This window comes from Pseudomonas sp. 1152_12, from assembly GCF_052850675.1.
The window spans coordinates 115344-230686 of the sequence record NZ_VXCW01000010.1 but is presented as its reverse complement, the minus strand read 5'-3'; the positions used below and the strand labels follow the sequence as shown (position 1 = coordinate 230686).

General features: G+C 59.5%; 97 protein-coding genes, 4 tRNA genes and 2 pseudogenes (2 of these 103 cut by a window edge). 51 read left to right on the top strand and 52 right to left on the bottom strand.

Going from position 1 to position 115343, the window contains the following annotated elements; translation table 11 throughout:
* A protein-coding gene (locus FW764_RS20155; RefSeq protein ID WP_083357900.1) for a YebC/PmpR family DNA-binding transcriptional regulator crosses the window boundary here: on the bottom strand, window positions 1-468 show its 5' portion. The gene continues 240 nt to the left of window position 1, outside the view; the window shows 468 of its 708 coding nt (coding positions 1-468); it begins with the start codon at window positions 466-468; its stop codon lies off the left edge, out of view.
* Between the two features lie 100 nt (window positions 469-568).
* Entirely contained in the window at window positions 569-1426 is an 858-nt protein-coding gene (locus FW764_RS20150) for a LysR substrate-binding domain-containing protein (protein WP_446435368.1), read from the bottom strand.
* A gap of 109 nt (window positions 1427-1535) precedes the next feature.
* Between FW764_RS20150 and FW764_RS20145 the strand changes: the two genes are divergently transcribed.
* The 3 genes from FW764_RS20145 to FW764_RS20135 all read left to right on the top strand — a co-directional run bounded on the left by FW764_RS20145 (window position 1536) and on the right by FW764_RS20135 (window position 4146).
* Window positions 1536-2663: a 2-aminoethylphosphonate--pyruvate transaminase gene (locus FW764_RS20145; protein ID WP_446435367.1), complete on the top strand. Its 1128-nt coding sequence runs from the start codon at window positions 1536-1538 to the stop codon at window positions 2661-2663.
* Window positions 2660-3487 carry a phosphonoacetaldehyde hydrolase gene (phnX, locus tag FW764_RS20140; protein WP_446435366.1) on the top strand — a complete coding sequence of 276 codons (828 nt, stop codon included), beginning with the start codon at window positions 2660-2662 and terminating at the stop codon, window positions 3485-3487. The genes FW764_RS20145 and phnX overlap by 4 nt, the downstream gene beginning before the upstream one ends.
* 113 nt (window positions 3488-3600) lie before the next feature.
* Window positions 3601-4146, top strand: coding sequence for a cytochrome b (locus tag FW764_RS20135; protein ID WP_446435365.1), 546 nt, complete (start codon window positions 3601-3603; stop codon window positions 4144-4146).
* On the opposite strand, the gene FW764_RS20130 is transcribed toward FW764_RS20135, so the two are convergent.
* Together FW764_RS20130 and FW764_RS20125 are read right to left on the bottom strand one after the other, a co-directional pair.
* Window positions 4143-5033 (bottom strand): 1-aminocyclopropane-1-carboxylate deaminase/D-cysteine desulfhydrase, encoded by an 891-nt coding sequence (locus FW764_RS20130; protein ID WP_446435364.1) that lies wholly within the window; start codon window positions 5031-5033, stop codon window positions 4143-4145. The genes FW764_RS20135 and FW764_RS20130 overlap by 4 nt on opposite strands.
* Window positions 5034-5089: 56 nt before the next feature.
* Window positions 5090-7129, bottom strand: coding sequence for an oxidoreductase (locus tag FW764_RS20125; protein WP_446435363.1), 2040 nt, complete (start codon window positions 7127-7129; stop codon window positions 5090-5092).
* 212 nt (window positions 7130-7341) lie between these two features.
* On the opposite strand from FW764_RS20125, the gene FW764_RS20120 reads away from it, so the two are divergent.
* Together FW764_RS20120 and FW764_RS20115 are read left to right on the top strand one after the other, a co-directional pair.
* Window positions 7342-8472 carry a carbon-nitrogen hydrolase family protein gene (locus FW764_RS20120; protein ID WP_446435362.1) on the top strand — a complete coding sequence of 377 codons (1131 nt, stop codon included), beginning with the start codon at window positions 7342-7344 and terminating at the stop codon, window positions 8470-8472.
* A gap of 4 nt (window positions 8473-8476) precedes the next feature.
* Complete coding sequence (locus FW764_RS20115; RefSeq protein ID WP_446435361.1) at window positions 8477-9511, top strand: AraC family transcriptional regulator; 1035 nt, start codon at window positions 8477-8479, stop codon at window positions 9509-9511.
* 385 nt (window positions 9512-9896) lie between these two features.
* Here the strand turns inward: FW764_RS20115 and FW764_RS20110 are convergent, their stop codons facing one another.
* From FW764_RS20110 to FW764_RS20060, 11 genes are all read right to left on the bottom strand, one after another.
* Window positions 9897-10691, bottom strand: a complete 795-nt coding sequence (locus tag FW764_RS20110) for a DUF2242 domain-containing protein (protein ID WP_446435360.1) — start codon at window positions 10689-10691, stop codon at window positions 9897-9899.
* Between the two features lie 164 nt (window positions 10692-10855).
* Window positions 10856-12730 (bottom strand): SurA N-terminal domain-containing protein, encoded by a 1875-nt coding sequence (locus FW764_RS20105; protein WP_446435359.1) that lies wholly within the window; start codon window positions 12728-12730, stop codon window positions 10856-10858.
* 231 nt (window positions 12731-12961) lie between these two features.
* Window positions 12962-13234: an HU family DNA-binding protein gene (locus FW764_RS20100; RefSeq protein ID WP_003174819.1), complete on the bottom strand. Its 273-nt coding sequence runs from the start codon at window positions 13232-13234 to the stop codon at window positions 12962-12964.
* Window positions 13235-13382: 148 nt separating this feature from the next.
* Complete coding sequence (gene lon / locus FW764_RS20095; protein WP_446435358.1) at window positions 13383-15779, bottom strand: endopeptidase La; 2397 nt, start codon at window positions 15777-15779, stop codon at window positions 13383-13385.
* Between the two features lie 188 nt (window positions 15780-15967).
* Window positions 15968-17251 carry an ATP-dependent Clp protease ATP-binding subunit ClpX gene (gene clpX, locus FW764_RS20090; protein ID WP_083357885.1) on the bottom strand — a complete coding sequence of 428 codons (1284 nt, stop codon included), beginning with the start codon at window positions 17249-17251 and terminating at the stop codon, window positions 15968-15970.
* Window positions 17252-17363: 112 nt separating this feature from the next.
* A complete protein-coding gene (gene clpP, locus FW764_RS20085; protein ID WP_083357884.1) occupies window positions 17364-17999 on the bottom strand; it encodes an ATP-dependent Clp endopeptidase proteolytic subunit ClpP in 636 nt (211 codons plus the stop codon).
* Window positions 18000-18090: 91 nt separating this feature from the next.
* Window positions 18091-19401, bottom strand: coding sequence for a trigger factor (gene tig, locus FW764_RS20080; protein ID WP_446435357.1), 1311 nt, complete (start codon window positions 19399-19401; stop codon window positions 18091-18093).
* A 567-nt stretch (window positions 19402-19968) separates the two neighbouring features.
* Window positions 19969-20044 (bottom strand) — tRNA-His (locus tag FW764_RS20075).
* Window positions 20045-20121: 77 nt separating this feature from the next.
* Window positions 20122-20206: transfer RNA gene (locus tag FW764_RS20070), tRNA-Leu, on the bottom strand.
* A 55-nt stretch (window positions 20207-20261) separates the two neighbouring features.
* Window positions 20262-20337 (bottom strand) — tRNA-His (locus tag FW764_RS20065).
* Window positions 20338-20369: 32 nt separating this feature from the next.
* Window positions 20370-20446 (bottom strand) — tRNA-Arg (locus FW764_RS20060).
* Window positions 20447-20721: 275 nt separating this feature from the next.
* Between FW764_RS20060 and folD the strand changes: the two genes are divergently transcribed.
* Together folD and pbpG are read left to right on the top strand one after the other, a co-directional pair.
* Window positions 20722-21576 carry a bifunctional methylenetetrahydrofolate dehydrogenase/methenyltetrahydrofolate cyclohydrolase FolD gene (folD, locus tag FW764_RS20055; RefSeq protein WP_446435356.1) on the top strand — a complete coding sequence of 285 codons (855 nt, stop codon included), beginning with the start codon at window positions 20722-20724 and terminating at the stop codon, window positions 21574-21576.
* A 207-nt stretch (window positions 21577-21783) separates the two neighbouring features.
* Window positions 21784-22707 (top strand): D-alanyl-D-alanine endopeptidase, encoded by a 924-nt coding sequence (pbpG, locus tag FW764_RS20050; protein ID WP_446435355.1) that lies wholly within the window; start codon window positions 21784-21786, stop codon window positions 22705-22707.
* A 49-nt stretch (window positions 22708-22756) separates the two neighbouring features.
* Here pbpG and FW764_RS20045 read toward each other — a convergent pair whose 3' ends face one another.
* Window positions 22757-23419, bottom strand: a complete 663-nt coding sequence (locus FW764_RS20045; RefSeq protein WP_446435354.1) for a peptidase C39 family protein — start codon at window positions 23417-23419, stop codon at window positions 22757-22759.
* Window positions 23420-23630: 211 nt separating this feature from the next.
* Here FW764_RS20045 and FW764_RS20040 point away from each other — a divergent pair, with 211 nt between their 5' ends.
* Complete coding sequence (locus FW764_RS20040) at window positions 23631-23792, top strand: hypothetical protein (RefSeq protein ID WP_446435353.1); 162 nt, start codon at window positions 23631-23633, stop codon at window positions 23790-23792.
* On the opposite strand, the gene FW764_RS20035 is transcribed toward FW764_RS20040, so the two are convergent.
* Window positions 23789-24208, bottom strand: a complete 420-nt coding sequence (locus tag FW764_RS20035; protein ID WP_446435352.1) for a PA0061/PA0062 family lipoprotein — start codon at window positions 24206-24208, stop codon at window positions 23789-23791. The genes FW764_RS20040 and FW764_RS20035 overlap by 4 nt on opposite strands.
* A gap of 226 nt (window positions 24209-24434) precedes the next feature.
* Here FW764_RS20035 and FW764_RS20030 point away from each other — a divergent pair, with 226 nt between their 5' ends.
* The 4 genes from FW764_RS20030 (at window position 24435) to FW764_RS20015 (ending at window position 30868) form a co-directional block, all read left to right on the top strand.
* Window positions 24435-27656, top strand: a complete 3222-nt coding sequence (locus FW764_RS20030; protein ID WP_446435351.1) for an efflux RND transporter permease subunit — start codon at window positions 24435-24437, stop codon at window positions 27654-27656.
* On the top strand, window positions 27646-28812 hold the full coding sequence (locus tag FW764_RS20025) for an efflux RND transporter periplasmic adaptor subunit (RefSeq protein WP_446435350.1): 1167 nt from the start codon (window positions 27646-27648) through the stop codon (window positions 28810-28812). The genes FW764_RS20030 and FW764_RS20025 overlap by 11 nt, the downstream gene beginning before the upstream one ends.
* Window positions 28796-30214, top strand: a complete 1419-nt coding sequence (locus FW764_RS20020) for an efflux transporter outer membrane subunit (protein WP_446435349.1) — start codon at window positions 28796-28798, stop codon at window positions 30212-30214. The genes FW764_RS20025 and FW764_RS20020 overlap by 17 nt, the downstream gene beginning before the upstream one ends.
* 195 nt (window positions 30215-30409) lie before the next feature.
* On the top strand, window positions 30410-30868 hold the full coding sequence (locus FW764_RS20015; protein WP_446435348.1) for an REP-associated tyrosine transposase: 459 nt from the start codon (window positions 30410-30412) through the stop codon (window positions 30866-30868).
* A 502-nt stretch (window positions 30869-31370) separates the two neighbouring features.
* Here FW764_RS20015 and FW764_RS20010 read toward each other — a convergent pair.
* Together FW764_RS20010 and FW764_RS20005 are read right to left on the bottom strand one after the other, a co-directional pair.
* Window positions 31371-32654: a Zn-dependent hydrolase gene (locus FW764_RS20010; protein ID WP_446435347.1), complete on the bottom strand. Its 1284-nt coding sequence runs from the start codon at window positions 32652-32654 to the stop codon at window positions 31371-31373.
* 176 nt (window positions 32655-32830) lie between these two features.
* Window positions 32831-34318, bottom strand: a complete 1488-nt coding sequence (locus tag FW764_RS20005; protein WP_446435346.1) for an NCS1 family nucleobase:cation symporter-1 — start codon at window positions 34316-34318, stop codon at window positions 32831-32833.
* Between the two features lie 590 nt (window positions 34319-34908).
* Here FW764_RS20005 and hydA point away from each other — a divergent pair.
* The 3 genes from hydA (at window position 34909) to preA (ending at window position 39137) form a co-directional block, all read left to right on the top strand.
* Complete coding sequence (hydA, locus tag FW764_RS20000; protein WP_446435345.1) at window positions 34909-36348, top strand: dihydropyrimidinase; 1440 nt, start codon at window positions 34909-34911, stop codon at window positions 36346-36348.
* A 147-nt stretch (window positions 36349-36495) separates the two neighbouring features.
* The gene (locus FW764_RS19995) at window positions 36496-37863 is read left to right on the top strand and encodes an NAD(P)-dependent oxidoreductase (protein WP_446435344.1); all 1368 of its coding nucleotides are present in this window, start codon (window positions 36496-36498) and stop codon (window positions 37861-37863) included.
* Window positions 37863-39137, top strand: a complete 1275-nt coding sequence (gene preA / locus FW764_RS19990; protein WP_446435343.1) for an NAD-dependent dihydropyrimidine dehydrogenase subunit PreA — start codon at window positions 37863-37865, stop codon at window positions 39135-39137. Before FW764_RS19995 ends, preA begins: the two co-directional genes overlap by 1 nt.
* A 118-nt stretch (window positions 39138-39255) precedes the next feature.
* Here preA and FW764_RS19985 read toward each other — a convergent pair whose 3' ends face one another.
* On the bottom strand, window positions 39256-39876 hold the full coding sequence (locus tag FW764_RS19985; RefSeq protein WP_446435342.1) for a TetR family transcriptional regulator C-terminal domain-containing protein: 621 nt from the start codon (window positions 39874-39876) through the stop codon (window positions 39256-39258).
* Window positions 39877-40248: 372 nt separating this feature from the next.
* Between FW764_RS19985 and FW764_RS19980 the strand changes: the two genes are divergently transcribed.
* The 7 genes and pseudogenes from FW764_RS19980 to FW764_RS19950 form a co-directional block, all read left to right on the top strand.
* Complete coding sequence (locus FW764_RS19980) at window positions 40249-41097, top strand: diguanylate cyclase domain-containing protein (RefSeq protein ID WP_446435341.1); 849 nt, start codon at window positions 40249-40251, stop codon at window positions 41095-41097.
* Between the two features lie 87 nt (window positions 41098-41184).
* Complete coding sequence (locus tag FW764_RS19975; protein WP_446435340.1) at window positions 41185-41628, top strand: GNAT family N-acetyltransferase; 444 nt, start codon at window positions 41185-41187, stop codon at window positions 41626-41628.
* Window positions 41629-41646: 18 nt separating this feature from the next.
* Entirely contained in the window at window positions 41647-42012 is a 366-nt protein-coding gene (gene copC / locus FW764_RS19970) for a copper homeostasis periplasmic binding protein CopC (RefSeq protein WP_446435339.1), read from the top strand.
* A 3-nt stretch (window positions 42013-42015) separates the two neighbouring features.
* Window positions 42016-42873 carry a copper homeostasis membrane protein CopD gene (gene copD / locus FW764_RS19965; protein ID WP_446435338.1) on the top strand — a complete coding sequence of 286 codons (858 nt, stop codon included), beginning with the start codon at window positions 42016-42018 and terminating at the stop codon, window positions 42871-42873.
* Between the two features lie 136 nt (window positions 42874-43009).
* The gene (locus FW764_RS19960) at window positions 43010-43834 is read left to right on the top strand and encodes an NAD-dependent epimerase/dehydratase family protein (RefSeq protein ID WP_446435337.1); all 825 of its coding nucleotides are present in this window, start codon (window positions 43010-43012) and stop codon (window positions 43832-43834) included.
* Between the two features lie 30 nt (window positions 43835-43864).
* The gene (locus FW764_RS19955; protein WP_446435336.1) at window positions 43865-44740 is read left to right on the top strand and encodes an SMP-30/gluconolactonase/LRE family protein; all 876 of its coding nucleotides are present in this window, start codon (window positions 43865-43867) and stop codon (window positions 44738-44740) included.
* Between the two features lie 10 nt (window positions 44741-44750).
* A pseudogene (locus tag FW764_RS19950) lies at window positions 44751-44969 on the top strand (aldose 1-epimerase); the annotation flags it as partial.
* A gap of 72 nt (window positions 44970-45041) precedes the next feature.
* Here the strand turns inward: FW764_RS19950 and FW764_RS19945 are convergent.
* Window positions 45042-46196 (bottom strand): HlyD family secretion protein, encoded by a 1155-nt coding sequence (locus FW764_RS19945; RefSeq protein ID WP_446435335.1) that lies wholly within the window; start codon window positions 46194-46196, stop codon window positions 45042-45044.
* The gene (locus FW764_RS19940; protein ID WP_446435334.1) at window positions 46193-47839 is read right to left on the bottom strand and encodes an MFS transporter; all 1647 of its coding nucleotides are present in this window, start codon (window positions 47837-47839) and stop codon (window positions 46193-46195) included. The genes FW764_RS19945 and FW764_RS19940 overlap by 4 nt, the downstream gene beginning before the upstream one ends.
* 329 nt (window positions 47840-48168) lie before the next feature.
* Here FW764_RS19940 and FW764_RS19935 point away from each other — a divergent pair, with 329 nt between their 5' ends.
* Together FW764_RS19935 and FW764_RS19930 are read left to right on the top strand one after the other, a co-directional pair.
* Complete coding sequence (locus FW764_RS19935) at window positions 48169-48516, top strand: hypothetical protein (RefSeq protein WP_446435333.1); 348 nt, start codon at window positions 48169-48171, stop codon at window positions 48514-48516.
* Between the two features lie 122 nt (window positions 48517-48638).
* Entirely contained in the window at window positions 48639-48971 is a 333-nt protein-coding gene (locus FW764_RS19930; protein ID WP_446435332.1) for a hypothetical protein, read from the top strand.
* A 205-nt stretch (window positions 48972-49176) separates the two neighbouring features.
* On the opposite strand, the gene FW764_RS19925 is transcribed toward FW764_RS19930, so the two are convergent.
* Genes FW764_RS19925 through FW764_RS19915 form a run of 3 tightly spaced genes read right to left on the bottom strand, consistent with a single transcriptional unit; the run spans window position 49177 to window position 51614 of the window.
* Complete coding sequence (locus FW764_RS19925; RefSeq protein WP_446435331.1) at window positions 49177-49983, bottom strand: sulfite exporter TauE/SafE family protein; 807 nt, start codon at window positions 49981-49983, stop codon at window positions 49177-49179.
* Window positions 49984-51228 carry an FAD-dependent oxidoreductase gene (locus tag FW764_RS19920; RefSeq protein ID WP_446435330.1) on the bottom strand — a complete coding sequence of 415 codons (1245 nt, stop codon included), beginning with the start codon at window positions 51226-51228 and terminating at the stop codon, window positions 49984-49986.
* A 50-nt stretch (window positions 51229-51278) separates the two neighbouring features.
* On the bottom strand, window positions 51279-51614 hold the full coding sequence (locus FW764_RS19915; RefSeq protein WP_446435329.1) for an ArsR/SmtB family transcription factor: 336 nt from the start codon (window positions 51612-51614) through the stop codon (window positions 51279-51281).
* Window positions 51615-51721: 107 nt separating this feature from the next.
* Here FW764_RS19915 and FW764_RS19910 point away from each other — a divergent pair, with 107 nt between their 5' ends.
* Complete coding sequence (locus FW764_RS19910) at window positions 51722-52585, top strand: MBL fold metallo-hydrolase (protein WP_446435328.1); 864 nt, start codon at window positions 51722-51724, stop codon at window positions 52583-52585.
* 5 nt (window positions 52586-52590) lie between these two features.
* Here the strand turns inward: FW764_RS19910 and FW764_RS19905 are convergent, their stop codons facing one another.
* The 3 genes from FW764_RS19905 to bkdR form a co-directional block, all read right to left on the bottom strand.
* Entirely contained in the window at window positions 52591-53805 is a 1215-nt protein-coding gene (locus FW764_RS19905) for an HD-GYP domain-containing protein (RefSeq protein WP_446435327.1), read from the bottom strand.
* Window positions 53806-54196: 391 nt separating this feature from the next.
* On the bottom strand, window positions 54197-54424 hold the full coding sequence (locus FW764_RS19900) for a hypothetical protein (protein ID WP_446435326.1): 228 nt from the start codon (window positions 54422-54424) through the stop codon (window positions 54197-54199).
* Window positions 54425-54556: 132 nt separating this feature from the next.
* On the bottom strand, window positions 54557-55039 hold the full coding sequence (gene bkdR / locus FW764_RS19895) for a Bkd operon transcriptional regulator BkdR (protein WP_446435325.1): 483 nt from the start codon (window positions 55037-55039) through the stop codon (window positions 54557-54559).
* Window positions 55040-55233: 194 nt separating this feature from the next.
* Here bkdR and FW764_RS19890 point away from each other — a divergent pair, with 194 nt between their 5' ends.
* From FW764_RS19890 to FW764_RS19870, 5 genes are all read left to right on the top strand, one after another.
* Window positions 55234-56469 carry a thiamine pyrophosphate-dependent enzyme gene (locus FW764_RS19890; protein ID WP_446435324.1) on the top strand — a complete coding sequence of 412 codons (1236 nt, stop codon included), beginning with the start codon at window positions 55234-55236 and terminating at the stop codon, window positions 56467-56469.
* A 2-nt stretch (window positions 56470-56471) separates the two neighbouring features.
* Window positions 56472-57530, top strand: a complete 1059-nt coding sequence (locus FW764_RS19885; protein ID WP_446435323.1) for an alpha-ketoacid dehydrogenase subunit beta — start codon at window positions 56472-56474, stop codon at window positions 57528-57530.
* Window positions 57531-58787 carry a dihydrolipoamide acetyltransferase family protein gene (locus FW764_RS19880; RefSeq protein ID WP_446435322.1) on the top strand — a complete coding sequence of 419 codons (1257 nt, stop codon included), beginning with the start codon at window positions 57531-57533 and terminating at the stop codon, window positions 58785-58787.
* Between the two features lie 3 nt (window positions 58788-58790).
* A complete protein-coding gene (gene lpdA / locus FW764_RS19875; protein WP_446435321.1) occupies window positions 58791-60170 on the top strand; it encodes a dihydrolipoyl dehydrogenase in 1380 nt (459 codons plus the stop codon).
* Window positions 60171-60293: 123 nt separating this feature from the next.
* Window positions 60294-61313, top strand: a complete 1020-nt coding sequence (locus tag FW764_RS19870) for a branched-chain amino acid aminotransferase (protein WP_446435320.1) — start codon at window positions 60294-60296, stop codon at window positions 61311-61313.
* Between the two features lie 136 nt (window positions 61314-61449).
* Here the strand turns inward: FW764_RS19870 and FW764_RS19865 are convergent, their stop codons facing one another.
* Complete coding sequence (locus FW764_RS19865) at window positions 61450-62343, bottom strand: GNAT family acetyltransferase (protein WP_446435319.1); 894 nt, start codon at window positions 62341-62343, stop codon at window positions 61450-61452.
* A 341-nt stretch (window positions 62344-62684) separates the two neighbouring features.
* On the opposite strand from FW764_RS19865, the gene FW764_RS19860 reads away from it, so the two are divergent.
* Window positions 62685-63131: a hypothetical protein gene (locus FW764_RS19860; protein WP_446435318.1), complete on the top strand. Its 447-nt coding sequence runs from the start codon at window positions 62685-62687 to the stop codon at window positions 63129-63131.
* Here the strand turns inward: FW764_RS19860 and FW764_RS19855 are convergent.
* The 4 genes from FW764_RS19855 to FW764_RS19840 all read right to left on the bottom strand — a co-directional run bounded on the left by FW764_RS19855 (window position 63128) and on the right by FW764_RS19840 (window position 67325).
* Window positions 63128-63970 (bottom strand): TIGR03915 family putative DNA repair protein, encoded by an 843-nt coding sequence (locus tag FW764_RS19855; protein WP_446435317.1) that lies wholly within the window; start codon window positions 63968-63970, stop codon window positions 63128-63130. The two genes, FW764_RS19860 and FW764_RS19855, sit on opposite strands and share 4 nt — an antisense overlap.
* Window positions 63967-65187, bottom strand: a complete 1221-nt coding sequence (locus FW764_RS19850; RefSeq protein WP_446435316.1) for a putative DNA modification/repair radical SAM protein — start codon at window positions 65185-65187, stop codon at window positions 63967-63969. The genes FW764_RS19855 and FW764_RS19850 overlap by 4 nt, the downstream gene beginning before the upstream one ends.
* Before the next feature lie 198 nt (window positions 65188-65385).
* On the bottom strand, window positions 65386-66723 hold the full coding sequence (locus tag FW764_RS19845; RefSeq protein WP_446435315.1) for a lysine N(6)-hydroxylase/L-ornithine N(5)-oxygenase family protein: 1338 nt from the start codon (window positions 66721-66723) through the stop codon (window positions 65386-65388).
* Between the two features lie 119 nt (window positions 66724-66842).
* Entirely contained in the window at window positions 66843-67325 is a 483-nt protein-coding gene (locus FW764_RS19840; protein WP_446435314.1) for a sigma-70 family RNA polymerase sigma factor, read from the bottom strand.
* A gap of 256 nt (window positions 67326-67581) precedes the next feature.
* Here FW764_RS19840 and FW764_RS19835 point away from each other — a divergent pair, with 256 nt between their 5' ends.
* The 15 genes from FW764_RS19835 (at window position 67582) to FW764_RS19765 (ending at window position 83768) form a co-directional block, all read left to right on the top strand.
* Window positions 67582-68754, top strand: coding sequence for an efflux RND transporter periplasmic adaptor subunit (locus tag FW764_RS19835; protein ID WP_446435313.1), 1173 nt, complete (start codon window positions 67582-67584; stop codon window positions 68752-68754).
* The gene (locus FW764_RS19830) at window positions 68744-70729 is read left to right on the top strand and encodes a MacB family efflux pump subunit (protein ID WP_446435312.1); all 1986 of its coding nucleotides are present in this window, start codon (window positions 68744-68746) and stop codon (window positions 70727-70729) included. Before FW764_RS19835 ends, FW764_RS19830 begins: the two co-directional genes overlap by 11 nt.
* Window positions 70722-72122, top strand: coding sequence for an efflux transporter outer membrane subunit (locus tag FW764_RS19825; protein WP_446435311.1), 1401 nt, complete (start codon window positions 70722-70724; stop codon window positions 72120-72122). The genes FW764_RS19830 and FW764_RS19825 overlap by 8 nt, the downstream gene beginning before the upstream one ends.
* A 102-nt stretch (window positions 72123-72224) precedes the next feature.
* Window positions 72225-72980, top strand: coding sequence for an alpha/beta fold hydrolase (locus FW764_RS19820; protein WP_446435310.1), 756 nt, complete (start codon window positions 72225-72227; stop codon window positions 72978-72980).
* A 109-nt stretch (window positions 72981-73089) separates the two neighbouring features.
* Window positions 73090-73860, top strand: coding sequence for a FadR/GntR family transcriptional regulator (locus FW764_RS19815; protein WP_446435309.1), 771 nt, complete (start codon window positions 73090-73092; stop codon window positions 73858-73860).
* A 225-nt stretch (window positions 73861-74085) separates the two neighbouring features.
* A complete protein-coding gene (locus FW764_RS19810; RefSeq protein WP_446435308.1) occupies window positions 74086-75288 on the top strand; it encodes an ABC transporter substrate-binding protein in 1203 nt (400 codons plus the stop codon).
* A gap of 57 nt (window positions 75289-75345) precedes the next feature.
* Entirely contained in the window at window positions 75346-76206 is an 861-nt protein-coding gene (locus tag FW764_RS19805; protein WP_446435307.1) for a branched-chain amino acid ABC transporter permease, read from the top strand.
* Between the two features lies 1 nt (window position 76207).
* Window positions 76208-77218 (top strand): branched-chain amino acid ABC transporter permease, encoded by a 1011-nt coding sequence (locus FW764_RS19800; RefSeq protein ID WP_446435306.1) that lies wholly within the window; start codon window positions 76208-76210, stop codon window positions 77216-77218.
* Window positions 77215-77964 (top strand): ABC transporter ATP-binding protein, encoded by a 750-nt coding sequence (locus tag FW764_RS19795; RefSeq protein WP_446435305.1) that lies wholly within the window; start codon window positions 77215-77217, stop codon window positions 77962-77964. The genes FW764_RS19800 and FW764_RS19795 overlap by 4 nt, the downstream gene beginning before the upstream one ends.
* On the top strand, window positions 77964-78659 hold the full coding sequence (locus FW764_RS19790) for an ABC transporter ATP-binding protein (RefSeq protein ID WP_446435304.1): 696 nt from the start codon (window positions 77964-77966) through the stop codon (window positions 78657-78659). The genes FW764_RS19795 and FW764_RS19790 overlap by 1 nt, the downstream gene beginning before the upstream one ends.
* 13 nt (window positions 78660-78672) lie before the next feature.
* The gene (locus tag FW764_RS19785; protein WP_446435303.1) at window positions 78673-79941 is read left to right on the top strand and encodes a Zn-dependent hydrolase; all 1269 of its coding nucleotides are present in this window, start codon (window positions 78673-78675) and stop codon (window positions 79939-79941) included.
* Complete coding sequence (locus tag FW764_RS19780; protein ID WP_446435302.1) at window positions 79938-81338, top strand: amidase; 1401 nt, start codon at window positions 79938-79940, stop codon at window positions 81336-81338. Before FW764_RS19785 ends, FW764_RS19780 begins: the two co-directional genes overlap by 4 nt.
* Window positions 81339-81430: 92 nt before the next feature.
* Entirely contained in the window at window positions 81431-81706 is a 276-nt protein-coding gene (locus FW764_RS19775; RefSeq protein ID WP_446435301.1) for a hypothetical protein, read from the top strand.
* A gap of 135 nt (window positions 81707-81841) precedes the next feature.
* The gene (locus FW764_RS19770; protein WP_446435300.1) at window positions 81842-82705 is read left to right on the top strand and encodes a LysR family transcriptional regulator; all 864 of its coding nucleotides are present in this window, start codon (window positions 81842-81844) and stop codon (window positions 82703-82705) included.
* 58 nt (window positions 82706-82763) lie between these two features.
* On the top strand, window positions 82764-83768 hold the full coding sequence (locus FW764_RS19765) for a LacI family DNA-binding transcriptional regulator (protein ID WP_446435299.1): 1005 nt from the start codon (window positions 82764-82766) through the stop codon (window positions 83766-83768).
* Here FW764_RS19765 and FW764_RS19760 read toward each other — a convergent pair.
* From FW764_RS19760 to FW764_RS19735, 6 genes are all read right to left on the bottom strand, one after another.
* The gene (locus FW764_RS19760; protein WP_446435298.1) at window positions 83765-84490 is read right to left on the bottom strand and encodes an SDR family oxidoreductase; all 726 of its coding nucleotides are present in this window, start codon (window positions 84488-84490) and stop codon (window positions 83765-83767) included. The two genes, FW764_RS19765 and FW764_RS19760, sit on opposite strands and share 4 nt — an antisense overlap.
* Window positions 84491-84626: 136 nt before the next feature.
* Complete coding sequence (locus FW764_RS19755) at window positions 84627-86159, bottom strand: FGGY-family carbohydrate kinase (RefSeq protein ID WP_446435297.1); 1533 nt, start codon at window positions 86157-86159, stop codon at window positions 84627-84629.
* Between the two features lie 3 nt (window positions 86160-86162).
* Window positions 86163-87242: an alcohol dehydrogenase catalytic domain-containing protein gene (locus FW764_RS19750; protein ID WP_446435296.1), complete on the bottom strand. Its 1080-nt coding sequence runs from the start codon at window positions 87240-87242 to the stop codon at window positions 86163-86165.
* A gap of 26 nt (window positions 87243-87268) precedes the next feature.
* Window positions 87269-88261 carry an ABC transporter permease gene (locus FW764_RS19745; RefSeq protein WP_446435295.1) on the bottom strand — a complete coding sequence of 331 codons (993 nt, stop codon included), beginning with the start codon at window positions 88259-88261 and terminating at the stop codon, window positions 87269-87271.
* A complete protein-coding gene (locus FW764_RS19740; protein ID WP_446435294.1) occupies window positions 88227-89735 on the bottom strand; it encodes a sugar ABC transporter ATP-binding protein in 1509 nt (502 codons plus the stop codon). The genes FW764_RS19745 and FW764_RS19740 overlap by 35 nt, the downstream gene beginning before the upstream one ends.
* A gap of 64 nt (window positions 89736-89799) precedes the next feature.
* The gene (locus tag FW764_RS19735) at window positions 89800-90723 is read right to left on the bottom strand and encodes a substrate-binding domain-containing protein (protein WP_446435293.1); all 924 of its coding nucleotides are present in this window, start codon (window positions 90721-90723) and stop codon (window positions 89800-89802) included.
* A gap of 203 nt (window positions 90724-90926) precedes the next feature.
* Here FW764_RS19735 and FW764_RS19730 point away from each other — a divergent pair, with 203 nt between their 5' ends.
* Together FW764_RS19730 and FW764_RS19725 are read left to right on the top strand one after the other, a co-directional pair.
* Window positions 90927-91604, top strand: a complete 678-nt coding sequence (locus tag FW764_RS19730) for a sterol desaturase family protein (RefSeq protein WP_446435292.1) — start codon at window positions 90927-90929, stop codon at window positions 91602-91604.
* A complete protein-coding gene (locus FW764_RS19725; RefSeq protein WP_446435291.1) occupies window positions 91601-92698 on the top strand; it encodes an SMP-30/gluconolactonase/LRE family protein in 1098 nt (365 codons plus the stop codon). Before FW764_RS19730 ends, FW764_RS19725 begins: the two co-directional genes overlap by 4 nt.
* 57 nt (window positions 92699-92755) lie before the next feature.
* On the opposite strand, the gene FW764_RS19720 is transcribed toward FW764_RS19725, so the two are convergent.
* From FW764_RS19720 to FW764_RS19700, 5 genes and pseudogenes are all read right to left on the bottom strand, one after another.
* Window positions 92756-94261: a hypothetical protein gene (locus FW764_RS19720; RefSeq protein ID WP_446435290.1), complete on the bottom strand. Its 1506-nt coding sequence runs from the start codon at window positions 94259-94261 to the stop codon at window positions 92756-92758.
* A 348-nt stretch (window positions 94262-94609) separates the two neighbouring features.
* Window positions 94610-94792, bottom strand: a pseudogene (locus tag FW764_RS19715) (hypothetical protein); the annotation flags it as partial.
* 221 nt (window positions 94793-95013) lie between these two features.
* Entirely contained in the window at window positions 95014-96078 is a 1065-nt protein-coding gene (locus tag FW764_RS19710) for a lipocalin-like domain-containing protein (RefSeq protein ID WP_446435289.1), read from the bottom strand.
* Window positions 96068-98530 (bottom strand): FtsX-like permease family protein, encoded by a 2463-nt coding sequence (locus tag FW764_RS19705; protein WP_446435288.1) that lies wholly within the window; start codon window positions 98528-98530, stop codon window positions 96068-96070. Before FW764_RS19705 ends, FW764_RS19710 begins: the two co-directional genes overlap by 11 nt.
* 1 nt (window position 98531) lies before the next feature.
* Window positions 98532-99200, bottom strand: a complete 669-nt coding sequence (locus FW764_RS19700; RefSeq protein ID WP_446435287.1) for an ABC transporter ATP-binding protein — start codon at window positions 99198-99200, stop codon at window positions 98532-98534.
* A 275-nt stretch (window positions 99201-99475) separates the two neighbouring features.
* Between FW764_RS19700 and pmrG the strand changes: the two genes are divergently transcribed.
* From pmrG to FW764_RS19685, 3 genes are all read left to right on the top strand, one after another.
* Complete coding sequence (gene pmrG / locus FW764_RS19695) at window positions 99476-100153, top strand: lipopolysaccharide core heptose(II)-phosphate phosphatase PmrG (RefSeq protein ID WP_446435427.1); 678 nt, start codon at window positions 99476-99478, stop codon at window positions 100151-100153.
* A gap of 186 nt (window positions 100154-100339) precedes the next feature.
* The gene (gene arnT, locus FW764_RS19690; protein WP_446435286.1) at window positions 100340-101995 is read left to right on the top strand and encodes a lipid IV(A) 4-amino-4-deoxy-L-arabinosyltransferase; all 1656 of its coding nucleotides are present in this window, start codon (window positions 100340-100342) and stop codon (window positions 101993-101995) included.
* Window positions 101996-102020: 25 nt separating this feature from the next.
* Window positions 102021-103535, top strand: coding sequence for an ArnT family glycosyltransferase (locus tag FW764_RS19685; protein ID WP_446435285.1), 1515 nt, complete (start codon window positions 102021-102023; stop codon window positions 103533-103535).
* Between the two features lie 25 nt (window positions 103536-103560).
* On the opposite strand, the gene FW764_RS19680 is transcribed toward FW764_RS19685, so the two are convergent.
* The 8 genes from FW764_RS19680 to FW764_RS19645 all read right to left on the bottom strand — a co-directional run.
* Window positions 103561-104274, bottom strand: a complete 714-nt coding sequence (locus FW764_RS19680; RefSeq protein ID WP_446435284.1) for an AAA family ATPase — start codon at window positions 104272-104274, stop codon at window positions 103561-103563.
* The gene (locus FW764_RS19675; RefSeq protein WP_446435283.1) at window positions 104274-105017 is read right to left on the bottom strand and encodes an ABC transporter permease; all 744 of its coding nucleotides are present in this window, start codon (window positions 105015-105017) and stop codon (window positions 104274-104276) included. The genes FW764_RS19680 and FW764_RS19675 overlap by 1 nt, the downstream gene beginning before the upstream one ends.
* A gap of 8 nt (window positions 105018-105025) precedes the next feature.
* Entirely contained in the window at window positions 105026-106219 is a 1194-nt protein-coding gene (locus tag FW764_RS19670; RefSeq protein WP_446435282.1) for a YcaO-like family protein, read from the bottom strand.
* Entirely contained in the window at window positions 106206-107012 is an 807-nt protein-coding gene (locus tag FW764_RS19665) for a SagB/ThcOx family dehydrogenase (protein ID WP_446435281.1), read from the bottom strand. The genes FW764_RS19670 and FW764_RS19665 overlap by 14 nt, the downstream gene beginning before the upstream one ends.
* Window positions 107009-107866 (bottom strand): McbB family protein, encoded by an 858-nt coding sequence (locus FW764_RS19660; protein ID WP_446435280.1) that lies wholly within the window; start codon window positions 107864-107866, stop codon window positions 107009-107011. Before FW764_RS19660 ends, FW764_RS19665 begins: the two co-directional genes overlap by 4 nt.
* Before the next feature lie 1235 nt (window positions 107867-109101).
* Window positions 109102-109479, bottom strand: a complete 378-nt coding sequence (locus tag FW764_RS19655) for a transposase (protein ID WP_446435279.1) — start codon at window positions 109477-109479, stop codon at window positions 109102-109104.
* A 132-nt stretch (window positions 109480-109611) separates the two neighbouring features.
* On the bottom strand, window positions 109612-109965 hold the full coding sequence (locus FW764_RS19650; RefSeq protein WP_446435426.1) for an IS110 family transposase: 354 nt from the start codon (window positions 109963-109965) through the stop codon (window positions 109612-109614).
* 323 nt (window positions 109966-110288) lie between these two features.
* Window positions 110289-115343 carry the 3' portion of an amino acid adenylation domain-containing protein gene (locus FW764_RS19645; protein ID WP_446435278.1) on the bottom strand. The gene runs 1215 nt beyond the window's last position, so 5055 of the gene's 6270 nt are visible here — the last part of the coding sequence; the start codon falls outside the window, past its right edge — the gene reads right to left on this strand; it ends in the stop codon at window positions 110289-110291.

Sequence of the window (115343 nt, the reverse complement as noted above, 5' to 3'; positions counted from 1 at the left end):
ATCCTGGGCGCCCGCTTCAATGGCGGCCATTTCCGGATCAGCGTCAGGGCTGTCCGGCGAAGCCTCGATCAGACCGACATGGTTGAAGTCCCACGCCACAGAGCCGGAAGCACCCAATTGGCCCTTGCGGAACGCTACGCGGATTTCCGCCACGGTACGGTTGATGTTGTCGGTCACGCATTCGACGATCAGCGGCACCTGATGCGGAGCGAAGCCCTCGTAGGTCACGCGGTGGTACTGCACGGTTTCACCCAACAGGCCGGCGCCTTTCTTGATGGCCCGCTCCAGGGTTTCCTTGGGCATCGAGGCTTTTTTGGCCTGCTCCACCACCAGACGCAAGTGGGCGTTGGTCGCGGTGTCGGCACCGTTGCGGGCGGCGATGGTGATTTCTTTCACTAGCTTGCCGAAGATCTTGCCCTTGGCATTGGATGCCGCTTCTTTATGTTTGACTTTCCACTGTGCGCCCATGACTCACTCTCTTCCTATCCATAGCGCCGAGACGTCTACTGGCCGGCGCTTTGGGGGCAGAGTTTATAGCGCAAAAACCCATCGTTCCACCAAAAAACCGTCAAGACGCCAACTCGAAAAACGCCTGGATCAAGCGCAATGAGCGGCGTCGCTCCATGCAACCGAGCATATGCCGATTAACCAGCCCGTCGCCCTGAATCGCAACGGCCTTGACCCGTGGGTCCGGGCTGACCTCCATTGACGAGACCACACCCACACCCAGCTCAGCGGCGACGGCTTCGGTCACTGCTTCGCGGCTGTCCAGCTCCAGCAACACCTTGGGTTGCACTTTGGCCTCGCGGCAAGCGTCGTCGAAGGTGCGACGGGTAATCGAACCAGGCTCGCGCAACACCATGATCACGTCATTCAACTGGTCCAGACGGATGCCCTTAGGCCACTGCGCCCATGGGTGGCCGGCAGGCACCAACGCGCAGATACGCGACTCACTCAGCGGTTGCAGGTGCAGGCCGTTGCGCGGCTGCACCTCGGTGAGCACCGCCACGTCCGCGTGCTCGGACAACAACGCCGCCAGGGTTTCCTGGGCATTGCCCAGCCGCAAGTTGACAGTAATGCCAGGATAGCGGGCGCGCAGGCTGGCGATCATCGGCATTACCAGGTGCGGGCCGTCCGCCGCGACTTCCAAGCGCCCGGTGAGCAACTGACGGTTGGCCTCCAGCAGCGTCTGCGCCTCGTCCACCAGGCCGAAGATCGCCCGGGTGATCGCCGCCAGGCGTGTGCCCTCCTCGGTCAGCTCAACGCGCCGGGCTGTGCGGCGCAACAGCGGGATCTGATAGTGCTCCTCCAGAGCCTTGATATGCCCGGTCACAGCCGGCTGGCTGATAAACAGCCGCGCTGCTGCTCGGGTAAAGCTGCCCTCGCGGGCCACCGCATCGAATGCACGCAGTTGGAACAAGTTCATAGCTATCGGCCTCACTGATAGCTTGCATAACAACAAACAATTTGATTGATGACAAGCCAAACTGCAATTTAGGCGCCATAGATTTAACCAATGCCCGCGAGGACCTCAGATGACCACCACAGCGCCGATCCTACTCACACCCGGCCCACTGACCACGTCCGCCCGCACGCGGCAGGCGATGATGGTGGATTGGGGTTCATGGGACGAGCGCTTCAACCAACTCACCGCCAGTGTCTGCGAGCAACTGCTGGCGATCCTCAACGCCAGCGACAGCCATGAGTGTGTGCCGTTGCAAGGCAGCGGCACCTTCGCGGTCGAAGCGGCCATCGGCACGCTGGTCCCGCGTGACGGCAAGGTGCTGGTGCTGATCAACGGCGCCTACGGCAAGCGCCTGGCCAGGATTTGCGAAGTGCTCGGCCGCGACTTCAGCACCTTCGAAACCGCCGAAGATGAACCCACCGCCGCCGCCGATGTGGACCGCCTACTGCACGCCGACCCGGCCATTTCCCATGTGGCGCTGATCCACTGTGAAACCAGCACCGGCATTCTCAACCCACTGTCGCAGATCGCCGACGTGGTTAAAAACCACGGTAAGCGCCTGATCATCGACGCCATGAGTTCCTTCGGCGCACTGCCGATCAATGCCCGCGAGGTGCCGTTCGACGCGCTGATCGCGGCGTCGGGTAAATGCCTGGAAGGCGTGCCAGGCATGGGTTTTGTGTTTGCCGATAAACAAGCGCTGGCCGCAGCCAAAGGCAACTGCCACTCCCTGGCGATGGACCTGTTCGACCAACACAGCTACATGGCCAAGACCGGCCAATGGCGCTTCACCCCACCAACCCATGTGGTCGCAGCCCTGCATGAAGCCCTGCTGCAATACGTTGAGGAAGGCGGCCTGACCGCGCGCCATCAACGCTACGCCCGCAACTGCCAGGCATTGCTCGACGGTATGGCCGAACTTGGCCTGCGCAGTTTCCTGCCCTCGGCGATCCAGGCCCCGATCATCGTCACCTTCCATGCCCCACAAGACCCGCACTACCAGTTCAAGGCGTTCTATGAACGGGTCAAGGCCAAGGGTTTCATCCTGTATCCCGGCAAATTGACTGAAGTAGACACCTTTCGCGTGGGCTGCATCGGGCATGTCGACGCGGCCGAGATGCGCGCCGCCGTCGCGGCCATCGCCCAGGCGCTGCACTCGATGCACATCAACCTTTCATCTTTTGGATCTCAGCCATGAACTACCAAACCCCCAACACCTTGCAGGCCGTCATCCTCGACTGGGCCGGCACCGTGGTCGACTTCGGCTCCTTCGCTCCCACACAGATCTTTGTCGAAGCCTTCGCCGAGTTCGACGTACAAGTCTCCATCGAAGAAGCCCGTGGCCCGATGGGCATGGGCAAGTGGGACCATATCCGCACACTCTGCAATCAACCGCAGGTGGCCGAGCGTTACCGCAAAGCGTTCGGCCGCACGCCGACGGACGACGACGTGACCGCCCTCTATCAACGCTTCATGCCGCTGCAGATCGAAAAAATTGCCGAGCACTCGGCGTTGATCCCCGGCGCCCTCGATACCATCGCTCGGCTGCGTGTGCAAGGCATCAAGATCGGCTCCTGCTCCGGCTACCCCAAGCAAGTCATGGACAAGGTGGTCGCCCTGGCCGCTATCAACGGCTACAGCGCCGACCACGTGGTTGCCACCGACGAAGTACCCAACGGCCGCCCGTGGCCGGCCCAAGCCCTGGCCAACGTGATCGCACTGGGCGTCGATGATGTGGCGGCCTGCGTGAAGGTCGACGACACCGTGCCAGGCATCCTCGAAGGACGCCGCGCCGGAATGTGGACCGTCGCTCTCACCTGCTCGGGCAACGCCCTGGGCCTGACCTACGAGCAATTTCGTGCACTGGACGCCAGCACCTTGAACAGCGAGCGCAAGCGCATCGAAAAGAGCTTCGAAGGCTCGCGCCCGCACTACCTGATCGACACCCTCAACGACCTGCCCGCCGTCATCACGGACATCAACCAGCGCCTGGCCCGCGGTGAAATGCCGCAAAGCCACTGATCGAGGTCAAAACACCCGCACTTACGCCAGGCAAATCGCTCAAAACCAGCATACAGTTAAGGAACTCCGTCACCTAGAACGGAGGTATGCCCTGATGAGTGAGGAAGAAAGCGATGCCGTGGAAAAATTCCGATACGCGCTACAGCAGCATGTCGATTGCATTGCACTGGTTGATGGTGGTGCTGCTGGCGGTGGTTTACGCCTGCATTGAGTTTCGCGGGGTCTTCCCCAAGGGCAGTGGCGGACGTACGTTGATTGTGGAAATGCACTTCATGTTCGGCCTCACCGTGTTTGTATTGGTGTGGCTGCGCCTGTTTGCCCGCAGCCTGGGCGTTGCGCCGAAGATCCTGCCAGCGCCGCCGAGATGGCAGGCGTTGCTGGCAACATTGATGCATGTAGCGTTGTACGTGTTCATGATTGGCATGCCGATTTTCGGCTGGCTGATCGTGAGTGCGCAGGGCCATTCTGTGATGTTTTACGGGATCGAGTTGCCGCCCCTGATTGGCGAAAACAAAGACCTGTCCAAGCAGATCAAAGAATGGCACGAGCTAGGAGGCGCCATCGGTTACTGGCTGATCGGCTTGCATGCCGTGGCCGGCCTGTACCACCATTACTTCATGCGCGATAACACCGTGTTACGCATGATGCCCAAGCGCTAGCCCTCTCTGCTCCGGCGGCCTTGCAGGCCGCCGGTATGCACGAAGATCAAGCGAGTGGCGGGCGCGAAGCGTCCGGCCTCGATCTGTTGCTTCAACGCCAGCAAGGCCTTGGCGGTGTAAAGCGGCTCCAAGAGCAGGCCGCATGCCTGTTCCGTTACTTGGATAAAGTTGAGCAGTAACGGGTCGACCTTGGCAAAGCCGCCTCGGCTCGCGTCCAGAAGCTCATAACCGTCCTGCACGATGGCCTGCACATTCTGCGCAACGCCGTGATCATCCGGCACCGCCAAGGCGCCGAACACCGGATGCACGCCCGCCTCTGCCAGCGCCAACCCGGCCAGCGTGGTACCGGTGCCCGCTGCCAACCACCACGCGTCGTAATCAGCCCAACCGAGCGTGTTCATCTGTTCGCGCACCTGCCCGACCAGCACCCCGCACCCTATTGCGCCAGCCCGTCCACCGCCGCCTTCTGGCACGGGATAGAGATGGGGATACTTTTCGCGCCACGGCAGCCAGAAACCGGCGTCATGACGCGCGCGATAACCGCCATAACCCAGCCAGTGCAGTTGCATGCCGAAGGCTTTCAGGTCAAGAACGGTGGGCGTGTCTTGAGGATGGCCACGCAACAGGCCGACGGTGGGGAAATCAAAACGTTTGCCGGCCGCCGCCAGCGCGTGCAGATGGTTGGAGTGAGCGCCACCCAGGCTGATTATCCCATCGGCACCGGCCTGTTGCGCGTCGGCCAGGTGTCGGGTGAGTTTGAACCACTTGTTGCCGCTGATCAGTGGGTCGATACGGTCCAGCCGCAGCACGGCCAACTCGACCCCGTTTAACCAATCCAATTGCAAGGGTTCAAGTGGAGCGCGGGGAAGCCAGTCGAAAGGACCCATCAGCAAGCATCTGAATAAAAAGGGGGAGATAGTCTACCACCGCCCCCTTCGTCGCCTTACAGCTCAGCAGCCAGACGCGAGCCCTGGTTGATGGCACGCTTGGCATCCAGCTCGGCCGCCACATCGGCGCCGCCGATCAGGTGCACGTTCTGGCCCGCGGCAACCAGACCGTCCTGCAGTTCGCGCAACGGGTCTTGCCCCGCGCAGATGACGATGTTGTCCACCGCCAACAGTTGCGGCTCACCCTCGGCGCCGATGCGAATATGCAGGCCTTGATCATCGATCTTCAGGTATTCGACGCTGTTGAGCATCTGTACCCGCTTGTTCTTCAGGCCCGTGCGGTGAATCCAACCGGTAGTCTTGCCCAGGCCATCGCCGACCTTGGAGGTCTTGCGTTGCAGCAGGAACACTTCACGCGCCGGCGTATGGGGTGCAGGCTTGATGCCGGCCACGCCACCACGGGCTTGCAGTTGCGTGTCGATGCCCCACTCTTTCCAGAACGCATCGCGGTCCAGGCTGGTGGAAACACCTTCGTGCACGAGGAACTCGGACACATCGAAACCGATGCCGCCAGCGCCAATCACGGCCACGCGTTTGCCCACCGGCTTGCGCTCAAGAATCACGTCCAGGTAGCTCAGCACCTTGGCGTTGTCGATACCCGCAATGGCCGGGGTACGCGGCGCAATGCCGGTGGCCAGAATGATTTCGTCGTAACCGCCCGCCGCCAGTTGCGCGACATCTACGCGGGTGTTGAGGCACAGCTCGACGTGGGTGGTCTGCAATTTTCGCTTGAAGTAGCGCAGGGTTTCGAAGAACTCTTCTTTGCCCGGTATGCGCTTGGCGATGTTGAACTGACCGCCGATCTCGCTGGCGGAGTCGAACAAGGTCACTTGGTGGCCCCGCTCTGCCGCCACAGTAGCCGCCGCCAGGCCGGCGGGGCCGGCGCCGACCACAGCGATTTTCTTGATCTGCTTAACTGGCAGGTAATTCAGTTCGGTTTCGTAGCAAGCCCGCGGGTTGACCAGGCAGGTGGTCAGCTTGCCGCCAAACGTATGGTCCAGGCAGGCCTGGTTGCAGCCGATACAGGTGTTGATTTCATCCGCGCGGCCCGCAGCGGCCTTATTGACGAACTCCGGGTCGGCGAGAAACGGCCGTGCCATCGAGACCATGTCGGCATCGCCTTCGGCGAGAATCTGCTCGGCAATTTCCGGGGTGTTGATGCGGTTGGTGGTGATCAGCGGAATCTGCACCGCACCACGCAGCTTGGCGGTGACTTTGCTGAAAGCGCCACGCGGCACTTTGGTGGCGATGGTCGGGATGCGCGCTTCGTGCCAGCCGATACCGGTGTTGATGATCGTCGCACCAGCCTGTTCAATCGCCTTGGCCAATTGCACAATCTCTTCCCAGGTGCTGCCACCTTCGACCAGGTCGAGCATCGACAGGCGGAAGATAATGATGAAGTTCGGGCCTACGGCTTCGCGTACGCGACGCACGATTTCTACCGCCAGGCGCATACGGTTTTCATAGCTGCCACCCCACCGGTCAGTGCGGTGGTTGGTGTGGGCGGCGAGGAACTGGTTAATGAAATAGCCTTCGGAGCCCATTATTTCCACGCCATCGTACTCGGCGACCTGGGCCAGCAGCGAGCACGTGACAAAATCCTGGATCTGCTTCTCGATGCCTTCCTCATCCAGCGCCTTGGGCTTGAACGGGTTGATCGGCGCCTGGATCGCGCTCGGTGCGACTTGCTTCGGGCTGTAGGCATACCGACCGGCATGAAGGATCTGCATGCAGATCTTGCCGCCAGCTTCGTGTACGGCCTGGGTGACGATCTTGTGTTTCTGCGCCTCTTCGTCGGTGGTCAGCTTGGCTGCACCGGCGTATACGCCGCCTTCGTCATTCGGGCCAATGCCGCCGGTGACCATCAGGCCGACACCGCCACGGGCGCGTTCGGCAAAATACGCGGCCATGCGTTCGAAGCCGCCGGGTTTTTCTTCCAGGCCCGTATGCATCGAGCCCATCAGGGTGCGGTTGCGCAAAGTGGTAAAACCCAGGTCCAACGGGGCCAGCAGGTGCGGGTAGGCAGCAGCGGTCATGGTACAGCTCCACAACGGATCATCACGGGACGTGGAAGGCTCGAATGGCCTGCCATCGGTTTATGTCCCACAGACTAAGAGGCGATGGACGACCGCTCAATGACTGAAACTGACAAGTTATTGATCCAAATGCACAGCACCCCTTGGCAAGCCGGTGCATGAGCCCTACCCTAGTCGGCGAACCCAGCACACGGTCTGTTGTCTGTTGCCCCATGCGTAAACTTCTAGCCTTCACCCTCGTCATGGCCCTGGTTGCCGCCGTTTCTGCCTATCTGGTCTGGACCCAGGAGCGCCCCGTGGCGCATTACCTGTCGGACCTGCGCATCACCTTGGCCGTCAACGAAGGCCAACCTGCCGATCGCGGCAACTTGCTGGGTATCCAGCCGGAGCTGTTTCCCGCTGATTACCAGAGCCTGGAACGCCTGCACCTGAAGCTTGCGGCCTACCTGCAAAAGGCTAGGGATCAGGGGCTGATCAATGAAAAAACTATCGTGGTGCTGCCGGAACACATCGGCACGTGGCTGATGCTCAGCGGCGAGAAGAACGAGCTGTACCAGGCGGTCCATCTGAAAGATGCGATGAATTGGCTGTCGGCCAGCAACCCGTTGCAATTCGCCCGGGCGTGGATCAGCGCCACGGGCGATGACCGTATGGACGACGCATACCTGCGTATGAAAGCCCCCGACATGGCCCGAGACTATCAGGTACTGTTCGGCGGTCTGGCCAAAGAATTTGGCGTGACGCTGGTGGCCGGCTCTATTGCCCTGCCCAACCCGAGTGTCGAACAGGGGCAACTGCATATTGGCCATGGCGCGCTGTACAACGCCAGCCTGGTGTTTGGTGCTGACGGCTTGCCGGTGGGCCAGCCACAACGCCAGTTCTATCCGATCTACGATGAGCGGGGCTTTATCCAGCCGGGCGACGAAAACATTGTCAGCGTGGTCGACACCCCGGCCGGGCGCCTGGGCATTCTGATCGGCAGCGACAGTTGGTACCCGGACAACTACCGCAAACTCAACGAGCAAGGCGCACAATTGGTCGCCGTGCCGGCGTTTGTGACCGGCCGCGAGACGTGGGACCGCCCATGGCGCGGTTTCAAAAGCGTTTCAACCCCGCCCGAAATCAGCCTCAAACCCGAAGAACTCAGCGAAGGCGAAGCCTGGCACCGTCTCACCCTGATCAGCCAACAGCCGATTAGTAAGGCAACGGCGGGCATGAGCGTATTCCTGCGCGGGCAATTCTGGGATTTAGGCACGGCTGGGCACAGCTTTCTCAGCAGCAACGGGCAAGTCAATGCAGACAGCGGCGCCCGTGGCGCGCGGCTGCTGAATATCTGGCTGTAGCACCTTGAAGCCGGTGCGCCTTGGCGATCTATCGGTGGGCTTCGTGCACACCCTGGCGGACGCTATTCAAAGCCACGGCCTGGACCCGCAACCGTTGCTGTTGCAATACGGCCTGGACGCGGCGCGCCTGGCTGAAGCCGGCGCACGCCTGTCGATCCCGCGCTATATGCGCCTGGGCCACGCCGCCATCCAACTGACCGGCGACCCGAGCCTGGGGCTGCGCATGGGCCAGCTCAGCCGTTTAAGCCAGGCCGGTCTTGCGGGTGTTACCGCCGCACAAGCACCCAACGTGCGTGAAGCCGCGCGTACGCTGACACGTTTTGAAGCGCTGTACGGCGCCAACTATCGCGGGCAGTCGAGCTTTCACGAGGACGCCGACGGTGCGTGGCTGCGGTTCTACTCCATCAGCCCGTACAACGCTTATAACCGCTTCGTGGTGGATTCGATTATCGCCGGCTGGTTGCAGCAATTGTCCAGCCTGGCCCAACAACCGCTGCAGGCGCAGCGCATCGACATCGAATTCGAAGCGCCGCAGTACAGCGAACAGTACAGCGTGTTGGGCGACAGCCCGGTGAACTTCGGCGCCGAGGCCAATCAACTGCGCCTGAGCCAGCAAACCCTGGCGATGCGTAACCCGCAGCATTGCCCGAGCACCTGGCAGCTGTTGCTAAAGTTGTGTGAAGCGGAGTTGGAACAATTGACCCGCACCCGCAGCCTGCGCGAGCGCATTACCCGTTTGCTCGGGCCGATGCTCAATGGTGGTCGGGAACCCGACCTGGAAGAAGTGGCGGCACGCTTGAAGCTGCCTACCTGGACGCTGCGCCGCAAACTGGCCGAGGAAGGTACTCAGTTTCGCGCGATTCTCAACGATACCCGTCGCGATCTGGCCATGACCTACATTCGCGACACGGAACTGGCGTTCGGCGAGATCGCCTACTTGCTAGGTTTTGCCTCAGCCCAGGCCTTTCAACGGGCGTTCAGGCGGTGGAACAACCAGACCCCAGGGGAATTTCGCCGCAGTCAGCGGCATTCCGCCTGAAGTCGGTCTTACAGCTCGGTGGCATCATCGACCGGATCCAGCGGATCCAATTCAAACGCGTGGTACTCAAGCAGTTCTTCTTGGTATTCGTCCATGGTGGACTCCTTGTTGGTTTATAGCAGCTGCCAATAAATGACCTGCACAGCCAGCCTAAAGTGCCGTGATGACGAAAAAATGTCGACGCCGTGACGTTCCTGCACTTCAAGATAAAACGTAGCAGCGCTGAACGGATTTAGCACCAAGAGCTTTGAGGGGGGCGCCCGCACCTCAGCGCACTGGCGGTGTTGAACCGCTGGCGTGTGGGCAATCGGTCGCGAAGGCGCCCGTGGCGGCTTGAGCCGCTACGGGATGAAGGTCGAAAAAACCAACCCCGTAGCGGTCAACGTTACTGCGAAGGGGTTGGCAGGGGCGGAATCGCCTCTGTGGGCGCCGGCAGGTTTGGATTGGTCGGCGCAGGGGCAGGATCAGCTGCAGGCTCTGCTTTCGGCGCAATCGGTGCCGCCTCCGGGGACGGGGCAACCGGCTCCGAAGCGGCAGGCGTTGCCGGTGTTTCCGTTGGCGCCTCAACCTTTTCGGCAACCGGCGCCGCTTTCGGTTCCGGCACGCCCAGCTCCGCCTTTGGCGTCTCTGGAATATGCGCTGCCTTCTTCACTTCTTGCGGCAGGAATACATCCACGAGCGAGAAGTAACGCTCATAAAACTTTGGCGCCGAAACCGTCTCGCTCGCCACTTTCACCATCGAGTCATCGGTGGAGCCAATCGGCATCGACACCGAGCCCAACACACCCACACCGAGGCTTGCGGAGTTGTTGACCTTTTTCAACGCGTAGCGATCCTGCAAGGCGTTGGCAAACATCGTCGAGTGGTTATTGCCTTTGCCATCATCGGCGCACACGACGTTGAAACTGATCTGCAGGTGGGTTTCGCCGGTCTGCTGGAAACTCTTGTTACCCACGACCAGCTTTGGATCACTGCTGGTGATGATGTAGCCCTGGCTCAACAGCGCGCGCCGCGCAGCCTCGCAGGCAGCCGCGTCGCTGACCGGGTAATCACGGGAGAACGTGCCGGAGTCGTCGAAATTCTCATGTTCGTAAATGGCGGTCTTGGGTGACGAGCAGCCCGCGGCGCCCGCCAGCACCAGCGCCAGCCCTAGGCTACGCAAGTGAAATGATGTCGACATCGAAAATCCTGAGGAAAACGGTCAGGGCGGTATTGTGCAACAGAACGGGGTCCTGGCGCGCGCATTCCTGTCGGTAAAACGTCACAGCCTTACAGGACGGGGCCTGCTGTCCATAAAAAAGCCCCCGGTCCTTTCAGACCGAGGGCTTTTTAGTCAAAGCACCATCAGAACTTCTTGATGTCAGCCTTGGTTTCCAATTGCTTGCGGTACGCAGCAAAGTCTTGCTGGCCAATACGCGAAGCGAGGAAGCGGCGGTATTGCGCCTTTTCTTCGTCCGTTGGCGCAGCCGCTTCGTTGACACCATTCAAGCGCACAATTACCAGGCTACCGTCAGCCAGGGTCACCGTGGTGAAGGTCGGCTTGTCCTTGGCCGCCGGCTTAGGCATGCGGAACAGGGCTTGCAGCACGGCCGGGTCAATCGTTTCCTGGCTACGGGTAGCCGCCTCAGTGACTTTCCAGGCCTGGCCATCGATCGGCTGGCTCAACGGGGTCTTGCCGTCGCGCAGGCTGGCGATCAACTCGTCAGCGTGAGCCTTGGCTGCCGCGCTGGCGCGCTCCTTGGTCATCTGCGCACGGATCGCGGCAGAGACGCTTTCCAGTGGCAGTTGCGTCGGCTTCAGATGCTCTTTGGCACGCAGCACGATGATGGTTTCAGGGTCCAGCTCAATGGCGGTGCTGTTGGCACCCTCATCGAGTACTTCCGGGCTGAACGCTGCAGTGACTACGGCGCGATTTGCAGTTACGCCTTCGCCACCCTCACGGCCGAACGGCGCCGAGGTGTGCACGGTCAGCTTCAGGTCAGAGGCTGGCTGGGCCAGATCGGAAGCTTCGAAGGCGGCATCTTCCAATTGCTTGGAGGCGTCGACGAAGCGCTGCTCAACCTGCTGGGTCTTCAGCTCGCGGGTCAGTTTGTCTTTCAAGCTGGCAAACGATGGCACTTGAGGTGCCTCAACGCCCAAAAGCTTGATCAAGTGCCAACCGAAGGTGGTGCGTACCGGAGCCGAAACCTGGTCTTTGTTCAACGCGTACAGAGCAGTTTCGAAGTCTGGATCGTAGACGCCAGGACCGGCAAAACCGAGGTCGCCGCCATTATTGGCCGAGCCTGGATCCTGGGAGAACTCCTTGGCCAGGGCTTCAAACTTTTCACCCTTGGCCAGGCGCGCCTGGATTTCTTCGATCTTGGCCTTGGCTTGCGCGTCGGTAGTCTTGTCGTTGACTTCAATCAGAATGTGCGCAGCACGACGCTGTTCAGCGAGGTTGGCGGTTTCTTTCTGATAGGCAGCCTGCAGTTCATCGTCCTTAACGGTAACCTGGTCGAAGAAGGACGACTTCTTCAGTTCCAGATAGTCGATAACCACCTGGTCCGGGGTCATGAACTCTTTGGCGTGCTGCTCGTAGTAAGCCTTGACGTCGTCGTCGGTGAGCTTCACCGCCGCAGGGTTGGCCTTGATGTTGACGGTGGCGAAATCGCGGGTCTGTTTCTCCAGACGCGCGAATGCCAATACCTCGGCGTCGGTGACGAAACCGCTGCCGGCGAGACCTGCGCGAACCTGGCCGATCAGCATTTCCTGGGTCAGCATCTGACGGAACTGCATACGGCTATAGCCCAGCTGACGGATCACCTGGTCAAAGCGTTCGGCGCTGAACTTGCCGTCCACCTGGAATTCCGGCGTCTGCAGGATCACCTGGTCGAGCGCCGCTTCCGAGAAGCCGAACTTGGAATCAGCAGCACCTTGCAGCAACAGTTTGCGATCAATCAGCCCTTTAAGGGCCGCATCGCGCAGCAGTTTTTCGTCCAGCAAAGAAGCATCGAAATCCTTGCCCAGCTGTTGCATCAGCTGGCGACGTTGCATGTCGACGGCCTGGCTCAATTCGGTTTGGGTGATCTCTTCACCGTTAACCTTGGCCACGTCCTGCTTGTTGTTGGTCGAAGCCTGAAAAATAGCCTCGATACCGGTGAACGCCATCAATGCGACGATGATCCCGATAATAGTTTTGGCAATCCAGCCTTGTGAATTGTCCCTGATATTCTGCAGCATGCGTCCCCCAGAAACGGTTGATCTTCAAGAATTAGGCAACCGTGGAGCGTGGGTAGAGTCCGGATAGAAGAAAGGCGCATCCGAGGATGCGCCTTCTCGTAACTGGCGGAGCGGACGGGGGTTTGAACCCACACCCCCGGCGTGGCGACCCGATGGATACTTGGGTCAGCTGCCGCTCCGCTGCCAGGCCAGACCTTCGTCTGACCCGGGTAGGCAAGGCTTGAGCGAAGCTTAGTTAACGGCTTCTTTCAGGGCCTTACCAGCTTTGAAACCTGGTTTTTTGGCAGCAGCGATTTGCAGTGCTTTGCCAGTCTGTGGGTTACGGCCAGTGCGAGCTGGGCGGTCAGTCACAGAGAAAGTACCGAAGCCTACCAGCACTACTGAGTCGCCGGCCTTCAGAGCGCCAGTGACGGATTCGATTACTGCGTCCAGCGCACGGCCAGCAGCAGCTTTCGGGATATCAGCGGATGCGGCGATAGCATCAATCAGTTCCGACTTGTTCACTCTAAGTCCCCTTATATATCTATTGAGTATGATTCTAAGTTTTTTGGTGAAAGCAAAAACCAGTGCTGGATAGCCTACAGACACTTAAGAGCCGCTTTATAACAAGGGCTCTAAAAAGCTGTCAAGGAAGCCATCCGGCTTAATCGCATTAATGCGTGCTAATTCTTTCCTTGGAATCAGACTCGCGTTTTTCATCCTTCGCGACAATCTCCGGAGCCACATCCGGCAAGGGCTCCGGCGCGTATTGCAGCGCAATTTGCAGGACCTCGTCAATCCATTTAACCGGTTTAATCTGAAGATCCTGCTTGATGTTGTCAGGAATCTCCTTCAAGTCGCGAACATTCTCTTCTGGAATGATCACCGTCTTGATTCCGCCTCGGTGTGCTGCGAGCAATTTCTCTTTCAGACCACCGATGGCCAATACCTGACCACGCAGGGTAATTTCACCGGTCATTGCTACATCGGCTCGCACAGGAATGCCAGTCAATGCCGACACCAGGGCCGTACACATGCCTACGCCAGCGCTAGGGCCGTCTTTCGGAGTAGCCCCTTCCGGCATATGGATGTGCGTGTCATGCTTCTCGTGGAAGTCCAGGGGGATCCCCAAGCTCCTGGCGCGGCTACGCACCACGGTCTGTGCGGCGGTGATCGATTCGACCATCACATCGCCCAAAGAACCGGTCTTGATCAGTTGGCCTTTGCCCGGAATTACCGCGGCCTCGATGGTCAGCAATTCGCCGCCCACCTGGGTCCATGCCAGGCCAGTCACCTGCCCTACTTGATCCTGTTGTTCAGCCAAGCCATAACGGAATTTTTTCACACCCAAAAAGTGTTCCAGGGCGTCAGCACCCACTTTCACCGAGAAGCGTTTTTCCAGTGCGTGCTCTTTGACGGCCTTGCGGCAAATCTTCGCGATTTGCCGCTCGAGGCCCCGTACACCGGCCTCGCGGGTGTAGTAGCGCACGATGTCACGGATCGCTTCGACCTCAAATTCGATCTCGCTTTTTTTCAGGCCATTGGCCGAAATCTGCTTGGGCGCGAGGTATTTGACGGCGATATTGATCTTCTCGTCTTCGGTGTAACCGGGCAGACGAATCACCTCCATCCGATCCAGCAAGGCGGGTGGAATGTTCATGGAGTTGGAGGTGCACAGGAACATTACGTCGGACAAGTCGTAGTCGACCTCCAAGTAATGGTCGTTGAAATTATGGTTCTGCTCAGGATCGAGCACTTCAAGCAACGCCGAGGCTGGATCGCCACGCATGTCGCTGCCCATCTTGTCGATTTCATCGAGCAGGAACAGTGGGTTGCGTACCCCCACTTTTGTCATCTTTTGAATCAATCTTCCTGGCATCGAACCGATGTAAGTCCGGCGATGACCACGAATTTCCGCTTCATCACGCACACCACCGAGGGCCATGCGCACGAATTTACGGTTAGTGGCGCTGGCGATGGACTCCGCCAGGGACGTTTTACCGACACCTGGAGGACCGACCAGGCACAGCACTGGGCCACGGATTTTCTTCACACGCTTCTGCACGGCGAGGTATTCGAGGATGCGTTCTTTGACTTCCTCGAGGCCGTAGTGGTCGGCATCAAGGATATCTTCAGCACGGGCCAGGTCCAGGCGCACTTTGGTCTGGGCCTTCCACGGCACCTGCACCAACCAATCGATGTAGGAGCGAACCACAGTGGCTTCGGCCGACATCGGCGACATTTGCTTGAGCTTGTTCAGCTCCGCGGTAGCCTTGGTCAGGGCGTCTTTCGGCAGGCCAGCGGCATCGATGCGCTTCTTCAGCTCTTCGATTTCGTTGTGGCCTTCCTCGCTGTCGCCGAGTTCTTTCTGAATGGCCTTCATCTGCTCATTCAGGTAGTACTCGCGCTGACTGCGCTCCATCTGTTTCTTCACTCGACCACGGATACGCTTCTCAACCTGTAGCAGGTCGATTTCGCCATCCAGCAGTGCCAGCACGTGTTCGACACGGGCCGACAGGTCGATGATTTCAAGGATGTCTTGCTTCTGCTCGATTTTCAGCGCCATGTGCGCAGCCATGGTATCGACCAGGCGACTCGGCTCATCAATACTATTGAGAGAAGACAGGACTTCAGCCGGGACTTTCTTGCCCAACTGCACATACTGCTCGAATTGCGAGAGCAGGCTGCGCACAAATACTTCGGATTCGCGCTCAGGGGCTTCGACTTCGTCGATCAGCGCCACTTCAGCGCGCAGGTGGCCATCCACCTCCATGAAACGTTCCACTGCGCCACGCTGCTCGCCCTCCACCAACACCTTGACGGTGCCGTCGGGCAGCTTGAGCAATTGCAGGACAGTGGCAATGGTACCGACCCGATACAGGGCTTCTTCGCCTGGATCATCATCAGCTGGATTCTTCTGGGCCAACAGCAGGATCTGCTTGTCGCCCGTCATCGCGGCCTCGAGGGCTTCGATAGACTTCTCGCGCCCCACGAACAGCGGGATAACCATGTGCGGATAGACGACGACATCACGCAACGGCAGGAGAGGCAATTCGATGGTTGTCTTCATGATTTCGCCTCTATGACAGTTAAAAAGTAAGCTTGAAAACAAGATGGGGGCTACATGCAAAAAAAACAAGCTCAATGCCAGCACTTAAACGCATGAATAAACGCGAAATAAAAAGCTGTTTGAAAAAAAAACGCTAAATAAGAAGGGGCCCCGAAAGGCCCCTTGCTTGTAGTGCGACAGCTAAACGCTTACGCGTCTGGAGCAGCCTTGGCAGTCGGCTCGCTGTTTTCGTAGATATACAGTGGCTTGGACTTGCCCTCGATAACACTTTCGTCGATCACCACTTTACTCACCTCAGACTGCGAGGGGATTTCGTACATGGTGTCGAGCAACACGCCTTCGAGGATCGAGCGCAAACCACGCGCACCCGTCTTGCGCTCCAGTGCCCGCTTGGCCACTGACTTGAGTGCGTCGGTACGGAATTCGAGGTCTACACCTTCCATCTCGAACAACTTGGCGTATTGCTTGGTCAGGGCGTTTTTCGGCTCGGTGAGGATCTGAATCAAAGCAGCCTCATCCAGCTCGTCCAACGTGGCCAGGACCGGCAGACGGCCAACGAATTCAGGGATCAGACCGAACTTGACCAGATCGTCAGGCTCGACTTCACGCAGGGACTCGCCCACCTTCTTGCCTTCTTCCTTACTGCGCACTTCCGCACCGAAACCGATGCCGCCACGCGTGGAACGCTGCTGAATAACCTTCTCCAGACCGGAGAATGCACCGCCACAGATGAACAGGATGTTGCGCGTATCAACCTGAAGGAATTCCTGCTGCGGGTGCTTGCGGCCGCCTTGTGGCGGTACAGAAGCAACCGTGCCTTCGATCAGCTTCAACAGAGCCTGCTGCACGCCTTCACCAGAAACGTCCCGGGTGATCGACGGGTTGTCGGACTTGCGCGAAATCTTGTCGATTTCGTCGATGTAGACAATACCCATCTGGGCCTTCTCTACGTCGTAATCGCACTTCTGCAGCAGTTTCTGAATGATGTTCTCGACGTCTTCACCAACATAACCAGCCTCGGTGAGGGTGGTGGCGTCAGCGATAGTGAACGGAACGTTCAGCAGGCGAGCGAGGGTTTCTGCAAGCAAGGTTTTACCCGAGCCTGTAGGACCAATCAGCAAGATGTTGCTCTTGCCGAGCTCTACTTCGTCGCCTTTTTTGTCACGCTGGTTCAAGCGCTTGTAGTGGTTGTACACCGCTACGGCCAGAACCTTCTTTGCACGCTCTTGACCAATCACATACTGATCAAGGATGCCGCTGATTTCTTTAGGCGAAGGCAATTTATGCGCGCTGCTCTCGGCCTGGGCTTCCTGCACCTCCTCGCGGATGATGTCATTGCACAGGTCGACGCACTCGTCACAAATAAACACCGAGGGGCCGGCAATCAATTTGCGTACTTCATGCTGGCTTTTGCCGCAGAAGGAGCAATAGAGCAGCTTGCCGTTGTCCTCGCCGTTGCGGGTGTCAGTCATTCGTTCGATCCAAATCCGATAGGCTTGCAACACAAGATGAAGGCTTACGCGGGCTTTTTCAAGCCCGCCGGTGGTCGGACATGCCGACCAGCCCTATTTTGAGGTGCTTATATTAAGCGGGGCGCTTTTCGATCACTGCATCGATCAACCCATAGGCGCGCGCTGCTTCTGCACTCATGAAGTTGTCACGATTGGTATCGCGCTCGATTTCTTCCAGGGTGTGCCCGCTGTGCTTGGCCATCAACGTGTTGAGGCGCTCACGAATGAACAGGATTTCCTTGGCGTGAATTTCAATATCCGACGCCTGCCCCTGGAAGCCGCCCAGCGGCTGGTGAATCATCACACGTGAGTTAGGCAGGCAGTAACGCTTGCCCTCAGCACCCGCGGTGAGCAGGAACGCACCCATGCTGCAGGCCTGACCAATACAGGTGGTCGACACGTTTGGCTTGATAAACTGCATGGTGTCGTAGATCGACATACCAGCGGTTACCGAACCGCCCGGGGAGTTAATGTAAAGATGGATGTCCTTGTCCGGGTTTTCCGCTTCAAGGAACAGCAGTTGCGCGCAGATCAGGTTGGCCATGTAGTCCTCTACAGGGCCGACCAGAAAGATCACTCGTTCCTTGAGCAGGCGCGAGTAGATGTCATAGGCGCGTTCGCCACGAGCAGATTGCTCGACAACCATCGGGACCAGGCCGCCAGCGGCCTGGATATCAGAGTTCTGCTGAATATAGGAATTACGGAACATGCTCTGCAGTTACTCCCAAATAGTCATGTCTTGAAAACGCATAAGCCAGCGCGAGGCTGGCTTATGGTTGTATTTCGAACGAGTTGGACAATCAGTCGGCTTGTGCTGCTTCCGCCGGTTTGACTGCTTCTTCGTAAGAGACCGCTTTGTCGGTCACCTTAGCCTTCTGCAGAACAGTATCCACAACTTGTTCTTCCAGCACAACCGAACGTACTTCGTTCAGCTGCTGGTCGTTCTTGTAGTACCAAGCCACAACCTGCTCAGGTTCCTGGTAGGCCGAAGCCATTTCCTGGATCATTTCGCGAACGCGATCTTCGTCAGGCTTGAGGTCGAACTGCTTGACCACTTCAGCCACGACCAAACCCAGCACAACGCGACGCTTGGCTTGCTCTTCGAACAGCTCGGCCGGCAGCTGGTCAGGCTTGATGTTGCCACCAAACTGTTGAACCGCTTGAACGCGCAGGCGATCCACTTCGTTGGACAGCAGAGCCTTAGGCACTTCGATCGGGTTGGCAGCCAGCAGACCGTCCATAACCTGATTCTTTACTTTGGACTTGATGGCCTGACGCAGCTCACGCTCCATGTTCTTGCGAACTTCGGTGCGGAAGCCTTCGATACCGGTTTCCTTGATACCGAATTGAGCAAAGAATTCTTCGTTCAGTTCTGGCAGCTTAGGCTCGGAGACACTGTTGACCGTCACGGTGAACTCGGCGGCCTTGCCGGCCAGGTCCAGGTTCTGGTAGTCCGCTGGGAACGTCAGGTTCAGAACGCGCTCATCGCCGGCTTTGGCGCCAACCAGGCCGTCTTCGAAGCCTGGGATCATGCGGTTGGAACCCAGCACCAGCTGAGTGCCCTTAGCGGAGCCGCCAGCGAATACTTCGCCGTCAACCTTGCCAACGAAATCGATGTTCAGTTGGTCTTCGGTCTGGGCAGCACGATCGGCCACTTCGAAACGAGTGTTCTGCTTGCGCAGGACTTCCAGCATGTTGTCCAGGTCGGCATCAGCCACGTCAGCGCTCAGGCGCTCTACCGCGATATCTTCGAAACCGGCAACGGTGAATTCAGGGAACACTTCGAAAGTAGCGACGTATTCCAGGTCTTTGCCAGCTTCCAGAGACTTAGGCTCGATCGAAGGCGAGCCAGCCGGGTTCAGCTTGTGCTCGACAACCGCTTCGTAGAACGAAGCCTGGATCACATCGCCTACAGCCTCCTGACGCGCATCGGCACCAAAACGACGCTTGATTTCACTCATCGGCACTTTGCCTGGACGGAAACCAGCGATCTTGGCCTTTTGGGCAGTCTGCTGCAGACGCTTGTTGACCGCAGTCTCAATACGCTCTGCCGGCACGGTGATGCTCAGGCGGCGCTCGATAGCAGTAGTATTTTCAACAGAAACTTGCATGGATATTCCTCGTTGCACAGACGTTAGCCGGCCGTTTCCGACCCCAGAATCAAGGGCATGCATTCTAGTGGGTCAAACTCAAGAAGTCACCCTACTGAAAACGGGTGGAAAAACAGCAGGCCATTTATAGGTTCAAGTGCGCACATGCACCTCATCCCGTTAGCAAATACAGCTCATCACGCCAGGGCTCTGCATCAACCCTTCTATATATAGAAGGGCAGGACGCACATCCTTGGCGACCGGCCTTGCAGGCAAGACCGGAGGGCGCGGCGGCAGCATCGAGAAACACAAATACGACGAAACGCCCCACCCTGGAAACTCAAAACACTTAAACAAAAACGGCACAGTCCTTTTTCAGGTACTGCGCCGTTATTCGCTATTAAATAGCTGTACTGACCCCGTTATAGCTTCGGATCAGTTCTACACGCTCAAAACCGGCAACGATTCTAACGCCAAGGCATTGAGAATGCTTGTTTTTTCTTGGCGTCAAGATAAGCCCCCTATAGAGGACCAGAAGTTTCTGACAAAAAAAAGCGCCAGATCATTGATCTGGCGCTTTTCTGAATATGGGGTGGACGAAGGGGATCGAACCCTCGACAACGGGAGTCACAATCCCGTGCTCTACCAACTGAGCTACGCCCACCATATTGCATTAACAAAGAACTAAAACAGCCTCTTTGCTGAACCTTGCACCACCTCATGGCAGTACAACATTTTAATTGGTGCGGATGAAGAGACTCGAACTCTTACGCCTCGCGGCGCTGGAACCTAAATCCAGTGTGTCTACCAATTCCACCACATCCGCGCTTGAAGCTCTTAAAGCAAAGGCGCCAGACGATTAGCCTGGCGCCTTTAAAATATGGGGTGGACGAAGGGGATCGAACCCTCGACAACGGGAGTCACAATCCCGTGCTCTACCAACTGAGCTACGCCCACCATATAGCGCTACTTGTGCCAAAGCTGCCTAATGGCGCACCCGGCAGGACTCGAACCTGCGACCATCCGCTTAGAAGGCGGATGCTCTATCCAGCTGAGCTACGGGCGCCTTATTAATCTGTACTCTTTGACGATTACAAACTAAATGCTTTCAGCGTTGCAGTACAACAATTCTGCTCTGCCTTCTTAACCAGTGCTAGGCTGTGCCCGACAAGTGCGACGAATAGTATAGAGGGCCTTGATACTCGTCAAATCTTTTTTGAAAAAAACTGATTTTATTTAAGGGGTTAGGGCAATTTGCAGACCAAGCGCCTTTGCCCTCACGTCATGGCGTGCGAGAATGCGCGCACTTTTCTTCCCCCTCTCGATGGTTAATCACGCGTAATGACTGCACAACTTATCGACGGCAAATCAATCGCCGCCAGCCTGCGCCAGCAGATCGCCAAACGCGTCACCGAGCGTCGCCAGCAAGGCTTGCGCACGCCTGGCCTCGCGGTGATCCTGGTCGGCAGCGATCCTGCCTCTCAGGTTTATGTCTCGCACAAGCGTAAAGACTGTGAAGAGGTCGGCTTTATTTCCAAAGCCTACGACTTGGCTGAAGGCACCACCCAGCAGGCCCTGACCGAACTGATCGATAGCCTCAACGACGATCCGGCCATCGACGGCATCCTGCTCCAACTGCCGCTGCCTGAACACCTGGACGCGTCGAAATTGCTCGAACGCATCCGCCCGGACAAAGACGTCGACGGCTTCCACCCTTATAACGTCGGCCGCCTGGCCCAGCGTATTCCGCTGCTGCGCCCTTGCACCCCGAAGGGCATCATGACCCTGCTGGAAAGCACTGGCGTCGATCTGTATGGCCTAGATGCCGTAGTCGTCGGCGCATCGAACATCGTCGGTCGCCCCATGGCCATGGAACTGCTGCTGGCCGGCTGCACCGTGACCGTCACGCATCGTTTCACCAAGGACCTGGCCGGCCACGTTGGCAGTGCCGACCTGGTAGTGGTTGCCGCTGGCAAACCAGGCCTGGTCAAAGGTGAGTGGATTAAAGAAGGCGCTATCGTCATCGACGTGGGCATCAACCGCCAGGAAGACGGCAAGCTGGTGGGCGACGTCGTGTACGACACTGCCCTGCCCCGTGCCGGCTGGATCACTCCAGTGCCAGGCGGTGTCGGCCCGATGACTCGCGCCTGCCTGCTGGAGAACACGCTGTACGCCGCAGAAACCCTGCACGATTAATAACCAGCGGTACTGAAAAAGCCCTGCCTTATCGCGGGGCTTTTTATTGCTCGGAAAAAAACTGTTTTTTCTTAGTTTTTAAGCACTTTCGTCCGGTTCTAGAAGAACATTCGACAGTTGTTCATCCATACTCCTAAAATGTAACGGCATTTATCATATAACCCGTCTCCCCACGGTATTTCCTTACTATTTAGCGAGTTCATCCGCGTGAAAATTCGTCTCTCTATCGTCAGCCTATTTTTTGCATTCACCGGCACCTTTGCGCACGCCGCCGAAACCACCCTAGCCCCGCGTGATACCTCCAAACTGCAAATCGCTTCCGGCAGCGCCATGCTGGTCGATTTGCAGACCAACAAAGTCATTTACTCCAGCAACCCCGACGTGGTTGTGCCTATCGCCTCCGTGAGCAAATTGATGACCGGCCTGATCGTGCTGGAAGCCAAGCAGAACATGGACGAATACATCGATATCAACATCAAAGACACGCCGGAAATGAAAGGCGTGTTCTCCCGCGTGAAAATCGGCAGCGAAATGCCGCGCAAGGAAATGCTGCTGATCGCCCTGATGTCCTCGGAAAACCGAGCAGCCGCCAGCCTGGCCCACCATTACCCGGGCGGCTATCCAGCCTTTATCGCGGCGATGAACGCCAAGGCCAAGGCGCTGGGAATGACCAGCACGCACTATGTCGAGCCTACCGGCTTGTCGATTCACAACGTGTCCACCGCCCGTGACTTGAGCAAGCTGCTGGCCTATGCGCGCAAATTTCCGATGCTGAGCCAGTTGAGCACCACCAAGGAAAAGACCGTGGCCTTCCGAAAGCCCAACTACACCTTGGGTTTCTCCAACACCGACCACCTGATCAACCGCGCCACTTGGGATATCAAGTTGACCAAGACCGGTTTCACCAATCAGGCTGGCCACTGCCTGGTGCTGGTGACCAGTATGGGCAACCGCCCGGTGTCGCTGGTGATTCTGGATGCTTTCGGCAAATTCACCCACTTTGCCGACGCTGGCCGTATTCGCAACTGGGTCGAGACCGGCAAGAGCGGCTCGGTGCCTGACGTTGCGCTGCGCTACAAGGCCGACAAGAATTTGAAGAGCCGCTCGAATGCGGCAGAAGTGCGTCGCTAAAACAACACAGCAGGTCTTAATCTGGGAGGGGGCTTGCTCCCTCACACCTTTATTTGCGCTCTGCCAACACCTTGAGCGCCTGCGCCGCCGCCTGCTCCTGGCCGGCTTGGGCAGTCGCGTTCGCCGCATCCCGCCAGCGCTGCACATCTATATTCACCGGCAACTGGCTCGGGCGCTGAGTCAGGATTGCCCAGTTTCCTGCGCTCTTCCACGCCGACTCAAAGTCGCTAAAGCTCATCAACAGCCGCCGTTCCAGACCTGAGCGCAACAGCACCGTACTTTTCTGCTGATTGAACCCCACCACCACTACATAGCGCGTGCCGGACCAGAAGCTTGGGTTGATCCGCGCCATCACCGGGTAGCCCGCCGCCACCTGTGCCAGTACCGCGGTCAACTTGGCGTCCACTGGGTACACCATCAGCCCGTATTCACGTGCCAGCACTTGCATATTGCGCTCAAGGTCCGCCTCGCCGCCTGGCAGGTGCAGGGGCTTATCGAGCAAACCAGGTGTCATGACAATGCCTTGTTGCGACAGCATGCTGGCTAACGCCGAGGGGCCACTCAGGTAAGCCTCGTTGCGAAAGGTCGGCACGCCGTTGAGTTCGACGCGCTCCGGCAGGCCCGCCAGTTTCGAGGGATGCCCGGAACAGGCGGCGAGCCCCAGGATGCAGGCCATTAGCAAGGAGGTTTTAACGTTCGACCGTAACCGCAATTTTTTACTCTCTTGATCAACTGCCGGTAAGGGCCCTGATCATAGGATGCTCTGCAGGGCGGGTATAGCCCGAGGCGTCAGTAAAATGCGCTGAATAGAGCAAACAAGTTGGATGGACTCGACCATTGGTCAATAGCAGGCAACCGTCAGCTAGCTAGACTGTCCATTGAGAAGACTGTGTGTGCCCCCTGCCGGGCGAAAGGAGGCCAGAATGAGCCTTGCAACAACGATTTTCCTGTTGATCTGCGGTTGGCTGGCAGTCGCCGGCGCCATGTTGTGGGGGGTCATGCGCGTGACCCGTCGGCACCATCACCCCCACCTCAAAACCACTGTACCGGCCAAGCACCCCAAGGTCGCAGTGCACCACGCCTAACCAGGCATGCAATTGAAGTCTTGGGTCGCTGCGACTTCCTTGCCGTGACCGTCCTTGAGGACGGCACGCACGGTGGTGCCCAAGCTCGACTCGATCAGGGTGTAGTGTTCACCGGCCTGGAAGTGCTTGTACTCGACCCGCCCCTGGCAGTCCTGCTGGTTATCGTCACCTGGCTCTTCCTCGAATAACGTCACGTCGAGGCGGTGATCGCCCGGCATCACTTCAAAAAAACGCCCGTCGTCCACGCGTTTACCGTCTACACGCTCGGCCATCAGGTCGTTCGGCGCTTCCTCTTTCAAACCAATCCACGCTTCGCCAGGGTCCGCCTTGGGGATGGGGCCGGCGCATGCCGACATCAACAAAACAGCGCCAAGCGCGGGAATCAGTAACAGCGAATTAAGTGATTTAAGTGGCATGGCATGGCTCCAAAGGACATCCGTAAAAAACGCTGGACCGATCTGAAATGTGTCGCGCCGGATGGATGACAAGCTTGGAGAGCCGCCCTATGTAGAACCAATGAATACATATGAAACGATCTTCAGCCGTTGACTAAATGTTCCTTCACCTGGCTGAAAGGTGCGTGTTAGGTGGGTCGGGCAAGACTGCCGGGGTTTGCAATTCTGCTCCCTCGGAGGTTCACGCATGCTCGGGCTGGTAAAGACCGCACTGCAAAAGCCGTACACGTTTATCGTGTTGGCACTATTCATTTGTATCGTCGGGCCGATGGCGGCCCTGAAAACCCCTACGGATGTTTTCCCTGATATCGGCATCCCTGTAGTCGCGGTGGTCTGGCAGTACAACGGTCTGTCGCCAGACGCCATGGCCGGCCGGGTGATCTACACCTATGAACGCTCCCTGAGCACCACCGTCAACGACATCGAACACATCGAATCGCAATCGCTGCCCGGCATGGGCATCGTCAAGATCTTCTTCCAACCCGGCGTGGATATCCGCACCGCCAACGCGCAAGTGACCGCCGTGTCACAAACCGTCCTCAAGCAGATGCCACCCGGCATCACGCCACCACTGATCCTCAACTACAGCGCCTCCACGGTGCCGATCCTGCAGATGGCGTTCTCCAGTCCCAGCCTCTCGGAAGCCAAGATCCGCGACCTGGTGCAGAACAACATCCGTCTGCCGCTGAGCGCCCTGCCCGGCCTGGCCATGCCCACGCCCATGGGCGGCAAGCAGCGCCAGATCACCCTCGACCTCGACCCACAAGCCTTGGCTGCCAAAGGCCTCTCGGCACAGGACGTGAGCAACGCCCTGGCCCTGCAGAACCAGATTATTCCGGTGGGCACCGCCAAGCTCGGCCACAACGAATACACGATTCTGCTCAACAACAGCCCCAAGGCGATCGATCAGCTCAACGACCTGCCGATCAAGACCGTCGACGGCGCGCTGATCACCATCGGCCAGGTGGCCCACGTGCGGGACGGCTCGCCGCCGCAAACCAACATCGTACGCGTCGATGGCCACCGCGCAGTGCTGATGCCGGCGCTGAAGAACGGCAGTATCTCGACCCTGTCGATCATCGACGGCATCCGCCAGATGTTGCCGCGCATCAACGAAACCCTGCCGCCGTCGCTGAAGACATCATTGCTGGGCGACGCCTCGGTGTTCGTCAAGCAATCGGTGGGCAGCGTGGCCCAGGAAGGCATCATCGCCGCGCTGTTGACCAGTGCGATGATCCTGCTGTTCCTCGGCAGCTGGCGTTCGACGCTGATCATCGCCGCGTCGATTCCGCTGGCCGTGCTGTCGGCCATCGCACTGTTGGCGGTCACAGGGCAAACCCTCAACGTCATGACCCTTGGTGGGCTGGCGTTAGCGGTGGGGATTCTGGTGGACGATGCCACGGTGACCATCGAAAACATCAACTGGCACCTGGAACAAGGTAAGGCGGTGAAGACCGCGATCCTCGACGGCGCCGCACAAATCGTCGGCCCGGCGTTCGTCTCGCTGTTGTGCATCTGCATCGTGTTTGTACCGATGTTCCTGCTGCAGGGCATCGCCGGTTACCTGTTCCGGCCGATGGCCCTCGCGGTGATGTTTGCCATGGCCAGCTCGTTCATCCTCTCGCGCACCTTGGTGCCGACGCTGGCGATGTTCCTGCTCAAGCCGCACACACCCGAGCCTGGCGCCGGGCATCATCCGGAAGATGAATTCATCAACCACCACGAGGGTGAGCAGCACAAAAAACCACGCAATGCCGTGCTGCAATCGGTGCTGAATTTTCAGCAAGGCTTCGAGCGCCACTTCTCGAATATCCGCGACACCTACCATGGCTTGCTGATGCTCGCGCTGAGCAACCGCAAGCGCTTTATCCTCGGCTTCCTGACCTGCGTACTCGCCTCGTTCCTACTGCTGCCGAGCCTAGGTCAGGACTTCTTCCCGGCCACCGACGCCGGCGCCCTCGCCCTTCACGTACGCTTGCCGCTCGGCACGCGCATTGAAGAAAGCGCCGCCGCCTTCGACCGCATTGAAGCGCGGATTCGCGAAGTGATCCCCGCCGAAGAGCTCGACACCATCGTCGATAACATCGGCATTCCGCTCAGCGGCATCGACATGGCCTACAACAGCAGCGGCACCATCGGCCCGCAGGATGGCGATATACAAGTCACGCTGAAAAAGGACCACGCGCCCACCGCCGACTACGTAAAAAAACTGCGTGAAGCCTTGCCGGGAAGCTTCCCCGGCAGCCACTTCGCGTTCCTACCGGCGGACATCAGCAGCCAGATCCTCAACTTCGGCGCCCCAGCCCCGCTCGACGTAAAAATCTCCGGGCGCAGTGATGCAGAAAACCGCGCCTATGCGGTAGAACTTGAGCGTCGCCTGCAACACGTACCGGGCATTGCCGACCTACGCATCCAGCAGTCCACCGGCTACCCATCGTTGCAAGTTAACGTCGACCGCATGCGCGCTAATGGCCTGGGCATCACCGAGCGTGATGTCACCAACAGCATGGTCGCCTCCCTCGCTGGCAGCTCGCAAACCGCGCCGGCCTTTTGGCTCAACCCAGCGAATGGGGTGTCGTATTCCATCGTCGCCGCGACTCCGCAATACCGCCTGGACAGCCTGCCGTCACTGGAAGCCTTGCCGGTTACCGGTGCCGATGGCCAGTCGCAAATCCTCGGCGGTGTGGCCACCATCGCTCGTGTGCAAAGCCCGGCGGTGGTAACCCACTACAACATCGAACCGACCCTGGACCTGTACGCCAACGTGCAAGGCCGCGACCTCGGCGGCGTGGCCCGCGACGTGCAAAAAGTCTTGGATGACACCGCCTCCATGCGCCCCAAAGGCGCGGTCATCAGCCTGCACGGGCAGATCGATGCGCTGCACGAAGCCTTCAGTGGTTTGAGCTTCGGCTTGCTCGGCGCGGTGGTGCTGATCTACCTGCTGATCGTGGTCAACTTCCAGTCGTGGACCGACCCGTTTGTGATCATCAGCGCCTTGCCAGCAGCGCTGGCAGGGATCGTGTGGATGCTGTTCCTCAGCGGCACCTCGCTGTCGGTTCCAGCACTGACCGGGGCCATCTTGTGCATGGGCGTGGCCACTGCCAACTCGATCCTGGTGGTGAGCTTCTGCCGTGAACGCCTGGCCGAACATGGCGATGCATTGAAGGCCGCGGTGGAGGCCGGTTACACGCGCTTTCGGCCGGTGTGCATGACGGCTTTGGCGATGATCATCGGCATGCTGCCGCTGGCAATTTCCGAGGAGCAGAACGCCCCGCTTGGCCGCGCCGTTATCGGTGGCTTGATCTTCGCCACCGTCGCCACTTTGTTGTTTGTTCCCGTGGTCTTCAGCCTGGTCCACGGTCGTCACCCTACTCGCGCAGTTGCTGGAGAAACTTCACATGTCGTCTGATCACAACCCCTCGCGCAAGCGTCTGATACTCATGGGTGTCGGTGGCCTGACACTGGCCGCCCTGTTGGTCGCCAGCGGCCTGCATGCCCGCACGATGCACGAACAGTCGGTCACCGCCTGGACCGAAAACGCCGCCATCGCGCAAGTGATGGTGTTCCAACCGAAACAAAACGTCGCTGGCGACACTTTGCGCCTGCCTGCGCACCTTGAGGCCTGGAGCAAGGCGCCGATTCACGCCCGGGTCAGCGGCTACTTGAAAGACTGGAAAGCTGACATCGGTACCCAGGTCAAAGCCGGGCAAACCCTTGCCGAAATCGACAGCCCGGACCTCGACCAGCAACTGGCGCAGACCCATGCGCACCTAGTGCAGGAACAGGCCAATGCGCGCTTGGCCGAGACCACCGCCACACGCTGGCAAAACCTGCTGGCCAGCCACTCGGTGTCGCGTCAGGCCGCGGATGAAAAAACCTCAAACGCCGCCGCTGCCAAGGCCAATGCCGAAGCAGCCGCCGCCGACTATGCGCGGCTGTCGGCGCTGGAAAGCTACAAAACCATTCGCGCGCCATTCGCCGGTACCATCACCGCGCGCAACACCGATATCGGACAGCTGATCAAAGCCGACTCCGACAGTGACCCGGAACTGTTCAACATCGCCGACACTCACCAGCTGCGCCTGTACGTGCCGGTGCCGCAGAATTACGCGGCGGTCATCCACCCCGATCTCGAAGCCGAGCTGACTGTGCCGGAACACCCCGGCGAGCACTTTAAGGCGCGCCTGATCGGCGACTCCACCGCCATCGACCGCCGCTCCGGCACCCTGCTCGCGCAATTCGTCGTCGACAATCCCAACGGCGAATTGCTGCCGGGTGATTACGCCGAAGCCACGTTGCCGATTCCGGCGGATACCCACGGCGTGAGCATCCCGGCCAGTGCGCTGATCTTCCGCGCCCAAGGCACCCAAGTCGCGGTGCTGGACGCGCAGAACCACGTGCACCTGCAAGACATCCATATCGGCCTCGACCTCGGCGAGCGCCTGGTCATCGACCAAGGTTTGAAACCCGCCGACCGTGTGGTCGACAACCCGCCAGACGCCCTGCGCGAAGGCGACCCTGTGCAACTGGCCGATGCCGGAGGTGCGCATGCGCCCAAGGCCTAAACCCCTCGCGGCGTTGATGCTGCTGGCCTTGCAGGGTTGCTCGCTGGCGCCCACTTACACGGTGCCATCGGTCGACCTGCCGGCCGGCTATCGCGAACAGACCAGCGATGGCCCGTGGCACAGTGCGCAACCGTCCGATCAACTGGCGCCCGAATGGTGGAAGCTCTACAACGATTCGCGCCTCAATGACCTGCAACAACAGCTGCTCAAGGCCAACCCGGACCTCGCGGCGGCACTGGCGCACTTCGATGCGTCCCAGGCGTATGCCAGCCAGTTACATGCCGGGTTATTCCCGCAGGTTACCGCCAGCGCGCAGCCATTACGCCAGCGGCAATCGAACGCGCGGCCGCTGCGAGGTGATACGCAGCCGTCGGTCTACAACAGCAATACGGCGGGCTTTTCGTTGAGCTACGACCTGGACCTGTGGGGCAAAATCCGCAACCAGGTCGCGGCCGGTGATGCCCAGGCGCAAGCCTCCAGGGATGACCTGGCGGTGGCGCGCCTGAGCCTGCAACATCGATTGGCGACGCTGTATGTGCAGCTCAATGGGCTGGATGCGCAGAGCCGGATTCTGAATCGCTCGCTGGATGATTTCAGCCAGGCATTGCAACTGACGCGTAGTCGTTATGAGGGCCAGATTGCCTCGGAGCTGGACCTGACCCGCGCGCAAAATCAACTGGCCGAAGCCAAGGCGCAACTGAACGAGGTGCGCGGCCAGCGCAACCTGACCGAGCATGCGATTGGTGAACTGATGGGTGTCGCAGCCAGCGACTTCACGCTGCCGGCGAGTCAGCAATTGATCACGTTGCCGGGGATTCCCTCTCAACTGCCGAGCCACCTGCTGCAACGTCGCCCGGACATTGCTGCGGCGGAACGCCGGGTGTTCGCAGCCAACGCGAATATCGGCGTGGCGAAAGCGGCGTGGTATCCGGATTTCAGTTTGACCGGGTTGATTGGCGGGCAGACGCAAGGGGTTGGCAATCTGCTGTCCGCTGGCAATCGGTATTGGGCACTGGGACCGTTGGCGAACTTGCCGATCTTCGAAGGCGGGCGTCTGAGTGCCAACGAGCGCCAGGCCAAAGCCGAGTTTGAAGAGGCTTCGGCGCAGTACCGTAGCCACGTGCTGAAAGCCGTGCGTGAGGTGGAAGACAACCTGGCGCAACTGCGCGACTTGCAGCAGGAAGCCCAGGATGAGCAAGCAGCGGTAGATGCCGCGCAGCACACGCAGTCACTGGCGATGAACAGCTACCAGGCGGGAGCCGTCAGTTACCTGGATGTAGTGACCGCGCAGACGGCGGCGTTGCAGGCTCAGAGGACGTTGCAAGCCGTGCAGACCCGGCAACTGCAGGCGAGTGTAGGGTTGGTGACGGCACTTGGCGGCGGCTGGCAACCCGGCGCCTGATAAATGTGGGAGGGACTTGCTCCCTCCCACATCAATACTGCGTTAGACACACAATGTATGAACAGCGCTGCCCCCCTGCGGGAGGGGGCTTGCTCCCGATGGCGACCTCTGAGACACATCCTGCCAAAAGCCTGTCGACCCTCCTCGTAACACCAGATCTAGCCTCTCAACACACACACTGAGAGAGGCCAAGGAATGCCTGAACTACCCGCTTCACACCGTTTGCGCATCGGTCGATTCAGCGAACCAAACCGTATCTACCTGATCACCACCAACACTCACGAACGCACACCGATATTCAGCGACTTCCACCTTGGTCGCTTGGTAGTCTGGCAATTGCGGGTCGCCCAGCACCAAGGGCTGGCAAACTCCCTGGCGTGGGTGATCATGCCGGACCATTTCCATTGGCTGCTGGAACTGCAAAAAGGCTCGCTGGCGGACCTGATGTGTCAGGTGAAGTCTAAAAGTACGCGAAACGTTAACGGCGTCACTGGGCGCAAGGGACGGCTTTGGCAGGAAAGCTTCCATGACCGGGCGCTACGCAAGGAAGACGACTTGGTGAAGATGGCCAGGTATGTGGTGGCCAATCCATTACGGGCGGGATTAGTGAAAAAGATTGGCGACTATCCGTTGTGGGATGCAATTTGGGTATAGGTCGAGACCGAGTCGCCGCTATCGGGAGCAAGCCCCCTCCCACATTTTTCTACGGCATTTCAGGCAGCCCGTGTGCCGCTGGCGATCATTGGGCAAGCCTGCTCCCACATTTTGATCACTATTCGACAGGACAAGGCAATCAATTGTGGGAGGGGGCTTGCTCCCGATGGCGTTGGGTCAGCTAGCTCAGCCGTAGCTGATACTCCGCTATCGGGAGCAAGCCCCCTCCCACATTTCTCTACGGCATTTCAGGCAGCCCGTGTGCCGCTGGCGATCATTAGGCAAGCCTGCTCCCACATTTTGATCACTATTCGACAGGACAAGGCGATCAATTGTGGGAGGGGGCTTGCTCCCGATGGCGTTGGGTCAGCTAGCTTAGCCGTAGCTGATACTCCGCTATCGGGAGCAAGCCCCCTCCCACATTTTTCTACGGCATTTCAGGCAGCCCATGTGCCGCTGGCGATCACTGGGCAGGCCCCCTCCCACATTTTCCTACGGCATTTCAGGCAGCCCGTTTGCCGCTGGCGATTGCCGCCGAAGCAGCCACCATCGCCCTTAACAACACCGCACACCCCGCCGCCAGATCATCCGGCGCGGCGTTCTCGATTTCGTTATGGCTGATGCCGCCTTCACAGGGCACAAAAATCATCCCGGCCGGGCCGAGTTCGGCGACGAAGATCGCGTCGTGCCCTGCCCCGCTGACGATGTCCATGTTCGACAGCCCCAACCCATTCGCCGCGTCACGCACAGCGTCCACACAGCCCTTGTCGAAATACAGCGGCGGGAAGTCGGCGGTGGATTCCATTTCAAAACTCAAGCCGTGCTTGGCACAGGTTTCGTCGATCACTTTGCGCACCTGGGCAATCATCGAATCCAGCCGTGCCGGTTCCAGATGACGGAAGTCCAGGGTCATGCGCACTTCGCCCGGGATGACGTTGCGCGAGCCGGGATAGGCTTGCAGGCAACCCACGGTGCCACACGCATGCGGCTGATGCCCCAATGCCGCCGCATTCACGGCCGCCACCACTGCCGCCGCGCCCACCAGAGCATCCTTGCGCAGGTGCATCGGCGTCGGCCCCGCATGGGCTTCAACGCCGCGCAGTTTGAGGTCGAACCACTTCTGCCCCAATGCCCCCAGCACCACGCCGATGGTTTTCTTCTCATCCTCAAGAATCGGGCCTTGTTCGATATGGGCCTCGAAATAGGCCCCGACCTTGTGCCCGCTCACCGGCCGCGTGCCCGCATAGCCAATCGCATTCAATGCATCGCCCACGCTGACTCCGTCCACATCGGCTTTGGCCAGGGTATCGGCCAGGGTGAATTTCTCGGCGAATACACCCGAGCCCATCATGCACGGCGGAAAGCGCGAGCCCTCCTCGTTGGTCCACACCACCACTTCCAGCGGCGCTTCGGTTTCGACCTTGAGGTCATTGAGGGTGCGCAGCACTTCCACACCCGCCAGCACGCCGAAGCACCCGTCGAACTTGCCGCCCGTAGGTTGGGTGTCGATATGGCTGCCGGTCATCACCGGTGGCAGGTTGGGATTGCGTCCCGGGCGGCGCGCGAAGATGTTGCCGATGCCGTCGACGGTCACGGTGCAACCGGCCTCCTCACACCACTGCACGAACAGATCGCGAGCCTTGCGATCAAGCTCGGTGAGGGCCAGGCGGCATACGCCGCCCTTGGGCGTGGCGCCGAGCTTGGCCAGGTCCATCAGGGATTGCCACAAGCGGTCGCGGTTGATGTGCTGATGGGTGGATTGCAGAACGTCCAGGGCAGCGTTCATGGGGATTTCCTCAGGCTATATTTCTTATAAATTGACTCGATTCCAGCACTGGAATGAGGTCATCCATGTGGTCGCGGGCTTGCTCGCGAATGCAGTCTGTCAGCGACTGATCTGCTGACTGACTCATCGCTTTCGCGAGCAAGCCCGCTCCCTCATTTGGCTTGCATTTCAACCTTTTACAGCGGTGTTTTCAGCGCCACCGGGCTGGCTCCACGCTTGGCATTCAAGCCGTAGTACAACAAGCCGCCCAACGCCGAACCGGTGAACCAGCCATAACTGTAGAACCAGCTGAACGCATCGCTGCCCAGCGACAGCAAGGTCAGCACCACCGGCACGCCGAAGGCGACAAAGCCGCTCCAGTTCCACGCCGGGTACACGCCGTCGCGGTACAGGCCAGCCAAGTCCAGCCGCTGTTTGCGGGTGATGAAGTAGTCCACCACCATAATCCCGGCAATCGGCCCCAGCAGGCTTGAGTAGCCCAGCAACCAGTTCGAATACACGGTCTCCAGGCTCACATCCGAGACGATAAGCCCAAGTTTTTTCGCCAGTTCATGACCCATCAACGCCAGCCCGACCAGGCCAGTGAGGATCACCGCAGTGTTGCGGTTGATCAGCTTGGGCGCGATGTTCTGGAAGTCGTTGGTCGGCGAAACGATGTTAGCGGCGGTGTTGGTAGACAAGGTGGCGATGATGATCAGCAGCATGGCGATGGCAACCCACACCGGGCTTTGGATATGCCCGATCAAGGTCACCGGGTCGGAGACGCTGACGCCCACCAGTTTCACCGACGCGGCAGTCATGATCACGCCGAGGGCGGCGAACAGGAACATGGTCAGTGGCAGCCCGAAGATCTGCCCGAGAATCTGGTCCTTCTGGCTTTTAGCGTAGCGGCTGAAGTCCGGAATATTCAGCGACAAGGTTGCCCAGAAGCCCACCATCGCGGTAAGCCCCGCCATGAAGTAACCGGCGAGGCTCGCACCTTCGGGCCGTTTGGGGGGAATCGCCATCAGCTCGCTGATCGATACATTCGGCATCGCCCACACCAGCAGGCCAATCCCCACCGCCACCAGCAGTGGCGCCGACAAGGTTTCCAGACGTTTGATCGACTCGGCGCCGCGCAGTACTACCCATAAATTCAGGGTCCAGAAGATCATGAAGCCGATCACTTCACCGGTGCCGCCGAGGGATTTCCAGCCGTCGAAAATCGAGCCAAGAAACAGGTGAATCGCCAGCCCGCCAAACATCGTCTGTATGCCAAACCAGCCGCACGCCACCAGCGCCCGAATCAGACATGGCACGTTGGAGCCAAGAATGCCAAAGGATGAGCGCAGCAATACTGGAAACGGAATGCCGTACTTGGTGCCGGGAAACGCGTTAAGGGTCAGCGGGATCAGCACCACGATATTGGCCAGCAAGATCGCCATCAGCGCCTCGCCCACCGACAACCCGAAGTACGCAGTCAGCACACCGCCGAGCGTGTAGGTGGGCACGCAGATCGACATGCCGACCCACAGCGCGGTGATGTGCCATTTGTTCCAGGTGCGTTCGTGCACCTTCGTCGGTGCCATGTCGTGGTTGTAGCGAGGGCTGTCGAGGACGTCGGGACCGGCGTCGAGTTCGTACAGGCCGTTGCGCTCAATGACTTGCGATCTGTTCTGTTGCATGGCCGCTCCACGGTTTTTTCGAATTATTTTTGCTCACCCAACGCTGAGTGCGGGGTGGCCGGAGTACCTCGTAAACAACATGACATCACGGGTCCGGCCAGCCGCCACTGCACTCAATAAGCGTGCCGACCATCCAACTTGAACCCGCACCGCATCTATAACTCGCTGATGTTTATCAGCTTTCCGATTGAGCCTTCGGTACTTAGCGCGTTACTCAGGCTAAATAGCGCGCAAGTTCCCGACCCCTCAGGACTCAATCTGGTGCACCACAATTATTTTTATTTAGCGGCCCCGTCAAGAGGCATATCTCAAGCGTCTGATTTGCAATAAGAAATGTTGCTCAGCGCATGAACCTGTCAAGTGCGTCAAAATGGTGAACGCCCGCTACATTTTGGTGATTTATCATTTTTATCGTTTTAAATCATGTAGTTAATCAACATACAAACTTAAGAAAAATCTTCTTGCTCATTCGAAAAACTCGGGCTAGTTTCTATTCCTGTCACCGATGACAGGTTTTAATCGACCATCGGCAAGCAGCATTACAACACTTAGAACTGGCACAAGCCGGTCAAGCCTGTGAGGAACTCGACATGTCGCTGTTGATCCGTGGCGCCACCGTTATTACCCATGATGAAAGTTACTGCGCCGATGTTTTATGCGCAGGCGGTCTCATTCGCGCTATTGGCACGGGGCTGGATGTTCCCGCCGGCACTGAAGTGCTCGACGGCAGCGGCCAATACCTCATGCCCGGCGGCATCGACCCCCACACCCATATGCAATTGCCCTTCATGGGCACCGTGGCCAGTGAAGACTTTTTCAGTGGCACGGCGGCGGGTCTGGCGGGCGGCACCACCTCGATCATCGACTTCGTGATTCCCAACCCGCAGCAGTCCTTGATGGAAGCCTTTCACCAGTGGCGCGGCTGGGCGCAGAAGTCCGCCTGCGACTACGGCTTTCACGTGGCGATCACCTGGTGGAGCGAGCAAGTGCGCGAGGAGATGGCTGAGCTGGTCAGCCACCACGGCATCAACAGCTTCAAGCATTTCATGGCCTACAAGAACGCGATCATGGCGGCTGACGACACCCTGGTCGCCAGCTTCGAACGCTGCCTGGAGTTGGGCGCAGTGCCCACCGTGCATGCGGAAAACGGCGAGCTGGTGTATCACCTGCAACGCAAGTTGATGGCCCAGGGCATCACCGGCCCGGAAGCGCATCCACTGTCGCGCCCGTCGCAGGTGGAAGGTGAGGCGGCCAGCCGCGCGATCCGCATCGCCGAGACAATCGGTACACCGCTGTACCTAGTGCACGTGTCAACCAAGGAAGCCCTGGACGAAATCACCTATGCCCGTGCCAAGGGCCAGCCGGTGTACGGCGAAGTGCTCGCCGGCCACTTGCTGCTGGACGACAGTGTCTACCAGCACCCCGACTGGCAAACCGCTGCAGGCTACGTGATGAGCCCGCCGTTCCGCCCGCGCGGGCACCAGGAAGCGCTGTGGCACGGCCTGCAATCGGGCAACCTGCACACCACCGCCACCGACCACTGCTGCTTTTGCGCTGAGCAAAAAGCCGCCGGGCGCGACGATTTCAGCAAGATCCCCAACGGCACGGCCGGTATCGAAGACCGCATGGCGCTGCTATGGGATGAAGGCGTGAACACCGGGCGCCTGTCGATGCAGGAATTCGTCGCGTTGACGTCGACCAATACCGCGAAAATTTTCAACCTCTACCCGCGCAAAGGTGCAATCCGTGTGGGGGCCGACGCTGATCTGGTGCTGTGGGACCCTCAAGGAACGCGCACGATTTCCGCCAAGACCCACCACCAGAAAGTCGACTTCAACATCTTCGAAGGCAAGACCGTGCGCGGCGTGCCGAGCCACACCATCAGCCAGGGCAAGCTGGTCTGGGCCGATGGCGACCTGCGCGCCGAACGCGGTGCCGGGCGATATGTAGAACGCCCCGCGTACCCATCGGTGTTTGAGCAGTTGAGCAAGCGGGCGGAGCATTCCAGGCCCACTGCCGTGAAACGCTGAGACCGCCAATCGCGGGCAAGCCCGCGCCCACATTTGATCGGGTTCACACATTCCAAAATGTGGGAGCTGGCTCGCCTGCGATGGCGCTAGCACAGACAACAAAGATGCCCGCTAGAGGCAATCCAAAAAAACCGTGAGGCCAAAACCGTGATCCAGACCCTGACCCACCTCCCCCATCCCCATGAAGATGGGCCGACACTTGCCAGCCATTTCACCGACCTGGCGCCGCCGCTCAACGCCCGCCAGGCGCAACTGGAAGCCTCGCGCTGCCTGTATTGCTACGACGCGCCGTGCGTGAATGCGTGCCCCAGCGAGATCGATATCCCGTCGTTCATCCGCAATATCCACACCGAGAACGTACAAGGCGCGGCGCAGAAAATCCTCTCGGCCAATATCCTCGGCGGCAGTTGCGCACGTGTTTGCCCCACCGAAATCCTGTGCCAGCAAGCCTGCGTGCGCAACAACGCCGAAGAATGCGCGCCGGTCTTGATCGGCCTGCTGCAACGTTACGCCATCGACAATGCGCACTTCAGCGAACACCCGTTCCAACGCGCTGCGCCGACCGGCAAACGCATCGCCGTGGTCGGCGCCGGGCCAGCGGGTTTGGCCTGCGCCCATCGTGCCGCTTTGCACGGTCACGAAGTGGTGATGTTCGAAGCCCGGCAGAAGGCCGGTGGCCTGAATGAATACGGGATCGCCAAATACAAACTGGTCGATGACTTCGCCCAGAAGGAGCTGGAGTTCCTCTTGCAGATCGGCGGCATCGAGATCCGCCACGGTCAGCGCCTGGGCGACAACCTCACCTTGAGCGAACTGCACCAGCAATTCGATTCGGTGTTCCTCGGCCTGGGCCTCGCCGCCAGCAAACAGCTCGGCTTGCCCCACGAGGACGCCCCTGGCCTGCTCGCCGCCACCGACTATATTCGCGAATTGCGCCAGGCCGATGACCTCTCGCAACTGCCTCTGGCCGACCGCTGTATCGTGCTCGGCGCGGGCAATACCGCCATCGACATGGCCGTGCAAATGGCTCGTCTCGGCGCGCGCGACGTGAACCTGGTGTATCGCCGCGGCCTTGCCGACATGGGCGCCACCCAGCATGAACAGGACATTGCCAAAGCCAATCAGGTGCGCCTATTAACCTGGGCCCAACCCGAAGAAGTATTGCTGGATGATCAAGGCTATGTGCGCGGCATGCGCTTTGCCCGCACACGCATGGAAAACGGCCGCCTGCACCCCACCGGTGAGACCTTCGAGCTGGCCGCCGATGCGATTTTCAAGGCCATCGGCCAAGGTTTCGATAACGAGGCCTTGCATGACCCACTGGCTCAACAACTGCACCGCGTGGGCGAACGCATCTTCGTCGATGAACACCTGCAAACCAGCATCCCAGGCATCTACGCCGGCGGCGATTGCGTCAGCCTCGGCCAGGACCTCACCGTGCAGGCGGTGCAACACGGCAAGCTGGCCGCCGAAGCCATGCACGCCCAACTCATGCTGAATGTGGAGGCTGCGTAATGGCCGATCTCTCGATTGTGTTCGCCGGTATCAAAGCCCCCAACCCATTCTGGCTGGCCTCAGCCCCGCCTACCGACAAGGCTTACAACGTGGTGCGCGCGTTCGAAGCCGGCTGGGGCGGCGTGGTGTGGAAAACCCTCGGTGAAGACCCGGCGGCGGTCAACGTGTCGTCACGCTACTCGGCGCACTACGGCGCCAACCGTGAAGTGCAGGGCATCAATAATATCGAGTTGATCACCGACCGCTCCCTGGAGATCAACCTGCGCGAAATCACCCAAGTGAAAAAAGACTGGCCCGACCGCGCGCTGATTGTGTCGCTGATGGTGCCGTGTGTTGAAGAATCCTGGAAAACCATCCTGCCGCTGGTGGAGGCCACCGGCTGCGACGGCATCGAGCTGAACTTCGGTTGCCCCCACGGCATGCCCGAGCGGGGGATGGGTGCGGCGGTTGGCCAAGTGCCCGAGTACGTGGAACAGGTGACGCGCTGGTGCAAGACGTATTGCTCGCTGCCGGTGATCGTCAAGCTCACGCCAAACATCACCGATATCCGCGTGGCGGCGCGCGCGGCGTATCGCGGTGGCGCGGATGCGGTGTCGCTGATTAACACCATCAACTCCATCACCAGTGTGGACCTGGAGCGCATGGTCGCCCTACCGATAGTCGGCACCCAAAGTACCCATGGCGGTTATTGCGGCTCAGCGGTGAAGCCGATCGCCTTGAACATGGTCGCGGAAATCGCTCGCGACCCACAGACCCAGGGCCTGCCCATCTGCGGGATTGGCGGTATCGGCAACTGGCGCGACGCGGCGGAATTCGTCGCGCTGGGCTGCGGCGCAGTGCAGGTGTGCACGGCGGCGATGCTGCATGGGTTTCGAATTGTGGAAGAGATGAAGGATGGTCTGTCGCGGTGGATGGACAGCCAAGGCTACGAAAGCTTGCAGGGATTTTCCGGGCGGGCAGTGGGCAATACCACGGACTGGAAGTACCTGGACATCAACTATCAGGTGATCGCCAAGATTGATCAGGCCGCATGTATTGGCTGCGGACGTTGCCATATTGCCTGTGAGGACACGTCGCACCAGGCCATCGCCAGCTTGAAACAGGCGGATGGCACGCACAAATACGAAGTGATTGACGATGAGTGCGTGGGCTGCAATTTGTGCCAGATCACCTGCCCGGTGGCCGATTGCATTGAGATGGTGCCGATAGAGACGGGTAAACCGTTTTTGAATTGGACGCAGGACCCGCGTAATCCTTACCGGGAGGCGGTTTAGCTTCTTGAACGGCCTTCGCGAGCAAGCCCCACATTCGACTGCATTTGCTTCAGACAAAACGCGGTCAACTGTGGGAGCGGGCTTGCTCGCGAAGGGGCCCTAAGCCTCACCACACCTCTTAAGGCTCCAACCCAATCCCCCGCAGAATCACCCCGGTCACCGTCTGGATCGCTTTCTCAAACTGCATATCCGACAACGGCTGGTGATCATTCAAAATTTTCACCTGGTGATCAAAGTCCGCATAGTGCTGAGTCGACGCCCAGATCATGTACAGCAGACTCGACGGCTCCACCGGCAAGATGCGTTTGTCCTCCACCCACTGGCGAATTTTCGCTTCCTTCATCTTGGCCCAGTCGTACAGGCTTTCATCCAGCGCCTCACCGAGAGTCGGCGCGCCGTGGATGATTTCATTGGCCCAGACTTTCGAGCCATACGGCCGCGTACGCGAGCGCTGCATCTTGGCGCGGATGTAGCTGCTGAGCACCACCCGTGGGTCATCGAAGGTTTCAAAACTCAGGGCATCCTGCTTCCACAGCTCCAGCAGGTCGAACAGCACCGCGCTGTACAGCTCGTTTTTGGTGGTGAAGTAGTAATGCAGGTTGGAGCGCGGCAGTTGCACTTCTTCAGCGATGTCGGCCATGGCAGTGCTGCCGTAGCCTTTTTCAGCGAAGATTTTCTCCGCCGCCAGCAGGATTTTTTCGACGTTGACCCGACGAATGCCGATCTTGTGATTGCTCATGAATGCTGGAACCCCACTCACTGTTAAGTGCATTAAACCTTGAATAAATCAAACCCTAACGGCTCTTTCTCCGCACGTTCCCCGCGAACGTGTGCGCCGCGAACGGTAGAGCGCCCTGTAAGGGCATCGCGTGAAGATTGTTCAGATTCCCAGCCCACCATCACACCATGAACCGCCGCATTAGGCCACACGCCGTCGTGATCACCTGCGCACGCGACGCGCCGAAGCGCCCGACTGCGCAGCACAGGGAGGCTTCTCTGAGCGCCGTCGATCAACAGATCCGGCATCGCCGCTATAAAGTCTGCTGCAATCCCCGGCCCCTTCCTGTGTGATCGCGCTATGATCGGTGAATCTGAACCGGACCCCCTGACTATGGCCGTTGACCTGCACGCCCTCTATCCAAAGCTGATCCACCTGATGCTCGACACGGTCTTCGTAGTCGACAGTGAGAACCTGATCGTCTTTGTGAGTGATGCCTGCGAAGCGCTGCTCGGTTACCGTGCCGACGAGTTGACCGGCACATCCATTACCCAGTACATGCACCCAGAGGACCTGGCGCGCACCCGCGCCTCGATTGTACGGGTCATGAATGGCAGGCCCCATGTCGACTTCCGCAACCGTTATATCCGCAAGGATGGCGACGTCGTGCACATCCTGTGGGCGGCGTTCTGGTCCGAAGAGGTCGGAGCGCGGATCGGTGTTGCGAGGGACGTAACCGCCCTCACCCAGGCTGAGGAAGAATTACGCTTCCTCGCCCATCATGATCCGCTGACGGCGCTCACTAACCGGTCACTGTTCAATGATGGGTTGGACTCAGCCCTGCAGGACGCCCAGCGTCACAACAGCACGCTGGCGTTGTTGTTTCTGGACGTCGATGACTTTAAGGGTATCAACGATGTCCATGGCCACGTCGTGGGCGATCGCGTGCTCTGCGTGATCGCACGGCGGCTGGAACGTTGCGTGCGTGAGAACGACTTAGTGGCTCGGATGGGCGGGGATGAATTTACGGTGCTGCTGACCGATATCCAACAACAAAGCGATGTTTGCGCGAAAGTGGCGCAGATACTCGCGGTCATGGCCGAGCCGCTGGGCGCTGAGTTTGGCGCGGTGAAAATGCCCTCCTGCAGTATTGGTGTGGCATTTTATCCGGCGGATGGTGAGGATGCCGATACCCTGCTCAGCCACGCAGACGGTGATATGTACCGAGTAAAAAGGCAGTAATTCGCCATTGAGTGAAGCTGCTTACGCGAAGCTTTCCACCAAAAAACAGATTGGTTAGGATCGCACTCCCCATGAAGGATCATTGCAATGACTATTCGACCTCGCGTGGCCGCCGACGACCCAGTGCTGGGCGCATTGTGGGAGCGCTCGGTACGAGCCACTCATGACTTCCTCCCCGAAGATGACATCCAACGCTTACTGCCCCTGGTACGCGACACCTATCTGCCCATGCCCGCACTCGATGTCTGGGTGTTCGAGGACAGTAATGGTGTCGCCGGGTTTATCGGTACTGGCGGGCACAACGTGGAAATGCTGTTTATCGACCCAGACCGCCGTGGCCAAGGTATCGGCCGCCAGTTGCTCGACCACGCCCGCGCCCGTCACGACACGCTGACGGTGGATGTAAACGAACAGAACCCGCAGGCCGTGGGCTTCTACCTGCACTATGGTTTTATCCAGGTTGCGCGCTCGCCGCTGGATGGCGAAGGCAAACCCTTTCCCTGCCTGCACATGGCCTTACCGACTCTCTAACCCTGAAGGTATTGAACAATGTTGATCAAGAAAACCCTGACCACGTTTACCCTACTGGCCTCCTTGCTGGGCGCCTCGGCGGCTTTTGCCCACGCTCACCTCAAAAGCTCGGAACCTGCTGCAGACAGCAGCGTCGCGGTGCCGAAAGACCTGCGCCTGACCTTCACCGAAGGTGTCGAAGCTACCTTCACCAAGGTGTCCCTGAGCAAGGACGGCACCGAAATCGCGGTCAAAGGCCTGGAAACCCCGGACGCCGACAAGAAAACCCTAGTGGTCACGCCTGCGGCACCACTGACCGCCGGCACCTACAAAGTGGAATGGCACGCGGTGTCGGTGGACACCCACAAGAGCGAAGGTACTTACAGCTTCAAGGTCGGCCAATAACCCATGGCGACCCTGCTGGTGCTGTGCCGCTTCCTGCATTTTATCGTCGTGCTGTTGATGTTCGGGGCCTACGTGTTCAGGCCCTGGCTATTGGGCGCTGAAGCGCAGCCGGCGCTGGACCGCCAACTGCTGCGCATCACCCGCGTGCTGACCTGGCTGGGGCTGATCTCCGGCCTGGCCTGGCTATTATTGACCACCGCCAGCATGGCAGGCAGCTGGGACGCGGCATTGCAACCGGCCACGGTGCAGTTGGTGCTGGGCAAAACCTTCTTCGGCCAGGTGTGGGCCTGGCATCTGTTGCTGAACCTGCTGCTGATGATCGTGCTGATCAAACCCTGGCCCGCGCTGCGCCTGCCTTTGATCGCCCTGCTGCTGGCGACATTGGCACCGGTCGGCCACGGCGCCATGCTCAACGGGTTGAGTGGGCAATTGCTGATCCTCAACCAAGTGGTGCACCTGGTGTGCGTCGGTGCCTGGCTCGGCGGGTTGTTGTTGCTGGTGTTGATCCTCAGGCAGCCACAACGGCATGCGCTGGAGCCAACCCTCAAGCGCTTCAGCGGCGTGGGTTATGGCTTGGTCACGGGGTTACTGGTGACCGGTTTGATCAATGTGCGCGTGTTGACCGGGCAGCTGTGGCCTACGCCCTTGTTCGACGGCTTTGCCCTGATCCTGTTGATCAAAGTGCTGCTGGTGCTGGGCATGTTGGCACTGGCATTGCTGAACCGGTTACGTACTGACCGCTGCGAAGAGCGCCGGGGCAGTTTGAAGGCCAGTGTGATGCTGGAGTGGGTATTGGGGGTTTGTGCAGTCGCCGCCGTTTCCCTGCTTGGCACCCTCCCGCCGATGGTCATGGCCAACTAAAGCGACAACGCGCTCAAGTCGAACTCGCTCCCACATTTTGATCCTCACTCGTCAGCAAGGACGTTGACAACCTGGGGATTCCCTAACGATACTTCCGGCAAGTCATACGATAACCTACAACAACAATGGACCCTTCATGACCGCCATCCCCACGACGCCCGTTCCATTTAACCGCCTGCTGCTCACCGGTGCCGCCGGTGGCCTGGGCAACGTTCTGCGCGAACGCCTGCGCCCTTATGCCCACGTACTGCGCCTTTCGGACATCGCTAGCATAGCCCCGGCGACCGATGCATCCGAAGAAGTGCAACCTTGTGATCTCGCCGATAAACACGCCGTGTACCACTTGGTGGAAGGCGTCGACGCGATCCTGCACTTTGGCGGTGTTTCGGTGGAGCGCGCCTTCGAGGAAGTACTGGGTGCCAACATCTGCGGTATTTTTCATATTTACGAGGCCGCCCGCCGTCATGGCGTGAAGCGCGTGATCTTCGCCAGCTCCAACCATGTGATCGGTTTCCATAAACAAGGTGAAAAGCTCGACGCCTACTCGCCGCGCCGCCCGGACAGCTACTATGGCTTGTCCAAGTCCTACGGCGAAGACATGGCGAGTTTCTACTTCGATCGCTACGGCATCGAGACCGTGAGCATCCGCATCGGCTCCTCGTTCCACAAACCGCAAAACCGCCGGATGATGCACACCTGGCTGAGCTTCGATGACCTCACCCAACTGCTCGAGCGTGCGCTATACACACCGAACGTCGGCCATACCGTTGTCTACGGCATGTCGGACAACCTCGATACCTGGTGGGACAACCGCTACGCCGCGCACCTGGGTTTCGCGCCCAAGGACAGCTCCGAAGTGTTCCGCGCCCAAGTCGAAACCCAGCCACCGGTCGCCGACGATGACCCGGCCAAGGTCTATCAGGGCGGGGCGTTCTGCGCCGCGGGGCCGTTCGGTGACTGAGTGCACAGCCACCCGAGGGAATGAGTGACCATGACGGCTGAATTGATCGTCGACGCCCGCAATGCCGTGGGCGAATCCCCGGTGTGGGTGCCCGAGGAGCACGCACTGTATTGGGTGGACATCCCCAACGGCGGCCTGCAACGCTGGAGCGCCACCACCGGCCATGTCAGCGCCTGGAAAGCCCCGCAGATGCTCGCCTGCATTGCCCGCACCACGGCGAGCAACTGGGTCGCTGGCATGGAAAGCGGTTTTTTCCAACTCACCCCGCACAACGACGCCAGCCTCGACACTACGCCCCTGGCCAGCGTCGAGCACCCACGCGCGGACATGCGCTTGAACGACGGACGTTGTGATCGCCAGGGCCGTTTCTGGGCCGGCAGCATGGTGCTGAACATGGGTTTGAATGCCGCCGAGGGCACGCTGTATCGCTATGCTTGCGGCGCCGCGCCGCATGCCCAGTTGAACGGTTTCATCACCCTGAATGGCCTGGCCTTCAGCCCCGACGGCCGCACGATGTATGCCTCGGACTCACACCCACTGGTGCAGCAGATCTGGGCCTTCGATTACGACATCGAAACCGGCACCCCGTCCAACCGCAGGGTGTTCGTCGATATGCATCCACTCCCCGGCCGCCCAGATGGCGCAGCAATCGACGCCGATGGCTGTTACTGGATCTGCGCCAACGACGCCGGGCTGATTCATCGCTTCACCCCCGACGGTCGCCTCGACCGCTCCCTCAACGTGCCGGTGAAAAAACCCAGCATGTGTGCTTTCGGCGGTAGTCGCCTGGACACGCTGTTCGTCACCTCGATCCGTGATGAACAAAGTGAACAGTCACTGTCCGGCGGCGTGTTCGCCCTCAACCCCGGGGTCCAAGGGCTGCCCGAACCCCACTTCATCCTCTAGCCGCGGCGCGGTGAGGATTGAACTCGAAGACAGCCTCACCCACCTCACACTTGCCGCGGCTGTAGGTGGCAGCATCGTCAACTGGACGGTGCGCGCCACCGGGCAGCCTCACCGATCCTCTGCCGATTCATGGTTCGGCCTGGCAACAGGCGTGGCAGGTGGTCAGCCAGACGGCGGCGTGGCATGGCCTGGGGTGCATCCCTATTTGCCGCGCAGACCGGGCACACGAAGGCCAATCAACCCAGCTCGACTTCACCCTGAAATACAGCCCGCACACATTTTGCCCTCTGCGGTGTCAGTGTCAGGGCGGGGAGTTTTTCAGACGCCCTGCCGTGTCGATACTCACCACCACCGACAACCCCGGCCGCAACCGCTCACTCTCGGCCTGATCCGGATCAACCGTAATCCGCACCGGCACGCGCTGGGCAATCTTCACAAAGTTACCGGTGGCGTTGTCCGCCTGCAACAGGCTGAACTCCGAGCCAGTCGCCGGGGAAATGTGCTGCACCGTACCGTGAAACCTGCGGTGGTTCAGCGCATCCACGGTGAAGGTCACCGGTTGGCCGACCCGCACGTTATCCATCTGGGTTTCTTTCATGTTGGCGATCACCCACAGCTGCGTCGGCACCAGCGCCATCAACTGCGCACCGGAGTTGACGTACGCACCGAGGCGCACGCCGATCTGCCCCAGTTGGCCGTCACGTGGCGCGATGATGCGCGTATTGGACAAGTCGATACGCGCCAGCTCCACCGCCGCCTCCGCACTCGCCACGGCGGCTTCCAATGAACCTCGATTGACGATCACCGTTTGCAGGTCCTGGCGGGCGATTTCAAGGTTGGCCTGGGCCTGGGCCACGGCGGCGATGGTCTGTGCATTGGCGGCGCGGGTCACGTCCAGCTCACGCTTGGACACCGAGCCATCACTGATCAGCTCTTCGTTACGGCGCAGGTCGGCGGTGCTTTTGCGCGCTTGGGCCTGGCTGTCTGCCAATGCGGCCTTACGCAGCTTGATGGTGGCTTCGGCGCTGTTGCGTTGCTGCACCACATTGGCCAGCGCGGCTTTCTGCACCGCCAGTTGCGCCAGCGCCTGGTCGAGGCGCTGCTTGTAGATACGATCATCGAGGCGTACCAGCAGGTCGCCAGCCTTGACGAACTGGAAGTCCTGCACCGGCACTTCATACACGTAGCCGGCAAGTTGCGGGCCGATAATCGTCACCTGGCCGCGCACCAGCGCGTTCTCGGTGGTTTCCACCGCACTGCTGAACGGCGGCAACTGCCAGGCATACAGCACGATCAGCACACCGACGATGGCAATCGCGGCAAAGCCCAAGGACGAGATAATGCGCACCCGCAGCGAACGCGGCTCGGTAACCGAGGCCCCCGGCGGTGTGGTGCCTTCCGGAGTGGAGGCGATGGCGTTGGTGGTGGTCGTAGTGCTGGTAGTCGGTTCGGTCATGAAGTAACGCCGCTGGGTTGAACGGGAGGGGCTGCCGCTTTGGTGGTGCTCATCAGCCACAGGCTACGGGTGAAAATCCAGAGCATGGTGAGGATCGCGATGATCGCAATCAGCATGAACACATCGTTGTAGGCCATCACATTCGCCTCACGCGTGGCCGCCGTGGCCAGGCTGCGAATGCCCATCAGGTTGCGCAGTTCCGGGTCGGCGATGATCCCGCCATACGCCGAACCGCCGCTCTGTACCCGCGCGGCCACACGCGGGTCGAGCAAGGTCAGGTGCTCGACGATCATGCTGGAGTGGTACTTCTCGCGCACGATCTGAAACGTCCCGAGCAACGCCGCGCCAATCAGGCCGCCGAGGTTCTGACAGATGCCGAACATCACCGAAAAACTCACCAGGTTGCGCGGGTTGGTGAGCACGTTGCGCGTGCCCAGCACCATGGTCGGGCCGAGAAAGAAGGTGCCGCCAAAGCCTAGCAGGAACTGGCTGATATAGAGGTTTTCCGGGCGGGTCAGGTTGCTGGAGAAGCTGTCCATCACCGAGCCGGTAGCCATCAACGCCAAGGAGATGATCAGCGGCATCAGCAGGTGCGCCGGGTTGATCGTCAGCGCACTGACCACCAGCCCGGCAATCGCCCCGGCCAGCATCACCACGTACAGCGTGTGCATCTGCTGGTAGCTCATGTTCAACATCTGCATGAACCCCACAGCGCCGGTGGACTGCTCTGACAGCACCATACGAATCAGCACCACCGCCAGCGCCAGGCGAATCATCACCCCACTGCCCAGCCAACGCGTCATCAGCAATGGGTTGGCACGGTTATGCTCGATGGCCAGGCCGGCCATGATCAACACCAGGGAACACGCCGAGGCTACGCCGATCCATGGCGCTTCCAACCACCAGTCGATACGCCCCAGGGACAGCACCGCACACAGCAGCGCGACGCCGGTGGCGAGAATGCCGAAGGTAAGGAAGTCGAGTTTTTCAAAGGTTTTGAAACGATCACCCGGCGGCAATTTGAGCAGGAACACGCAGCCCAGGCAGATCAGCGCCAGGCCCAGCTCAAACAAGTACAGCCCGCGCCATTCGGCAATTTGCAGCAAGTCTTCGGAGAACAGACGCGCCAGCGGCAGCGCCAACTGCGCAGTGCCAAGGCCCAGCACCAGCGCCTTCAAGCGCCACTTGGCCGGGAACGCCTGGATCATGTAGTACAAGCCCAGCGAACTCAGCGCCGCCCCCACCATGCCGTGAGCCGCCCGCACTGCAATCGCCGAACTCAAGTCGTTGACGAACAAATGGCCGAAGGTCACCAGCGCATACAGCACCAGAAACACCTCGGTGAACGCGCGCAGGCCGAACTGCTGGCGAAACTTCACCAGCAACAGGTTCATGCACACGTTGGTCATGACATAAGCAGCCGGCAGCCAGGCCATTTCTGCGGTGGTGGCACCCAGTGCGCCTTGCAAATATTGCAGGTTCGCGATCACCAATGCGTTGCCTAAGCCACCGGTAATCGCCACCAGGATGCCAACCAGCGCGAACAGCCAACGCTTGTGCGTGGGGTGCAGCGGCGTCGACGGCGAGCCAGGCAGGCTCGGCCGCTCGTGGGGTTGCCAGGTGTGGGGGGTGTATTTATCCATTAGGTGACCTTGATGAGCTGACGTGCAAGGCCGGTGAAGCCGTTACCCAGGGACTAGTAAACCTGAGCGGTCTTCATCTTGCCACATTGTGCGAGTGGAATTGACCTTGAAGCAGCCGAGCCGAGAACATCCTCATCAGTCGCGGAGAAACCGCTAGAGCGAAATTTGGTATAACCCTTATCTCAAATAACGCTAAAAAACTGTCAAGTCTCACAGGTTAATGTCTTCGCAAAACTTCGTATCCTTCTCTTAACGCAAACACACACCTGACAATCAAGTTGCGTATTTCTTTACCCGCTTCTTGTTAGGTCAACCAAAAGGATCGGATCATGGCAAAAGAAAATCCAGCGCTCCAAGGTGATTACTTCAGTGAGCCAATTAACGGTACTTACTACACGATATATATCGTTTTTGCAGACTATGATTCAGGCACAATTCAGGGAAGATGGGGCAAAGGGGCGTACTTAGGACACAGCCTTGGAGTATCTGGCTATCGTCGAGCTGATGACGGGCATACCACGGACATGACACTGAATTTTATTTTTGAGAAATGTGTTTTGCAGGCAACTGATTACAGCTACTCAAGGCTGAGTGGAGAGTTGATTAGCACTGTCACCAATCAGTCGCTAGGAACAATTGTTTTCAACAAGAGCAAAACAAACTGGACCAATGGTTAGCGCCAGGTTTGAGATATGATCTCGACGTCGGCCATATTCAGAAAAACCAATAACATCTTGGGGTGGGCGGGCTTTCACATACAAGCCCACCGGTTGATCATTCACTTAGGAGTCATTGAGTCATGTCAGTAAAACAAGATACACATCTGCAAGGCGCCTACATCTCCGAAACACTTGCTGACGGCTCTTACTTCACAGTAATTATAAGCCTTGCAGATTATGACGCAGGGACAATAAAAGGTAAGTGGGGCATGAACGCAGGACCGGCAAATGACCTTGGTAAGTCTGGCTATCATAGACTTGATCAAGGAACCGAAAGCAGTATCAATCTCGACTTCGGCACTATGAACTGTGTTTTGTTAGCACCTGACCATTCATATACGCGCCTTGCGGGAGTGCTTCACTTTAAAAACACGAATACCGTCAGCGATATAGTCTTTAAAAAAGCCAAATAAAGTAAGCAGGGACGCTTAGAGTTTACGGACAAACTTAACCTTTCAAACAACTGGCAGGGCTGGCGCACAGGTTCGATAATACAAGTTTCAGCCCGTCAGTTGATCACAATCCAACAAGAAAACGGGGAATGTGCCGTGGCGCAAAAGATTCGGAAAAATGGACTATTGGACTAGCCAACTAATCCAACGCGATTGCGCCTTCATTCTAAAGGACTACCTTGAGCATCATCCCAACAGCCACCAGCACACTCAGGCTGGCAAAGCCCACCTGCAAGGCGCGTGCGGGGATTATTGAGCACAGGCGCCGACCGGCCAACATCCCGACAATACTCGCGCCGACAAACACCCAGCCCATCGGTTCGATGCTCACACCGGCCTGCATCGACCCCGCCACGCCGATCAGCGAAATCAGGCTGATCACCATCAGTGAGGTGGCGACGATGCCGCGCATCTGCACATCGGTCAGTTGCTTGAACGCCGGCACGATCAGGAAGCCTCCGCCCACGCCGAGCAAGCCCGACACCGCGCCAGTCACCGCACCCAACGCCGCCAATGTGGCGCTGCACTTGGCAGTCCAGGCCAGGCGCCCGGTCTGCTGGTTGAGCATGCAGTTTTTCTGGCCCCAGGACGCGGCGCCATGGTCGCTGGGCCCGGCCTCGATCTTTTCGCGCTGCAACATGCGCCAGGCCACCAGCACCATCAAGGCGCTAAACAGGCCCATCAGCAAACTCTCCGGCAACTGGTGCGCGACAAACACCCCCAACGGCGAAAACAGCGCACCCAGCAAGGCGATCAACAGTGCCGCGCGATAACGCACCAGGCCATGGCGCAACCCATCGATGGCGCCGACCGCCGCTGCCGCCCCCACGGCGAGCAACGACACCGGCGCCGCCTGGGTCATGGTCAATCCCAACCCCAGCACCAACGCCGGCACCCCGAGGATGCCACCGCCGGCACCGGTCAGGCCCATGACCAGGCCCATCAATAAACCCAACAGACTTGCCATCAGCATTTAATCCACCTTGCTCAAGCGTGTCAGCCACTCGCGACCTTTAAGCATGCCGTTCCAGTAGAACCAAGGTAGCAACGTCGCCTTGAGGAACCACATCGAACGGCGCGCTTTGGTCGGGTCCAGTGGAAAGGTCGGCAGCAGTTTGCCGCCGTAGCCGAACTCGGCGAGCACCACCTTGCCCTTCTCCACCGTCAGCGGGCAGGAACCGTAGCCGTCGTACTTGAGCGGCAGCGGCGCCTGTTTGCGCAGAGCCAATAGGTTGTCGGCCACCACCACGATTTGCTTGCGCACGGCGGCGGCGGTCTTGGCATTGGTGGTGCCGCACACGTCACCCAGGCCGAAGATGTGCGGGTAGCGCAGGTGTTGAAGGCTGTGGGGGTTGACTTCGCACCAGCCAGCGGCGTCGGCCAGCGGGCTTTGGCGGATAAAGTCCGGGGAGACTTGCGGTGGAACCACGTGCAGCAGGTCGAAGGACTTTTCCTCGACGGTGACAGTGCCCTCGGCGTCCTTCACTTCAAACCACGCCTTGCGTGTCGGGCCATCAACCCTGATCAGGTTGGAATTGAACGCCAAGCGCACGTTGTACTTCTCGACGTATTTCATCAACGGCGGCACAAAGGTCGCCACGCCAAACAGCGCGGCACCGGCAAGATCAAACTCCACATCGATGTTGCGCAGGTTGCCTTGCTTGAGCCAGTGATCGCAGGACAGGTACATGGCTTTTTGCGGCGCACCCGCGCATTTGATCGGCATGGCCGGCTGGGTAAAGATCGCTTTGCCGCTTTTGAGTTGCTGCACCAGTTGCCAGGTGTAGGCGGCGTGTTCGTAGCTGTAGTTGGAGGTGACGCCGTGCTGGCCGAGGGCTTCTTGCAGGCCCTCGACCTTCTCCCAGGCCAGGCGCAGGCCGGGGCACACGATCAGGTTGTTCCAGGTGACACGCTGGCCGCTGTCGAGCACCAGGGTTTGCTCGTCAGGCAGCAGCTCGGTGACGGCGGCCTGCACCCAGGTGACGCCATTGGGCAGTACGTCGGCCAATGGGCGCCGGGTCTTTTTTACATCGTAGGCGCCGCCGCCGACCAGGGTCCAGGCCGGCTGGTAGCAGTGGTATTCGCTCGGTTCGATCAGGGTGATGTTCAAGTGCGGGTCGCGCTTGAGCAGGCTGGCCAGCAGGCCGATGCCTGCCGAGCCGCCGCCGATGACTACGATATCGCCACTGATGGTTGGGCCACAGTGTTGGTCACTCATGGTCAATCGCCTTTGTTAAATCTGCACACAAGGGTCGCTGCCGGATGGCGTCACGCCCAGCTTTTTATGACCGCGCCGCAGTACAGCCCGGACAGGGTTTTCATCACTTGAATCACTTCGTGGCTGGCCAGTCCGTAGAAAATGTATTTGCCTTCCCGACGGGTGGCGACCAACCCTTCGTCACGCAAGATGCCCAACTGTTGTGACAGCGTGGGCTGGCGTACGCCGGTCATGGTCTCAAGCTCGCCAACGTTGCGCTCGCCCAGGGTCAACTGGCACAGGATCAGCAGTCGGTCCTCGTTGGCCAATGCCTTGAGTAAGGAGCACGCCTTGGACGCCGATGCGCGCAACTGGGCGACTTCGCCCTCACTCAGAGTAGATTCCATTTGCTTCGGGTCCTTTCTGTCACTTAAGCTCAAAACATTATGTGTAAACATAAACTGATTGTAACGACTTTTTTCTTCATCGTTTTTCCTCAACAGGGACAGCCGCCATGCCAGCGTTGATTCAAGCTTTTCTGGACGAGGCATCGTCGACCTTCACCTACGTCGTCTACGAAGCCGACGGCGGCCCGTGTGCCATTGTCGACTCGGTGCTCAATTACGACCCGGCTTCCGGGCGCACAGATACAGCCCAAGCTGATAAAGTCATCGCCTTTGTGCGCGAACACGGCTTACAGGTGCAATGGTTGCTGGAAACCCACGCGCATGCTGATCACTTGTCCGCCGCGCCCTATCTGCGCCGCACGTTAGGCGGCAAGATCGCCATCGGCCAGGCGATCAGCAAGGTGCAGGGGGTGTTCAAAACCCTGTTCAACCTGGAGCCGGAATTTCGTGTGGACGGCTCGCAGTTCGACCATTTATTTGCGCCGGACGAGATCTTTCATATCGGCAATTTAAAAGCCCAGGCGCTGCATGTGCCCGGCCACACCCCGGCGGATATGGCCTACCTGATCGACGACCAGTTTATTTTGGTGGGTGACACCTTGTTCATGCCCGACGTGGGCACGGCGCGCTGCGATTTCCCGGGTGGCGATGCGCGGCAATTGTATGCGTCGATGCGCAAGTTGCTGGCTTTCCCGGCGCAAACCCAACTGTACGTATGCCATGACTATCCGCCCCAGGGCCGTGCGGCCAAGTGCCTGACCACCGTGGCGGAACAGCGTGCGGGGAATATTCATGTGCATGACGGGGTGGATGAGGGGGCGTTTGTAGCGATGCGCACCACCCGCGACGCCGGGTTGGGAATGCCGACACTGCTGCTGCCGGCGATCCAGGTCAATGTGCGGGCGGGGAATACGCCGCCGGCGGAGGAAAATGGTGTGGTCTACCTGAAAATTCCGCTCAATCAACTTTGAGCAGTCTAATCGAAATATGACCCTTTGGCGTGCGCAAGCCCTGACCACAATTCGTCGAGGTGCTTGAAGCCCCACGCATCAGCATTTTCCCGGCCGACAATTTTGTCGGGGTGCTTGACCAAGTTGACCACAACCTGAGTAATCGGCAAACGGGAACGCGTGGAAAAGAACACCTTCACGATCGGTGTCAGCAATGCACCTGGGTTTTGTTCGATGACCACGCCGATACGCCCACTCTCTAGTCGAACCAAGGCTCCGACCGGATAAATACCCATGCACCGCACAAACGCCTGAAACACCCGGGCGTCAAAATGGCCTTTCCATTCCGCCATTTTCTGTATGGCCTCGTCAGGCCCCCAGGCATGCTTGTAGGGGCGCTCTGAGGTGATTGCGTCGTACACGTCGCACACCGCGCCCATTTGCGCAAACAAGCTGATCTGGTCTTGCACCAGGCCGTGGGGGTAACCGCTGCCATCGCATTTTTCATGGTGGTGCAAGCACACATCGAGCACCAATGCGCTGATGTGCGGGCATTGGCGAAGCATGTCCGCGCCCTGTGCCGGGTGCAGACGCACCGAGGCGAACTCAAGCGCGGTCAACGTGCCGGGCTTACTCAGGATCGCTTCGGGAACCGCCATCTTGCCAACATCGTGGAACAGCCCTGCCAGCCCGGCCTCCTGGATCATGGCGGGCGCCAGATCCAGCTGGCGTGCCATAGCAATCATCAACCCACACACGGCCACCGAGTGCATGTAGGTGTATTCATCGGCGGTCTTCAAGCGGGCCAGGCTGATGAAGGCGTGAGGATGACGCAGCAGCGATTGAGAAATGTCCTCTACCAGCTCGGTGACGTGGGCGGGGTCAACCGCCCTGCCCATGCGCAACTCCCCAAACATTTCGATCACTGCGCGCTTGGCAACCCCACATAACTTTACCGCTCGGGCCACCTCCGCCTTCATCTCGTGACGGACCAGTACCGCTCGGGGCTTGACCACCACCGGAGACGACTTCAACGCGGCCGGGGCAATAGGCGCTAAGTCGCAGCCTTTGAGTGTGTCAATCCATACGCCTTGGACCGACGAATCGCGCAGGCGCCGCAGATCCTCAGCGCGGTTCAAGAGAAAGTGGCTTTTCCAAAAACCATGTTCAATCCAGGCGCCCTCGAGCTTATGGATGTACATGCCCAAGGTCACTTGCGACGCAGCAATGCGTTTCAACATAGGCCATGCCTCACGGGGCGCAGGTTCAGCGCTATCGAAAAACGGTCCAAACGAATACTCGGCAGCCAGTGGGTGTCAATTTCGACAGTCGACGCATAGGCAATTTCGACTTTTCCCCGTGTCATCCCCCCTTGGATTGATAGCAGCCTGCACTCAACGCCCAAACAAAGAACAGTAATAAAGTTTAACTTAAAGGATCTCACGGACACACCCGCTCGCCTCTTTTCGTAAACAACTTAGTTAAATGGCTCATAGCCATCATCGTACACAGTCGCGCGTGAAAAATACGTGATTCTTCACATGACTTTTATTACTAGAGCAACTAGCCGCCGAACGGTTATGTTAGTTAGCTTATAAACAACAGCCGCCCAACCTTACAAACGCTATAGGGTTAGTCGGCTTCAGCCTTATCGTTGAGCAGCGAATACATCGCATTACAAGACCGGTCACAGTTTCGCCCAACCGACTCCAGGTGGCGTTTCAAAGAGGTGCTTACTTGCGGCGACAGGTTACTTAGATTCTCGATCAGCGCGGCCATGTCCTCAAGCGCTGCGGCGATAGAAAGCTGAGTTAGATTAAAGTCGTAGAGCGCGCGGCATATTAATTGCTGAGTATCCATGACGTATCCCGCCCTTTAAAAATGGAGCTTAGCAGGTACAAGGAGCGACTCAGATAAAAGTCCACGTTATATTTACACGCGTCACTGTATAGCGCTGAGGCAGCGCCTCGCTGCGCTGCCGTCTTGCGCCGTTCAGACCATCAAACCACCGGCTGGCAGGGGTAGCGCCGTCTTGTAACGCACTTGTTTGAGGGCAAAACTGGAGCGGATATTGGCGACGCCCGGTACCTTGGTCAGAAAATCCATCATAAAGCGCTCCAGCGACTGGATGGTCGGCACCAGCACGCGGATCAGGTAGTCCGGGTCGCCAGCCATCAGGTAACACTCCATCACTTCTGGCCGGTCCGAGATCGCGCCTTCAAACTGCTGCAACGCCAGTTCATTCTGCTTTTCCAGGCTGACGTGGATGAACACGTTGACGTGCAGCCCGAGCAAATCCGCATCGAGCAGCGTGACTTGGTCACGTATCAGGCCCAACTCCTCCATCGCCTTGACCCGGTTGAAGCATGGCGTCGGGGACAAGTTGACCGAGCGGGCCAGGTCGGCGTTGGTGATGCGGGCGTTCTCCTGAAGTGCGTTGAGAATGCCGATATCGGTACGGTCCAGTTTGCGCATGAGACAAAATCACCTGCTTATTATGTTTATGCAGTTTTTTTATCCTCAAATGGTCGCGAGCGCAACGAAACAGAGATAAATATTCTTCTACGCCACGCCTATGATGTTTGTAGGACAGGATTTCTCCTACCCGGAGACTGACTGTCAGCTAGCGCGCCCACTACAAGAATTCACAAGATCGAGCGTAGAAAGCCATGAATCAGCTATATGCACCATTGCGCCTGCACGTTCCCGAACCCTCGGGCCGCCCAGGCTGCAAGACCGACTTTACCTACCTGCGTCTGACCGACGCCGGCCTGGTGCGCAAACCCGCCATCGATGTAGAACCCGCCGACACCGCCGACTTGGCAAAAGGTCTGATTCGCGTACTTGACGACCAGGGCCAGGCCCTTGGCCCGTGGGGCGAAGGCGTACCCGTCGAGATCCTGCGCAAGGGCATGCGCGCCATGCTCAAGACGCGCATCTTCGACAACCGCATGGTGGTCGCCCAGCGTCAGAAAAAAATGTCGTTCTACATGCAAAGCCTTGGCGAGGAAGCCATTGGCAGCGCCCAGGCCCTGGCCTTGAACATCGACGACATGTGCTTCCCCACCTATCGTCAGCAAAGCATCCTGATGGCCCGGGAAGTGCCACTGGTAGACCTGATCTGCCAACTGCTGTCCAACGAGCGCGACCCGCTCAAGGGTCGCCAACTGCCGATCATGTACTCGGTCAAAGACGCCGGTTTCTTCACCATTTCCGGCAACCTCGCCACCCAGTTCGTACAGGGTGTGGGCTGGGGCATGGCCTCGGCGATCAAAGGTGATACCAAGATTGCCTCGGCCTGGATCGGCGACGGTGCCACCGCTGAATCCGACTTCCACACCGCCCTCACCTTCGCTCATGTATACCGTGCGCCGGTGATTCTCAACGTGGTCAACAACCAGTGGGCCATCTCCACCTTCCAGGCCATCGCCGGCGGTGAAGCCACCACCTTCGCCGGACGCGGCGTCGGTTGCGGGATTGCCTCCCTGCGTGTGGACGGCAACGACTTTATCGCGGTGTACGCCGCCTCCGCCTGGGCTGCCGAGCGTGCGCGCCGCAACCTGGGGCCAACGTTGATCGAGTGGGTCACCTACCGCGCCGGTCCGCATTCTACTTCCGATGACCCGTCCAAATACCGCCCCGCCGATGACTGGAGCCACTTCCCGCTCGGCGACCCGATTGCCCGCCTCAAGCAGCACTTGATCAAGATTGGCCAGTGGTCCGAAGAGGAACACGCGGCGGTCAGTGCCGAACTTGAAGCCGAAGTGATTGCGGCGCAAAAACAAGCCGAACAGTACGGCACCCTTGCTGGCGGCCAGATTCCAAGCGCCGCGACCATGTTCGAAGACGTCTATAAAGAGATGCCGGAGCACTTGAAGCGCCAGCGTCAAGCGTTGGGGATCTGACCATGAACGATCACAACAACAGTATTGAACTGGAAACCGCCATGACCACCACCACCATGACCATGATCCAGGCCCTGCGCTCGGCCATGGATGTGATGCTTGAGCGTGACGATAACGTGGTGGTGTTCGGCCAAGACGTCGGCTACTTCGGCGGCGTGTTCCGTTGCACCGAAGGGCTGCAGAGCAAGTACGGCAGCTCGCGAGTGTTTGACGCACCGATCTCGGAAAGCGGCATCGTCGGCGTGGCGGTGGGCATGGGCGCTTACGGCTTGCGCCCGGTGGCGGAAATTCAGTTCGCCGACTATGTGTACCCGGCCACTGACCAGATCATTTCCGAAGCGGCGCGCCTGCGTTATCGCTCAGCCGGGCAGTTCACTGCGCCGCTGACCATGCGCATGCCCTGCGGCGGCGGTATCTATGGCGGCCAGACCCACAGCCAGAGTATCGAAGCAGTGTTCACCCAGGTCTGCGGCCTGCGCACGGTGATGCCGTCCAACCCGTATGACGCCAAGGGTTTGCTGATCGCCTCGATTGAAAACGATGACCCGGTGATCTTCCTCGAGCCCAAGCGCCTGTACAACGGCCCGTTTGATGGGCACCACGACCGCCCAGTAACCCCGTGGTCGAAACACCCGCAAGCGCAAGTGCCGGACGGTTACTACACCGTGCCGCTGGACGTGGCCGCCATCGTGCGCCCGGGCTCAGCCGTCACCGTGCTGACCTACGGCACTACGGTGTATGTGTCGCAAGTGGCCGCCGAAGAAACCGGCATCGACGCCGAAGTCATCGACCTGCGCAGCCTCTGGCCGCTGGACCTGGAAACCATCGTCACGTCGGTGAAAAAAACCGGCCGTTGCGTGGTGGTGCACGAAGCCACCCGCACCTGCGGCTTTGGCGCCGAGTTGGTAGCACTGGTGCAAGAGCATTGTTTCCATCACCTGGAAGCGCCGATCGAACGCGTCACCGGTTGGGACACCCCCTACCCGCACGCGCAGGAGTGGGCGTATTTCCCAGGGCCGTCCCGCGTGGGCGCGGCGTTGAAACGGGTTATGGAGGTCTGAATGGGCACGCACGTTATCAAGATGCCGGACATTGGCGAAGGCATCGCAGAAGTTGAACTGTCGGTATGGCACGTGAAGGTCGGCGACCTGGTGGTTGAAGACCAGGTGCTGGCGGATGTGATGACCGACAAGGCGATGGTGGACATTCCCTCGCCGGTGCACGGCAAAGTGATCTCCCTCGGCGGCGAGCCGGGTGAAGTCATGGCCGTGGGCAGTATTTTGATCAGCATTGAAGTAGAAGGCGCCGGTAACGCCAAAGATGCACCGCCAGTGGCTGAGCCTGTGAAGCCAGCCCCCGCGGTTGAAGCCAAACCGGCGCAGGTTGAAAGCAAGCCTGCGCCGGTTGTCACGAAGGCTCAGGCGCCTGTGGCGCGTGACGCCGACGAGCGCCCACTGGCGTCCCCGGCCGTGCGCAAACACGCGCTGGATGCTGGCATCCAGCTACGCCTGGTGCAGGGTTCTGGTCCGGCGGGCCGGATTCTGCACGAAGATTTGGAGGCTTTCTTGCTCCAGAGTCCGGCGCAAACTAAAACCGCTGCCAACCCCTACGCCGAACGCAACGATGAAGAACAGATCCCGGTGATTGGCATGCGCCGCAAGATCGCCCAGCGCATGCAAGACGCTACTCGGCGCGCCGCGCACTTCAGCTATGTGGAAGAAATCGACGTCACCGCCCTCGACGAGTTGCGCGTGCACCTTAATGAGAAACACGGCGCCACACGCGGCAAGCTGACGCTGCTGCCGTTTATCGTGCGCGCCATAGTCGTAGCGTTGCGCGACTTCCCGCAAATCAACGCACGCTATGACGACGAAGCCCAGGTCATCACCCGTCTCGGCGCGGTGCATGTGGGCGTCGCCACCCAGAGCGACGTGGGCCTGATGGTGCCGGTGGTGCGCCATGCCGAAGCCCGCAGCCTGTGGGGCAATGCCGAGGAAATCGCGCGTTTGGCCAGCGCCGCTCGCAATGGCAAGGCCAGCCGCGATGAGCTGTCGGGCTCGACCATCACCTTGACCAGCCTCGGCGCGTTGGGCGGCATCGTCAGCACGCCGGTGCTCAATCTGCCGGAAGTGGCCATCGTCGGCGTCAACCGCATTGTTGAGCGGCCGATGGTGATCAAGGGCCAGATCGTGATCCGCAAGATGATGAACCTCTCCAGCTCGTTCGATCACCGCGTGGTCGATGGCATGGACGCGGCGCAATTCATCCAGGCCATTCGCGGCCTGCTCGAACAACCCGCCAGCCTGTTTTTGGAGTAAGGCATGTCTGAGACATTGAACACCACGTTGCTGATTATCGGCGGCGGCCCTGGCGGTTATGTGGCGGCGATTCGCGCCGGTCAGCTGGGCATCCCGACCATTCTGGTGGAAGGCCAGGCGCTGGGCGGCACTTGCCTGAACATCGGCTGCATTCCCTCGAAAGCCTTGATCCATGTGGCCGAGCAGTTCCAGCAAACCGTGCACCATAGCCAGGGCTCGCCGCTGGGCATCGAAGTGGACGTGCCGACCCTGGACATCCGCAAAAGCGTGGAATGGAAAGACGGTATCGTTGATCACCTGACCACCGGCGTCGCCGCCCTGTTGAAAAAACACAAAGTGCAGGTGCTCCACGGCTGGGCCAAGGTGGTCGACGGCAAGACCGTCGACGTTGGCGACCAGCGCATCCAGTGCGAACACCTGCTGCTGGCTACCGGCTCGAAAAGCGTCAACCTGCCGATGCTGCCCATTGGCGGGCCGATCATCTCCTCCACCGAAGCGCTGGCACCCACCCGCATACCCAAACGCCTGGTTGTGGTGGGCGGCGGCTACATCGGTTTGGAGCTGGGTATTGCCTACCGCAAGCTCGGCGCCGACGTCAGTGTGGTCGAGGCGCAGGAACATATCCTGCCTGCCTATGACGCCGAGCTGACATTGCCCGTGGCCGAGTCCCTCAAGCAATTGGGCGTGAAGTTGTACCTCAAACACAGCGTCACCGGCTTCGAAAACAACAGCCTGCAAGTGCGTGATCCGAATGGCGACACCGTGTCGCTGGACACCGATCAGGTGCTGGTGGCTGTGGGCCGCAAACCCAACACCCAAGGCTGGAACCTCGAATCGCTGAACCTGGACATGAACGGTGCTGCGATCAAGATCGACAGCCATTGTCAAACCAGCATGCGCAACGTATGGGCGATCGGCGACCTGAGCGGCGAACCGATGTTGGCGCACCGGGCCATGGCCCAAGGCGAAATGGTGGCCGAACTGATCAGCGGTAAATCCCGCGAATTCAACCCGGCCGCGATTCCAGCAGTCTGTTTCACCGACCCGGAACTGGTGGTGGTCGGCAAAACCCCGGATGAAGCCAAGGCCGCGGGCCTGGACTGCATTGTGTCGAGCTTCCCGTTTGCGGCCAATGGCCGGGCGATGACCCTGGAGTCGAAAACCGGCTTCGTGCGTGTGGTCGCACGGCGTGACAATCACCTGATCGTCGGCTGGCAGGCCGTCGGCGTTGGCGTGTCCGAACTGTCCACCGCCTTTGGCCTGAGCCTGGAAATGGGCGCGCGCCTGGAAGACGTGGCCGGCACCATCCACGCCCACCCGACCCTCGGCGAAGCCGTACAAGAAGCGGCCTTAAGGGCCTTGGGTCACGCGCTGCACCTGTAAAACCGCAGCGAGGCCGACCCACCTGCTCCCACACCGGCCAATAATGCAGTATTGTTGCGCCCATCCAGAAAAAACCGACAAGCCTGCCTTCGACCAGGCGGTTGACCAGAGATAGAGGGTGTCATGGGTAACGAAAGCATCAATTGGGACAAGCTGGGTTTTGACTACATCAAGACCGACAAGCGGTTTCTCCAAGTCTGGAAAAACGGCGAATGGCAAGCTGGCACCCTGACCGACGACAACGTGCTGCACATCAGCGAGGGCTCCACGGCCCTGCACTATGGCCAGCAATGCTTTGAAGGCCTGAAGGCCTACCGTTGCAAGGACGGCTCGATCAACCTGTTCCGCCCGGACCAGAACGCCGCGCGCATGCAGCGCAGCTGTGCACGTTTGCTGATGCCGCATGTACCCACCGAAGACTTCATCGAAGCCTGCAAACAAGTGGTCAAGGCCAACGAGCGCTTCATCCCGCCGTATGGCAGCGGCGGCGCGCTGTACCTGCGCCCGTTCGTGATCGGCACCGGTGACAACATCGGCGTGCGTACCGCGCCGGAGTTCATTTTCTCGGTGTTCGCCATCCCGGTCGGTGCCTACTTCAAAGGCGGCCTGGTGCCACACAACTTCCAGATCTCCACCTTCGACCGCGCCGCGCCACAAGGCACCGGCGCCGCCAAAGTGGGTGGCAACTACGCCGCCAGCCTGATGCCGGGTGCCGAAGCGAAAAAATCCGGCTTCGCCGACGCAATCTACCTGGACCCGATGACCCATTCGAAAATCGAAGAAGTCGGCTCGGCCAACTTCTTCGGGATCACCCACGACAACCAGTTCATCACGCCGAAGTCACCTTCGGTACTGCCAGGCATCACCCGCCTGTCGCTGATCGAACTGGCCCAGTCGCGCCTGGGCATGAAAGTGGTCGAGGGCGAAGTGTTCATCGACAAACTGGATCAGTTCAAGGAAGCCGGCGCCTGCGGCACAGCCGCCGTGATCTCGCCCATCGGCGGCATCCAGTACAACGGCAAACTGCACGTATTTCACAGCGAAACCGAAGTCGGCCCGATCACCCAGCAGCTCTACAAAGAACTGACCGGCGTGCAGACCGGTGACGTCGAAGCGCCAGAAGGTTGGATCGTCAAGGTCTAAACCCAAACGCCAGCAACACCACAAAACCCATGTGGGAGCTGGCTTGCCTGCGATGGTGGTCTATCAGTGACTAAATAAGTTGACTGATACGCCGCCATCGCAGGCAAGCCGGCTCCCACAGTTGATTTGGGTGTTCTCACAAGTTCTTGGGGATATTCACGGCGATCTTCTTGCCCATACTAATCCTCGGCTCCACCCCATACCCCAACGCCTCATAAAACCCCGCCACCCCATCATTGCCGCTGGTGATCTGCAAATTGATCTTCATGCACCCCAAAGCAGTCAACGCCTGCTCGGCAAACCGCACCAGCGAGGAGCCCAGGCCATGACGCCGATAGTCAGCGTGCACCGCCACCGAATACAGCCAGCCTCGATGCCCGTCGTAGCCTGCGAGAATGGTGCCGATCACGGCTTTTTTATCCGTCGCCACAAAAAACAGCCCATCGTTGACCGCCAGCTTCTTATCAATTGCCAACGCCGGCAGGTTATGCGCGGTGTCATACCCAAACGCCTCCTGCCACAAGGCCACCACTTGCGCACGGTGCTGACGGTCGCGATACGACCCGATGGGGTGGCGGGATAACAACGCCTTCTCCATCACCAACGTGCGCTCGTTACCGTGGTAGACGTCACGCACCGTATGGAACCCCAGCTTGGTATAGAACGGCTCGGCGGTCAGCGAAGACGGCACACTTAATACTGTGACCCCGGCTTCACGGGCACGCAGTTCGATTTCAATCATCAGTAGCCGCCCAATGCCCTGCCCTTGCAGCGTCGGTTTCACAAACACCGAGCGCACTACATTGCCATCAAGTGCGGCAGTGGCGACGATCACCTGACCCTGAGTCGCCACCAGTACCACCCGCCGCTGTAGCAAGGCCTGCACGGCATCGGGGGTAAAGTTGCTCGCCACCCGCGCAATCACCTCCGCCGGGTAATCCCGCGCATTACTGCTGTGCAAGGCCGCCAGGATGACCTGGCTGATCCCCTCGGCATCGGCGGCCTGGGCGAGACGAACGGCGGTAGACATGATTCCTCCTGACGGACAGCGCTATAACAGCCCCAACAATACCAATGTGTGGCTTGCCTGCAATGGCGGTGTATCTGGCACAGAGGTATTAGCTGACCCAACGCCATCGCAGGCAAGCCAGCACCCACAGTAAATCTGTGCGCTCCATCGAGATCTTCCCCATGAACGAACTCCTCAACCTGCAAGGCTACGGCCAGCTGGAAGCCGCGACTGCGCTGACCTGAACACCGTCCGTCACTTTAGATCGTAGAGCATGGGAACGATCAAGGGTGGTGTTCAGTGTTGCTGCTTGAAACACCACGATGTTATACAGCGCTTACTTGTGATTGGCCGCGTCAAGGATGAACACCATCAAAACGTCATTATTGTTCTGCGCACTGCTTGCCAGCCTTCTCTCTCCTGCCGCTCAGGCAGCCCCACCCGGCAGCGACGCTTCAGCCACCTGGTTTAAGGTGGCCATAGGGATATTGTCGGGGGCTTCGTGTCAGAATCGCTTGGTGCCGGCAGAGCGAGAACGGTGTATTCGCAAAAACCGCGAACAGGCCTGTCGTGATTTCCCGGAGGGAATCGAGAAAGAGAACTGCTTGAAAGAGCTGCCTGGCGTTGCCAGCCAACCCACCCCTTCAGGCACAGGCACTCAACCTTCCGGCGCAGATTACGCACTGAAGAATGTGATGCCCACCAGCACTCAAGACTATCGCCCACCGGTTAAAACCGATGACCTGGATTCGCCGCTGAAGCAGTTCGTCAGCCCTGCGGCGCAAAGTCCCACCCCACGCACAAACTAACCGGTGGGAAGGTGCCCCGCGCCAATACGCTTACCGGGCCGCGTGCCGATCAGCTTAGCCTGGCCATCGCGCTGTTTGCCGGTACGCGCCTCACTGATCAACGCTGGAATCAGCTTACCCTCCGGCAGATTCTTCCAGAGCCGGCTCGGCAGGTGCCCTTCCATCACCTTGGGGTTCAGCCGCGCCGGGTTGAAGATATGGCTGTAGTAAGTCAGCCACATTGCGCTGTGAGGGTCGTCGATATTCTGCGCCAGTTGCCGCCACGCCTCGGGGCATTCGCGTTGATGAATCAACTGCCCACCGTCGTAATACACCCCATCCAGCGGTGTGGCGATCATCCAGCGATGACGGCCCATGCGCCCGATGAAGTGCTGGCTGGCTGACTTTAATATGTCGTGGGCCGGCTCATGCCAGGCCACGTATTCCGGCAGCTCAGGGCTAGCCTCTGCGGGCACGGCGATAAACCGCACAAATGCATGCAGATGATGGGCTTCGCGGCTCACCTGCTTGATCCGTCGCTGCAACTCGCTGCCCAACCTATCACCCGCGAGCATCGCCGTACGGTCGCCATGACTGACTCGCCACAACACCTCGTAAAGCAGACTCCAGCGCTGATCGCCGTGATAGCAAGCCGCCGACTCCAGCAGTTCCAACAAAGCTTTGGGAATCCGCGCCTGGAACGGCCCAAGCTGTTCAGGAATGGGCTCGTCGGTGGCAAACAGGTCCGCCACTTCCGCTTCGCCCCAGCTCACTTGACTAGGGTCGACCTGATGGCTGAGGAGCCAGCGCGCCTGCTCGCGCCAGGTGCTGAACAGGTTGTCGCATTCCAGGCTGATCATCCCCACAACCCCATTTGCTGTGGCTGCGGGCGATCGCGCAGTTGCTCACGCAGTAACACGCTGGTGCTTTCTGCCTGTTGTGGGTGGTAGTCGCTGGTGATGAAAAACGGCTTGGCCTTGGCCAGCACGCAGCGCATGCGCGCCAGGTCTTCGAAACGGATCTTGCGTTCGCGGCGCAGGTCCACCAGGCGCTGGGTGGTGCGCAGGCCGATGCCGGGAATACGCGCGATCAAGGTCGGTTCGGCGCGGTTCAAGTCCAGCGGAAACACCTCGCGGTGTTCCAAGGCCCAAGCCAACTTGGGGTCGATATCCAACGCCAGGTGGCCGGGCCCGTCGAATAGTTCGTTGGCACTGAAACCGTAACTGCGCAACAGAAAGTCCGCCTGATACAAGCGGTGCTCGCGCATCAGCGGCGGCGCGGCCAGGGGCACGCTTTTCGGGCTGTTGGGGATGGGGCTGAACGCCGAGTAATACACGCGGCGCAATTTGAAATTGCCGTACAACGCCTCGGCGCCGTGCAGGATGGTGCTGTCGTCAGTGTCATCGGCACCGACGATCATCTGCGTACTCTGCCCGGCCGGGGCGAAACGCGGGGCGCGCGGTTCGTTAAGAACAGTTTGCTCACCGGTGTAGATGGTTTGCATGGCTTGCTTGATCGAGACGATCTGCTTCTCCGGCGCCAGGGTTTGCAGGCTGGCATCGGTGGGCAGTTCGATATTCACGCTCAGCCGATCGGCATAACGCCCGGCTTCGGCGATCAGCGCCGGGTCGGCTTCGGGAATGGTTTTGAGGTGGATATAGCCGCGAAAGTCATGCTCTTCACGTAACAGTTTCGCCACCCGAACAAGCTGCTCCATGGTGTAGTCAGCCGAACGGATGATGCCGGAACTGAGAAACAGCCCGCTGACGCAATTACGCCGGTAGAAATCCAGGGTCAGGCTGACCACCTCCTCCGGGCTGAAACGCGCGCGGGGCACGTCGCTGGAGCGGCGGTTGACGCAGTATTGGCAGTCGTAGAGACAGAAATTAGTCAGCAACACCTTGAGCAGCGACACGCACCGGCCGTCCGGGGTGTAGCTGTGGCAGATGCCCATACCGTCAGTGGAACCTAACCCGGCCTTGCCCTCGGAGCTGCGCTTGGGCGCACCACTGCTGGCGCAGGAAGCGTCGTACTTGGCGGCGTCGGCGAGGATGCTGAGCTTTTCGATCAACTGCATGGAGGGCTACCGGTACTGGTTTTTTGTACAGTACCAGTAGCTCGATCTTGTTGCTAGTGCCGTTTGGAGGAACGCACTTCTGTGGCGAGGGAGCTGGCTCCCACTGGGCAGCGAAGCGAGCTCAAAATCTGCGGGTGCTACGCACCCGAGCGGGAACAAGCTCCTTCGCCACAACAAGCGCGCCCTTAGTGTGGTCGATCAGCTAGCAGTCGCGAGCAACACGTCCTGCACCGAACGCGCTTTGCCACGGTGACGGTCATGCTCATACAACGACGCCGCAATTTCATCCGCGCGAATCGGCAGTACCGACAGCAAGGTATCGCTCAAACCATGGCTGGCCTGGCTGAAGCCCTGGATGTAGATGCCGGCCTTGCAGCGCTCGTCGGTGACAATGCGATAGTCGCGCGCCACCTCGAAGTCGCCCATGTAGGCTTGCAGCGGCGAGAGCAACTCGCGGTGCATTTGGCGCTCGTAACCGGTGGCCAGGATCACTGCGTCGTAATGACTGACGCTGGTTTCGCCGTTGGCGTTGTTGCGCAGGACTAACTCGATGCCCAACGCACTGGCGGTGGCTTTCTCGACCACGGTCAGGGTGCGGAAGGCTTGGCGAGCGATACCAGAGACTTTCTGGCGGTAGAAAATGCCGTAGATGCGCTCGATAAGGTCCAGATCCACCACCGAATAATTAGTGTTCTGGTATTCAGCCACCAGGCGCTCGCGCTCAGCGCCAACTTGCTGGAACACCAGGTCGGTAAACGCTGGTGAAAACACTTCATTGACGAACGGGCTGTCATCGGCCGGCTTGAGCGCCGAACCGCGCAGGATCATGTCGACCTGCACCGATGGGAAGCTGTCGTTGAGGTCGATAAAAGCTTCAGCCGCGCTCTGGCCACCGCCGATGATTGCGATGCGCATCGCCTTACCTTCAACACACGGCTGCTGCGCCATACGCGCCAGGTACTGTGAATGGTGGAACACCCGGCCGTCGTCCTTCAGCGCTTCAAACGCTGGCGGCACACGCGGCGTGCCACCGGCGCTGACCACCACCGAACGGGTGGTGCGCACATGCTGCTCGCCCAACGCATCACGGGAGATCACCCGCAACGCTTCAACGTGCTGCTGTTGCAGAACCGGCTCGATGGCCAGTACGTCCTCACCGTAGCGCGCCTGGGCCTGGAACTGCCCGGCGACCCAACGCAAGTAGTCGTTGTACTCCATGCGGCATGGGTAAAAGGTGCCCAGGTTGATGAAGTCCACCAGACGGTCGTGGGCCTTGAGGTAGTTGACGAAGGAATAGGGGCTGGTGGGGTTGCGCAAGGTCACCAGGTCCTTGAGGAACGAGATCTGCAGTTCGCTCTGCGTCACCAGGGTATTGCCGTGCCAGCGGTAGTCGGCCTGCTTGTCGATAAACAGGACGTCCAGTTTGCCCTGGGCTTTTTCACGCTCCTGCAGGGCGATGGCCAGCGCCAGGTTCGAAGGGCCGAAACCGATACCGATCAGGTCGTGAACCGCGGGCGAAGCAATTGCCTGTGTCATTCCAGTGTCCTCTGGATAAGCCCCTTGGCGATGGGGCGGAAATACCGTCAAGACCTGCAAAACAGGTCATATGTTGATAGGAAACGAGGACAATGAAATAAAATTTAACTGATCGTTGATCAGTGCGCTTCCCACTCGCGCATACGCACCCGGCAATGCTTCATGGCGTTGACGATATGTTTTTCCACCAGGCTGCGGGAAATGCTCAGGCGCTCGGCGATTTGCAGGTGCGACAGGCCCTCGAGTTTGCGCAGCAGGAAACTGTCGCGGCAGGCCGCCGGCAGCTCGGCCAAAGCGCGCTCGAGCATTTCCAGGCGCTGGCCCTGATCATGGCTGGCATGCGGTGAACCGGGGGCAAAGCGCTCTTCGTTGTCCAGCACCTCCAGGGGCTCGGACTGGCGCAAGGCGTTACGGCGATGGCCGTCGATCACCAGATTCAGCGCTGTACGATACAAAAACGCCCGCGGTTGTTCGATGGGCGTGTCGCTTGCGCGCTCAAGCACTCGGACATAAGCGTCATGCACCACATCCTCGGCCACCTGACGGTTGCCCAGCTTGGCGTTGAGGAAACACACCAGCTCGCGATAGTAGTTTTCCAACATGACTCCCGACCGCCGGGGGAGGCGGCATCTAATCCTTGAGCGCTAAAGCAGGCAGGCCATGGATGATGGCAGTTTGAGTATGTGCAATTTATAGTAATTCTCATCTAGTTTTAAAGAAGTCTTGCATCAACACACGAATTTTTTATTCGACAGAGCTGTTACGGCGTGTGTAAACACCTAAATTCTCGGGCAATTTTCTCGTATAACAGTCAGCCCTCCGCCAATGCGGCCTCAATTTCCTGGCTGGAACACACGCATGAAACGCCCTCGCCCCGCCCGACGCGCACTGCTTGCTGTCGCGTGCCTGATCCCCATCATTGCGCTGGCCGTCTGGCAGATGCTGCCGCCAGGCCGCGATGGCCTGCCCACCGTCACCGTAACTCGCGGTAACATTGAAAACAGCGTCACCGCACTGGGCACTCTGCAACCGCGCCGGTATGTCGATGTGGGCGCCCAGGCGTCCGGGCAGATCCGCAAAATCCACGTGGAGGCCGGTGACCAGGTCCAGGAAGGCGAGCTGCTGGTAGAGATCGACCCTGCCACACAACAGGCCAAGCTTGACGCCAGCCGCTACTCCATCGAAAACCTCAAGGCCCAGTTACAGGAACAGAAAGCCCAGCACGAGCTCGCGCGCCAGAAATACCAGCGCCAGCAACGCCTGGCCGCCGGTAACGCCACCCGCGAGGAAGATGTACAAACCGCCAAGGCCGAACTGAGCGCAACCCAGGCGCGGGTCGACATGTTCCTGGCGCAGATTCGCCAGGCACAGGCCAACCTGCGCAGTGACGAGGCGGAGCTGGGCTACACACGCATCTACGCGCCCATGAGCGGCACCGTGGTGGCGGTGGACGCAAGGGTCGGCCAGACCCTTAACGCCCAGCAACAAACGCCGCTGATCCTGCGCATTGCCAAGTTATCGCCAATGACCGTGTGGGCCGAAGTGTCTGAAGCCGACATCGGCCACGTCAAACCGGGCATGACCGCCTATTTCACTACGCTCGCTGGCGGCAGCCGCCGTTGGACCAGCACCGTGCGCCAGATCCTGCCGATCCCCCCCAAGCCGCTGAACGAAACCAGCCAGGGCAATGGCAGCCCCAGCAGTACGAGCAAAACCGGGAGCGGCCGCGTCGTGCTGTACACCGTGCTGCTGGATGTCGACAACACTGACAACGCGCTGATGGCCGAAATGACCACTCAAGTGTTTTTTGTCGCCAGCCAGGTCAAGAACGCCCTCACCGTACCGGTCGCGGCGCTGCTCGGCAACCAAGACACCGATAGGCCGACCGCCCGCGTGGTGGCAAAAAACGGCGCCATCGAGGAACGCGAAATACACCTGGGTATCAGCGACCGCCTGCGGGTCGAAGTGCTGGACGGCCTGAACGAGGGCGATCACCTGTTGATCGGCCCGGCCAACGGCAATGGGGGTTGATTTGACCACCCCGCTGATCGAGCTCAAGAACATCCGCAAATCCTACGGCGGCGGCGACAGCCCGCAGGTCGACGTGCTACGTGGGATCGACCTGTCGATCCATGCCGGGGAATTTGTCGCCATTGTTGGCGTCTCCGGATCCGGAAAATCCACGCTGATGAATATCCTCGGTTGTCTCGACCGGCCCACCGTGGGCGAGTACCTGTTCGCCGGGGAAAACGTCGCGCACCTGGACAGCGACGCACTGGCTTGGCTGCGCCGCGAAGCCTTTGGCTTCGTGTTCCAAGGCTACCACTTGATCCCGTCGGGCTCGGCCCAGGAAAACGTCGAGATGCCGGCGATCTATGCAGGCATCAGCGCCGCCGAACGCCATGCCCGCGCCAAGGCCCTGCTCACGCGCCTGGGCCTGGCCGATCGCACCGGTAACCGTCCGCACCAGCTCTCCGGCGGCCAGCAACAACGCGTCTCGATTGCCCGCGCGCTGATGAATGGCGGCCACATCATCCTCGCCGACGAACCCACCGGCGCCCTCGACAGCCACAGCGGCGCCGAGGTGATGGTGCTGCTGGATGAACTGGCGAGCCAGGGTCACGTGGTCATCCTGATTACCCACGACCGCGAAGTCGCGGCGCACGCCAACCGCATCATCGAGATCAGCGACGGCCTGATCATCAGCGACTCGGCGCGCAGTGACACCCACGTGCCCGTCACGGCCACCAGTGACGCCCTGCAAGCCGTGGACCTGCGCCAGCGCCTGGCCGACGGCGCCGAACACAATGGCGCCTGGAAAGCCGAACTGCTGGACGCCGTGCAAGCCGCCTGGCGGGTGATGTGGATCAACCGCTTCCGCACCGCACTGACACTGCTGGGGATCATCATCGGCGTGGCGTCGGTGGTGGTGATGCTGGCGGTGGGCGAAGGCAGCAAACGCCAGGTCATGGCGCAGATGGCGGCGTTCGGCTCGAACATCATCTACTTGAGTGGCTTCTCGCCTAACCCGCGCACGCCGCAAGGTATCGTAACCCTCAATGATGTAGCCGCCTTGGCCACACTGCCCCAGGTCAAGCGCATCATGCCGGTAAACGGCACCTATGCCGGTGTGCGCTTCGGCAACGTCGACTACATGGCCTATGTGGGCGGTAACGACACCAACTTCCCGGCTATCTTCAACTGGCCAGTGGCCGAAGGCAGTTACTTCACCGAGGCCGACGAGCGTGCCGGGGCCACGGTAGCGGTAATCGGTCATCGCGTGCGCGAAAAGTTGTTCAAAGGCCAGGTAGACCCCATCGGCCAATACATCCTGATAGAAAACGTGCCCTTTCAGGTCATGGGTGTACTGGCGGAAAAGGGCTCCAGCTCCGGCTTGCAAGACAGCGACGACCGTATCGCAATCCCCTACACCGCCGCCAGCGTGCGCCTATTCGGAACCTATAACCCCGAATACGTGGTGATTGCCGCCAACGATGCGCGCAAAGTGCATGAGGCCGAACAAGCCATCGATCAACTGATGAAAAAGCTGCATAACGGCAAGCTCGATTACCACCTGACCAACGACGCGGCAATGATCCAGGCCGAGGCTCGCACGGCGAACACGTTGTCGTTGATGCTCGGGTCGATTGCAGCGATTTCCCTGTTGGTGGGCGGGATAGGCGTGATGAACATCATGCTGATGACCGTGCGCGAACGCACCCGCGAGATTGGTATTCGCATGGCCACCGGGGCACGCCAGCGCGACATTCTGCGCCAGTTCCTCACCGAGGCGGTGATGCTCTCGGTAGTCGGCGGCCTGTTCGGCATCGCCCTGGCACTGCTGGTCGGCGGCGTGCTGGTACTGGCCGAGGTGGCGGTGCAGTTCTCTCTGGTGGCGGTGCTTGGCGCGTTTGGCTGTGCGCTGGTCACCGGCGTCGTATTCGGCTTTATGCCGGCCCGTAAAGCTGCCCGGCTCGATCCGGTTAAGGCGTTGACCAGTGAATAAACGATACTCCCTGCTGGGCGTGTGCCTGCTGCTCAACGCTTGTACTGGCAACCCGCCGACCGTCGACAGCGGCATCACGCCGCCAGCCGCCTGGCAATACGCTGAGCGTGAGGCCGCACAAGCGGTCAACCAGCGTTGGTGGACGCACTTCGGCAGCCCGCAACTTAACCGCCTCATCGATCAGGCACGGCGCGACAGTTACGACATTGCCGCCGCCATGGCGCGGGTGCGCCAGGCCCAGGCCAGCGCGGTGATTGCCGGTGCGCCGTTGTTGCCGCAGGTGAATTTCAACCTCACCGCCAGCCGCGAGAAGCTGCTGCGTGGCAGCGGCAACTCGACCCTGGACGCCACCGAAAGCAATAAGACCGTCGATAGCTTTGGCGCCAACCTGACTGCCAGCTATGAAGTGGACTTCTGGGGCGGCCGCGCCGCCGCCCGCGACAGCGCCCTGCAAAGCCTGCGGGCCAGTGAATTCGACCGGGCCACCGTGGAGCTGACCCTGCTCAGCAACGTCGCCGACCGCTACGCGCAAACCCTGGCCGCACGCCAACGTGAACACATCGCCGAACTGAACCTGGCGAATGCGCGCAATGTGCTCAACCTGGTGCAAACCCGCTACGACGCCGGCGCCGCTACCGCCCTGGCGCTGGCACAACAAAAAAGCCTGGTGGCCAGCCAGCAACAGCAACTGCCGCTGATCCAGCAAGTGGCCGAAGAATCGCAGATTGCTCTCGCCGCCCTGCTCGGCCAGCCCGTACAAAGCCTGAATCTGAGCACCGAGCCGTTCCAGGCGCTGACCTGGCCGGCGATTGGCCCGGGCGTGCCCAGCCAACTGCTGAGCCGCCGCCCCGACCTGGCCCAGGCCGAAGCACAGCTGGCCGCGGCGAGTGCCGACGTCACGGTGGCGCGGGCGGCGATGCTACCCACGGTGACCTTGGGCGCGACGCTGGGCTCGGGCTCCAACAAGGCCGAAGACATTTTGCGCAGCCCGTTCTACAACCTGACCTCGGGCCTGGTCGCTCCGATTTTTAACAATGGCCGTTTAGGCGCCGAACGTGACAAAGCACGCGCCCGCGAGGACGAGCTGCTGCAAACCTATCGCGGCGCAATCATCAATGGCTTTGCCGACGTGGAGAAATCCCTCAGCGGCATCACGCGCTTGGACGAGCAGCGCCACTGGCAAAGCGAAGAATTGCAACAGGCCCAGACCGCCTTCCAGATCGCTGAAAGCCGCTATCAGGCAGGCGCAGAAGACTTGCTGACAGTGCTGGAAACCCAACGCACGCTGTACGCAGCCCAGGACATGAACGTGCAACTGCGGCTGTCACGCCTGCAAGCCAGCATTGCCATGTACAAAGCGTTGGGTGGCGGTTGGAATGCCGATTCCCGATGAAAAATCTCTAAACTCCTACACAGACCGTTTAATAAACCTACATTCATCTACCCCGGGTACTTGGTAAAAAGCCGTCCTCAAACGTCTGCCAGGTACCTCATGATGAAACCCAGCATTCTTGTAAAAAGCCTGGCCTGCCTCGGCCTCTGGCTGATAGCAGGCCGGGCGCTTGCCGAGCCCCTGATCGCGCCGACCGCGATTGACTGGTTGCTGGATTGCCCCTTCCCCGCGGTTCACCAACCAGACCCTGATGTGCTGGAACGCACTCAATGCGCCAGTGTGAGCGTGCCCCGCGACCATGCCGCGCCCAAGCGTGGGAACGTGCGCCTGAGCCTGACCCGTGTCGGCGCCAGGCACCCACTCAGCCGTGAGGGCGTGGTGTTCATCCAGCCCGGTGAACCACAAAAGGGCCAAGGCGCGACCTTCGGCATCCAACTGGTCGGCCGCTGGGAGTCTTATGCCACCCCGGCCTATCGGACGCTGGTGAACCGTTATGATGTCATCGAGCTGAGTCCGCGCGACCCGAGTCATGAAAACAGCGTCGAACAGGCTGCGCGAGATATGGAATTTGTACGCGCACAGCTGGGTGAGACACAGCTCAATTACCTTGGCAACGCTGATGCCACCCGCGTCGGCAGCCGGTATGCGGCACTGTTTCCCGAACACGTCGCACGCATGGTGTTGGTCAACGCCGGCCATGCTGAATCGGTTGCTTCCGGTGTCGAACAATTGCTGCTCAAACAGCCCACTCGGGCCAACGCCACCGGATGCGTCAACCGTTGGGTGGCTGATTTCCTGGTGTTTGGCAAACAGCCTCCCGCCTCTACCCGCTGCCTCGATCTCGGCAGTTGGGAATAACCCGCGCGTTTACGACCCTTTCGCGTCGAAAACGACACCCAGCGTTGACGCTCTCAGCCAATCGTTATTAAGTGCTATTAATCCGCATTAATAGGATCAATAGACCCGCATGCTCAGCCGACCGTTGCGACGCAAACGCCAAAAGCTCTCCGATGTGATTGTCGAGTCGGTCAAGCGCTCCATCGTCACCGATGCGCTCAAACCCGGCGACCGCCTGCCCACTGAGCGTGAACTGATGGAAAGCTTCCAGTGTTCCAAGGGCTCAGCCCGTGAAGCGCTAAAGGCCCTGGAGGTGGAAGGCCTGGTGAGCACGCGCACCGGCCCCAGTGGCGGCGCCTACTTGAACCAGGCCGGCACCGAGCCGGCCAGCCGTGCCTTGCGTAATTACCTGCATTTCCAGCATCTGGATGGCGAGCAGGTGTACCAACTGCGCAAAGTCATTGAGGTGGAACTGGCGGTGTCGGTGCTCGGGCGCTTGAGCGAAGACGACTATCAAGCCCTGCAAGACAACGTGGACTTTTGCAGCGCGCCGGAAGACAGCGAGGCTGGCCAGCGTGAACAGCGCCTGGCGGAGCTGGAGTTCCATAACCTGCTGGCCAAGGCCTGCCCCAACCCGCTGCTGAGTTTCATGGCGCAGTTCCTCAATGACTTGCTGCGCGACCTGGTGGTGCTGAAAAAAGCTTACAAGCCCAAACGCAAGCAGTTCGACGCGGCCAACCTCGACTACCACAAGCAGTTATTGAGCGCCTTTCGTGCGGGGGATGAACGCGCGGTGCGTAGCTTGATGCATGAACACATGTGCGATGCCGAACACCATATGACCGCGCTGGAAGGCGAAGTCAGCCCACACTTTCTATTGGAGTTCGACCATCGCCACTAAGAGCACCACAAACCCTGTGGGTGGGGGGCTTGCTCCCCATAGCAGTGGATCAGTCAACCGATGCAGTGACTGAAACTGAGTAATCGGGGCACGCCCCCTCGCACATTTGGACTGCATTCCAATCAATAGACCGCTTCACCTCAATAAAAAGGCCTGCCCACAGGCCCTTGCTCCACCGTATCGCCATTGCCGCTCCTGCCAATAACTAAACCAGGGAGTCACCCCATGCAGCGTCGTACGTTGTTGAAAGCCAGTCTCACCGCCGCCGCCGCGCTCAGCCTTCCGCTGAGCGTGCGCTCTGCAATCGCCGCCGAGCCCTTTACCTTTTACGGCCTCAAGTCCATGTCTGGCGCCTTTGCCAGTTATGGCAAGTTTGCCGACATGGGTTCGCGCCTGGCGGTGGCACAACACCCCGAGATTCTCGGACGTCCGCTGAACTACAAGGTGATCGACACCGAAGGCAACGCCGGCAAAGCGGTGCGCAAGGTACAGGAGGCCATCCAGCAGGACGGCGCGCGGTTCTTCCAGGGCTGCACGCTGTCATCCTCCGCGCTGGCCGTCGCTAAAGAAGTCGACAAGGTCGGCGGCGTGTTCATGACCCCCGTGGGCGCCGATGAAGTCACCGGCAAGGACTGCAACAACGCAACCTTCCGCTGGTCAGTGCCCACCTACGGCGCGATCCGCCAAACCATGGTGCCGCTGATCAAGCTGTTGCCGAACGCCAAACGCTGGTACACCATTACCCCGCAATACGTGTTCGGCGAAGCCTTGCTTGAGGGCGCGAAAAACGTGCTCAAGGAAAACGGCCTGGAGCACGTCGGCAACAGCTATCACTCCTTGCAGGAACAGGAATTCTCCGGTTACCTGACCAACGCCATCGCCGCCAAACCCGACGTACTGGTGTTGCTCAACTTCGGCAGCCAGTCGTCCAACACCCTGCGTCAGGCGGTAAACTTTGGCATCAAGGAGCGCATGAAAGTGCTGCTGGTGTGGTCCGCCGGCCTCGATCAATTCCAGGAGCTGGGCAGCGATGTGCTCGAAGGCGTGTACCTCGGCGCGCAGTACTGGCACCAGGTCGACAGCCCGCTCAACCGCGAGCTGGTCAAACTGACCCAGGCCAAATACGGCATCAACCCCACCTACCCGCTGGCCGCTGACTACATCAGCACCAAAGTGATGCTCGACAGCATCATCGCCACCGGCGGCTTCGACGGGCCGACGGTGGCCAATGCCATGCAGGGTTTGAGCTACGAAGGCCCGACCGGTAAGGAGTCGATCCGTGCCGGCGACCATCAGGTGATCAAGGATTACTACCTGATGATCGGCAAAGCCTCCGGCGACATGGCCGACAAGGACGACCTGGCCAAGGTACTCAGCGCCGGGCAATCGTTCCCGCCGGTCGAGGCAACGGGCTGCACGCCCGCCTGATTCCCTGACTATTGCACCGCAGGGCTGCGCGAGCAGCATCCTGCCGAGGGTTCCTGCATGCTTAATCTTTACCTGTTCCAGATTCTCAACGGCTTGGGGTTGGGGATGATCTACTTCCTGATTGCGGTCGGGTTGACGATCATTTTCGGCCTGCTCAACTTCGTCAACTTCGCCCACGGCGCGTTCTTCCTGCTGGGCGCCTACATCTGCTACACCGCCGTGAGCCTCACCGGCAACTTCTGGCTGGCGCTGCTGATCGCGCCGCTGGTGGTGGGCGCGCTGGCATGGGTGATCGAGCGCTTACTGATCCAGCGGATTTATCACTTGCCGCACATGTTCCAGATTCTGGTAACCCTGGGGATCGCGCTGATCATCCAGGAAGCCAGCGTGATGATCTGGGGCCCGGTGGGCAAAAGCGTCGCCGTGCCGGAACTGCTGCGCGGGGTGCTGGTGGTCGGCGATTTCGTTTATCCCTACTACCGCCTATTCCTCATCGTGTTTTCCGGGCTGGTGGGCCTGGGCCTGTGGCTGTTGCTGGAACGCACGCGCTTTGGCGCGCTGGTGCGGGCCGGCAGTGAAAGCACTGAAACCGTGTCGCTGCTGGGCACCAATATCTTGCGCCTGTTCTCCATGACCTTCGCCCTCGGCGTGGCCCTGGCCGGTGTCGCCGGCGTGTTGTTTGCGCCCTTGCGCGGCGCCCAGCCCTTCGTCGGCCCGGAGATTCTCGGCGTGGCCTTCGTAGTGGTAGTGATCGGCGGCATGGGTTCGTTCAGCGGTGCTCTGGTCGGCGGTCTACTGGTGGGCGTGGTGCAAAGTCTGATGACCACACTCTGGCCCCAAGGCGCGAGCCTGATGATCTACGGCGCAATGGCCGTGGTGATTCTGGTACGCCCTTACGGCCTGTTTGGGAGAGCCTGACATGAGCGAGAAAAACCCCCTGCCATTTGCTAAAACCCAGTCCAAAGCCATGTTGCTGTGGGTGCTGGCGGTGCTGATCGGCCTGCCGTTGATCTTGCCCTCGGCGACCTTGGCCACCGAGATCCTGATCTTCGCCATGGCGGCCCTGGCCTGCAACCTGCTGCTGGGCTACACCGGCCTATTGTCATTCGGCCAAGGCATCTTCTTCGGTGCCGGTGCGTATTGCGCAGCGTTGCTGATGATGCACCTGCAACTGGGCCTATTTACCGCCCTGCTCGGCGCCGCCGTGGCCGGTGGGTTCCTGGCGTTGCTGGTGGGCGCCCTGGCGATTCGGCGCACCGGCATTTACTTCGTGATGCTGACCCTGGCGTTCAGCCAGATGGCCTACTTCGTCGCTTACACCTTGAGCGACTGGACCGGCGGCGACAACGGCCTGCTCAGCGTGCCGCGCCCGGAAATCCGCGTCGGTGACACCGTGCTGCTGTCGTTGGCCGATGCCCGTGCGTTCTACGGCTTTGTCGCGGTGCTGTTCCTGCTGATCTTCATCGGCGCGCGCCGGGTGATCGCCTCGCCGTTCGGCAGCACCTTGATGGCGATCCGCGAAAACGAAACCCGCGCCTCGGCCATCGGCTACGACACGCGCCACTTCAAGATCCTGGTGTTCGTGCTGTCCGGCGCGGTCACCGGCATCGCCGGGGCGCTGTACGCCATGCTGCTGCACTTTGTGCCGCTGTCGAACATCGACCTGGCGATGTCCGAGAACATTTTGATCATGACCATCGTCGGCGGTACCGGCTCGCTGTTCGGCTCCTTGCTGGGCGCAGGCTCCATCGTGTTGCTGGGGGATTTCCTCTCTGACCTGTGGCCGCGCTGGCTGATGTTGCTCGGGATCATCCTCATTCTGGTGGTGATCTTCATGCGCGGCGGTTTGTGGGGCGGCTTGTCATCGCTGTTCGAACGCGTACGCGGCAGTCGCAAAACCGCCGTCGTCGCCAAGGAGGAAGGGCTATGAGCATCCTATTGGAAACCAAAGATCTGAAGCTGGCCTACGGCGCGTTCCATGCGGTGAATGGCGTCAACCTCAAGGTCGAAGCCGGCACCATCCACACCGTCATCGGCCCCAACGGCGCCGGCAAGACCAGCCTGTTTCACTGCCTGACCGGCGAGCGCCAAGCCACTGCCGGGGCGATTCACTTCGACGGCCAGAACCTGATGCGCAAACCGGCCCACGCCCGTGTCGGCCTGGGCATGGCGCGCTCGTTCCAGCTCACCAGCCTGTTCCAGAACCTCAGCGTGCGTGAAAACCTGCGCCTGGCCGCCCAAGGCCGCGACGGTGCGCGCGCCCTGAACTTCTGGCGCCGCGTCGACAGCAAACGCGAACACCTGGAGATGGCCGACCAGGTACTGGAGCGCCTGCAACTCACCCGCCGCGCCGACACGCTGGCCGGCGAGTTATCCCACGGCCAACAACGGGTGCTGGAAGTCGGCATGTCGATCTGCTCCAAACCCAAACTGTTGATGCTCGACGAGCCCACTTCGGGGATGGGCATCGATGACATCCCCGTCATGACCCAACTGATCAGCGACCTCGGCCGCGATCACACGGTGCTGCTGATCGAACACAACATGAGCATTGTCATGTCCATCAGCCAACGCATCACGGTGATGAGCCACGGCCAGATTCTGGTGGAAGGCACGCCGCAATTTGTGCGCGCCGATGAGCGCGTGCGCACTGCATACCTTGGGGAGGCTGCCTGATGCTGATCGTCGAGAACATCCACTCCTACTACGACAAGAGCCATGTGCTGGAAGGCGTGTCGCTGACCGTCAACCCCGGTGAGCTGGTAACGCTGCTTGGGCGCAATGGCGCCGGTAAGACCACCACGCTGCGCAGCATCCTGGGGATTATCTGCCCGCGCCAAGGCCAGATTCACTTCAACGGCCAGGCGCTGGTGGGGCAGAAGATCTTCGAAATTGCGCGCCAGGGTTTAGCGCTGGTGCCGGAGAACCGCGGAATTTTCCGCCTGCTGACCGTCGAAGAAAACCTGCGCATTGCCGTGCGTAAAACCAGCCGCTGGCAGCTGGAAGACGTGTACGGCATGTTCCCGCGCCTCAAGGAGCGGCGCAAAAACGCTGGCCACGCCCTCTCCGGCGGCGAGCAACAGATGCTCGCCATCGCCCGCGCGCTGCTCAACGACCCCAAGCTGCTGATGCTCGATGAGCCCACCGAAGGCCTGGCGCCGGTGATCGTCGACGAGTTGGTGAAGATCTTGCGCAAGGTCAAGGACGACGGCCTGCCGGTGCTGCTGGTGGAACAGAACCTGATGGTCTGCGACAAGCTCGCCGACCGCCATTACGTGCTCGAACAGGGCCGCGTGGTTTACGAGGGCAGTGCTGCTGCATTCCGCGCCGACCCGACCATCAAGAACCGCTACCTGGCGCTGAGCGCCTGATCGGAGATTGCAGATGAATAGTTTTGCGCCACCGCTCCAGAGCAACGCCCCGCTGATCAACCGCGACCGCCTGTGGCAATCGCTGATGGACCTGGCCCAGCTCGGCGCCACCGTCAAAGGCGGTGTGTGTCGCCTGGCGCTCACCGACCTCGACCGCCAGGCCCGCGACCTGTTCGTGCAATGGTGCGAGGCGGCCGGGTGCAGCGTCAGTGTCGACGCCATCGGTAATATCTTTGCGCGCCGGGCCGGGCGTAACCCTGCCCTGCCTCCAGTAATGACCGGCAGCCACATCGACACCCAACCCACCGGAGGCAAGTTCGACGGTTGCTACGGGGTGATGGCCGGGCTGGAAGTGATCCGCACCTTGAATGACCTCGGTATTGAGACCCAAGCACCGATTGAAGTGGTGGTGTGGACCAACGAAGAAGGCTCGCGCTTCCCGCCGTGCATGATGGGCTCCGGCGTATTTGCCGGGAAGTTCGACTTGCAGGACACCCTCGACAAACTCGACGAGCAAGGCCTGTCGGTGGGTGCCGAATTGCAGCGCATCGGCTACGCCGGCTCACGTGCGGTGAGCGGCCATCCGGTGGGTGCGTATTTCGAGGCGCATATCGAGCAAGGTCCGGTGCTGGAAGACCAGGCCACCACCATCGGCGTGGTCATGGGCTGCCTGGGCCAGAAGTGGTTCGACCTGACCCTCACCGGCGTCGAGGCCCACGCCGGGCCTACGCCCATGCACCTGCGCAAGGACGCCCTGGTCGGCGCCGCCGAGGTGGTCAGCGCCGTCAACCGCATCGCCCATCAGCAGCAGCCCCACGCCTGCGGTACGGTCGGTTGCCTGAGCCTGCACCCCGGTTCACGCAACGTAATTCCCGGCCAGGTGCACATGACCCTCGACTTGCGTCACCTGCATGCCGACAAACTGCAGGCCATGGTCGATGAAGTGCGTGGCGTGATCGAGGCCACTGCTGCGCGGCACGGATTAACGTTTGAACTGGCGCCCACCGCCGACTTCCCGCCGCTGGACTTCAACCCGGCCTGCGTCAACGCCGTGCGCGATGGTGCAACAGCCCTGGGCTTGAGCCATATGGACATCGTCAGCGGCGCCGGGCATGACGCGATTTTCGTCGCTGAACTCGGCCCCGCCGGGATGATTTTTGTGCCGTGCGAAGGCGGCATCAGCCATAACGAAATCGAAAACGCCGCACCGGATGACCTGGCGGCAGGCTGCGCGGTATTGCTGCGCGCCATGGTCAACGCGGCACAGGGGGAACAGGCATGAGTGAAATGGGGCAACTGACAGCGGTGCAACTGCTGCAGCATTTTCGTGACAAAAGCCTGTCGCCGGTGGAGGTCACCGAAGACGCTTTGCTGCGTATCGAGCGCTACAACCCGGTGGTGAACGCCTACTGCCATGTCGATCCGGAAGGCGCATTGAACGCTGCGCGCGCCTCGGAGCAACGCTGGCTTAAGAGCCAACCCTGCGGCGCGCTGGACGGTGTACCTGCATCCATCAAAGACCTGACGTTGACGCTCGGCATGCCCACCCGCAAGGGCTCACGCACTTCATCCGCCGAGGGGCCATGGGACGCGGACGCGCCCTTCTCGGCCCTGATGCGCAAAGCCGGCGCTGTATTGCTGGGCAAAACCACCACGCCGGAATTCGGCTGGAAAGGCGTCACCGACAACCCGCTGTACGGCATCACGCGCAACCCGTGGGACACGCGCACCACGGCGGGCGGTTCGTCCGGTGGCGCAGGGGCAGCGGCGGCGTTGAATTTGGGCGTGTTGCACCAGGGCAGCGATGCCGGCGGTTCGATTCGGATTCCGTGTGCGTTTACCGGCACCTTCGGCATCAAGCCGACCTTCGGCTATGTGCCGCAATGGCCGGCCAGTTCCATGACGATTTTGTCGCATTTGGGGCCGATGACTCGTACGGTGGAAGACACCGTGCTGATGCTGCAAACCGTTGCGCAACCGGATGCGCGCGATGGCCTGATCGGTGCGCCGCGCACCTCACCGTGGCTCGCGCCGGATACGGACCTTAAAGGTCTGCGCATTGCCTATAGCCCGACGTTCGGTTACGTGGATGTCGACCCGCAAGTGGCCACTGTCGTCGCCCAAGCCGTTGACGGTTTGGTGCAATTGGGCGCGCATGTCGAGCAAATCGACCCAGGCTTCAGCGACCCGCTGGAGGTGTTCAGCACCTTGTGGGCCGCCGGTGCCGCCCGCCTGACCGGGACAATGAGCGAGGCGCAAAAGCAACTCCTGGACCCCGGCCTGCTGCGCATCGCGCAACGTGGTGAGCAGTTGAGCCTGCGTGACTTCAACGACGCCCTCGAAGCCCGCGCGGCATTGGTGGCCCGGATGGCGGCGTTCCATGAACACTACGACGTGCTGGTCTCACCGATGATGCCGATCACCGCATTCGAGGCCGGGCACAATGTGCCGCCGGGTTCGGGCATGAATGAGTGGATGCAATGGACGCCGTTTACCTACCCCTTCAATCTGACCCAGCAACCCGCGGCGTCGGTGCCGTGCGGGCTGGCGGCAAATGGCTTGCCGGTGGGGCTGCATGTGGTGGGCGCGCGGTTTGCCGATGAGCAGGTGCTGCGTGTTTGCCAGGTGTATGCAAAAGCGTTCCCCACCGAACACCTTGCGGCACCGCGCGCGCTCTGAACGGCGGCGCTCGACCGCGCAGTGCGCTGTGCATCTGTGCTCGCACCTGGCTTATAATTCGCGCTTCAATTTTGTTGCGCGGATTGTTTCAGATGCTATTCACAAGGACCGCTCTGGCGAGTGCAGTGCTCGCCATCCTGCCGACCATGGCCCATGCCACAGCGCTGGACCTGACCTACGAAGCCCCGGTCACCGAGGCCGCGCCACAGGCTGCACCGGCGACGGCCAAATCGTTGTTCCCGGTTACGACCCAGCCGCCGGTGACATTCGAGTACAACTGCAAGGGCCCACGCTGCACGTATGAACATGACCTGGAGCAGCGTCATGAAGACCAGACGACGCAAAGCTGGTCCGTCGGTTTTCAGTGACGGTCAGGTAATCTTTAGCTGAATTTTTTGGATATGTACTCAATCTGCCTAAAGAAGCACCATCACAGGCAACCCTACCTCCCACAGCGTTGAACACATTCCACTACAATGCCCCCATTCATCCCCGGGGGCTTCATGGACATCGAACTGGCACGCACCTTCCTCGAAATAACCCGCTGCGGCAGCCTGGCCGCAGCGGCCGAGAAGCTGCACGTCACCCAGACCGCCATCACTGCCCGCGTAAAAAACCTCGAGCGCCAGCTGGGCAGCACGCTGTTTGTGCGCAACCGCGCCGGCGCACGCCTGACGGCCGATGGCGAGGCCTTTGTGGTGTACGCCAACCAGTTGCTGCAAACCTGGGAAGCCGCAAAACGTGACCTGCCGCTGCCCGACGGTTACCGCAACGTGCTGCATATCGGCGGTGAAGTCAGCTTGTGCAACCCGCTGATGCTCGGCTGGGCCAACGCCCTGCGTGAGCATATCCCTGGCCATGCACTGCGCACCGAAGTGCGTGAAGGCGAATACTTGTTGCGCCAGTTGGAACTGGGTGTGCTCGATGCCGCCCTGGTGTTCCAGCCACAGTATTGGCCGGGGCTACAGGTGGAGCAGGTGCTGGAGGAAAAACTGATTCTGGTGCAGTTGGCGAGCACACCCGCCCCTTACGTCTACATCGACTGGGGCCCAGGCTTTCGCCAGCAGCATGACGCCGCCCTGCCCGACAAGGCCCGCGCCGCACTGAGTTTCAACCTCGGGCCGCTGGCGTTGCAGTACATCCTGGAGAATGGCGGCGCCGGGTACTTCCGCACGCGGGTGGTGCAGAGCTACTTGGACAGTGGCGTGATGCAGCGCGTGCCGAAGGCGCCGGAATTCAGCTTCCCGACTTACTTGGTGTATTCACGGGCGCGAGATTCGGCGGTGTTGCAACAGGCACTGGCACTGCTGCGCGACGTGGTCAAGGCCGAAAGTGACTGGTCGCAACGCTGGGATCCGCTGATTTGAATCACCCTACGCCTGCGCCCATGCTAGCCTGCAAGTGTTTCCTTTCGCAGCCTGCCCGATGAACAAGAAAAAGTCCGTCACCATCAGCGACATCGCCAAACGGGTCGGCATGACCACCATCACGGTGTCCCGTGCGCTGAGCAAACCCGACCTGGTCAAACCCGCCACCTTGGCGCGCATTCTCGAAGTGGCGCGCGAGTTAGACTATGTGCCCAACGCCTTCGCCCGTGGGCTCAAGCGCAGTGAAAGCCTGATCATCGGCGTGATCACAGCGTCAGTGGACAACCCGTTCTACAGCGAGATGATCAAGGCGATTTCCCGCGAGGCGAAACAGCACGGTTACACCATCATGCTGGTGGACACCGACGAGCTGGAAGAACTGGAAAGCAAAGCCGTCGACACCCTGTTGGGTTACCGCGTGGCGGGGATCATCCTATCGCCGGTCTCCGATGAGCCGAGCTACCAGCCCGACTACCTGGAGCGCCTGGGCAACGGCAAAACCCCGGTGGTGCTGCTCGACCGCACCATCCACGACAGCCCGTTCAGCCGCGTGGTGCTCGACAACTACCACAGCGGCATCCAGGCCGCGCACTACTTGCTACGCCATACACCCGACCTCAAGCGCCTGCTGGTGCTGACCGGGCCGGAGCATTCACGCATTACGGTGGAGCGCCTCAAGGGCCTGCGCGAAGTGCTGGCCGGCCATCCGCATATTCAGGTTGAAGTGCAGGCCGGCGATTACACGCTAATGCCGTCGTACCTGCACACCCTCGACTACCTGGCCGAACACACGGCGCCGGACGCGATCATGGGCTTCAACCAGTTGATCACCCTCGGCGCCTTGCGCGCCTTGCGCATGCACAACATCCCCCACGAAAGTCTGACCATCTGCGGCATCGACCGCCTGCCCTTCGCCGATATCTTCGGTGTGCCGATTGCCTGCGTGGCCCACGACGCCTCCCTGGCCGGTAGCAGCGCGGTACGCCTGCTGCTTGATCGCCTGCAAGACCCGTACAAACCTCGGGACAAAGTGGTGATCACAGGCGTACTGGAAAACGGTTAGCGGCAGGTGTAGCCGCCATCGATCGGCAGGCTTACGCCGCTGATCATGCTCGCAGCGTCGCTGAGCAGGAACAGCACCGGCAGCGCAATTTCCATGGTTTCAGCGAAACGCCCAAGCGGAATGGCCGCCAGCGCCGGGTCGCGCTTGGCCGGGTCGGACCAGGCCATAGTTGCCATGGGCGTGAGCGTGACGGTGGGGTTGACGCTGTTGACGCGTATGCCGAAGCGGCCCCATTCGGCGCATTGCACGCGGGTGATTGCATCCAATGCGGCTTTGGAAGCGCAGTAGCCGAGGTGATCGTCCAGCGCCACCAGCGACGCTTGGCTGGAGACATTGACGATGCTGCCGGGGAGTTTCGCTTCGATCATCTTGGCCGCCACACGGCTGGCGACCTGGGCCGCGGCGCGGGCGTTGACCTGCATCACCTGATCAAAGGCGTCGGCGCTGATGGCGGCGGCGGGCTCCAGGCGCGAGATGCCAGCGCAGTTGACCACGCCGTGCAACGGGGGCAGGTCTTGCAGGGCGTTGTCGAGGGCGAGGCTGTCGGCGATATCCAGGCAGAGGGTGTGGCAACCCAGCTCGACCAAGGCTCGCGCGTCGCGCCCCAGCGCAAACACTTCGGCGCCGCTGGCGATCAGTTGCAGGGCGATTTCTCGACCGATGCCGCTAGTGGCACCGGTGACGAGGATGCGTTGGTGGGTGAAGTTGAAGACTGCGTTCATGGTCACTATTCCCTAGGCAATATAAATCCCCTGTGGGAGCTGGCTTGCCTGCGATTACGGTGGGTCAGTTAGCCCATTTGCCACTGATACACCGCTATCGCAGGCAAGCCAGCTCGCACATTTGGACCGTGTCGAATTAGCTGGATTGCAGGTTATGCATGATCGGTTTCAGCGCTGGATATAACTTCAAGTACTCGCCAAACGCCTGGTCGTACACCGCCACATTCTCGCGCTTTGGCTGCGCCCTCAGCGCCAACTGCACCCAGCCCTTATCCATCTCGCCATCACTGACCAACCCCACCGTATGCGCGGCCAGCAACGCCGCGCCCAGCGCCGCTTCCACCTCCTGCACAATGGTGTAAACCGGGTAGCGCGTGACATCCGCGACGATCTGCATCCATAAATCCGAATGGCTCGCCCCACCCACCACAATCAAGCGCGGGTCCAGCGAATGCGCGCCTTGCGTGCCGGCTTCGATATTGTGGCGCAGGGCGAAACTCACACCTTCGAGCACCGCGCGGTACAGGTGAATGCGGCTGTGGTACAGGTTAAGTCCGACAAAACTGCCGCTGGCGCGGTCATCCCACACCGGGCTGCGCTCACCCATCAAATACGGCTGGAACAACAAGCCTTCGCTGCCCGCCGGCACCTTCATCGCGCTCTGTTCCAGCAATACCAAACTGTCCTGACCGGTGGCTTTGGCCTGCTGCTCCTCGGCCTGACAGAATTGCTCGCGAAACCAGCTGACCGACGCCCCGGCGGTGATCGCACCGCCGAAGATGTACAGGTCTCGATGGCCGTTGTAGACATGCGGCATGCTCACCAACCCGTGGCGCGCGTCCACTTGCTGGTTCAGGTAACCCCAGCACATGCTGGTGCCGATCATTGCCACATGGTTGCCCGGTTGCGTGACACCGGCAGCCAGCGTCGCCATGGCGGCGTCCACACCTCCGGCGAGGATCGGCGTACCCGCCTGCAACCCCAGACGCACAGCCCAGGTTTCCAGCAGCCCGCCTACGACTTCACCGGAATACACCAGCCGCTCGGGCATCATCGCCAAGGGAATGTCCAGCGCCGCGAGCATCTCCTCGGACCAGCCGCGCCGGGCCACGTCGTAGACGCCGCCGATATTGCCGGCGCTGCTATGATCCACCGCCAACTCACCGGTGAGGCACCAATTGATATAGCTGTTAGGCGGCAGCAAGTAGCGCGTGTGCGCCCACACCTGCGGCTGATGCTGCTTGAGCCAGAGCATCTTGGTGAAGCCGTAGTAGCTGTCTACCGAGTTGCCGGTGATCGCAAATAAACGCTCCAAGTCCACATTTTTACGTACCCACGTCACCTGCTCGCTGGCGCGGCGGTCCATCCAGATCAGGCACGGGTGCAGCGGCGTGATCTGCGCATCCACGGCAATTCCCGAGCCGCCGTACAGGCTGCTGATGCACAGTGCCTTGACCTGCTCCGCCGCCACACCGGCCTTGACCATGCATTGTGCGACGCAGGCCTCGACGGCCTCCAACCAGACCTGCGGCCATTGCTCGGCCCAGCGCACTTTTGGGGTATCCACGCGATAGCCCTGGCTGTGCTGGGCGATGATCCTACCTTGACCATCCACCAGCAGTGCCTTGGTGCTCTGGGTTCCTATGTCGACACCCATTACGTATTCCATCGTTCAGACCACCGGCTTCAACAGCACCTTGATCGACTTGGTCGAGTTGGCCAGCTCGAACGCTTCGGCAAAGTTATCCAGCGGGAAGTCATGGGTGACGATGCCTTGTGAGGTGACCAGGCCGCGTTCGAACAGGTCGATGGCAATCGGGTAGCAATACGGGCCGAGGTGCGCGCCGCGTACGTCCAGCTCCTTGCGGTCGCCGATGATCGACCAGTCGACGCTGGTTTCGGCGCCGAACACGCTGAACTCGACAAAGCGTCCGAGCTTGCGGATCAGGTCCAGGCCTTGGGTCACACCGGCGGGTACGCCAGTGGTTTCGATGTACACATCGCAGCCGTAATTATCAGTGAGGCCGTTGATGATATCGCGAGCGTTGTCACGGGACGGGTTGATCACCACGTCAGCGCCGAATTGCTTGGCCAGTTCCAGGCGCTCGTCGACCATGTCGATCACCACCAGTTTCTTTGGCGTCTTCAACGCCGCCACCTGGACCATGCACAGCCCCAGGGTGCCGGCACCGGCAATCACCACCACGTCATCAAGCTGGATTTCACCGCGGTTGACGGTGTGGATCGAGCACGCCATCGGCTCCACCAGCGCCGAGTCTTCCAGCGACACCGACTCCGGGATTTTGTGCACGATGGCGGTCTTGGGAATGCGCATGTACTGGGCCATGCCGCCTTCGGCCACTTCCCGCTGAAAGCCGAAGATGTTGTGCACTTCGCACATCCAATATTTGCCCGACTTGCAGAAGCGGCACTTGCCGCACGGCACGATCTGCTCGGCGATCACCTTGTCACCGACCGCGACTTCAAAGTGTTCCTCGGCGCCCTCGCCCACTTCCACCACGTAGCCGAAAAACTCGTGGCCCGGTACTACCGGCGCCTTGACCCACGGGTTGTCGCCGCCCCAGAACATCGCCGCGCCCGAGTGACATTTGCAGTCACTGGCGCAGATGCCGCAGGCGGCGATACGGATCACCAGCTCATTGGGGCGCGCCTTGGGTTTGCTGATGCGCTGCAGGCGATAGTCTTTGGGGCCGTGGCAGACGACGGCTTGCATTTCGGAGTGCTTGTCCATGGTGTTCGGTCCTTTCTTGTAGGAGTTTATTTATGCCGCTGACGACTGATAAAGATCGCCAGCAAAATGATTGCGCCTTTGATCACGCTCTGAACGTAGGGCGAGACGCCGAGCATGTTCAGGCCGTTGTTCAATACGCCGAGCAACATGGCGCCGAGCAAGGTGCCGACGATGACCCCACGCCCACCCGCTATCGAAGCGCCGCCGAGTACCACAGCGGCAATCGCGTCCAGCTCAAACGACACGCCGGCATTCGGCTGGCCGCTCATCAAGCGCGAGGTCAGCACCAAGCCGGCAATCGCCGCGGTCAGGCCGCTGATGCCATACACCAGTAACTTGAAACGCGCCGCACGCACGCCGGACAAACGCACCGCTTCTTCATTGCCGCCGATGGCGTAGATGTAGCGGCCGATGCGGGTGTGTTGCAGCAACACATAGGCAGCGAAGTAGGTAATCAGCATGATCAGGATCGGTACTTCGATGCCGAACAGCCGTTGGCGGCCAAAGAAGCCGAACCACTCCGGCAGCCCGGAAATCGGGTAGCCGTCGGTGTACATCAGGCCTAAGCCTCGGGCGATGCCCATGGTCGCCAGGGTGACGATGATCGGCGGCATATGCAGGTAAGCGACGAACAGGCCGTTGCCGATGCCGAAGGCCAGGCCGATCAGCATCCCGGCGGCAATCGCCAGGCCCGGCGGCAGACCCGCGACCATCAGGCCGGCGGTCAAGGTGCCGGACAGCGCCATCACCGGCCCCACCGACAAGTCGATGCCGCCGGTGAGAATCACGCAGGTCATGCCCACCGCGATAATCGCGTTGATCGACACCTGGCGAGCAATGTTCGACAGGTTGCTGGTAGTCAGGAAGGTGTCGCTGGCGAAGATCATCACCAGTGTCACCACCACCAGCCCCACGAACGGATAGAAGGCCGGCGAGCGCACCAGCCGCGCCAGGTGCAGGCGCAGCCGGCCGGTGTCGCCGGTGTTAATGGACGTATTCACTTGAGCCTCCTGTTGCATGGCGCATGACCTCTTGTGGGTTGACGGCAGATGCTTCGAGTACCTTGACGATGGCGCCTTTATGGAACACGGCGACGCGGTCGCACATGCCGATGACTTCGGGCAGTTCGGAGGAAATCATGATGATGGCGTAGCCCTGCTCGGTGAGGCTGCGCATCAAGGTGTAGATCTGCGCCTTGGCGCCGACGTCGATGCCGCGCGTGGGTTCGTCGAACACCAGCACGTCGCAGTGGTGGTTGATCCAGCGCGCAATCACGACCTTTTGCTGGTTGCCGCCGCTGAGGTTGAACACCCGGCTTTCAGCGCTGGGGGCCTTGATCGACAACTGGCGCATGAGGTCTTCGACGCTGGCGCATTCCTTGGCCTTGTCGATCAGCCCCGAGGCGTTCTGGTATTTGGGCAGGTTATTCAGGGAGATGTTTTCGCGAATACTGAAGTCGGTGATCAGCCCTTCAGTCTTGCGGCTTTCCGGCAGCAGGCCGATGCCATGAGCCAAGGCTTGGGCCGGATCGTCGAGGGTGACTTTTTTGCCGCGCAACCACACCTCTTTGCTCACCGACGGCAGCGCCCCCATCATGCCCAGCGCAAGCTCCGTGCGGCCGGACCCGACCAAACCGGCAAAACCGAGAATCTCGCCTTTGTGCAGTTGGAAACTGTTGTGTGGGCCATTGCGTACCAATTGGATGTCTTTGATCTCGAGTAACAGCGGGCCACGGGCTGTCGTCGGTTTAGGCGGAAAACTGCATTCCAGGCGGCGGCCGACCATCATCTCAACCAGGCGATCGATATCACTGTCGGCCACATCGGTCACGCCGACATTGCCGCCATCGCGCAATACGCTGATGCGGTCACAAACCTGAAAAATCTCCTCCAGGTGATGAGAGATAAAAATCACCGCAACGCCTTGGCGCTTGAGTTCGCGCATGATCTCAAACAGCAGCTCGGCTTCGCTGGGCGTCAACGTCGCGGTCGGTTCATCGAGCACCAACAGGCGCGCATCCAGGGCCAAGGCTTTGGCGATTTCGACAAACTGCTGCTCGGCCACGCTCAGGTGCTTGACCGCGCATTGCAGGTCAATGCTCACGCCTAAACGTTTGAACAACGCCTCGGACGCCTCGACCATCTCGCGCTTGCGCAACAGGCCGAAGCGGTTACTCAACTCGTGCCCAAGGAAGATATTCTCCACCGCCGTGAGGTAGGGAATCAGGCTAAATTCCTGGAACACGATGCCGATACCGGCGGCAATCGCGTCGCGGTAGGTCGCGAACTGCTGCGCTTGGCCGTCGATCAGGATCTGTCCTTCGTCCTGATGCTCAACACCGCCGAGGATCTTCATCAGGGTCGACTTGCCCGCCCCATTTTCGCCGAGCAGGGCATGAATCTCGCCGCGCTCCACTTGCAAGTTGATGGCCTTGAGGGCCTGTACGCCCGGGTAACGCTTACAGATATTTTCCAGCTTCAGAAGACTGCTCATACCACCGACCTCGTATTCAGAAGGAATGACCTGGGCCCCACGGGTGACGTGGGGCCTGGGCGATTTACCAGCTGAAGTCTTTGGCCTTGGCCTGGTCGATCAAGGTGATGTCCACCGGGATCGTGGCGGGCACTTGCGAGCCCCACTTCTTGGCCAGGGCGATGCCCAGGGCCAGGCGGATCTGGTCGCGCGGGTATTGCGCCGAGGTGGCGATGAACTTGCTGCCGGGTTTCTGGATCGCCTTGATCGCTTCCGGCGCGCCGTCGACGCTGACCAGCTTCACGTCCAGGCCACTGGCTTCGATGGCCGAGAGTGCGCCGAGGGAGCCGTTGTCATTCACGCTGAAAATGCCCTTGAGCGTGGGCTGGGCCTGCAGCATGTTTTCGGTAACGGTCAGGGCCTGGTCACGTTCCTGCTTGCCATTCTGGATGCTCACGATCTTGATGTCCGGGTGCTTGGCCACGGCCTCTTTGCAGCCACGCACTCGCTCGAGAATCGGCACCACGGCGATGCCGTCGAGGATTGCGATGTTGCCTTTGTCGCCGATGTTCTTGGCCAGATACTCACAGGCCTGGAAGCCGGCGTCGAAGTTCTTCGAACCGACGAAGGAATCGAGCGGCCCGTCAGCCTGGGCGTCTACCGCAACTACGACGACACCAGCGGCGTGGGCGGATTTAACTGCCGATTGCACGCCCACCGAGTCGGTGGGGTTGATCAGCAGGATATCGATGCCTTTTTGCAGCATGTCTTCGACGTCGCTGACCTGTTTGGACACGTCGTGACGCGCGTCAGTGATGATCAGTTTTGCACCGATGGTCGCGCCGGCTTCTTCGAGAGCGTTTTTCATGGTGACGAAATAAGGGTTGTTGATTTCCTGGAAGGAGGCGCCGATGCGGATGGGTTTGGCGGCGTCGGCGAACGCTGGGGAGGTGGAGCCGAGGGTGATGCTGACAGCCAGTAAACACAGGGTTTTCGGGAGCATTTTCATGGCGTGATTCTCTGTTTTGTTTTTATTTTTAGAGCAAATGTTATCGTTAACATTTTTCGAGAAACTAGCAAGTAAATGGGAGCGATGCAAGAGACCATTGGTCGGCCCCTCCCTCATTCGATTCGTGTACTGCGCAAAAACTCGCACATTCCCCACCACCAACTAAGCTCACCCTCCAACAAAAAAACACCGAGCTAACCGCCATGGCCCACCCAACCGAGACCTTCCGCGCCCGTTATCGCGCCGATGTGAGTTCGCATTACAACCCATGGCTGCATGCCTGCTTCGTTCTCGGCTATGGCCTCTTCTGCATCACCCTGGCGTGGTCCACCGTGCAGAACATCACTGCACGGCAGTGGCTGACCGTTCCCCTGACGCTGGCGTTCTTCAACCTGTGCATCTACCTCGTGCACCGCCACCTCGGCCACCACAAACACACCCTCGCCAAACTGTTCTACGCGCGCCACACCGGCGACCACCACAGCTTCTTCACCCCCGGCCACATGACCTTTGACAGCCCCCGCGACTGGCGCGTGATCCTGTTCCCGGCCTGGCTGATCGTGCTGCACAGTCTGGCAATCACTCTTCCCGCGTGGTGGCTGCTCAAGCTATTGAGCCCAAACGTTGCCGGGCTGTTTTCCGGGTGCATGATCCTTGGTTATTTACTTTACGAAGTGTTTCACGCCTGCGAACACCTGCCCGCCGAGCACCCCTTGGCACGCCTGCCCTGGATTCGCCAGATGCACCAACTGCACGCCCTGCATCATCGGCGTGAGCTGATGCAGGGGCGCAATTTCAATATCGTCCTCCCGCTGATGGATTACCTGTTCGGCACTCTGCACTGGGAACCGAACGCCGACGACAACCAGGAACAGTCATGAGCCACCGCCGCAAGAGCCTTCGTCATTGGCTGTTCGTGTTATCGCTGGCGTTAATCGCCTTTCTGCTGCTGATGCCGACCAAAGTACAACCGGTGAACTGGGCCCCGCCCAAAGCGCCCTCGATGAAAGACGGCACCTACGCCGAGAACCAACGGCTCAAGGCTGTGCAAAGGATCGGCGCGCCGGACATCGACGGGCCCGAGGCGTTGTTGCTGGATGCCCAAGGCTTTTTGATCAGCGGCCTGCAGGACGGGCGCATCATTCGCACATCGCCCGACGGCCACACCCTGGAAGTACTCGCCAATACCGGCGGGCGGCCACTGGGCCTGGCGATGCACCCGGATGGGCGATTGATCATTGCCGATGGGGTCAAGGGCCTGCTCGCGCTGGATGCCCATCACCAGCTCACGCCATTGAGCAACAGCGCCAACGGCCTGCCGTTTGGCTTTACCAATGACGTGACGATCGACGCCAACGGGCGCTTTGCCTATTTCAGTGATGCGTCGAGCCGCTGGGGCTACGGCCAGGATGGCGAAGCGGTAATCGAGCATGGCGGCGATGGCCGGCTGTTGCGCTATGACTTCGTAAACCGTACCACTGAAGTGTTGTTGAACCACCTGCAATTCGCCAACGGCGTAGCGCTCGGCCCGGACGATAGCTACGTATTGGTGAACGAAACCGGCGCCTACCGCATCAGCCGTTACTGGCTCAAAGGTGCGCGCACCGGCAGCCATAACCTGTTTATCGATAACCTCCCAGGCCTGCCGGACAACCTCAGCTTCAACGGCAGCGACCGCTTCTGGGTTGCGCTGTACTCGCCGCGCAACCGGTTGCTGGATGGCTTCGCCGGTTATCCGTTGTTACGCAAGATGATGGTGCGCGCGCTGATGGTGGTGCCCAAGCCCATTGAGCGCAAAGCCTTTGTGCTGGGGCTGGACACCGACGGCAACGTCATCGCCAACTTGCAGGATGGCAGCGCGGGCAATTACTCGCCGATCACCACCGCGCGGGAATATGGTGACTGGTTGTACCTGGGCTCGCTGACAAGCACGAGCATGGCGCGCCTGCCGCTAAAGCTGGCGCTCGCGCAATAACGCAAAGGGCATACCGGCGCGTGGACGGTATGCCCTGGGTACTACAGCACAATCCTCTTAGCTCTTGGTGCTGCTCAGCAAGGTCTGCTTGCACAGGTGACCGAAGCTGACGAACTGAGTATTGTCACCGCCTACGCCAATGCCCGGGTACTCCAGCACTTCCATACGCCACACGCCGTAGTTGAAGTCGGTACGCCAGGTGTTGTTGTAGCCCTGGGCATAATCGACAAAGGTGGTCTGGAAATCACCGGAGCAGGTGCCCACATTGATCGTCCCCGTGGCGAGCCCTGAGCTGTTGGTTGTCCCCACGTAAGGCTTGTAGACGATATTGCCGGTGTTCGGATTGATGTGCTGATCCAGGTAGACGATCGGGTGCAGCCCGACCAGCGGCGCGCCGGTGCTGTCTGACAGGCCCATGGTCCAGGTCAGGTCGCGGTAGGCCTGGGTGGTCATGTAACCGTAACCCACATCGGAAGCGGAATACGGAATGCGCAGCACATTCGACTCCCCTTTCACATCAGGGCTGTTCACCCGTGGGTTGGAACCAAACGACAGGTTGTATTTGCCCGTCGCGCTCCACGCATCACCAGGGTTAGGACGCACACGCACCTTGACCACGCCGCCCACGCCTGGGCTTGGGATCGACGTCGATTTGACGGTGGTGTCCACCACCACCCACTGGTTGCCATCAAAGCGCTCCAGGATCCATTTGTTACGCGTACTGCCGCTGGCGGCATCGGCCGTCAACGCAATACCCACGCTCTGGCCGCGTACTGCCGTGAAGTCGAAATAATCGACATCATTGAGGCTATCGGCGTTACCGCTGATGTAGTTCAAGGTGTCCGGCAGTTTGAACGCGGTATCCGCGGTGTCATTGGGTTCGAAGGCATCGATATTGGCATCGACCGCCACACCGAACTGGAAGCTCGACTCCGCGACCGCCGCATTCGCTTCCATGAACCAGTAGTAATCACCGGCTGGCAGCACGCCGCTGAGGCTTTCATCCCCGGTGCCCGGATTATTGGAGGTGCCCAGCGGGATCGGGTTGCCTTGGCCATCGTCCTGGAAAAGGGTCAACGACATGTCGGTGCCCGCCGTCTGGCCGACCAGCAGCGCATTGACCCGGGCCTTTTTCGGCAGGTTGAAGTGGTAGCACAGCAGGTTACCGGTCTGTACGCCGTTGACGGTGTACAACTGGTTAACCGCCAACGTGGTTTCGCATCCTGGAACCAACGCCGCTTGCACGGCGGCGGCTTGGCGGGCGTCAGCTTTCTTGACCTGGGTCACAGGGGCTGGCGTGATGTGGTCTTCCACCACCGAGTCAGCCTTGGCCTTCGCGGCAAACACTGGTTTTTTCAGTTGAGCGCCCTTGAGCAATTGCTGTTTCAGTGCAGCAGAAGCCTGGGTGGCTTGAACGTTACCTGCGGCTTTCAAGGCTTGCTTGAGCGCGGGCGGTGCTGCTTGTTCAGCCAAGTGAGGGTATTGCTCGGCCAGGGCGAAGGCCGAAACGAAGCTGGTGGCCGCCATGGCCGCGGCCAGCATAAAGGCTTTTTTCGATTTCATTTTTTATCCATCCATAGTTAAAAAATTGAAGCTTGGGTGACCGGTGACATCCAGTCACCTGGGATGGAATGTAGAACATAACTGTACATACGTACAGTGTTTTTTGACGATTTTTTACCTTCTCGTTTAACCCAGATGCACCCAAGCTAATGCGGTGACGAACCAAACCATTCCAAACAAATATGGCCAAAGTGCCCATCGCTTGAGGCTCAAGGGCACAGACTCCAGCTGCGCCGCAGTAACATCACCTCTTCTTCACACCCCGTTTCGGCATGAAAAAAACCTGCTATCCGACTCGTTCGCTTGAATTTGTCTCTTGCCCGATTTCTGTGCCAACAGGCTTGTTGTCACACACGCCTCCTTGATTTCCAATCCCGCCACGCCCACGTCCATCGCCAACCCCGCGTAAGTCCCGTTGCCCAACCACTTCGACATCTGCGCCGTCTCTCGAACCCGCTTCGCATACCCTGCTATCTCGCCTTTATGCAGATAGCTGCTGGTCGAAACCCCAAGTACCTTTCTCAACGACTGACTGCTTGATGAGCCACCCATCAGCCGATGATTTCAAACTGGTGCAGTCAGTAGTGCGCTGATTTACGAAACCCTGCGCCCTGCCTTACATCGCGGAGGCAATGAAGATGGCGTTGGAATATAGGCAAGCGACCACGGCCCGGACACAAGTTCGAGAGCGGGAAATTACATTTAGGAAGTTGCTTACTTTGCAGAGAAAAAGCGCCTACAAAAAGGCGCATTTAATACCCTGTCATCTCCAGATAACCCACGCCACCTTCAAACTGCACCGGCCCTTCCCAATAAGGGATACTCAGGTTCATCCAGGCCTTCGGGTTGACGGCCCGAGTGGTGATATCCAGCTGTTTTCCGGGAATTTTCAGCGACCAGCGCGTAGGAATATGGCGCCCATCGATGTCGGTGGTGGCCAAGGGTGAGAGCTGGATATCGGCGTTGTGTAACGTCTCAGTGTGGCCTTGCTGATCAATCCATGTGCCGGTGAGATACCCCGAGCCGTCTTTTTGCCGAACGCGAAACAACATGAGCTGCTCGCCACGATCCAGGTGCAGGGAAAACCAATCCCAGCCGGTTTGGTTGGCCGCCAGAGGTTGGCTGCTCCATTCGCGGTCGAGCCAAGCGGGGCCACTGACCTGATAGGTTTTGCCGTCGATACTGACACTGCCGGCCGCCGTAAAAAACGGCTGGCTGTAGTAGTAGGACGCTTGCCCCTGATCGGACTTGCGGCTGTAGCCATGGTCGCCTTGCAGCACCAGCGGGCGGCTGGAGGTCAGGTGCAGGTCGTAGGCGAACTGCGGGCCGCCGGCCTTGAGTTGCATATCCGTCAAGGCGCTCGCGGCGCCGGGGCGGGTGGCAAAACTCCAATCGTCGATCCAGGCGCTGAACGGCAGCGCCTGGGCACCGGCTTGGCCGACGCCGCCACGGGCGTAGCGTTCGGCGGCGTAGTGCTGGGTGGCGGAGGTTACGGCGGCATGACCGAGCCAGATTGTGGAGTCGTGCCAGCCGGGTTGCGTCGGCTCGGCCTTCAGCGCATTGCGAAATAGCGTCCATTGCACGCCGAACAGGTTGCCTTGCGCGTCCTTGAGGTTCGCGGTGACGTACCACCACTCGATGCGAAAACCGTCATGGGGGCCGTGGTCTTCGGGAAAGGTGAAGGCCTTGCCGGGTATCACCTGGGCAAAGTCGGCCGCATCACTGCCCAGACCGGCGAAGCTTTCTTCAGGCGCCGGAGCCTTGTCGCACGCCGCAAGCAGCAACACGGCCGCCCACCACAACGCTTTAATCTTCATTGGCAAAGGTCCTGAGCAAATCAGCCGGGCGGCTGCGGTGCAACTGCCACAACGGCCACGCCGAGGCGAGCAACGTCGCCAACAGCGCCAACCCCAACAATTGCGCAAGCTGCCACGGGAACACTTGCAAGGGCAGGCGCCAGCCGAATGCCTGCACGTTGATCACCGCGTCCAGGCACCACGCCAGCAACAGGCCCAACGGCAACGCCAACACCAAGGTCAGTACCGCCAGCAGCCAGGTCTGGCCCAGGTTGAGCAGCATCAGCTGCCGACGCGTCACACCCAGTGCCCATAGCGGTGCAAGTTGGCCCAGGCGGCTTTGGCTTTGAGTAAGCAGGCTGATAAACAGCGCCACCCCGGCGACGCCAAGGGTGAGGCTGTTCAAGGCAGCCGTTGCGGCGAAGGTGCGTTCGAACACCTGGCTTGACCAGCCCTTGAGTTGCTGTTGATCGACGATGCGACTGTCTTGCAATGCAAACGCGCGCTGCACCTCGCGCACCAGCGGCGGCACATTCTGCGGCTGCACCCGCAGGTTGAAGCGGGCCGGTGTCAGGGTCGGCCAGTGCGCCAACAGGTGCTGCGAATTGACCAGCAGATGGCCTTTGGGGTTACCGTAGTCGGCGTAAATGCCTACCACCTTGGGTGACCATACGCCCTGAGGCGTAGGGATAGCGACCGTCTCGCCGAGTCGCACCTTCAAGCGCCGCGCCAGTTGCTCGCTGAGCATCATCGTGTCGCCATGCACCAACTGGTCCCAAGGTTTGCTCGCGCTTTCCAATAACGGCCAGTGCTGACGATAAGTGGGGTCGTCGACCACGCCGAACACGTCCGCCGGCCAGCCCTGCAATTGCACCGCGACCTGCCAGGTGGGCAGCACTGCCTGCACCAACGGTTGCTGCGCCAGCCAGGTGCTGAGTTGCTCGGCCTGGGCCGGGTTTTGCGGATTTAGGTACAACTCGGCCGTGAGACGTTGCTCCAACCAGTTATTGAAGGTCTGACGAAAGCCCGAGGTCATCGAGCCTGCACCGATGTTCGCCGCCAAGGCCAGCAGCAACGCCATCAGCGCCAAGCTCAAGGCCGGCAACTGCTGGCGGCAGTCAGCCAGAAACCACTGCCCCAGCACTGAACGGCTGCGCCCGAGCACCGCCGTCAACAGGCCGTTGAGCACCACCGGCAAGCCGAGTGCAGCACCTAGCAACAAGGCCGCCATCAACACAAACCCGGCGGCCAGGCTGTCGCCCAGCCACAGCGCCAGCAGCGCAATCACCAGCGCGGTCGCCGCCACCCAACCCTGGCGCCGCAACCAGCGCCCGTGTGCGTCATGCCAGGCTTGGGCATTAGCCAGCGCCAGCAGCGGCAAACGCGCCGCCCGCCATAGGCTGCCGCCGCCTGCGAGCAGTGCGCCGAGCAGGCTCAAACCCAAACCGGCCATCCACCACCACAGGCTGAGGCTTAATTGGCCCGGCACCTCGGCACCGTACAGGCCGCGCAAACTGGCGGCCAAGTCCGGCAGCAACAGGCTGGCCAGCAGGTAACCGCTGGCGACGCCGAGCACACCACCGAGCAACGACAACACGCCGAGTTCGACGCTCAGGCTGAGGATCAGCATGCGCGCACTGACCCCACAGGCGCGCAAGGTGCGCAGCAATCCACGGCGTTGCTCCAGCGCCAGGCCGATGGCGGCGTGCACAATAAACAAGCCCACCACAAACGACAAAAAGCCCAGAGCGTCGAGGTTCAGGTGAAAGCTTTCGGTAAGGCGCGCAAGGTTGTTGTCTTCGCCCTGCTTGAGTTGCAACGCGGCGGGTGGCGTGGGATGAGTGGCGGCAAAAGCCTTGTCCAGCAGCAGGCGTGACAGTTGCCCGGGCATTTGCAGCAGCGGTTGGGCAAAGCCGATATCGGTCAGCAATAAGCCCGGCGCCATGTCCCGCTGAACCTGCAACGGCGGCAAGGCCAATCCGCCTTCGGTCAGCGGTTGCTCACCCACGTGCAGCCCCAGCGCCGACAAGGTCTGCGGCGCGATCCAAGTGCGCCCCGGCGGGTTGAAAAACGCCACCATTTGCGCCTGGCTCAAGCGCTGCCCCGCCACCGCGCCGCCACCGGGCAACGACAGCGGGTCGATACCCATCATTTGCAGGCGTTGGTCTTCATGCCCCTTAAGCACCAGCCGCCCCTGCACCACTGGCGACACCGGCCATCCGGCACGGCGCAGCTCGGCAAACAACGCCTGCGGGAAGCTGGCAGCATCCGGCGCGCTGAGGCTGGCTTGCGGCTCACCGCCAATTAACTGGCTGGCCCGCGCGTAGCTGTCACGTGCCTGACTATTGAGGGCCTGCACGCCGGTCAACAGCGCGGTCGCCAGCCACAGGCCGGTGAGCACACTGAAAAACTGCACTGGGTGGCGCCGCCAATGGCTGATCAGCGCGCGCAACGCCCAATAAAATACCGCCACCTCAGCGCGCGTCCGCGGGCACGACACGGCCGCGATGCAACACCACTTGCTGGTCCAGGCGCGCGGCGATGCGCGGGCTGTGCGTGACCATCAACAGGCTGGTGGGGCTGTCGCGCAATAGGTCAAGCAACAGTTGCAGCACTTCATCGCTGGTGGCTTCGTCGAGATTGCCGGTCGGCTCATCGGCCAGCAGCAAGCCAGGGCGCGACGCCAACGCACGCCCCACCGCAACCCGTTGCTGTTGGCCGCCGGACAGCTGTTCGGGATAACGCTTGAGCAAATCGCCCAACCCCAGGCGCTCCACCAACTGCGCCTGCCACTGCGGGTCAAAGCGCCCGGCCAAGCGTGCCTGGAAGGCAAGGTTGTCGTCCACGCGCAAACTGCCGATCAGGTTGAACTGTTGGAACACCAGGCCGATCTCGGTACGCCGCCAGTGGGCCAGTTGCGCCTCGCTCATCTGGTCCAGGCGCTGCTCGCCGACCTGAATACTGCCGCCGTCCACTCGGTCGAGCCCGGCCACCACGTGCAATAAGGTGCTTTTTCCGCTGCCGGACTCGCCCATCAGCGCCAGGCTGCTACGACTCTTCAAGAACAAGTCAACACCCGCCAGTACCGCAAGCGGGCCCTGCGGGGTCGCGTAGCTTTTTAGGACACCTTGCACCTGCAACATAAGAACGCTCGTTTGAAGGACTCCGAACGAGAATAACGGCTGACCGTCAGCCCCACGCAAATTTTTCACATGGATTTCACCGCTTGCCCACCCTCGCCCCTCTAAATTACCCGCCAAGTGTCGATAGCGAACAACTTGTTAGTTGCCTATCGAAGCAACTCTTAACCGAAAAATGTTCAGCGAAAAGACAGCAGCCCTATGACAGCCTCCTTGTCCCTTACGGGATTTCGTCAATGCGTTGCGCCTACTTAAATAAAACACTGCTGACAGTGCCCATGGTGAATGATGTGGTTGACCTTACCCTGACCAAACCGCGCTCGCGCTGGGGCTCTATCAAAAACTCGCGAAAGTGGTGGGCTGGCCTCGCCATCATCGTCTTGCTGCTCACCGGGTTCCTCCTGTGGCCGTCATCGCCACGTGACTTGGGCGTCGGCAATCGCTTACTGACCTCGCAAGTACTGCCGGCCTGGCGCGATGGCGACCTGATTGTGCTGGTGCGCCACGAAGAGCGCTGTGATCGCTCGACAAACCCCTGCTTCGGTTCACCTGAAGGCCTGACGGTCTTAGGCACCCAGCGCGCACAAGAGCTGGGCAAAGCCTTTACGAAACTGGGCATGGGCTACAGCGATATGCTTGCAAGCCCCGCCCTGCGCACCGTTCAGACCTCGCAGTTCATGTTCGGCAAAGCCGTCGAGCTGACCTCAAGCGAACGGGCTATTTGCGGAAAGGACATAGGCGAAGAACTGCTCAGCCACAAGCAGCCCGCGCGCAACCTGGTCTTTGTCACTCACAGTGGCTGTATCGCCGACTTTGAAAAGAGCCTGGGTTACCCTCACTCCAAGTTTTCCGAGTACGGCAGCGCCCTCTTTGTGAGGGTAAAGGCCAATCGCACCTTCGAGACACTGGGCATCATGAACAGCCAGGCCTGGGCCGCCGCACTGAAAAAACTCTAACAATTTTTTACATATATCACGCCCCATGTTCAGGAATACGACAGGCCCGCTCTGGCAAGTTCAGTTGCACCTGTTACTTCTGGACGTCATGAAAACTTTCATCGACTTAGTGAACTTTGTGATCCTTTCGACTATTACTAACCGGCACTCTTACTTCACCTTTAAACGTCAAGGAGCGACGTTTTCATGACTCGCTTGAAACCTCTACCGCTATTGTTACTGGCCTTCGCCGTGTTTTATCTATTGCCCATGGGCCTGCACGGCTTATGGGTCCCGGATGAAACCCGCTACGCCCAGATCAGCCAGGAAATGCTCCTGAGTGGCAACTGGGTCGCACCGCACTTCATGGGTGTGCGCTATTTCGAAAAACCTGCTGCTGGCTATTGGCTGATCGCCCTTGGCCAGGCGGTGTTCGGCGAAAATCTGTTCGGCGTGCGCATCGCCTCGGCGTTGACCACCGGCCTGAGCGTGGTGCTGGCTTACCTCATCGCACGTCGCCTGTGGAACGACCCACGCAAGAGCTTCGCCTGCGCCCTGCTCTACATGAGCTTCGGGCTGGTGGCCGGGCAAGCGGGCTACTCCAACCTTGATCCGCAATTCACCTTGTGGGTCAACCTCAGCTTGGTTGCGCTGTGGTTTGCGCTGGACAGCCGCACCTCGCGTGGCCGGCTAGGTGCCTGGGCAATGCTGGGCGTAGCGTGCGCCATGGGCTTTATGACCAAGGGCTTTCTGGCCTGGTTGTTGCCCGTGCTGATTGCCGTGCCGTACATGCTTTGGCAGCGACGCTTGGGTGAATTGCTGCGCTACGGCCCGATCGCTGTTGGGGTAGCACTGCTGCTGTGCCTGCCGTGGGTATGGGCGATTCATCTGCAGGAACCGGATTACTGGCGTTTCTTTTTCTGGCACGAGCACATCCGCCGCTTCTCCTCCGACAATGCACAGCATGCGCGGGCCTGGTGGTTCTTCCTGCCGATCATGGTCGTGGCGTGCCTGCCGTGGGCGGCGTTATTGCCAGGCACGGTCCTCAAGGCCTGGAAAGACAAAGGCCAACCGGCAATTGTTTTTCTCGCCCTGTGGTTGCTGTTGCCGCTGTTTTTTTTCAGCCTGAGCAAAGGCAAGCTGCCCACCTACATCATGCCGTGCCTATTGCCGCTGGCGTTGTTGATGGGCCATGCCGTGATCGACCTGATCAGCCGTGGCAAAGCCCGCGCTCTGCGCGTCAACGGCCTGCTCAACCTGGCCATCGGCTTAGGTGCGTTGGCGACACTGATTTACCTGCAAATCGGTAACCCGCTGTACAGCAACAGCCACGCTGAGATGTACAGCCTGTCCCTGACCTTCATCGTGCTGCTGGGCTGGATCCTGTCCAATGTGCTGCAAGCCTTCCGCCCGCTGACACTGTGGGCCATGCCCGCACTCGGCATCGGCTTGCTGGTCGCCCTGCTGCCTGCTGGCATGCCGGAAGAAGTCACGGATACCGAAATGCCCGACCAGTTCGTCCTCCAGCATCTGGATGAACTGCAACAAACCCATGCTCTGATCAGCAATGAGCTGGGCTCGGCGTCCGCATTATCCTGGCGGCTGCGTCGGCCTGAAGTGGCTTTTTATGACACCCAGGGCGAACTGAGCTACGGCCTCAAATATGCAGATTCGGTGCACCGCAAAGTCGACCTGGACAGCATTCAGTCCTGGCTCGCCGATGCGCGCCAGCAAGGTTCGGTCGGCGTGCTGATGCGTGTCAAGAGCACCAGCGAGCATCGCGAAGAAGGGCAATTGCCTCCGGGAGGCAAGCGCTATCGAAAAGGCGCCATGCTACTGATCATCTACCCGAAAATCCCTTAACGTTACGCCCACGGCGAGAAAGCCCATGAGTTTCTGGAAAACCGAACGCGGCGCCCTGGTGGTGCTGCTGGGCGTCTCGGCGCTGCTCTTGCTGCTGGGTTTGGGCAGTCGCGATTTGTGGGGGCCGGAAACCCGCTGGGCCAACATCGCGTTGCAGATGTTGCAGAGTGGTGACTACTTCGACCCTTACCTCAAGGGCGCGCCGTACTACGACAAGCCCCTGCCGTCATACTGGCTGATCACTGCTTTCGCCAACCTGATGGGCGGGCTCGGGCCGTGGTCGCTGCGCCTGTCGTCGGTGATCGCGGCGTGGTTGAGCATCTGGCTGGTGTACCTGATCGGCGAACGCCTGTTTCGTAAAGGCACCGGGCTGATTGCCGGCTGGATGCTGGCCACCACCTTTTACTTTCTGTTCTGGGCGCGGGTCGCCACCGCCGATGTACTGACCGTATGCGGCGTGCTGGCGGCAGTGTGGTGGTATTGGCGCGGGCGGGATGACACCCGTCTGGCACGCTACACGGTGTTTTTCCTGCTGCTGGCGGCGACGTCGCTGTTTAAAGGCTTGATCGGCTTCGTGCTGCCGGGCCTGCTGCTGTTGCCGCACCTGCTCAGCGAGCAACGCTACAAACGCCACCTCAACCTGCGCCTGCTGCTGGCGATGCTGATTGCCGCAGCGTTTTATGCAGTACCCTTCGTGCTGTCCCATTTCTACGGGGCACCCACTTACGGCGAGAGCGGCCTTGAACTGGTGTTCAAGGAAAACGTAGTGCGCTTTTTCGACCCCTTCGACCACATGGGGCCGATCTACACCTACCTGATCTACCTGCCCGCCTACACCCTGCCCTGGGCCCCGTGCTGGCTGCTCGGTTTATGGCTGGCGCTGCGTCAGTGGCGCCAAACGCCAGCCAACGTACGCTGGCTGGTGTGGGGCCTGGGCCTGTTGTTTGTGTTCTTCACTGCCAGTGGCAGTCGCCGCAGTTACTACGTGTTGCCGCTGGTACCGTTTGCCCAATTGCTGGCCGCCTGGTGGCTGAGTGAACGCCTGCAGAAAAAACCGGCCAGTTGGCCACGCTGGCAAAAGGGTTTTGGTATCACCGCAGGGTTGTTGCTGTTGGTACTGGGCGTGATTTACCCCTGGACCACCGGCAATGGCGGCGTGACCCGCTTCGCCGAGGATGTGCAGGCTGAAGCGATGAAAAGTGCGCCGTGGAGTCAGTGGCAAATGGTGCTGGTGGAGGTCGACAACAAGGTGCCGATGTACCTGCAAAATGGCGGCAAGCCGTTCTACTACGTGAGCGAAACTCAGGACTTCCCACGCCAAGGCGACAGCGCCGCGCTGATGGCCTGGCTGGAAAAAACCAGCGGCCAGGTTTTTGACCCGCAGCACACGATCATCGTCGCGCAGTATTCCAAGGAAGACCCGACGCCGTTGGCCTACCTGGGCGCAGATCACAAGGTGATCAGCACACAGCCAGACAATGGCGAGCGTCTGTTTCAGAAACGTTCAGGCGGCAGCGTGGCGTTTGTACCTAGGGGGTAAATGACAGCGCCTGACAAAGCCTGCTTTAAATTTTTGGCAGGCTTGCCGCGTGAATAAACGCCTCATCCAAACTGTTAGCACCATAAGCGTTCATGAAGCCTTGCGCGTCAGTGAAACGGTTGAAACGTTGCTGACTGAGCATGTAAAAGTCATCGCAATGAGCAACAATTTCATCAACGTTGTGAGATGAAACCAACACGGCAACCCCCTCCGCCGCCGCGCCCTCCAGACACCTCCAGATGTGGTAGCGAAATTCAGGATCTACGCCTGCAGTGGGCTCATCCAGAATCACAAGGTCCGCATCGGCGCTGAGCAGGGACAAGGTAAAAAACCATCGCTTTTCCCCGTAACTGCAGAGCGAAGACTTTTTGTTCCAGATTTCGCAGTATCGGTGGGCGATACCAGGGCTCATCCTTTCGATTTTATCGAGCGCATGCTGCTGCGTGACCTTAGCTTCAGAGCAAAAAAGCATGACCATTTTGAAGATATCGAACATACGAAAGACAGGGGGCGTGCTGATAACCTGCGACAGGTAAAGCAGCCTGCGAAAGGAGCTGTTTATCTGACCGCTATTCATTTTCTTAAGGCCGCAAATAACATCAAACAAGGTGGTTTTTCCCGAGCCGTTGGGCCCCAGAAGCCCCGTGATCAAGCCAGACTGAACACCCAGCGAAGCGTTATGAAATACGGTATGACTGGCATACCTGACATTAAGTGAGTCTATGATAAGCCGCGTCATCAGTAACGACTCCAGACCGGGTTAATGATTAAAAATCGACACATTACAGACAACAAAATCATCAGCAACGCGACAACCACCACCACCACGAGCCAGCATTCCGCTAGCCCAACCAACATCACTCTATTCGCCCACCACATCGGATTAAATAAACTGACGCTAAGCAACAGTGGATTGGAGGAACCTATACTGAGGATTCCCAACGCCAACATCCCCAAAGACAACATGGAAAAAACAGTACTGGTATTCTGAAAGCCTAGAGGGACTAGCGTTAGCAAAAGCGAGGGCACAGAGAAAAGAAGAAAACAAACATAAAAGCGCACGACGATAATGAGGTACTCGACGACACTCCCCCCCCCGAAAGGATTGCGCGTAAACACATAAAAAACAGAGCAATACATAACCGAGACAACTGAATAAGCAAAAAACTGCCCCACCAAAAATATAATTTTCGTACGCTGGGTATAAACAAAAGACCGTAGAAAACCACTTTCCCTACGCCCCACTATGTAAAATGCCAGCCCAAACAACGCTACACTTGAAGACACGAATGCATAAAACCATGAGGTGCGGGACAAATAATCGGTCGCCACCTCACCCACTGGTGCCCTCGTGTAGGTGATTAAATAGTAGGTAACCACGGGAGAGATCACTGTCCAAAATAATGCGACGGGCTCTTTTAACTGCTCCTTCACGAGCAGCACAGCCAGTAGCACTGGCTTACTTGCAGAGTATAAGCTCATTATTCACCTCACGGAAACGGAACCATTTTATCCAGCCGAGAGAAACGTACTGAGCGTCTAAAAACCTCAGAATACTTATTATCCAAATTAAAATTCTTCGAGTTATTCATATGGAGAAATAAATCCGGGGACATGTATTTAACAAAAACACAACCCTCCCCATTCACCCTCTCACGCCTGAAATAAAAATAACCAGAGACACCAATCTGCTTAAGCACCGCCATCAATCCAGAGAGGGTAAACCTTTGCTCAGACTCCACGCCGCCACACTCTATAACATCCGTTACTTCCTGGTAGGTCTCATACGCATTGCAATCCAGAAAATAACGAATATAGGAATCTTCAAGCTTTGCTTCTTCCGAATCTGTGGCGTTGAATAAGTCCATGAAACGAAATGTCTGCCACAGCTCAAGCAGCGATTTCTCCAGCGCCACAGCGGTTTCCGAAGCATAGGACATCCCGGCGCAATATTTTACGTGACGGGCCCCTTTACTCTGCCCATAAACAGCCAGCACACATACCCCAGGAAATCGGGTGTCCGTTATATCTAAAAAAGTAACTTCCCCTGAAGCAACTAACAGCTTATATAGGTGCCGAACAGCCCTCTCCGCGAGTAACGACCCGACATGAGCAGAAGAAACGCGAGAGCGACATTGTTTCGTTAGCCAGAACCTGACAAGCATTTGGCGCTCGAGGCACTCCTTTATTGCTCCCAGCAATGCGAAATCTGAATTCCAGTGAAAGCTGCACCCACAGGTATCTCGAAGAGGATAAAGTACACTGTCTTTATCTGTGCTATACGAAGAGAGTGAAATACATACGGTAGGAATGAAGCACTTAGTAAAGTCCGAGGTTCTCAACACCTCGGTCAATGCAAATTCATACACTTCAATCTCTCGAACGGAAACTTTCCTAGACGTAGTTTGCAAGAATGCCTGCGCAAAACTACATACTTCACTCCCGGTCAAGGATTCTTTAAGACACCCACGCCTTTCGGAAATAACTTCTCTGTAAAAATGACGACGCTCAAAATACTCACCTAATGCAGTTCTTACTGAGTTCGAACCGCCCCCCACACCGGAACCATTTACCGACAGGCTGTCTGACACTTCCACAGCGCTCGGTAACGTTAGTACGCCAGCAGGCTGAAATAAGATTGTACCGGGCAGATCTGGCTTCTGCATTCCATTAACAAGTTTCATGCTGCTTACCTATGAAATGAACGCACACTGGAAAGAACAGGGCTGGATTAATCCCCAGAGCTTTACAAAGCATCGAGTCTGTATACGCAGACCACAGCCGACAGCCTAGCCCCAACGCTTTAGCTTGCAACTCGATCAGCATATAAATTGAACCAACCTCCATCAGCGCCATCCGGTAACCACGGTACCTATACTTAAACAAATTTTTCGGCATATACATTGTATATATGATTGCCAGACCGGGCGTTCCGATGGCGTTAGGAGAAGACAGCAATGCAGCTTTTAGCTCTTCGATACCCGTGTCGATCTGCATTACTTCAAATCTTCGAGACCTAGGAAGCAAATGAAGAATTTTTCCTGCGCTGGGCCAGTTTAGATTCTCCTCAGTCAGCGAACAGACAAAAATCTCCGCTGGGTACAGCGCACCACCACTCGGATATCCTCTTTTATATGAGCCCATACTCCTTGAAAGCAGTGGAAACATTAGCTTTTCGACATCCGCAAACTCTAAAGAGTGAGGTAAAAACTGCTCACACGATTCATTCCTTAGCAGCGATTTGTATTTGCCCTCCTGAGGCAGCGTTAACGCTGACGTCAAATCCATATCAGGGTAAAAAGCCAGCTCATTCCCTGTTAATTGTCCTAATTGCTTTTCGTCCAATCGATGCTGCCGGGTGAGATATTTAATCGCCGGATGAAAAGTAAAATTACCTTTGTTATGAAACTCTAGCACTTCATCGTACACACGAGCATCTATGAACCTGAGATAGTAATCATGCGGAATATTTTTCATTTATCCGCCCTCAGGCAATCACACATGTACCAGTGTGAATTAGGCTCTTCAAAAATCCGGCCATCCGCCAGTTGAAGGTATGCGCCGTACAATACATTATCTTGATATTTATACCCGTCATTGCATTCGGTGAAAAACCTTATCATTCTAATAACTGCGCCCACCACCATCATCTCTTGATACAGGCTAAGTGGTTTCACCGGAACCCCCACATGCTGTTGCCGACAGAAGGCCAGCACACTCGCCCAACTGTTTCTCGCGGGCATTACAGACTCATTATTAATGAGTCTGTCGACGGTACAGAAATGGCAAGGATTTCCTATTTGCGCAATATAAGGCTGCCCTATACAAAAAATACCGCCCATTGGCCAGCACACACTAATGGCGCTTTTGGGTGATGCCTCCGCGAGATCGAAGTAAAGCTTTTTCACACGTTCATACTCATACGAATGGCAGAGCAGGACAATAAAACACCTTGACTCACGGATCGATTCATCCACGCCATTTGAAAATGACTCAAACGCCAAACGACCAGACACTCCCTGCCTAAACAAATTTTCAATATCCGCCTGCGCTTCCCAGTCATGAACGACTATCGTTTTCTCAAAATATATTTCCTCAACAGACTTAAAAGGAATGATTCTTTCTAAGAATTCAAATGCATCATTCTGATTAAGCCCACTCTCCGTGAGCACCTCATCCAACTCATCTCTTGACATCACATTCGACAACTTCAGCTTCCGAAGTGCTTTGAGCAACGGTTGCGAATGAATTTTCGAAATTCCAAGATCAGAGACGACAAGACTTTCTGTTTCAAAATTCAAGATTTCATAATTGGGTATGATTATATTCATCGTACGATCTCCTGTAGAGGTTTTCTGGAACGCACCAGAAAACCTCATTAGGTGAGTTAATACTGAATCTACTCATCCGCCTTTGGATGCTCCGTTACCGTGTTGTGACACCCGCCACTTCCTCCATTACAGCCTCCACCGCCGCCACACCCTCCGCTACCACCACACCCTCCTTGGCTACCAGACGCGCCAGCGTTACCTGTATACGGATTAAATCCATTCTCTGCATCAAAACTGAAAACAAACTCTCCAAACTCTTCATTGTTCATTTCAATTCTCCGACCTTACCTGCGTTTAACTTTAGTCGCTTATTTATAAGCAACGAAATCACTCTAGGCGCGATCAAAAAAAACGCAACACCTCCAAATTTCACCGTAGGACATTTAGCCATTATTAATAGGAAGTTTCACTCATCAACTTCAGAAGCTAAATAGTTGCACTAAAAGCCAATGCCACCATCCGCCCAAGACAACAACGTCGTTTTTTTTATAGAATTAATGCGTTACGAATTTCCGTCCGACATCAACCATGTGAGCTCTAACGCACAGTTTTTTGTAGGAGAAAGATCATCCCAACAAAAAATCGGGAAACAATCCGACAAATGGCCTGGGTAATCAGATTTTCTGAGCTATCTGCAGCCCTAACTGGACTCCGCTTCGTTGCTAAGCAACCAATGCGTTTTATTGACTTTCTAACTCGCCACCTTCTCCCGCGCCGCTCTCCCCTCCGCCCGGTTGCGAATCGGACCGACCCGAGTAAGCCGCGCCAGAAACGACCTCGGCAAGGGTTTGTCGGTGGTTACTGCAGGGTACTCAGCCGAATCCACAGAAAGGACTGCTTGAAACCTGCGAAGGCAGCCGCCTAAACGCTGCTGAATAATGTGGGAACCGGCGTGCTCACGATGGCGGTGTGTCAGTCAGCTCATTTGTAACTGACACACCGCATACGCGAGCGAGTCGATTCGTCGCACCGCCGCGCCCATCTATGGTTACCGCCTTTTCTGCAATACTGTCGTTGATGGCGTGTATGGCTTGCTTTCATCTATTCGGCGTCTGAGTGGGGTATTGGCCCAGCGCCTCGATGAGAATTGATGCCCAACGACCCTAATTATTTGGACGGCCTTTCAGCCGTGTGGGAGCTCAGGGTTGCCGTCAGGCCGGTAGGCCGTTCACGTCATCTGTTATCCAGCATCGCAAAACCAGGTGGGTGGTGCTTGGGTGACAGCAGGAGCAGGGTCAAGCGTTCATCGCGCTTGACCCTGCATCAAATTCAGTGTGGTTTGCCGCGATAGACCCAGCGATTCTTGCCAGTTTGTTGGCTAGCGCGCAGACCACTAAATTGGAGTGCCGATGGCCTGCCAGCAGCTTGCGAACCCAATCGGCCAAACTCCCTTTTTGCTTATCCAAGTGCATCAAGTAGATACGGGCACATTGAACAAACAAGCGTCGCTGGTTTCGATCTCCGCGCTTGCTGATGCCCAAAAGTACGGTTTTAACGCCAGTAGAATGCTGCTTTGGCACAAGTCCTATCGAGGCTGAATAGCCTCGACTACATTTGAACTGCTTGCCATCGCCCAACTCCGCAGCCAAGACGCTGGAGCGTGATCGGGCCAACGCAGGGAATTGTCGTCAAACGAGAGGCCAGATCATCTTCAGCGACTTGGCTCTCAACTTCTTTGTCGAGAACCTTAACCTGACGATCCAGGTAGACGTAGTGGTCATACAGGCCTTGCAGCAGCTTTTTGATCAGTCCATGAAATGAGGCTGTTTCGAGTAACGCGGGCACCTCTTTGACTGATTTAAACCCGGTGCCAAGCTGACACTCACCTCCAAAAGCCCTGCATGAATTCGATTAACGGCGGCTGTGCGTTCCTTGATAAGCGAATCGCGGACCGAGTCGAGCATGGCCAACGCTTGCTGAGCTTGGCTTTTTACCGGAACGAAGCGCATGGTTGGGCGACTAGCTGCCTCACAAATCGCTTCGGCATCAGCGAAGTCGTTTTTATTGCTTTCTACGTAAGGGCGCACGAGATGAGGCGCAATAAGTTTGGGGGTGTGTCCCAGTTGCACCATGAAGTGGGCGCCGCCGCAGGCTTCCATCACAACAGTACAAAGCTCGATGGAAGCTAAATGCTGGGCTGAGGTCTCCGATAGAACCCCCTGTGAAAGCTTAGTGGGCGTTCACAGGGGGCGGCGGGGGTAGCCATCTCATTATTTGGATCGCGGTGCATCAGGTCGATGGGTATGTTGTTCTTCAGTCTGCACTCGTTCAAATGTGTGGCTTGCCTTTGCTCTGTTTTGCTCTGATTTTGCCTCTACCACTCAGGTCGGCTAATAGGCCGCCGTGTTCTGCGTTTGATCTGGCTGACCCCGTTGACCACGATGACCGCAGCAACGGCTATGTACTCAACCTACCAAAACTCTCAGATCCGGCGGCGGTGGTTGAGTTGCGGGATCGCGGCTTGCGCAACCTCCACACGCTCACCCCGTGTCGCAGTGCAAGCCGCGAGCTGCGCCAGCGTCGGCAGGCTGAACAAGGTCCGCGCATCCACCTCCAACCCAGCCTTGCGCATCCGCGCCACCAGATTCACCGCCAGCAATGAATGCCCGCCCAGCTCGAAGAAGTGGTCATGCCGCCCTACCCGCTCCAGCTTCAACACATCCGCCCAAATGCCTGACATCAAGGTTTCCACCTCGCCCACTGGCGCTTCATAAGCCCGACTGACCACTGCATCCAGCCCAGGTTCGGGCAGAGCCTTACGGTCGAGCTTACCGGCAGGGTTAAGCGGCAACACCTCAAGCTGCACAAAGGCCGCCGGCACCATGTATTCCGGCAATTGCTCGAGCACATAGGCGCGCAAAGCGTCCAGGCTCGGCGCTTGCCCGCGAAGGGTGAAGTACGCCACCAAACGCTCATCGCGAATCAGCACCGCCACTTCACGCAATGCCGGATGCGCGGCAAGACGTGACTCAACTTCACCCAACTCCAGCCGCACGCCGCGCAGCTTCACCTGGAAATCATTGCGCCCCAGAAACTCCAAGTTGCCATCGGGCAAGTAACGCACCAGGTCGCCCGTGCGGTACAACCGATCTCCCGCCACAAACGGGTTGTCCATAAAGCGCTCAGCGGTCATTTGCTCCAACCCCAAATAACCCCGAGCAACGCCGACACCGCCGATGTGCAGTTGGCCGCTGACGCCCATCGGCACCGGCGCATCCTGTTCGTCCAATACATACAGGCGCGTGTTGTTAATCGCGCGGCCAATCGGCAGTTGCACGGCAGGCACAGGATCGCCGGGTTCCAGAGTCCAGGCGCTGCTGTCCACCGTGGCTTCGGTGGGGCCGTAGACGTTGTGCAAACGCACCTTGGGCAAGCGCGCCTGCACGCCACGAGCCAGGGTTTCGGTGAGTTCGCCGCCGCCGCACAGCACGTCGGTGAGGCTTGTGCACAGGGACGACTCTTCCAGGTCGAGGAATTGTTGCAACATTGCCGGCACAAACTTGATCACCGTGATCTGCTGCTCGCGAATCACTTGCGCCAGGTAAGCCGGTTCGCGGTGCCCATCGGGCCGTGCAAGGACCAGGCGCATGCCGTTGGCCAGCGGCCAGAACAGCTCCCACACCGAGCCGTCAAAGCTAAACGGCGCACGCTGCAACAAGGCGCCGCCTTCGGCGTTCGGGCACAGCTGGGAGCCCCAATGCATGAGGTTGCCCAGGCCGCGATGTTCGACCATCACGCCCTTCGGCGTGCCGGTCGAGCCCGAGGTATACATCACGTAGGCCAGGTTGGCGACGGTCAGACCGGGCACCGATGGATTGCCGATGGGCGCCTGGCTCCAGCCATTGTGGTCAATGTCGATCACCGGGATCGACACTTCGCCCGGCAGGTCGCGGGTGGCGGCGTGCACCAGCAGTGCCACCGGCTGGCTGTCGTTGAGCATGTAGGCCAGGCGTTCGCGCGGGTAGCCAGGGTCGAGCGGCACGTAGGCGCCGCCCGCCTTGAGAATCGCCAACAAACCAACGATCAGGTCCAGCCCACGCGCCACGCACAGCGCCACCCGCGAGTCCGGCTGTACCCCGCGTTCGCGTAGGTGGAAGGCCAACTGGTTGGAGCGTTCGTTTAGCTCACGGTAGGTCAGTTGCTGCTCGCCGGCCTGCACGGCCACGGCATGGGGAATGTGCCGCGCATGGGCTTCAAACAGCGCCTGTACCGTAAGGGTTTCGGGATAGTCGGTTTGGGTGGCGTTGAAGTCCACCAATAGCCGCTGCAGTTCGCGGGCAGGCAGCACCTGCACCTCGCGCAGTGGCGTGTCTGGTCTGTGTCCAAGTGCCTGCGCCAGACCATGCAGGGCCGTATCGAGGTAGCCCAACAGGCGCTCGGCACCCACTTTTCGCGGCGCTTTGGCCTTAAGACGAAAGCCGCTGGCAATGTCGTCAACCGTGAGCATCAGCGGGTAGCTGAGGATGTCTTCACTGCTGAGCAGAGCAATGCCCGGCACCAGGTTCAAGTCCGGGTCGGCACTGGTGTGGCGGTAGTTAAGCAAGCTGTTGAACAGCGGTGACGCGCTGCTGCAACGCTGGGCCAGCGCAAGCGAGGCCTGTTCATGGGCAAGCAAGGCGCTGAGCTGCACGTGGGTGTCGTTGAGTGCGTCCAGCACGGTTTGCCCAGCCAGACGCACGCGCAACGGCAAGGTGTTGATGAACATGCCCAAGGCACGGTCGGCGCCCTCGCCCGCTTGCAAACGGCCGAGCAGCACGGTGCCGAACACCACGTCATCACGCCCGGCCACGCGGCTGAGCACCTGCGCCCAGGCCAGGTGAAACAGGCTGGCCGCGCTCACGCCAAGAGCACGCGCCTGCGCCCGCAAGCATTGGTTGAGAGCGTCGTTGAGTGGCTGTTCAAATTCCTCGATTTCAGCTCGATTTGCCTGGTGCTCCTGCAAGCCGAACGCCAGGGTCGGCTCGTCGACATCCGCCAGGCGCTCACGGAAGAAGGCCTCGTGGGCGGCCTGGCGTACCGGCGAACGGGACTGCACGACCACATTGCGATACGGCACCGGCACGGGCAGTTGCGCTTGTTGGCCGAGCAGATGGGCGCGAATTTCATCCACCAGCACGGTGGTCGAGGTGGCGTCGTTGACCAGGTGATGGAAGCGTAATCTGGCGACCCAGCGCCCGTTGTGCGGTTCTTCAGCGTAGTCCAGGGCCATCAACGGCGCCTGGCGTAAATCCAGCGGCGCTGGCTGTTCGCGCAGCGGTTCAACGCGCAACTGCGCTTCGCGCCACACCACTTGCATCGGCTGCTCAAGGGCATCCCACACCAGGCTGGTGCGCAGGATGTCGTGCCGGTTGATCACCTGTTGCAAGGCCTGGGCAAACGCATCCAACTGCTCGCGGCTTGAACAACTGAACATCGCGTGTTGCTGGTACGGATCGCGTTCATCGGTGAGGTGGTGATAAAGCAGACCTTCCTGCAACGGCGCCAGCGGGTAGATTTCCTGCACATTGGCAGCACCTCCCGGGATACCGGCGACGATGCTATCCAGGCTGGGCTGATCGAGCTCAGCCAACGCGAGAGTATCGGGCGTAATGTGAGTGCAACCCCGCGGTATTCGATTGGCCGGCACCTGCACGTCGCTGCCGCCACTGGCCGCCGCCAACGCCGCCAGGGTTGGCTGGCCGAACAACACCTGCACGTCAGCGCTCAACCCGGCATCACGCATGCGTTGCACCAGTTGCACCGCCAGCAGCGAGTGCCCGCCCAGCTCAAAGAAGTGGTCGTGGCGCCCCACCCGCTGAACCTGTAGCAGCTCACTCCATAGCTGTGCCAGGACGGTTTCAACACCCTCGCGCGGCGCCTCGAACAGGCGGGTAACGAACGCCGCTTGCGTGGGTGCAGGCAAGGCCTTGCGATCGAGTTTGCCATTGGCGGTGAGGGGTAAAACGTCCAGCCTCACATAAGCCACCGGCACCATGTAATCCGGCAATGACGCTTGCAGATAGCTGCGCAGCGATTCGATATCGACACTGTGCCGCTCGACAAACCAGCCCAGCAATTGCCCTTCGCGACACTGCACCACGGCTTCCTTGATCGCCGGATGGGTGGCCAGCGCGGATTCGATTTCCCCCAGTTCAATACGCACGCCACGGATTTTCACCTGGTCGTCATTGCGGCCCAGGTATTGCAGATTGCCGTCGGGCAGCCAGCGTGCCAGATCACCGGTGCGGTACATGCGCCCTTGGGTAAACGGATCGTCGAGAAAACGTTCCAAGGTCAATTCCGGGCGGTTCAGATAACCGCGCGCCACGCCCTTGCCACCGACGTACAACTCCCCTGCCACACCGATGGGCACCGGGCGTTGTTGCTCATCCAGCAAGTAAACCCTCGCATTGGCGACAGGCCCGCCAATATGCAGCGGCCGGCCCACTTCGACACGTCCGGAGGTGGCGACTACGGTGGCTTCAGTGGGGCCGTAATTGTTGATGACGTCGAAGGTCTGCGCGCGAGTGAAGCTGCGCAGGCGGTCACCGCCGATCAGCAAGGTGTGCAGGGTCGGGTGTTCGAGGCGCTGGCTGAAGGCGTACTCGGCCACCGGTGTCGGCAGGAAGCACACCTGCAACGGCTGTGCGCGCCACCAGTTCAGCAGCGCGTCAATGTCTTGCGCGTCATCCTGCGTGGGTGGCAGGTGCAGGGTCGCGCCCACGCACAACGCCGGCCAGACTTCCCAGGCCATCGCATCAAAACCAAACCCGGCAACGCTGGCGGTGTGGCTGCCCACCTGCAGGTTGAACGCCTTGCAGTGCCAGTCCACCAGGTTCGACACGCTGTGGTGCTCAACCATCACGCCCTTGGGCAGCCCGGTGGAGCCGGAGGTGTAGATCACATATGCGAGGTTCGATGGCGTGACCGCTACACGCGGGCTGCCACCGAGGTGAACGGTTGGGTTGTCGAGCCGGATCAGCGGCACGTCGAGTGCAGGCAGGCGATGCAACAGATCCTGCTGGGTCAGCACCGCCACGGGTGCACAGTCGTGCAACAGGTAGGTCAGGCGGTCGGCAGGATGGGTCGGGTCTACCGGCACATAACAGCCGCCAGACTTCAAGACCGCCAACAGCCCCACCAAGGTCTCCAGGCTACGTCGGGCCACAATCGCCACGCGATCGTCCGGCTGCACGCCGTGTTCCAGCAGTTGATAGGCCAGGGCATTGGCCTGTTGATCGAGCTGGGCGTAGGTCAGTGCCACGCCCTGATACGTCGCCGCCACGGCGTGCGGTGTACGCACGGCCTGCGCTTCGATCCGCCCGTGCAGTGTCTGCATTGCAGCGCTCGGCTGCGCGGTGGCGTTCCACTGCTGCAACTGTGCCTGTTCGGCGGATGTCACCAGGGAAAACTCAGCGACCGTCAACGCGGTGTTTTCCAGCCCTTGCTCCAGCAGCCAGGTAAAGCGCTGCGCCAACGCCTGCACTTCGTCGTGCTT

Bases quoted from the DNA above. Each gene is read 5' to 3' on its own strand.
- FW764_RS20150 (WP_446435368.1), bottom strand. From the start codon at position 1,426: ATGAACTTGTTCCAACTGCGTGCATTCGATGCGGTGGCCCGCGAGGGC.
- FW764_RS20145 (WP_446435367.1), top strand. From the start codon at position 1,536: ATGACCACCACAGCGCCGATCCTACTCACACCCGGCCCACTGACCACG.
- phnX (WP_446435366.1), top strand. From the start codon at position 2,660: ATGAACTACCAAACCCCCAACACCTTGCAGGCCGTCATCCTCGACTGG.
- FW764_RS20135 (WP_446435365.1), top strand. From the start codon at position 3,601: ATGCCGTGGAAAAATTCCGATACGCGCTACAGCAGCATGTCGATTGCA.
- FW764_RS20130 (WP_446435364.1), bottom strand. From the start codon at position 5,033: ATGGGTCCTTTCGACTGGCTTCCCCGCGCTCCACTTGAACCCTTGCAA.
- FW764_RS20125 (WP_446435363.1), bottom strand. From the start codon at position 7,129: ATGACCGCTGCTGCCTACCCGCACCTGCTGGCCCCGTTGGACCTGGGT.
- FW764_RS20120 (WP_446435362.1), top strand. From the start codon at position 7,342: ATGCGTAAACTTCTAGCCTTCACCCTCGTCATGGCCCTGGTTGCCGCC.
- FW764_RS20110 (WP_446435360.1), bottom strand. From the start codon at position 10,691: ATGTCGACATCATTTCACTTGCGTAGCCTAGGGCTGGCGCTGGTGCTG.
- FW764_RS20105 (WP_446435359.1), bottom strand. From the start codon at position 12,730: ATGCTGCAGAATATCAGGGACAATTCACAAGGCTGGATTGCCAAAACT.
- lon (WP_446435358.1), bottom strand. From the start codon at position 15,779: ATGAAGACAACCATCGAATTGCCTCTCCTGCCGTTGCGTGATGTCGTC.
- clpX (WP_083357885.1), bottom strand. From the start codon at position 17,251: ATGACTGACACCCGCAACGGCGAGGACAACGGCAAGCTGCTCTATTGC.
- clpP (WP_083357884.1), bottom strand. From the start codon at position 17,999: ATGTTCCGTAATTCCTATATTCAGCAGAACTCTGATATCCAGGCCGCT.
- tig (WP_446435357.1), bottom strand. From the start codon at position 19,401: ATGCAAGTTTCTGTTGAAAATACTACTGCTATCGAGCGCCGCCTGAGC.
- folD (WP_446435356.1), top strand. From the start codon at position 20,722: ATGACTGCACAACTTATCGACGGCAAATCAATCGCCGCCAGCCTGCGC.
- FW764_RS20040 (WP_446435353.1), top strand. From the start codon at position 23,631: ATGAGCCTTGCAACAACGATTTTCCTGTTGATCTGCGGTTGGCTGGCA.
- FW764_RS20035 (WP_446435352.1), bottom strand. From the start codon at position 24,208: ATGCCACTTAAATCACTTAATTCGCTGTTACTGATTCCCGCGCTTGGC.
- FW764_RS20030 (WP_446435351.1), top strand. From the start codon at position 24,435: ATGCTCGGGCTGGTAAAGACCGCACTGCAAAAGCCGTACACGTTTATC.
- FW764_RS20025 (WP_446435350.1), top strand. From the start codon at position 27,646: ATGTCGTCTGATCACAACCCCTCGCGCAAGCGTCTGATACTCATGGGT.
- FW764_RS20020 (WP_446435349.1), top strand. From the start codon at position 28,796: ATGCGCCCAAGGCCTAAACCCCTCGCGGCGTTGATGCTGCTGGCCTTG.
- FW764_RS20015 (WP_446435348.1), top strand. From the start codon at position 30,410: ATGCCTGAACTACCCGCTTCACACCGTTTGCGCATCGGTCGATTCAGC.
- FW764_RS20010 (WP_446435347.1), bottom strand. From the start codon at position 32,654: ATGAACGCTGCCCTGGACGTTCTGCAATCCACCCATCAGCACATCAAC.
- FW764_RS20005 (WP_446435346.1), bottom strand. From the start codon at position 34,318: ATGCAACAGAACAGATCGCAAGTCATTGAGCGCAACGGCCTGTACGAA.
- hydA (WP_446435345.1), top strand. From the start codon at position 34,909: ATGTCGCTGTTGATCCGTGGCGCCACCGTTATTACCCATGATGAAAGT.
- preA (WP_446435343.1), top strand. From the start codon at position 37,863: ATGGCCGATCTCTCGATTGTGTTCGCCGGTATCAAAGCCCCCAACCCA.
- FW764_RS19985 (WP_446435342.1), bottom strand. From the start codon at position 39,876: ATGAGCAATCACAAGATCGGCATTCGTCGGGTCAACGTCGAAAAAATC.
- FW764_RS19980 (WP_446435341.1), top strand. From the start codon at position 40,249: ATGGCCGTTGACCTGCACGCCCTCTATCCAAAGCTGATCCACCTGATG.
- FW764_RS19975 (WP_446435340.1), top strand. From the start codon at position 41,185: ATGACTATTCGACCTCGCGTGGCCGCCGACGACCCAGTGCTGGGCGCA.
- copC (WP_446435339.1), top strand. From the start codon at position 41,647: ATGTTGATCAAGAAAACCCTGACCACGTTTACCCTACTGGCCTCCTTG.
- copD (WP_446435338.1), top strand. From the start codon at position 42,016: ATGGCGACCCTGCTGGTGCTGTGCCGCTTCCTGCATTTTATCGTCGTG.
- FW764_RS19960 (WP_446435337.1), top strand. From the start codon at position 43,010: ATGACCGCCATCCCCACGACGCCCGTTCCATTTAACCGCCTGCTGCTC.
- FW764_RS19955 (WP_446435336.1), top strand. From the start codon at position 43,865: ATGACGGCTGAATTGATCGTCGACGCCCGCAATGCCGTGGGCGAATCC.
- FW764_RS19945 (WP_446435335.1), bottom strand. From the start codon at position 46,196: ATGACCGAACCGACTACCAGCACTACGACCACCACCAACGCCATCGCC.
- FW764_RS19940 (WP_446435334.1), bottom strand. From the start codon at position 47,839: ATGGATAAATACACCCCCCACACCTGGCAACCCCACGAGCGGCCGAGC.
- FW764_RS19935 (WP_446435333.1), top strand. From the start codon at position 48,169: ATGGCAAAAGAAAATCCAGCGCTCCAAGGTGATTACTTCAGTGAGCCA.
- FW764_RS19930 (WP_446435332.1), top strand. From the start codon at position 48,639: ATGTCAGTAAAACAAGATACACATCTGCAAGGCGCCTACATCTCCGAA.
- FW764_RS19925 (WP_446435331.1), bottom strand. From the start codon at position 49,983: ATGCTGATGGCAAGTCTGTTGGGTTTATTGATGGGCCTGGTCATGGGC.
- FW764_RS19920 (WP_446435330.1), bottom strand. From the start codon at position 51,228: ATGAGTGACCAACACTGTGGCCCAACCATCAGTGGCGATATCGTAGTC.
- FW764_RS19915 (WP_446435329.1), bottom strand. From the start codon at position 51,614: ATGGAATCTACTCTGAGTGAGGGCGAAGTCGCCCAGTTGCGCGCATCG.
- FW764_RS19910 (WP_446435328.1), top strand. From the start codon at position 51,722: ATGCCAGCGTTGATTCAAGCTTTTCTGGACGAGGCATCGTCGACCTTC.
- FW764_RS19905 (WP_446435327.1), bottom strand. From the start codon at position 53,805: ATGTTGAAACGCATTGCTGCGTCGCAAGTGACCTTGGGCATGTACATC.
- FW764_RS19900 (WP_446435326.1), bottom strand. From the start codon at position 54,424: ATGGATACTCAGCAATTAATATGCCGCGCGCTCTACGACTTTAATCTA.
- bkdR (WP_446435325.1), bottom strand. From the start codon at position 55,039: ATGCGCAAACTGGACCGTACCGATATCGGCATTCTCAACGCACTTCAG.
- FW764_RS19890 (WP_446435324.1), top strand. From the start codon at position 55,234: ATGAATCAGCTATATGCACCATTGCGCCTGCACGTTCCCGAACCCTCG.
- FW764_RS19885 (WP_446435323.1), top strand. From the start codon at position 56,472: ATGAACGATCACAACAACAGTATTGAACTGGAAACCGCCATGACCACC.
- FW764_RS19880 (WP_446435322.1), top strand. From the start codon at position 57,531: ATGGGCACGCACGTTATCAAGATGCCGGACATTGGCGAAGGCATCGCA.
- lpdA (WP_446435321.1), top strand. From the start codon at position 58,791: ATGTCTGAGACATTGAACACCACGTTGCTGATTATCGGCGGCGGCCCT.
- FW764_RS19870 (WP_446435320.1), top strand. From the start codon at position 60,294: ATGGGTAACGAAAGCATCAATTGGGACAAGCTGGGTTTTGACTACATC.
- FW764_RS19865 (WP_446435319.1), bottom strand. From the start codon at position 62,343: ATGTCTACCGCCGTTCGTCTCGCCCAGGCCGCCGATGCCGAGGGGATC.
- FW764_RS19860 (WP_446435318.1), top strand. From the start codon at position 62,685: ATGAACACCATCAAAACGTCATTATTGTTCTGCGCACTGCTTGCCAGC.
- FW764_RS19855 (WP_446435317.1), bottom strand. From the start codon at position 63,970: ATGATCAGCCTGGAATGCGACAACCTGTTCAGCACCTGGCGCGAGCAG.
- FW764_RS19850 (WP_446435316.1), bottom strand. From the start codon at position 65,187: ATGCAGTTGATCGAAAAGCTCAGCATCCTCGCCGACGCCGCCAAGTAC.
- FW764_RS19845 (WP_446435315.1), bottom strand. From the start codon at position 66,723: ATGACACAGGCAATTGCTTCGCCCGCGGTTCACGACCTGATCGGTATC.
- FW764_RS19840 (WP_446435314.1), bottom strand. From the start codon at position 67,325: ATGTTGGAAAACTACTATCGCGAGCTGGTGTGTTTCCTCAACGCCAAG.
- FW764_RS19835 (WP_446435313.1), top strand. From the start codon at position 67,582: ATGAAACGCCCTCGCCCCGCCCGACGCGCACTGCTTGCTGTCGCGTGC.
- FW764_RS19830 (WP_446435312.1), top strand. From the start codon at position 68,744: ATGGGGGTTGATTTGACCACCCCGCTGATCGAGCTCAAGAACATCCGC.
- FW764_RS19820 (WP_446435310.1), top strand. From the start codon at position 72,225: ATGAAACCCAGCATTCTTGTAAAAAGCCTGGCCTGCCTCGGCCTCTGG.
- FW764_RS19815 (WP_446435309.1), top strand. From the start codon at position 73,090: ATGCTCAGCCGACCGTTGCGACGCAAACGCCAAAAGCTCTCCGATGTG.
- FW764_RS19810 (WP_446435308.1), top strand. From the start codon at position 74,086: ATGCAGCGTCGTACGTTGTTGAAAGCCAGTCTCACCGCCGCCGCCGCG.
- FW764_RS19805 (WP_446435307.1), top strand. From the start codon at position 75,346: ATGCTTAATCTTTACCTGTTCCAGATTCTCAACGGCTTGGGGTTGGGG.
- FW764_RS19800 (WP_446435306.1), top strand. From the start codon at position 76,208: ATGAGCGAGAAAAACCCCCTGCCATTTGCTAAAACCCAGTCCAAAGCC.
- FW764_RS19795 (WP_446435305.1), top strand. From the start codon at position 77,215: ATGAGCATCCTATTGGAAACCAAAGATCTGAAGCTGGCCTACGGCGCG.
- FW764_RS19790 (WP_446435304.1), top strand. From the start codon at position 77,964: ATGCTGATCGTCGAGAACATCCACTCCTACTACGACAAGAGCCATGTG.
- FW764_RS19785 (WP_446435303.1), top strand. From the start codon at position 78,673: ATGAATAGTTTTGCGCCACCGCTCCAGAGCAACGCCCCGCTGATCAAC.
- FW764_RS19780 (WP_446435302.1), top strand. From the start codon at position 79,938: ATGAGTGAAATGGGGCAACTGACAGCGGTGCAACTGCTGCAGCATTTT.
- FW764_RS19775 (WP_446435301.1), top strand. From the start codon at position 81,431: ATGCTATTCACAAGGACCGCTCTGGCGAGTGCAGTGCTCGCCATCCTG.
- FW764_RS19770 (WP_446435300.1), top strand. From the start codon at position 81,842: ATGGACATCGAACTGGCACGCACCTTCCTCGAAATAACCCGCTGCGGC.
- FW764_RS19765 (WP_446435299.1), top strand. From the start codon at position 82,764: ATGAACAAGAAAAAGTCCGTCACCATCAGCGACATCGCCAAACGGGTC.
- FW764_RS19760 (WP_446435298.1), bottom strand. From the start codon at position 84,490: ATGAACGCAGTCTTCAACTTCACCCACCAACGCATCCTCGTCACCGGT.
- FW764_RS19755 (WP_446435297.1), bottom strand. From the start codon at position 86,159: ATGGAATACGTAATGGGTGTCGACATAGGAACCCAGAGCACCAAGGCA.
- FW764_RS19750 (WP_446435296.1), bottom strand. From the start codon at position 87,242: ATGGACAAGCACTCCGAAATGCAAGCCGTCGTCTGCCACGGCCCCAAA.
- FW764_RS19745 (WP_446435295.1), bottom strand. From the start codon at position 88,261: ATGCAACAGGAGGCTCAAGTGAATACGTCCATTAACACCGGCGACACC.
- FW764_RS19740 (WP_446435294.1), bottom strand. From the start codon at position 89,735: ATGAGCAGTCTTCTGAAGCTGGAAAATATCTGTAAGCGTTACCCGGGC.
- FW764_RS19735 (WP_446435293.1), bottom strand. From the start codon at position 90,723: ATGAAAATGCTCCCGAAAACCCTGTGTTTACTGGCTGTCAGCATCACC.
- FW764_RS19730 (WP_446435292.1), top strand. From the start codon at position 90,927: ATGGCCCACCCAACCGAGACCTTCCGCGCCCGTTATCGCGCCGATGTG.
- FW764_RS19725 (WP_446435291.1), top strand. From the start codon at position 91,601: ATGAGCCACCGCCGCAAGAGCCTTCGTCATTGGCTGTTCGTGTTATCG.
- FW764_RS19720 (WP_446435290.1), bottom strand. From the start codon at position 94,261: ATGAAATCGAAAAAAGCCTTTATGCTGGCCGCGGCCATGGCGGCCACC.
- FW764_RS19710 (WP_446435289.1), bottom strand. From the start codon at position 96,078: ATGAAGATTAAAGCGTTGTGGTGGGCGGCCGTGTTGCTGCTTGCGGCG.
- FW764_RS19700 (WP_446435287.1), bottom strand. From the start codon at position 99,200: ATGTTGCAGGTGCAAGGTGTCCTAAAAAGCTACGCGACCCCGCAGGGC.
- pmrG (WP_446435427.1), top strand. From the start codon at position 99,476: ATGGTGAATGATGTGGTTGACCTTACCCTGACCAAACCGCGCTCGCGC.
- arnT (WP_446435286.1), top strand. From the start codon at position 100,340: ATGACTCGCTTGAAACCTCTACCGCTATTGTTACTGGCCTTCGCCGTG.
- FW764_RS19685 (WP_446435285.1), top strand. From the start codon at position 102,021: ATGAGTTTCTGGAAAACCGAACGCGGCGCCCTGGTGGTGCTGCTGGGC.
- FW764_RS19680 (WP_446435284.1), bottom strand. From the start codon at position 104,274: ATGACGCGGCTTATCATAGACTCACTTAATGTCAGGTATGCCAGTCAT.
- FW764_RS19675 (WP_446435283.1), bottom strand. From the start codon at position 105,017: ATGAGCTTATACTCTGCAAGTAAGCCAGTGCTACTGGCTGTGCTGCTC.
- FW764_RS19670 (WP_446435282.1), bottom strand. From the start codon at position 106,219: ATGAAACTTGTTAATGGAATGCAGAAGCCAGATCTGCCCGGTACAATC.
- FW764_RS19665 (WP_446435281.1), bottom strand. From the start codon at position 107,012: ATGAAAAATATTCCGCATGATTACTATCTCAGGTTCATAGATGCTCGT.
- FW764_RS19660 (WP_446435280.1), bottom strand. From the start codon at position 107,866: ATGAATATAATCATACCCAATTATGAAATCTTGAATTTTGAAACAGAA.
- FW764_RS19650 (WP_446435426.1), bottom strand. From the start codon at position 109,965: ATGGAAGCCTGCGGCGGCGCCCACTTCATGGTGCAACTGGGACACACC.